This window comes from Limnohabitans rimovensis (SeqCode) (assembly GCF_965234775.1).
In the GTDB taxonomy this organism is placed as follows: domain Bacteria; phylum Pseudomonadota; class Gammaproteobacteria; order Burkholderiales; family Burkholderiaceae_C; genus Limnohabitans; species Limnohabitans rimovensis.
Window position 1 is genome coordinate 276152 of the sequence record NZ_OZ248566.1, and the last position, 112253, is coordinate 388404.

The 112253-nt window shown below is 59.2% G+C and carries 106 protein-coding genes and 3 tRNA genes (2 of these 109 running past the window's edge); 62 read left to right on the forward strand and 47 right to left on the reverse strand.

The features are described 5' to 3' along the window. Positions 1 to 345, forward strand: the 3' portion of a protein-coding gene (gene glnL / locus AC8GFZ_RS10175; RefSeq protein WP_506644767.1) for a nitrogen regulation protein NR(II). It extends 738 nt beyond the left edge of the window; the window shows 345 of its 1083 coding nt (coding positions 739-1083); the start codon falls outside the window, past its left edge; it ends in the stop codon at positions 343 to 345. Between the two features lie 53 nt (positions 346 to 398). Continuing rightward, positions 399 to 2000 carry a nitrogen regulation protein NR(I) gene (gene ntrC / locus AC8GFZ_RS10180; RefSeq protein ID WP_506644768.1) on the forward strand — a complete coding sequence of 534 codons (1602 nt, stop codon included), beginning with the start codon at positions 399 to 401 and terminating at the stop codon, positions 1998 to 2000. Between the two features lie 20 nt (positions 2001 to 2020). Here the strand turns inward: ntrC and AC8GFZ_RS10185 are convergent, their stop codons facing one another. Then, the gene (locus AC8GFZ_RS10185) at positions 2021 to 2809 is read right to left on the reverse strand and encodes an exodeoxyribonuclease III (RefSeq protein WP_506644769.1); all 789 of its coding nucleotides are present in this window, start codon (positions 2807 to 2809) and stop codon (positions 2021 to 2023) included. A gap of 128 nt (positions 2810 to 2937) precedes the next feature. Between AC8GFZ_RS10185 and AC8GFZ_RS10190 the strand changes: the two genes are divergently transcribed. The 3 genes from AC8GFZ_RS10190 (at position 2938) to AC8GFZ_RS10200 (ending at position 4380) form a co-directional block, all read left to right on the forward strand. Then, the gene (locus AC8GFZ_RS10190) at positions 2938 to 3612 is read left to right on the forward strand and encodes a hypothetical protein (protein WP_506644770.1); all 675 of its coding nucleotides are present in this window, start codon (positions 2938 to 2940) and stop codon (positions 3610 to 3612) included. A 125-nt stretch (positions 3613 to 3737) separates the two neighbouring features. Continuing rightward, positions 3738 to 4109, forward strand: a complete 372-nt coding sequence (locus tag AC8GFZ_RS10195; protein WP_506644771.1) for a surface-adhesin E family protein — start codon at positions 3738 to 3740, stop codon at positions 4107 to 4109. A gap of 52 nt (positions 4110 to 4161) precedes the next feature. Further along, positions 4162 to 4380 (forward strand): hypothetical protein, encoded by a 219-nt coding sequence (locus AC8GFZ_RS10200; protein ID WP_506644772.1) that lies wholly within the window; start codon positions 4162 to 4164, stop codon positions 4378 to 4380. A 128-nt stretch (positions 4381 to 4508) separates the two neighbouring features. Here AC8GFZ_RS10200 and AC8GFZ_RS10205 read toward each other — a convergent pair whose 3' ends face one another. The 4 genes from AC8GFZ_RS10205 to ylqF are packed head-to-tail and all read right to left on the reverse strand — an operon-like array spanning position 4509 to position 7733. Next, a complete protein-coding gene (locus AC8GFZ_RS10205; protein ID WP_506644773.1) occupies positions 4509 to 4991 on the reverse strand; it encodes a dihydrofolate reductase in 483 nt (160 codons plus the stop codon). Between the two features lie 18 nt (positions 4992 to 5009). Next, a complete protein-coding gene (locus AC8GFZ_RS10210) occupies positions 5010 to 5954 on the reverse strand; it encodes a DMT family transporter (RefSeq protein WP_506644774.1) in 945 nt (314 codons plus the stop codon). Beyond that, complete coding sequence (locus tag AC8GFZ_RS10215; RefSeq protein ID WP_506644775.1) at positions 5918 to 6760, reverse strand: thymidylate synthase; 843 nt, start codon at positions 6758 to 6760, stop codon at positions 5918 to 5920. Before AC8GFZ_RS10215 ends, AC8GFZ_RS10210 begins: the two co-directional genes overlap by 37 nt. Before the next feature lie 34 nt (positions 6761 to 6794). Continuing rightward, positions 6795 to 7733: a ribosome biogenesis GTPase YlqF gene (gene ylqF, locus AC8GFZ_RS10220; protein ID WP_506644776.1), complete on the reverse strand. Its 939-nt coding sequence runs from the start codon at positions 7731 to 7733 to the stop codon at positions 6795 to 6797. 247 nt (positions 7734 to 7980) lie between these two features. Between ylqF and AC8GFZ_RS10225 the strand changes: the two genes are divergently transcribed. From AC8GFZ_RS10225 to AC8GFZ_RS10260, 8 genes are read left to right on the forward strand one after another with little or no spacing between them, the layout of a single operon-like run. Continuing rightward, positions 7981 to 8697, forward strand: coding sequence for a class I SAM-dependent methyltransferase (locus AC8GFZ_RS10225; protein WP_506644777.1), 717 nt, complete (start codon positions 7981 to 7983; stop codon positions 8695 to 8697). A 58-nt stretch (positions 8698 to 8755) separates the two neighbouring features. Then, on the forward strand, positions 8756 to 9682 hold the full coding sequence (locus tag AC8GFZ_RS10230) for an NAD(P)-dependent oxidoreductase (protein WP_506644778.1): 927 nt from the start codon (positions 8756 to 8758) through the stop codon (positions 9680 to 9682). A gap of 19 nt (positions 9683 to 9701) precedes the next feature. After that, positions 9702 to 11012, forward strand: coding sequence for an aspartate aminotransferase family protein (locus AC8GFZ_RS10235; RefSeq protein WP_506644779.1), 1311 nt, complete (start codon positions 9702 to 9704; stop codon positions 11010 to 11012). A gap of 46 nt (positions 11013 to 11058) precedes the next feature. After that, positions 11059 to 12012: a chlorophyll synthesis pathway protein BchC gene (gene bchC / locus AC8GFZ_RS10240; protein ID WP_506644780.1), complete on the forward strand. Its 954-nt coding sequence runs from the start codon at positions 11059 to 11061 to the stop codon at positions 12010 to 12012. Between the two features lie 9 nt (positions 12013 to 12021). Continuing rightward, positions 12022 to 12948 carry an alpha/beta fold hydrolase gene (locus AC8GFZ_RS10245; protein ID WP_506644781.1) on the forward strand — a complete coding sequence of 309 codons (927 nt, stop codon included), beginning with the start codon at positions 12022 to 12024 and terminating at the stop codon, positions 12946 to 12948. 45 nt (positions 12949 to 12993) lie between these two features. Beyond that, positions 12994 to 15075: a xanthine dehydrogenase family protein molybdopterin-binding subunit gene (locus AC8GFZ_RS10250; RefSeq protein WP_506644782.1), complete on the forward strand. Its 2082-nt coding sequence runs from the start codon at positions 12994 to 12996 to the stop codon at positions 15073 to 15075. Next, positions 15072 to 16049, forward strand: a complete 978-nt coding sequence (locus tag AC8GFZ_RS10255; protein ID WP_506644783.1) for a dihydrodipicolinate synthase family protein — start codon at positions 15072 to 15074, stop codon at positions 16047 to 16049. The genes AC8GFZ_RS10250 and AC8GFZ_RS10255 overlap by 4 nt, the downstream gene beginning before the upstream one ends. 18 nt (positions 16050 to 16067) lie before the next feature. Next, positions 16068 to 16658 (forward strand): 3-hydroxyanthranilate 3,4-dioxygenase, encoded by a 591-nt coding sequence (locus AC8GFZ_RS10260; protein WP_506644784.1) that lies wholly within the window; start codon positions 16068 to 16070, stop codon positions 16656 to 16658. 5 nt (positions 16659 to 16663) lie between these two features. Here AC8GFZ_RS10260 and AC8GFZ_RS10265 read toward each other — a convergent pair whose 3' ends face one another. Beyond that, on the reverse strand, positions 16664 to 17494 hold the full coding sequence (locus AC8GFZ_RS10265; RefSeq protein WP_506644785.1) for a class I SAM-dependent methyltransferase: 831 nt from the start codon (positions 17492 to 17494) through the stop codon (positions 16664 to 16666). A 327-nt stretch (positions 17495 to 17821) separates the two neighbouring features. Between AC8GFZ_RS10265 and AC8GFZ_RS10270 the strand changes: the two genes are divergently transcribed. Genes AC8GFZ_RS10270 through AC8GFZ_RS10280 form a run of 3 tightly spaced genes read left to right on the forward strand, consistent with a single transcriptional unit; the run spans position 17822 to position 20188 of the window. Further along, on the forward strand, positions 17822 to 18364 hold the full coding sequence (locus tag AC8GFZ_RS10270) for a hypothetical protein (RefSeq protein WP_506644786.1): 543 nt from the start codon (positions 17822 to 17824) through the stop codon (positions 18362 to 18364). A gap of 16 nt (positions 18365 to 18380) precedes the next feature. Then, positions 18381 to 19559 carry a zinc ribbon domain-containing protein gene (locus AC8GFZ_RS10275; protein ID WP_506644787.1) on the forward strand — a complete coding sequence of 393 codons (1179 nt, stop codon included), beginning with the start codon at positions 18381 to 18383 and terminating at the stop codon, positions 19557 to 19559. A gap of 17 nt (positions 19560 to 19576) precedes the next feature. Then, complete coding sequence (locus AC8GFZ_RS10280) at positions 19577 to 20188, forward strand: hypothetical protein (RefSeq protein ID WP_506644788.1); 612 nt, start codon at positions 19577 to 19579, stop codon at positions 20186 to 20188. 13 nt (positions 20189 to 20201) lie between these two features. On the opposite strand, the gene AC8GFZ_RS10285 is transcribed toward AC8GFZ_RS10280, so the two are convergent. Next, positions 20202 to 21110, reverse strand: coding sequence for an ABC transporter substrate-binding protein (locus AC8GFZ_RS10285; protein WP_506644789.1), 909 nt, complete (start codon positions 21108 to 21110; stop codon positions 20202 to 20204). A gap of 144 nt (positions 21111 to 21254) precedes the next feature. Here AC8GFZ_RS10285 and AC8GFZ_RS10290 point away from each other — a divergent pair, with 144 nt between their 5' ends. Both AC8GFZ_RS10290 and AC8GFZ_RS10295 read left to right on the forward strand, forming a co-directional pair. Continuing rightward, on the forward strand, positions 21255 to 22232 hold the full coding sequence (locus AC8GFZ_RS10290) for a Bug family tripartite tricarboxylate transporter substrate binding protein (protein ID WP_506644790.1): 978 nt from the start codon (positions 21255 to 21257) through the stop codon (positions 22230 to 22232). Between the two features lie 16 nt (positions 22233 to 22248). Continuing rightward, complete coding sequence (locus tag AC8GFZ_RS10295; protein ID WP_506644791.1) at positions 22249 to 23115, forward strand: amidohydrolase family protein; 867 nt, start codon at positions 22249 to 22251, stop codon at positions 23113 to 23115. A gap of 100 nt (positions 23116 to 23215) precedes the next feature. Here the strand turns inward: AC8GFZ_RS10295 and AC8GFZ_RS10300 are convergent, their stop codons facing one another. Genes AC8GFZ_RS10300 through AC8GFZ_RS10335 form a run of 8 tightly spaced genes read right to left on the reverse strand, consistent with a single transcriptional unit; the run spans position 23216 to position 30236 of the window. Beyond that, entirely contained in the window at positions 23216 to 24382 is a 1167-nt protein-coding gene (locus tag AC8GFZ_RS10300; protein ID WP_506644792.1) for an ABC transporter substrate-binding protein, read from the reverse strand. 49 nt (positions 24383 to 24431) lie between these two features. Further along, complete coding sequence (locus AC8GFZ_RS10305; protein WP_506644793.1) at positions 24432 to 25169, reverse strand: ABC transporter ATP-binding protein; 738 nt, start codon at positions 25167 to 25169, stop codon at positions 24432 to 24434. After that, positions 25166 to 25954, reverse strand: coding sequence for an ABC transporter ATP-binding protein (locus AC8GFZ_RS10310; RefSeq protein ID WP_506644794.1), 789 nt, complete (start codon positions 25952 to 25954; stop codon positions 25166 to 25168). The genes AC8GFZ_RS10305 and AC8GFZ_RS10310 overlap by 4 nt, the downstream gene beginning before the upstream one ends. Continuing rightward, entirely contained in the window at positions 25923 to 26765 is an 843-nt protein-coding gene (locus AC8GFZ_RS10315; RefSeq protein ID WP_506644795.1) for a branched-chain amino acid ABC transporter permease, read from the reverse strand. The genes AC8GFZ_RS10310 and AC8GFZ_RS10315 overlap by 32 nt, the downstream gene beginning before the upstream one ends. After that, positions 26762 to 27646 carry a branched-chain amino acid ABC transporter permease gene (locus AC8GFZ_RS10320; RefSeq protein ID WP_506644796.1) on the reverse strand — a complete coding sequence of 295 codons (885 nt, stop codon included), beginning with the start codon at positions 27644 to 27646 and terminating at the stop codon, positions 26762 to 26764. Before AC8GFZ_RS10320 ends, AC8GFZ_RS10315 begins: the two co-directional genes overlap by 4 nt. A gap of 23 nt (positions 27647 to 27669) precedes the next feature. Continuing rightward, positions 27670 to 28839 carry an LLM class flavin-dependent oxidoreductase gene (locus AC8GFZ_RS10325; protein ID WP_506644797.1) on the reverse strand — a complete coding sequence of 390 codons (1170 nt, stop codon included), beginning with the start codon at positions 28837 to 28839 and terminating at the stop codon, positions 27670 to 27672. Positions 28840 to 28850: 11 nt separating this feature from the next. Then, the gene (locus AC8GFZ_RS10330) at positions 28851 to 29621 is read right to left on the reverse strand and encodes an alpha/beta fold hydrolase (protein WP_506644798.1); all 771 of its coding nucleotides are present in this window, start codon (positions 29619 to 29621) and stop codon (positions 28851 to 28853) included. 18 nt (positions 29622 to 29639) lie between these two features. Continuing rightward, on the reverse strand, positions 29640 to 30236 hold the full coding sequence (locus AC8GFZ_RS10335) for an NADPH-dependent FMN reductase (RefSeq protein WP_506644799.1): 597 nt from the start codon (positions 30234 to 30236) through the stop codon (positions 29640 to 29642). A gap of 266 nt (positions 30237 to 30502) precedes the next feature. On the opposite strand from AC8GFZ_RS10335, the gene AC8GFZ_RS10340 reads away from it, so the two are divergent. Then, positions 30503 to 30976, forward strand: a complete 474-nt coding sequence (locus AC8GFZ_RS10340) for a MarR family winged helix-turn-helix transcriptional regulator (RefSeq protein WP_506644800.1) — start codon at positions 30503 to 30505, stop codon at positions 30974 to 30976. A 17-nt stretch (positions 30977 to 30993) separates the two neighbouring features. Here the strand turns inward: AC8GFZ_RS10340 and pcaD are convergent, their stop codons facing one another. Then, positions 30994 to 31776, reverse strand: coding sequence for a 3-oxoadipate enol-lactonase (gene pcaD / locus AC8GFZ_RS10345; protein WP_506644801.1), 783 nt, complete (start codon positions 31774 to 31776; stop codon positions 30994 to 30996). Between the two features lie 21 nt (positions 31777 to 31797). Next, positions 31798 to 32778, reverse strand: a complete 981-nt coding sequence (locus tag AC8GFZ_RS10350) for a tripartite tricarboxylate transporter substrate binding protein (RefSeq protein WP_506644802.1) — start codon at positions 32776 to 32778, stop codon at positions 31798 to 31800. A 70-nt stretch (positions 32779 to 32848) separates the two neighbouring features. Between AC8GFZ_RS10350 and AC8GFZ_RS10355 the strand changes: the two genes are divergently transcribed. Continuing rightward, complete coding sequence (locus AC8GFZ_RS10355; RefSeq protein WP_506644803.1) at positions 32849 to 33568, forward strand: alpha/beta fold hydrolase; 720 nt, start codon at positions 32849 to 32851, stop codon at positions 33566 to 33568. Here the strand turns inward: AC8GFZ_RS10355 and AC8GFZ_RS10360 are convergent. The 6 genes from AC8GFZ_RS10360 to AC8GFZ_RS10385 form a co-directional block, all read right to left on the reverse strand. Further along, complete coding sequence (locus AC8GFZ_RS10360) at positions 33535 to 35130, reverse strand: bifunctional 3-(3-hydroxy-phenyl)propionate/3-hydroxycinnamic acid hydroxylase (protein ID WP_506644804.1); 1596 nt, start codon at positions 35128 to 35130, stop codon at positions 33535 to 33537. The two genes, AC8GFZ_RS10355 and AC8GFZ_RS10360, sit on opposite strands and share 34 nt — an antisense overlap. 66 nt (positions 35131 to 35196) lie before the next feature. Further along, the gene (locus tag AC8GFZ_RS10365) at positions 35197 to 36657 is read right to left on the reverse strand and encodes an aldehyde dehydrogenase family protein (protein ID WP_506644805.1); all 1461 of its coding nucleotides are present in this window, start codon (positions 36655 to 36657) and stop codon (positions 35197 to 35199) included. A 2-nt stretch (positions 36658 to 36659) separates the two neighbouring features. Beyond that, a complete protein-coding gene (locus AC8GFZ_RS10370; protein WP_506644806.1) occupies positions 36660 to 38441 on the reverse strand; it encodes a thiamine pyrophosphate-binding protein in 1782 nt (593 codons plus the stop codon). Positions 38442 to 38446: 5 nt separating this feature from the next. Beyond that, complete coding sequence (locus AC8GFZ_RS10375) at positions 38447 to 39415, reverse strand: Bug family tripartite tricarboxylate transporter substrate binding protein (protein WP_506644807.1); 969 nt, start codon at positions 39413 to 39415, stop codon at positions 38447 to 38449. Between the two features lie 20 nt (positions 39416 to 39435). Beyond that, complete coding sequence (locus tag AC8GFZ_RS10380; RefSeq protein ID WP_506644808.1) at positions 39436 to 40422, reverse strand: ABC transporter substrate-binding protein; 987 nt, start codon at positions 40420 to 40422, stop codon at positions 39436 to 39438. Positions 40423 to 40448: 26 nt separating this feature from the next. Continuing rightward, positions 40449 to 41474, reverse strand: coding sequence for a Bug family tripartite tricarboxylate transporter substrate binding protein (locus tag AC8GFZ_RS10385; RefSeq protein WP_506644809.1), 1026 nt, complete (start codon positions 41472 to 41474; stop codon positions 40449 to 40451). Between the two features lie 143 nt (positions 41475 to 41617). Between AC8GFZ_RS10385 and AC8GFZ_RS10390 the strand changes: the two genes are divergently transcribed. Beyond that, positions 41618 to 42478 carry a fumarylacetoacetate hydrolase family protein gene (locus AC8GFZ_RS10390; RefSeq protein ID WP_506644810.1) on the forward strand — a complete coding sequence of 287 codons (861 nt, stop codon included), beginning with the start codon at positions 41618 to 41620 and terminating at the stop codon, positions 42476 to 42478. A 52-nt stretch (positions 42479 to 42530) separates the two neighbouring features. Further along, entirely contained in the window at positions 42531 to 43301 is a 771-nt protein-coding gene (locus AC8GFZ_RS10395) for a 3-hydroxybutyrate dehydrogenase (protein ID WP_506645111.1), read from the forward strand. Positions 43302 to 43303: 2 nt separating this feature from the next. Here AC8GFZ_RS10395 and kce read toward each other — a convergent pair whose 3' ends face one another. The 5 genes from kce to AC8GFZ_RS10420 are packed head-to-tail and all read right to left on the reverse strand — an operon-like array spanning position 43304 to position 48859. Continuing rightward, positions 43304 to 44242 (reverse strand): 3,5-dioxohexanoate:acetyl-CoA acetone transferase, encoded by a 939-nt coding sequence (kce, locus tag AC8GFZ_RS10400; protein WP_506644811.1) that lies wholly within the window; start codon positions 44240 to 44242, stop codon positions 43304 to 43306. A 30-nt stretch (positions 44243 to 44272) separates the two neighbouring features. After that, entirely contained in the window at positions 44273 to 45265 is a 993-nt protein-coding gene (locus tag AC8GFZ_RS10405; RefSeq protein ID WP_506644812.1) for a Bug family tripartite tricarboxylate transporter substrate binding protein, read from the reverse strand. Between the two features lie 12 nt (positions 45266 to 45277). Further along, positions 45278 to 46840: a bifunctional 3-(3-hydroxy-phenyl)propionate/3-hydroxycinnamic acid hydroxylase gene (locus AC8GFZ_RS10410; RefSeq protein ID WP_506644813.1), complete on the reverse strand. Its 1563-nt coding sequence runs from the start codon at positions 46838 to 46840 to the stop codon at positions 45278 to 45280. Between the two features lie 53 nt (positions 46841 to 46893). Then, positions 46894 to 47799 (reverse strand): VOC family protein, encoded by a 906-nt coding sequence (locus tag AC8GFZ_RS10415; RefSeq protein WP_506644814.1) that lies wholly within the window; start codon positions 47797 to 47799, stop codon positions 46894 to 46896. A 43-nt stretch (positions 47800 to 47842) separates the two neighbouring features. Beyond that, positions 47843 to 48859, reverse strand: a complete 1017-nt coding sequence (locus AC8GFZ_RS10420) for a Bug family tripartite tricarboxylate transporter substrate binding protein (protein WP_506644815.1) — start codon at positions 48857 to 48859, stop codon at positions 47843 to 47845. Between the two features lie 94 nt (positions 48860 to 48953). Between AC8GFZ_RS10420 and AC8GFZ_RS10425 the strand changes: the two genes are divergently transcribed. Beyond that, the gene (locus tag AC8GFZ_RS10425) at positions 48954 to 49949 is read left to right on the forward strand and encodes an amidohydrolase family protein (protein WP_506644816.1); all 996 of its coding nucleotides are present in this window, start codon (positions 48954 to 48956) and stop codon (positions 49947 to 49949) included. On the opposite strand, the gene AC8GFZ_RS10430 is transcribed toward AC8GFZ_RS10425, so the two are convergent. From AC8GFZ_RS10430 to AC8GFZ_RS10455, 6 genes are read right to left on the reverse strand one after another with little or no spacing between them, the layout of a single operon-like run. Next, positions 49946 to 50839 (reverse strand): ABC transporter permease, encoded by an 894-nt coding sequence (locus tag AC8GFZ_RS10430; protein ID WP_506644817.1) that lies wholly within the window; start codon positions 50837 to 50839, stop codon positions 49946 to 49948. The genes AC8GFZ_RS10425 and AC8GFZ_RS10430 overlap by 4 nt on opposite strands. Further along, positions 50836 to 51777 carry an ABC transporter permease gene (locus AC8GFZ_RS10435; RefSeq protein WP_506644818.1) on the reverse strand — a complete coding sequence of 314 codons (942 nt, stop codon included), beginning with the start codon at positions 51775 to 51777 and terminating at the stop codon, positions 50836 to 50838. Before AC8GFZ_RS10435 ends, AC8GFZ_RS10430 begins: the two co-directional genes overlap by 4 nt. Positions 51778 to 51806: 29 nt before the next feature. Continuing rightward, positions 51807 to 53321, reverse strand: coding sequence for an ABC transporter substrate-binding protein (locus AC8GFZ_RS10440; protein ID WP_506644819.1), 1515 nt, complete (start codon positions 53319 to 53321; stop codon positions 51807 to 51809). A 25-nt stretch (positions 53322 to 53346) separates the two neighbouring features. Then, positions 53347 to 54423 carry an ABC transporter ATP-binding protein gene (locus tag AC8GFZ_RS10445; RefSeq protein WP_506644820.1) on the reverse strand — a complete coding sequence of 359 codons (1077 nt, stop codon included), beginning with the start codon at positions 54421 to 54423 and terminating at the stop codon, positions 53347 to 53349. Further along, the gene (locus AC8GFZ_RS10450; protein ID WP_506644821.1) at positions 54420 to 55427 is read right to left on the reverse strand and encodes an ABC transporter ATP-binding protein; all 1008 of its coding nucleotides are present in this window, start codon (positions 55425 to 55427) and stop codon (positions 54420 to 54422) included. Before AC8GFZ_RS10450 ends, AC8GFZ_RS10445 begins: the two co-directional genes overlap by 4 nt. Further along, positions 55424 to 56152, reverse strand: a complete 729-nt coding sequence (locus AC8GFZ_RS10455) for a DUF1028 domain-containing protein (protein WP_506644822.1) — start codon at positions 56150 to 56152, stop codon at positions 55424 to 55426. The genes AC8GFZ_RS10450 and AC8GFZ_RS10455 overlap by 4 nt, the downstream gene beginning before the upstream one ends. Before the next feature lie 102 nt (positions 56153 to 56254). Between AC8GFZ_RS10455 and AC8GFZ_RS10460 the strand changes: the two genes are divergently transcribed. From AC8GFZ_RS10460 to AC8GFZ_RS10475, 4 genes are all read left to right on the forward strand, one after another. Beyond that, positions 56255 to 58408, forward strand: coding sequence for a thiamine pyrophosphate-dependent enzyme (locus AC8GFZ_RS10460; RefSeq protein WP_506644823.1), 2154 nt, complete (start codon positions 56255 to 56257; stop codon positions 58406 to 58408). 4 nt (positions 58409 to 58412) lie between these two features. Continuing rightward, entirely contained in the window at positions 58413 to 59990 is a 1578-nt protein-coding gene (locus tag AC8GFZ_RS10465; protein ID WP_506644824.1) for an indolepyruvate oxidoreductase subunit beta family protein, read from the forward strand. Positions 59991 to 60053: 63 nt separating this feature from the next. Further along, positions 60054 to 61046 (forward strand): Bug family tripartite tricarboxylate transporter substrate binding protein, encoded by a 993-nt coding sequence (locus AC8GFZ_RS10470; protein ID WP_506644825.1) that lies wholly within the window; start codon positions 60054 to 60056, stop codon positions 61044 to 61046. Between the two features lies 1 nt (position 61047). After that, a complete protein-coding gene (locus AC8GFZ_RS10475) occupies positions 61048 to 61485 on the forward strand; it encodes an acyl-CoA thioesterase (RefSeq protein ID WP_506644826.1) in 438 nt (145 codons plus the stop codon). Positions 61486 to 61613: 128 nt separating this feature from the next. Here the strand turns inward: AC8GFZ_RS10475 and AC8GFZ_RS10480 are convergent, their stop codons facing one another. Then, positions 61614 to 62549 (reverse strand): alpha/beta fold hydrolase, encoded by a 936-nt coding sequence (locus AC8GFZ_RS10480; protein WP_506644827.1) that lies wholly within the window; start codon positions 62547 to 62549, stop codon positions 61614 to 61616. 113 nt (positions 62550 to 62662) lie between these two features. Continuing rightward, on the reverse strand, positions 62663 to 63487 hold the full coding sequence (locus tag AC8GFZ_RS10485) for a metal-dependent hydrolase (protein WP_506644828.1): 825 nt from the start codon (positions 63485 to 63487) through the stop codon (positions 62663 to 62665). A 298-nt stretch (positions 63488 to 63785) separates the two neighbouring features. Here AC8GFZ_RS10485 and AC8GFZ_RS10490 point away from each other — a divergent pair, with 298 nt between their 5' ends. Genes AC8GFZ_RS10490 through AC8GFZ_RS10505 form a run of 4 tightly spaced genes read left to right on the forward strand, consistent with a single transcriptional unit; the run spans position 63786 to position 66524 of the window. Next, positions 63786 to 64175 carry a bactofilin family protein gene (locus tag AC8GFZ_RS10490; protein WP_506644829.1) on the forward strand — a complete coding sequence of 130 codons (390 nt, stop codon included), beginning with the start codon at positions 63786 to 63788 and terminating at the stop codon, positions 64173 to 64175. 20 nt (positions 64176 to 64195) lie between these two features. Beyond that, positions 64196 to 65230 carry a M23 family metallopeptidase gene (locus tag AC8GFZ_RS10495; RefSeq protein ID WP_506644830.1) on the forward strand — a complete coding sequence of 345 codons (1035 nt, stop codon included), beginning with the start codon at positions 64196 to 64198 and terminating at the stop codon, positions 65228 to 65230. Continuing rightward, positions 65202 to 65720, forward strand: coding sequence for a bactofilin family protein (locus AC8GFZ_RS10500; RefSeq protein WP_506644831.1), 519 nt, complete (start codon positions 65202 to 65204; stop codon positions 65718 to 65720). The genes AC8GFZ_RS10495 and AC8GFZ_RS10500 overlap by 29 nt, the downstream gene beginning before the upstream one ends. Before the next feature lie 21 nt (positions 65721 to 65741). Then, entirely contained in the window at positions 65742 to 66524 is a 783-nt protein-coding gene (locus AC8GFZ_RS10505; protein WP_506644832.1) for a helix-turn-helix domain-containing protein, read from the forward strand. 114 nt (positions 66525 to 66638) lie between these two features. Here the strand turns inward: AC8GFZ_RS10505 and hemH are convergent, their stop codons facing one another. Then, the gene (gene hemH / locus AC8GFZ_RS10510) at positions 66639 to 67760 is read right to left on the reverse strand and encodes a ferrochelatase (RefSeq protein WP_506644833.1); all 1122 of its coding nucleotides are present in this window, start codon (positions 67758 to 67760) and stop codon (positions 66639 to 66641) included. On the opposite strand from hemH, the gene AC8GFZ_RS10515 reads away from it, so the two are divergent. Next, a complete protein-coding gene (locus AC8GFZ_RS10515; protein ID WP_506644834.1) occupies positions 67759 to 68466 on the forward strand; it encodes an HAD family hydrolase in 708 nt (235 codons plus the stop codon). The two genes, hemH and AC8GFZ_RS10515, sit on opposite strands and share 2 nt — an antisense overlap. Here AC8GFZ_RS10515 and hpnE read toward each other — a convergent pair. From hpnE to AC8GFZ_RS10530, 3 genes are read right to left on the reverse strand one after another with little or no spacing between them, the layout of a single operon-like run. Continuing rightward, positions 68428 to 69705 (reverse strand): hydroxysqualene dehydroxylase HpnE, encoded by a 1278-nt coding sequence (gene hpnE / locus AC8GFZ_RS10520; protein WP_506644835.1) that lies wholly within the window; start codon positions 69703 to 69705, stop codon positions 68428 to 68430. The genes AC8GFZ_RS10515 and hpnE overlap by 39 nt on opposite strands. After that, complete coding sequence (gene hpnD, locus AC8GFZ_RS10525; RefSeq protein ID WP_506644836.1) at positions 69702 to 70541, reverse strand: presqualene diphosphate synthase HpnD; 840 nt, start codon at positions 70539 to 70541, stop codon at positions 69702 to 69704. Before hpnD ends, hpnE begins: the two co-directional genes overlap by 4 nt. Positions 70542 to 70555: 14 nt before the next feature. Then, a complete protein-coding gene (locus AC8GFZ_RS10530) occupies positions 70556 to 71398 on the reverse strand; it encodes a squalene/phytoene synthase family protein (protein WP_506644837.1) in 843 nt (280 codons plus the stop codon). Between the two features lie 125 nt (positions 71399 to 71523). Between AC8GFZ_RS10530 and AC8GFZ_RS10535 the strand changes: the two genes are divergently transcribed. The 9 genes from AC8GFZ_RS10535 (at position 71524) to AC8GFZ_RS10575 (ending at position 82112) form a co-directional block, all read left to right on the forward strand. Then, positions 71524 to 72741, forward strand: a complete 1218-nt coding sequence (locus tag AC8GFZ_RS10535) for an efflux RND transporter periplasmic adaptor subunit (RefSeq protein ID WP_506644838.1) — start codon at positions 71524 to 71526, stop codon at positions 72739 to 72741. A gap of 6 nt (positions 72742 to 72747) precedes the next feature. Beyond that, complete coding sequence (locus AC8GFZ_RS10540; protein WP_506644839.1) at positions 72748 to 75861, forward strand: efflux RND transporter permease subunit; 3114 nt, start codon at positions 72748 to 72750, stop codon at positions 75859 to 75861. Positions 75862 to 75966: 105 nt separating this feature from the next. After that, positions 75967 to 76053 (forward strand) — tRNA-Leu (locus tag AC8GFZ_RS10545). Between the two features lie 61 nt (positions 76054 to 76114). Beyond that, positions 76115 to 77428 carry a trigger factor gene (tig, locus tag AC8GFZ_RS10550; RefSeq protein ID WP_506644840.1) on the forward strand — a complete coding sequence of 438 codons (1314 nt, stop codon included), beginning with the start codon at positions 76115 to 76117 and terminating at the stop codon, positions 77426 to 77428. Continuing rightward, complete coding sequence (clpP, locus tag AC8GFZ_RS10555; RefSeq protein ID WP_506644841.1) at positions 77425 to 78033, forward strand: ATP-dependent Clp endopeptidase proteolytic subunit ClpP; 609 nt, start codon at positions 77425 to 77427, stop codon at positions 78031 to 78033. Before tig ends, clpP begins: the two co-directional genes overlap by 4 nt. A 101-nt stretch (positions 78034 to 78134) precedes the next feature. After that, positions 78135 to 79400: an ATP-dependent Clp protease ATP-binding subunit ClpX gene (clpX, locus tag AC8GFZ_RS10560; protein WP_506644842.1), complete on the forward strand. Its 1266-nt coding sequence runs from the start codon at positions 78135 to 78137 to the stop codon at positions 79398 to 79400. Positions 79401 to 79450: 50 nt separating this feature from the next. After that, on the forward strand, positions 79451 to 81868 hold the full coding sequence (gene lon, locus AC8GFZ_RS10565; protein ID WP_506644843.1) for an endopeptidase La: 2418 nt from the start codon (positions 79451 to 79453) through the stop codon (positions 81866 to 81868). Positions 81869 to 81919: 51 nt separating this feature from the next. Further along, a tRNA-Gly gene (locus tag AC8GFZ_RS10570) sits at positions 81920 to 81995 on the forward strand. 43 nt (positions 81996 to 82038) lie between these two features. Beyond that, a tRNA-Cys gene (locus AC8GFZ_RS10575) sits at positions 82039 to 82112 on the forward strand. 15 nt (positions 82113 to 82127) lie between these two features. Here the strand turns inward: AC8GFZ_RS10575 and AC8GFZ_RS10580 are convergent. After that, positions 82128 to 83189, reverse strand: coding sequence for a tetratricopeptide repeat protein (locus AC8GFZ_RS10580; protein ID WP_506644844.1), 1062 nt, complete (start codon positions 83187 to 83189; stop codon positions 82128 to 82130). A gap of 265 nt (positions 83190 to 83454) precedes the next feature. On the opposite strand from AC8GFZ_RS10580, the gene AC8GFZ_RS10585 reads away from it, so the two are divergent. The 3 genes from AC8GFZ_RS10585 to AC8GFZ_RS10595 all read left to right on the forward strand — a co-directional run bounded on the left by AC8GFZ_RS10585 (position 83455) and on the right by AC8GFZ_RS10595 (position 86828). After that, on the forward strand, positions 83455 to 84324 hold the full coding sequence (locus AC8GFZ_RS10585) for an alpha/beta hydrolase (protein ID WP_506644845.1): 870 nt from the start codon (positions 83455 to 83457) through the stop codon (positions 84322 to 84324). Between the two features lie 42 nt (positions 84325 to 84366). After that, entirely contained in the window at positions 84367 to 85347 is a 981-nt protein-coding gene (locus tag AC8GFZ_RS10590; RefSeq protein WP_506644846.1) for a Bug family tripartite tricarboxylate transporter substrate binding protein, read from the forward strand. A gap of 101 nt (positions 85348 to 85448) precedes the next feature. Beyond that, positions 85449 to 86828, forward strand: coding sequence for an amidohydrolase family protein (locus AC8GFZ_RS10595; protein ID WP_506644847.1), 1380 nt, complete (start codon positions 85449 to 85451; stop codon positions 86826 to 86828). Here the strand turns inward: AC8GFZ_RS10595 and AC8GFZ_RS10600 are convergent. Beyond that, positions 86803 to 88437: an N-acyl-D-amino-acid deacylase family protein gene (locus AC8GFZ_RS10600; RefSeq protein ID WP_506644848.1), complete on the reverse strand. Its 1635-nt coding sequence runs from the start codon at positions 88435 to 88437 to the stop codon at positions 86803 to 86805. The two genes, AC8GFZ_RS10595 and AC8GFZ_RS10600, sit on opposite strands and share 26 nt — an antisense overlap. 16 nt (positions 88438 to 88453) lie before the next feature. After that, positions 88454 to 89686: a VOC family protein gene (locus AC8GFZ_RS10605; protein WP_506644849.1), complete on the reverse strand. Its 1233-nt coding sequence runs from the start codon at positions 89684 to 89686 to the stop codon at positions 88454 to 88456. Positions 89687 to 89777: 91 nt separating this feature from the next. Here AC8GFZ_RS10605 and AC8GFZ_RS10610 point away from each other — a divergent pair, with 91 nt between their 5' ends. From AC8GFZ_RS10610 to AC8GFZ_RS10695, 18 genes are all read left to right on the forward strand, one after another. After that, on the forward strand, positions 89778 to 90713 hold the full coding sequence (locus AC8GFZ_RS10610) for a dihydrodipicolinate synthase family protein (RefSeq protein WP_506644850.1): 936 nt from the start codon (positions 89778 to 89780) through the stop codon (positions 90711 to 90713). After that, a complete protein-coding gene (locus AC8GFZ_RS10615; RefSeq protein WP_506644851.1) occupies positions 90710 to 91753 on the forward strand; it encodes a tripartite tricarboxylate transporter substrate binding protein in 1044 nt (347 codons plus the stop codon). The genes AC8GFZ_RS10610 and AC8GFZ_RS10615 overlap by 4 nt, the downstream gene beginning before the upstream one ends. Then, positions 91750 to 92793 carry an Ldh family oxidoreductase gene (locus tag AC8GFZ_RS10620; RefSeq protein ID WP_506644852.1) on the forward strand — a complete coding sequence of 348 codons (1044 nt, stop codon included), beginning with the start codon at positions 91750 to 91752 and terminating at the stop codon, positions 92791 to 92793. Before AC8GFZ_RS10615 ends, AC8GFZ_RS10620 begins: the two co-directional genes overlap by 4 nt. Positions 92794 to 92911: 118 nt before the next feature. Then, on the forward strand, positions 92912 to 93694 hold the full coding sequence (locus AC8GFZ_RS10625; protein WP_506644853.1) for an SDR family NAD(P)-dependent oxidoreductase: 783 nt from the start codon (positions 92912 to 92914) through the stop codon (positions 93692 to 93694). Positions 93695 to 93709: 15 nt separating this feature from the next. Beyond that, positions 93710 to 94456, forward strand: a complete 747-nt coding sequence (locus tag AC8GFZ_RS10630; RefSeq protein WP_506644854.1) for an SDR family NAD(P)-dependent oxidoreductase — start codon at positions 93710 to 93712, stop codon at positions 94454 to 94456. 5 nt (positions 94457 to 94461) lie between these two features. After that, positions 94462 to 95445 (forward strand): zinc-binding dehydrogenase, encoded by a 984-nt coding sequence (locus AC8GFZ_RS10635; protein WP_506644855.1) that lies wholly within the window; start codon positions 94462 to 94464, stop codon positions 95443 to 95445. A gap of 16 nt (positions 95446 to 95461) precedes the next feature. After that, a complete protein-coding gene (locus AC8GFZ_RS10640) occupies positions 95462 to 97564 on the forward strand; it encodes a hydantoinase/oxoprolinase family protein (RefSeq protein ID WP_506644856.1) in 2103 nt (700 codons plus the stop codon). Then, positions 97554 to 99377 carry a hydantoinase B/oxoprolinase family protein gene (locus tag AC8GFZ_RS10645; RefSeq protein ID WP_506644857.1) on the forward strand — a complete coding sequence of 608 codons (1824 nt, stop codon included), beginning with the start codon at positions 97554 to 97556 and terminating at the stop codon, positions 99375 to 99377. The genes AC8GFZ_RS10640 and AC8GFZ_RS10645 overlap by 11 nt, the downstream gene beginning before the upstream one ends. A gap of 154 nt (positions 99378 to 99531) precedes the next feature. Beyond that, positions 99532 to 99909, forward strand: coding sequence for a 4-carboxymuconolactone decarboxylase (gene pcaC, locus AC8GFZ_RS10650; protein ID WP_506644858.1), 378 nt, complete (start codon positions 99532 to 99534; stop codon positions 99907 to 99909). A 67-nt stretch (positions 99910 to 99976) separates the two neighbouring features. After that, entirely contained in the window at positions 99977 to 100732 is a 756-nt protein-coding gene (locus tag AC8GFZ_RS10655; RefSeq protein WP_506644859.1) for an SDR family NAD(P)-dependent oxidoreductase, read from the forward strand. A 7-nt stretch (positions 100733 to 100739) separates the two neighbouring features. After that, on the forward strand, positions 100740 to 101879 hold the full coding sequence (locus AC8GFZ_RS10660) for a thiolase family protein (RefSeq protein WP_506644860.1): 1140 nt from the start codon (positions 100740 to 100742) through the stop codon (positions 101877 to 101879). After that, the gene (locus AC8GFZ_RS10665; RefSeq protein WP_506644861.1) at positions 101869 to 102330 is read left to right on the forward strand and encodes a Zn-ribbon domain-containing OB-fold protein; all 462 of its coding nucleotides are present in this window, start codon (positions 101869 to 101871) and stop codon (positions 102328 to 102330) included. The genes AC8GFZ_RS10660 and AC8GFZ_RS10665 overlap by 11 nt, the downstream gene beginning before the upstream one ends. Next, a complete protein-coding gene (locus AC8GFZ_RS10670) occupies positions 102327 to 103367 on the forward strand; it encodes a quinone oxidoreductase family protein (protein ID WP_506644862.1) in 1041 nt (346 codons plus the stop codon). The genes AC8GFZ_RS10665 and AC8GFZ_RS10670 overlap by 4 nt, the downstream gene beginning before the upstream one ends. A gap of 211 nt (positions 103368 to 103578) precedes the next feature. Then, positions 103579 to 104520, forward strand: coding sequence for a branched-chain amino acid ABC transporter permease (locus tag AC8GFZ_RS10675; protein WP_506644863.1), 942 nt, complete (start codon positions 103579 to 103581; stop codon positions 104518 to 104520). Further along, positions 104521 to 106296 (forward strand): branched-chain amino acid ABC transporter ATP-binding protein/permease, encoded by a 1776-nt coding sequence (locus AC8GFZ_RS10680; RefSeq protein WP_506644864.1) that lies wholly within the window; start codon positions 104521 to 104523, stop codon positions 106294 to 106296. It begins immediately after the preceding gene. Beyond that, positions 106283 to 106990 carry an ABC transporter ATP-binding protein gene (locus AC8GFZ_RS10685; protein WP_506644865.1) on the forward strand — a complete coding sequence of 236 codons (708 nt, stop codon included), beginning with the start codon at positions 106283 to 106285 and terminating at the stop codon, positions 106988 to 106990. Before AC8GFZ_RS10680 ends, AC8GFZ_RS10685 begins: the two co-directional genes overlap by 14 nt. A 32-nt stretch (positions 106991 to 107022) precedes the next feature. Further along, positions 107023 to 108261, forward strand: coding sequence for an ABC transporter substrate-binding protein (locus AC8GFZ_RS10690; RefSeq protein WP_506644866.1), 1239 nt, complete (start codon positions 107023 to 107025; stop codon positions 108259 to 108261). Positions 108262 to 108352: 91 nt separating this feature from the next. After that, positions 108353 to 109339 carry a quinone oxidoreductase family protein gene (locus AC8GFZ_RS10695; protein WP_506644867.1) on the forward strand — a complete coding sequence of 329 codons (987 nt, stop codon included), beginning with the start codon at positions 108353 to 108355 and terminating at the stop codon, positions 109337 to 109339. Here the strand turns inward: AC8GFZ_RS10695 and AC8GFZ_RS10700 are convergent. The 4 genes from AC8GFZ_RS10700 to AC8GFZ_RS10715 form a co-directional block, all read right to left on the reverse strand. Then, the gene (locus tag AC8GFZ_RS10700; RefSeq protein WP_506644868.1) at positions 109336 to 110175 is read right to left on the reverse strand and encodes an alpha/beta fold hydrolase; all 840 of its coding nucleotides are present in this window, start codon (positions 110173 to 110175) and stop codon (positions 109336 to 109338) included. The genes AC8GFZ_RS10695 and AC8GFZ_RS10700 overlap by 4 nt on opposite strands. Continuing rightward, positions 110172 to 110561, reverse strand: coding sequence for a hypothetical protein (locus AC8GFZ_RS10705; RefSeq protein ID WP_506644869.1), 390 nt, complete (start codon positions 110559 to 110561; stop codon positions 110172 to 110174). The genes AC8GFZ_RS10700 and AC8GFZ_RS10705 overlap by 4 nt, the downstream gene beginning before the upstream one ends. Positions 110562 to 110599: 38 nt before the next feature. Then, the gene (locus tag AC8GFZ_RS10710; protein ID WP_506645112.1) at positions 110600 to 111352 is read right to left on the reverse strand and encodes an N-acyl homoserine lactonase family protein; all 753 of its coding nucleotides are present in this window, start codon (positions 111350 to 111352) and stop codon (positions 110600 to 110602) included. Between the two features lie 61 nt (positions 111353 to 111413). After that, on the reverse strand, positions 111414 to 112253 hold the 3' portion of the coding sequence (locus AC8GFZ_RS10715) for a class I adenylate-forming enzyme family protein (RefSeq protein WP_506644870.1). Its footprint extends 720 nt past the window's final position; 840 of the gene's 1560 nt are visible here — the last part of the coding sequence; its start codon lies off the right edge, out of view; its stop codon occupies positions 111414 to 111416.

The following is a 112253-nucleotide window of genomic DNA, read 5'->3' on the forward strand; positions in this document are numbered from 1 at the left end:
ATCCAGGCTGTGCTCAACATTGCCCACAACGCTGCTTTGGCACTGGCAGAGCGCATCCAGCAAGGAGATGCCCAAATCACCCTGCGCACCCGGGTGGCGCGCCAAATCACGGTGAGCAAGCAGCGCTTTCGGTTGGCATTGGAATTGCATGTCATTGACAACGGACCTGGAGTCCCGGAGAGTTTGAAAGACAGGTTGTTTTCGCCTTTGGTGTCGGGTCGCGATGGTGGCTCGGGTTTGGGTCTGAATTTGGCCCAAACGTTTGTGCAGCAGCACCAAGGTTTGATCGAGTGCGATAGCGTGCCCGGTTGGACCGATTTCAAAATCGTGATTCCATTGCCCTGAAGATGTGTGCAAACAGTGCTCATGCACTGACCGACTTGAGGTGAAGCGTTGATATGAAACCGATTTGGATCGTGGACGATGACCAGTCCATTCGCTTTGTCTTGGAGCGGGCTTTGCTGCGCGAGGACATGCCCACGCGCAGCTTCTCCAGCCCGCGTGAAGTGCTGCAAGCCCTGGAGTCTGGAGACGTGGAGCAGCAGCCCCAGGTGTTGGTCAGCGACATCCGCATGCCGGGTGGGTCGGGTCTGGATTTGCTCACGCGCATCAAAACCTTGATGCCGGGTTTACCGGTCATCATCATGACCGCGTTCTCCGACCTCGACAGTGCGGTTTCGGCCTTTCAAGGCGGGGCTTTTGAATACCTGCCCAAACCCTTTGACCTGCCCAAAGCGGTGGAGTTGATTCGGCGCGCGGTGGAAGAAAGCCAGCACGAGCAAGTGGGCACCTTTGGTGCCGCTGCTGCGCCTGAAATGCTGGGCCAAGCCCCAGCCATGCAAGATGTGTTTCGGGCCATTGGTCGCTTGAGCCAAAGCCATGTGACCGTGATGATCACTGGCGAGTCGGGCAGCGGCAAAGAGCTGGTGGCCCAGGCCTTGCACCGCCACTCACCGCGCGCCCAAGGGCCATTTGTGGCGATCAATACTGCGGCCATTCCCAAAGACTTGCTCGAGAGCGAGCTGTTTGGCCACGAACGCGGTGCGTTTACCGGCGCACAAAGCATGCGCCGCGGCCGCTTTGAGCAAGCCGAGGGCGGCACCTTGTTCCTGGACGAGATCGGTGACATGCCGTTTGATTTGCAAACCCGCTTGTTGCGGGTGCTCAGCGATGGCAGTTTTTACCGGGTTGGGGGGCACAGCGCCATCAAGGCCAATGTGCGCGTCATCGCCGCCACCCACCAAGACCTGGAGTTGCGCGTCAAAGATGGCGCCTTCCGTGAGGACTTGTTCCACCGCCTGAATGTCATTCGCTTGCGCTTGCCCGCGTTGCGCGAACGGATGGAAGACATCCCTGTGTTGACGCGCCACTTTTTGCAGCAAAGCGCACAGCAGTTGGGTGTGGAGCCCAAACGCATTTCGGACGCGGCCCAGGCCTGTTTGACGGCATTCCAATTCCCTGGAAATGTGCGGCAACTCGAGAACATCTGCCACTGGTTGACAGTGATGGCCCCCGCCCAAGTCATTGAGCCCAAAGACCTGCCCCCCGAAGTGGTGCACAGCACGAACCAAGATGGCGCATCGGCACCGTCCAGGGGGTCAACGCTGGCCAACGCCATTCCTGCGGAGACGCTGCGCACCAACGGTGTGGACAGCATGGCCTTGGACCCCCACCCGCCAGGGACTTTGAATGGGCATGGCGAAATCGTTCACAGCGCGCCCACTGCTTCGCCGCCTTTGGTGGCCAACACACCCACCCGTGCCGGTGTGCTCAACATGCCCGGTGCCGATTGGGAGTTGGGCCTGGAGGCCGAGGCCATGGACTTGTTGTTGTCGGGTCGCACCGATGTGTGGGACGCTTTGACCCGGCGTTTTGAGTCCAAACTCATCATGGCGGCCCTGGCCAACACCCGTGGCAGGCGCATCGAAGCGGCGGTCAAGCTGGGCATTGGGCGCAACACCATCACCCGCAAAATCCAAGAGCTCGGCTTGGACGATTGAGCGCTCGGGGCAGCGTGTGCTCAGCCCGGGGTCAGCGCAATGTCCACCAGCACGGGTGTGTGGTCGCTGGGGCGCTCGTTTTTGCGCGGGGCCTTGTCGATGGTGCAGGCCGTGAGCTGATCTTTCAGCACTTGCGAGACCAAGATGTGGTCGATGCGCAGGCCCCGGTTGCGCCGAAAGCCAAACTCGCGGTAGTCCCACCACGAATAGCTTTTCTCGGGCTGATCAAACTGGCGAAACGCGTCAACCAACCCCAAGTCCAACAGATTCTTGAAATGGGCGCGTTCGGCATCTGTGCAGTGAATGGTGCCGGCCAAGCCCACTGGGTCCCACACATCGCGGTCGTCCCAGGTGATGTTGTAGTCGCCCATCAGCACCAACTGGGGGTGGGTTTGCAAGCTGGTCAGCACGTACTGGTGCAAGGCCTCGAGCCAGCGCATTTTGTACACAAACTTATCGCTGTCTGGGGCTTGACCATTCGGAAAGTAAGCACCAATCACCCGCACGCCCAAGACCGTGGCGCTGATGACCCGCGCCATGTCGTCTTCAAAACCGGGGATGTTGTGCACCACATCTTGCAGGGGGTGGCGGCTGATCAGGGCCACGCCGTTGTACGTTTTTTGGCCAAAGTACGCAACCTGGTGACCGCTGGCTTCTATGTCGGCACGTGGAAATTTGTCGTCGGTCAGCTTGGTCTCTTGCAGGGCCAGCACATCCACGGGCGCGTCGGTTGCCTGGGTCTGTAGCCAATCGAGCACCTGGGGCAGGCGCACATTCAGGGAGTTGACGTTCCAGGTCGCAAGTTTCATGGGGAGGGCTTCAAAGTGGGGGGGTAAAGCGGCAAAGCTTGTGCATCATAGATAAAGATTGGCGCAGCGCGGTCGATGCATCAGGCATCCTTTAATATGTCAATAAATGTGATCATTTGAAAATATATATGACCGAAGCCAATCCCTACCTCATCGACCGGCTGTTGGCGGTGCAAGACCAAGTCTTGAACGCCTACGCCCAACTCGATCCCAAAGACCCGGCGCATGCAACGGCGTTGCGAAACCTGTTGGTCGAGCAGTTTTTGCGGCCCTTGTTTTCCGCCCACCGGCGCTTCACCTCTGGGCGCATCACCGACGCCACGGGCGTGTTGACAGAGCAGTTGGACCTCATCATTGAGCACGGTTTCATGCCCAGCTTCCCCTTGCACGATGGCAAAAGCCGCTTGGTGTTGGCCGAGGCGGTGGCGCTGGTGATTGATGTCGCTGATCACCCGGGGGAAGACGATGCGAGCTTGCGGGAGGTGTGCTCCCACATCAAACAATTGAGTCGCGATATCAAGCCCACGATCAAATACCAGGGCGCGCCGTCTGACCGGGTGCCGGTGATGGTGGTTTTTTTCCGGGGGCCAGATGAGCTGGAAGATTTGCAGCGCTGGTGGATGGCCATCCCAGAAACAGAGCGCCCAGACGCTGTGTGTGTGTTGTCATCGGGCTGCTTTTTGGGCTTTGGCTTCGAGGCCGATGGGGCGCTGGGCTTGTATTCGGTTTGCTTGACACTCAACCACATGCTGACCTTGCTCAACTTTGCGGCCCCGGACCTGGCTGTCTACGCCGGGGAATGAAACACCGGTCGCCAGGCTTGGCGACTCGGCCAGCCTAGGCCCGGCTCAACTTCTAGACATTGGTACCGATACATTGGTTACGATGCCTGGCTATGGTGGGCTGTGTTCCCTTGTGGAGGTGTTGGATGAGGTTTTTGTTGTCGATATGGATCATGTGCTGGGTGCTGCCTGCCGCCGCTGCTTGGGAAGAGGTCGACGAGACCCAAACCGCAGTGGTCTACATCGACCGCGAAAAAATCTATACCGAGGGGGCCAACCCCAAGGTATTGCAGTTGATCGACATGAAGAAGAAAAACAAGCTCGGGGCGCAATCGCGTCGCTTGCTGGTGGAGTACGAGTGCAAGCTCAAAAAGCGCCGCACTTTGGCTTTTTCTTCGTTTTCAGAGCCCATGGCCGAAGGCCAGGTGGTGTTCAGAAACTCGGTCAGCGGCAACTGGTACCCCATCCAAGCAGACTCTGTGGCCGAGGCGGTTTTCAAAATTGTGTGTCACAAATGAGGCTTGGCTTTGCGCCAGGGTTCAGATGAGGCGCATGCATTAAGGGGTTGCCATGAAGTTTTCAGATATTTGGGCCTATTGCCAAAACAACTGGGCATTTGCCGTGCTGGCTTTGCTGATGTCCCCCTTGCTCATCGGCATGTACCTGCTGCACCTGATGGCCAGCTTGGTCGCACCGATTGCTGAGGTGTATGTGAACAACGAAAAACAAAAATACCTGCGCAAGGCGCGCATTGAGGGCCGCAAGACCTTGGCTCCGCGCCGCGCCTAAACCTGGGCATTTCTGGGCGGGCTGTGCGCCCAGCACATGGAGACTAGATTGCCATGTTTTGCAGCTTTCTCCAACCCGTGATCGTGGGGGCTGTGAACGTGAAAACCTGAACCCGCAATGGGGAACTCCTATTTGTTGTAAATGACAAAGCTGTAACTTAATCCGTCTTCGTTTTGTTGAAGGAGGCGTGACATTTCTTTCCATTCAGTACCCAGTTTGGGGGCATGGGCGTCGCCTTGCGCCTCCACATCAATCTCGGTCACCACCACAGTGCTGGCCAGCGGCAAGGCCTGGGCATAAATCTCGGCCCCGCCGATCACCCACAAAGGGCCAGGCGCAGGACACAAGGACATGGCTTGGTCGAGCGAGTGCGCCACCAAAGCCCCCGGGGCGTGCCAGTCGGTTTGGCGTGTGATCACGATGTTGGTGCGCCCTGGCAGGGGGCGAAATCGCTCGGGCAAAGAGTCCCAGGTTTTGCGCCCCATCACCACCGCTTGCCCCAAGGTGGTTTGTTTGAAGTGCGCCAAATCGGCGGGCAAATGCCAGGGCAATTGGCCATCGCGGCCAATCACACCGTTGCGCGAGCGTGCGTAAATGAGTTTGAGTTCCATGGGGGGTAAGCCTTGGGTTCAGGAGGGACTGGCCGCGCGGGCCTGTCGACTGGGAAGCAACACCGCCGCAATCGCCAGCAGCACACAGGCCATCGCGGCGTAATCTTGCCAGCGGGGGATTTCGCCCACCACCACCGTGGCGCACAAGGTGCCCACCACGGGCACGGCCATGATGCTCATCGCACTGGTGGATGCCGGCAAGTCGCGGGCCATGCCAAACCAAATGATTTGGGCAAAGCCGTAGTTGATCAACACCGCATAGACCACGCTGATCCAACCCCAGGTCGATAAATCCCAAGGCCGCCAGGTTTCGCTGCCCAGCGCCGCCATCAAAATAAACGGGCTGCTGAGCAACATCATCCACACCGTCAGCGCTTGAACCGGCAGGGTGCTGTGCAGGCGGCGCATCAGCAAGGTGCCCAGGCCCCAGCTGATGGCGCCCAGCTCCATCCACAACACGCCCATGGGTTGGCCTTGCAAGGCGCTCAACTCGTCGCTGATCAACAAACCAATGCCGGCCAAGGCCGCCACCACCGCCGCTGCGCTGCGCCAACTCAAAGCCAATCCCATGAACACAGCGCCCAACACCACCGTCCACACCGGCATGGTGAATCCCAGCGTGGAGGCGCGCCCCGAAGGCAAGGCTTGCACCCCCAAGATGGCAAAGGTGTGCCACAGCAGCATATTGGGCACACCCAACACCGCGATGTCGCGCCACTCGCGCCCTTGGGGCCACATGCGCACGCCTTGGCGCAGGTAATACGCACACAACCACGCAGCACCCAAGAACATGGTGATGGAGCGGAAGTACAGCGCGGGCAACTCGCGCACGGACAGCTTCATCATGGGCCAGTTCAGGCCCCACATCAAGGTCAGGGCCACCAGACCAATCAGTTGCTGGCGGCTGATGACGCTGGTGCCGCCCGTCACACGGCCACCGGCGCCTTGATGGCGGGGTGGCATTGGTAGTCACGCACCTCGAAGTCTTCAAACTGGTAGTCAAAGATGGAGTCGGGGCGGCGCTTGATGTGCAATGTGGGCGCGGGGAAGGGCGAGCGCGTCAGTTGCAACTCGACTTGCTCGTGGTGGTTGCTGTAGATGTGGCAGTCGCCGCCGGTCCAAATGAAGTCACCCACCTCGAGGTCGCATTGCTGCGCCACCATGTGGGTCAAGAGCGCATAGCTGGCGATGTTGAAGGGCACGCCCAAAAAAATGTCGGCACTGCGTTGGTACAGCTGGCAACTCAGTTGGCCTTTGCCGCCAGCGGTGGTGGGCGGTGCCACATAAAACTGAAAGAAGGCATGGCAGGGCATGAGCGCCATCTTGGACAGGTCGGCCACGTTCCAAGCGCTCACGATGATGCGGCGTGAATCGGGGTTGGTCTTCAAGGTCTTGATGACCTCGGTGATTTGGTCGATGTGGCCACCTTCTGGCGTGGGCCAGCTGCGCCACTGCACGCCATACACCGGCCCCAGGTCGCCGTCTTCTCGCGCCCATTCGTCCCAAATGGTGCAACCGCGCTCGGTCAACCAGTTGTTGTTGCTCGACCCGGTGAGGAACCACAGCAGCTCAACGATGATGGATTTCAAATGCACTTTTTTCGTGGTGACCAGCGGAAAACCTTGGCGCAAATCAAAGCGCATTTGGTGGCCAAACACGCTGCGCGTGCCGGTGCCGGTGCGGTCAGACTTCTCCACCCCATGCGTGTACACATGGCGCATGAAATCTTCGTAGGGCGTGGGGATGGGGTGGGGGGAAGGCAGGCTCATGGGAGAGAGTTTAAATGGGAGTCATGAACGCACCTCATCGCCTGACCGTGGGCCTGCCTTTGCCGCGCGGTTTTTTCAAGCCCGCTTTGCGCAGGTTGCGCTCGGCGTCGGCCTGTTGGCCCAGCGCCAACCACTGGGCGTATTCGTCGGGCGTTTCCAGGGTCAATCGGCCCAAGGCGCCGGAGCGAAAGTCGTGGATGACGATTTCTGCCGCTTTGACGGTGTTGACCCGCCCACCGCTTTGCACGGCACCGCGCTGGCGGCCGATGGCCTCCAGCAGGTCCTCATCGGTGTGGCTGGGCACATTGGTCACTTTGTAGCGCTGGGTCAAGGCGTCAGGGTAGTGGCTGATCAGGTAGTTCAGCAGCTCCAAGGCCACTTCTTGTTCATCGTAGGCATTGACGCCAATGGCACCGCTGGCAGCCAGGTTGTAGCCACTTTGCTCGACGGTGATGCGCGGCCACAGCACGCCAGGGGTGTCGTAGATGTAGAAGTCGTCGGCCAAGCTGATGCGTTGCTCTAGTTTGGTCACGCCCGCTTCGTCGCCGGTCTTGGCCGCCCGTTGGCCCTTGAGGGTGTTGATCAAGGTGGATTTGCCCACGTTGGGGATGCCGCACATCAGCACCCGCATGGGTTTGACCATGCCGCCGCGCAATGGGGCCAGGTGCAGACAAGCTTCTTTCAAGGCCTTGGCCGGTGCCGTCATGCTGGTGTCCATCGCCAGGGCGCGGGTGCCGGGCAAGGCGTTGTAATGGCCCAGCCACGCATCGGTGCGCTGAGGGTCGGCCATGTCTTGTTTGCTCAACACCTTGAGCACGGGTTTGCCATCGATCAGCTCGGCCAGCATGGGGTTGGCGCTCGAGCCCGGCAGCCGGGCATCCAGCAATTCAATGACCACGTCGATGTCTTTGATGCGCTCCCCAATCGCTTTGCGCGTGAGGTGCATGTGACCGGGGAACCATTGAATCGCCATGAGAATCTTTTACCTAACGCCAATTGTGTGGGTTCATTTTCGTGCAGATTGGTGCAGAGCGGCTTGCAAGTTGGCCAAGGGGTTCAATGGAGGTGCGGCATCAGGGCCTACGACCGGGATGGATGCCACGTCGGCTGGGCCGCTGATTTGCCGTGCGCAGGCGGCCCTAAAGCGCGCGCATTCTGGGCGCCTTGGCCTTGGTGTAAGCTTTGGTGAAAAATTACTACAGGTCCCACCAGGAGTTTGCATGGGCGATTACACCAACATGTCGGCCTATTACGACGTCATCATGACCTCGGGCTATTACGACTACGAGCAAATCGTGTCCCAACTGATCCAACAAGGTGACTTTCGCCGTGTGTTGGAAATTGGCTGCGGCACGGGGCTGATTCTTGAAGCTTTGGCCAAGCGCCGCCCCGATTTGGAAATTGCCGGCATCGACCTGACCCAGGCCATGCTTGACATTGCCCAGCCACGCTTGAAAGCTTTTTCAAACGTCAGTTTGGCGTGTGAAAACGTCACCGACATGCAACTCAGCCACCCCTACGAGGTGGCTTTTTCATATGGGGGTGTCTGGTACTTTGTGTTTGATGGCGACAAAGAGCCTTTCATGGTCAGCCACATCCCTGACGCCCAAGGCAATTTGCAGGGCTTGGAGCGGGTCGCCGCCCACATTGCGCCGGGCGGGAAGTTGTTGCTGGGTATCCAAGGGCCACACCACGACTATCAAAAAACCATTTCCAACGGCATGTTGTATGGCCAGCAAATCGACCCCCACCCAGATGGTTTCATCAAACACTATTACTTGGACGACGGCCCCCAACGGGTGATGGCCCAAACCGTCCAGTACCGCACTTATGGTTTTGCCCAGGCGCTGGCCATGCTGGAAGCCTTGGGCTTGCACTTTTTGCCCGACTCGCGTCAGGGCCCCCAATTTCTGGCCTTTGCCAAAAGTGCCACTTGAACGAACTGGCTTTCCTTTTATCTTTTACCCACGTTTGCCCATCTGATCAATGACTTCCTTGCCCCATATCTTTTTCATTGGCGTTGGCAACATGGGCCACCCCATGGCGGCCAATTTGCTCAAAGCCGGTTACCCCTTGACGGTGTATGACATTGCGCCCGACAAAGCACAAGACCTGTTGGCCCAAGGAGCGCATGGGGCCAATAGCTTGCACCAAGGGATGGCGGCGTGTGATGTGGTCATGGCCTCCTTGCCAGGCCCTGCGCAAGTGCAAGCGGTGATGCTGGGCGAGTCAGGCGTGATGGCCGCCTTGCGACCGGGCATGACCGTGATCGACACGTCCACCAGTTCGGTGGACCTGGTGCGCCAACTCGCTGATTTGGCGCGCCAGCGGGGTGGCGATTTTCTCGAGGCCCCGGTCACCAATGCGGTGGACTTTGCCGCCCTGGGCCGCTTGTCGATTTTTGTCGGTGGCGACGAAGCGGTGTATCAGCGGCACCGGCCCATTTTTGACGTGCTCGGTGAAAAAATATTTCATGTGGGCATGCATGGCAATGGCGCGACCATCAAGTTGTTGACCAATTTGTTGTGGTTTGTCAGCGCCGCTGCCATTGGCGAGGGCTTGATGATGGGCGCGAAAGCCGGCATCCCCTTGGACACCGTGTGGGAGGCCATCAAATCCAGCGCTGGCAACAGCTGGGTGGCGCAGCACGATGTGCCGTCCATCTTTGCCGGTCACTACGACCCGAGTTTTTCGCTGGCCTTGTGCTGCAAAGATTTGGGCCTGATCAACCAAGTGGCCCAATCTCAAGGGTATGAGCTGACCATGGGGGCCTTGGCCCAAAAAGTTTTTCAGCAAGCCATGCAGACCTACGGCCCCGATGCGGGCGAGTTGCATGTGGTGCGTTTGCTCGAGGAACGTGCCGGTTTGCTGTTGCGTCCACCCCTGGGGCAGGCCTGGGGCAGTGACGCTGTCAAGTCTTGACCCACTGAAGGGGCCCGCTGTGACCAAACCCAATCAATCCGCTTTGATGCGCCAAGCCCATGGGCACATGCCCCAGGGCGTGGCGGAGAACTACCGCTATTGGGGCGAGGAACAAACGGTTTTTTTGCAAAGCGCCCAGGGTTGCCGCATCACCGATGTCGATGGCAAAGAATTCGTTGACTTTCGCTTGGGCTATGGCCCCATCATCTTGGGTTACCGCGACGAGCGGGTGGATGCGGCGGTGGTGGCGCAAATCCAGCGCGGTGGCACGGTGACGGGTTTTTCCACCGAACTCGATGCCCAAGTGGTGCAGCAAATCAAGGCCTTGTGCCCGCAGATCGACAAAATGCGTTTTGCCAATTCCGGCACCGAGGCGGTGATGGGCGCCTTGCGCACCGCGCGCGGCTTCACCGGGCGCGAGCGCATCGCCATGGTCGAGGGCAGCTTCCATGGTTTGTTTGACGAGGTGATGTGGAAGTCCGACATTGAAAACTGGGACCCGGCCAGCCCGAATGCCCCGCAGGTCATTCCTTTTGGTGCGGGCATCCCCCCAAACACCCGGGCCTTGGTGGACATCATCGGCCTCAATGACGGCCCCGCTTTGGAGCAGTTGTTTGCTCAACGTGGCTCCGAGTTGGCGGCGGTGATGTTGGAGCCCATCATTGGCAATGCGGGCAGCATTTCGGCCACCCCGGTGTGGCTGCAGCGTTTGCGCGACTTGTGCACCCAGCATGGGGTGATGTTGATCTTGGACGAGGTGAAAACCGGCTTTCGGGTGGCCCCGGGTGGGGCGCAGGCTTTGTATGGCATCCATGCCGACCTCACCACCTTTGCCAAGGCCATGGGCAATGGCTATCCGGTGGCGGCCTTTGGCGGCCGCGCCGATGTGATGGACGTGGTGGGCTCACACCCCGGTGGGGTGGTGCATGGCGGCACGTACACGGCCAACATGGTGGCCTTGAGTGCGGCCCACGCCACCTTGGACATCTTGGCCCACACCGACGCCATGGCCACCATCGACCGTGTCGGGCGGGACATCCAGGCCTTGCTCGGCCGCGTGTTCACCCAAGCGGGGGTGGCCCATGCGTTTGCCGGACCGCCTGCGATGCTGGGCATCCATTTCACCCCCACCGTGCCCCAGACTTATCGCGACTGGCGCAAGACCAACAGCGACTTGTACCGCCGCTTTGCCTGGGAAATGATTGGCAACGGGGTGATGCTCGAACCCGACTCTCGTGAGCCGTGGTTCTTGTGCGAAGCCCATGCCGATGTCGATCTGGGGTGGTTGGAAGACATGGCCACCCGCTCTGTTCAAGCGGCATTGCGCTGAACCTCGGGCCAAAGAAGCGCTCCTTATTTGCGTCAAAATGCGGCCCATGAAAGCCCAAGCCATTGTTTTTGAAGCCCCCCAGTCCATTGCGGTGCGGACCTTGGAGCTGGCCCCCATGGGCCCGCGCGATGTGGAGGTGGCGGTGTCGTTCAGCGGCATCAGCACCGGCACCGAACGCTTGTTGTGGGACGGCACCATGCCCCCTTTTCCCGGTTTGTCTTATCCCTTGGTGCCGGGCTATGAAACCGTGGGCACCGTGGCCCAAATGGGCGCCGAGGTGACGGGCTTGTCGCTGGGCGACCTGGTTTTTTTGCCCGGCTCCTATGCCTTTCAAGGGGTGCAAAACATTTTCGGCGGCTCGGGATCGCGCTTGGTGGTGCCGCACGAGCGGGCCGTCAAGTTGGATGCCGCATTGGGCTTCAAAGGGGTCTTGCTGGCCTTGGCCGCCACCGCCCACCATGTGTTCACCGTGGGTCGCGAAGGCCTGCCATTGGCCTACCCCGACCTCATCATTGGCCACGGCATCATGGGCCGATTGCTGGCCCGCATGGTGGTGGCCGCGGGCAAACCGGCACCGGTGGTGTGGGAAACCCAAGCGGTTCGCCAAAGCGGCGCCTTGGGCTATGGCGTGATCCACCCCGACGACGATGCGCGCAAAGATTACCGGTGCATTTGTGATGTCAGCGGTGACTCGGGTATCTTGAACCGCGTGATTCCCAAAATGGCCCCCGGCGGCGAGGTGGTGTTGGCAGGCTTTTACAAACAAGATTTGTCTTTTTCTTACGCCATGGCCTTCATGCGCGAGGCCAGCATCCGCGTGGCCGCGCAATGGAAAAAGCACGACCTGGATGCAGTGGTGGCCATGTTTCACAACGGCAGCTTGCCGCTGGAGGGCTTGATCACCCACTTCGAAACACCCCAGCGTGCCCAGCAGGCTTATGAGGTGGCCTTTGGCGACCCCCAATGCTTGAAGATGGTGATCGACTGGCGCCAGGCCTGACCCCGCGGAATGGTTCTGAAAACCGCCATGGTCTTGGCCTTCATGTTGTTGCTGGGCTGGAGCCTGTGGACGCCTGACCTGGACCGCGCCGATTTGGAGCGCCAATACGCCCGCGCCGGCAGCCAATTTGTGCAAACCCCAGGTTTGCGCACCCATGTGCAAATCGAAGGCCCTGCACAAGCCCCCGTGGTGCTGTTGTTGCATGGCTTTGGTTCGAGCTTGCAAACCTGGGACGTCTGGGCTGATGGCCTTTCCACCGACCACCGGGTGGTGCGTTTGGACATCGCCGGTTTTGGCTTGACCGGCCCGGCCGAACCCGCCGATTACAGCGACGAGGCCGATGTGCTGCGCTTGCTGGCCGTGGTGGATCAATTGGGCTTGCCATCCATGACCGTGGTGGGCCACTCCATGGGCGGGCGCTTGGCTTGGCACTTTGCTGCCGCGCACCCGCAGCGGGTGGACAAGTTGGTCTTGATCGCGCCGGATGGCTTCCCCGACCCGCAAGCCAAAAGTGACAAGACCTACGACGTGCCCGCTTGGATGGGCGTGGCGCGCTATGCCTTGCCGCGCTGGCTGATCAACAAAGGTGTGGCCTCTGCTTATGCCGACTCCAGCCGCTTGGACGACGCCACTGCGCGGCGCTACCAAGACATGTTGCTCGCACCCGGGGTGCGCCCAGCGGTGTTGGCACGCATGGCGCAAACCCGCAACCGCGACCCTTTGCCGTGGCTGGAGCGCCTGCGCATGCCCACCTTGTTGCTGTGGGGCGAACAAGACCAAATGATTCCAGTGGCCAATGCCTTGGACTATCAGCGCGCCATCCCCCATGCCCAGCGCGTGGTCCTGCCCCAGGTGGGCCATTTGCCGCATGAAGAGCAGCCTCAGTTGTCGTTGCAAGCGATGCGCGCGTTTCTGCAGCGCCCGTTGGCGCCTTGATGTCTTTTCAACCCGAACCCCATCGCAGGATCAATGGCCAACCCCATGCGTGACGACGAAACCTTGATCCGCGGTTTGGGGTTTTATGTGCAAGACGCCGCACCGGACCAGGCCTTGCATGTGGCCTTTGTGCGCAGCGACCATGCGCATGCACAGGTGTTGGAAGTGGATGCCAGCGCGGCCATGGCGTTGCCGGGCGTGGTGGCCGTTTGGCAAGCCAGCGATGTCGCAGGCGTTGTCACCCCGGGTGTGAATCCGCTGTGGCCGCCCTTGCAAGACATGCCCATGCCTTTGTTGGCCGGGCCCTGGGTCGAACATGTGGGGCAAGCCGTGGCCATGGTGCTGGCGCAAGACGCTGCCACCGCGCAAGAGGCCGCCTTGTTGGTGCAGGTGTCGCTCGAGGCTTTGCCGACGGGGGTGGATGATGACCCTGGCGCCAGTGTGGTGCACCAAGTGGCGCACACCCATGGAAAAGCGCAGGGGCAGGTGGCTGTGGTGGCCCGTGCGGATTTGACCGTGCCGCGTTTGTTGGCCATGGCCATGGAGCCTCGCGCTTGTGTGGCCCAGTGGCAAGGCGATAGCCAGCGCCTCAAGGTGTGGTTGGGCAGCCAAACGCCGGCGCGTGCCCAGGCCGACATCGCCCGGGCCTTGGGGCTGGCGTTGCCCCAAGTGCACCTGATTTCACCCCATGTGGGCGGTGCCTTCGGGTCCAAAGCGTCCATTTCACCCGAGGACATTTTGGTGGCCTTGGCAGCCCACCGCTTGCGCACCACGGTGCAGTGGAAGGCCAGCCGATCGGAAGAGTTTTTGTCGGGCCAACACGGCCGCGCAGCCCGCTTGCAAGGCCAATTGGCGGTGGATGCGCAAGGGCACTTTTTGTCATTGCAGGCGCAACTGCACTACACCCTGGGCGCATGGTTGCCCTATTCGGCCTTGGTGCCCATGCGCAATGCCGCGCGCATCCTGCCCGGGCCTTACCGGGTGGACCGCTGTGACATCACGGGCCAGTCGCGCCGCTCGCACACCGCACCGGTGGGCATTTACCGTGGCGCAGGTCGACCCGAGGCCGCCTTGTTGATGGAAACCTTGATCGACCAAGCCGCGCGTTTGGGGGGGCTGGACCCCGTGCAAATGCGCCTGCGAAACCTGATCGATGCCAGCGCCATGCCCTACCGCACACCGACTGGCGAAACCTTGGATTCGGGTGATTTCCCGCAATTGCTGCGCTTGGCTTGCGAGCGCTTTGGCTACGACCAAGAGCGCGAACGGCAACGCCAACGCCGCGCCCAAGGCGAGTTGGTGGGCTTGGGTGTGGCCCTGTATGTGGAGCCTTGTGGCCAGGGCTGGGAGTCGGCCCGCGTCACTTGGCATGCCGATGGGAGCGTCAGCGTGGCCAGTGGCAGCCCCGACCAAGGCCAAGGCCATGCCACCACCTTTGGACACATCGCTGCCAGCACCTTGGGTGTGTCCTTCGCGCAGGTGCAGGTGCTGATGGGCGACACCGATCTGTGTCCACCTGGCACCGGTGCACTGGCCAGCCGCAGCACGGCGATTGGCGGCAGCGCGGTGCTGCAAGCTTGCCAAAGCTTGCGGGACCAGCGCGCACAAGGCCTGCCCCTGCCCCTCAACGCAGAGGCCCGATTTGAGAGCCAAGAGGCCTGGGCCAGCGGTTGTGTCCTGGTGCGCATGTCGGTGGACGCGGCCACGGGCCAACCGCGCATCGAGCGCTTGTTGTGGGTGGATGACGCGGGCCTGAGTTTGCAACCCGACTTGGTGCGCGATCAACTCATCGGTGGCGCCGCCCAGGGCATTGGCCAGGCCTTGATGGAGCAAATGGTCTACGACAGCGAAGGCCAATTGCTCACCGGCTCATTGATGGACTACGCCGTGCCCAGGGCCGATGACATGCCCCCGATTGAACTGCATTCATTGCACACCCCCAGTCCCTTGAACCCACTGGGTGCCAAGGGCGTGGGCGAGGCCGGCTGCATTGGTGTGCCAGCCGCTATCATGAATGCTGCACGGGACGCTTTGTCGCCCCTGGGCGAGGTGGATTTGCAACTGCCTTTGCGCGCCGAACAACTGTGGCTTGCCTTGCAAGCCAAGACCTCAGGAGACAAGACTTGAAATACCAAAAATCCGAAGCCAAAGAGCATGCCCGCGAACACCTGGTCGGTGTGTGGGCAGCCAATCTGACCCCGTTTGATGCCCAAGGCCAACTCGACGAAGCCGCTTACCGCGACAACCTGCGCCATTGGATCCGCGATTTGCAGTTGGGCGGCTTGTTCATCGCGGGCAAACAAGCCGAGTTTTTTTCCATGTCGATGCACGACCGCAAAAAGCTCATGGAAATCGCGGTCGATGAAGCCCGCTTGGCGGGCAACCGGGGCGGTGCGGGCCCATGCGGCATCATCACCTCCTGCTCTGACACCCAGCTCGATACCGTATTGGAATTGGCCCAACACTCGCAAGACATCGGCGCTGACTACATCATCGTGCACAGTCCGGTGCTGCATTTTGGTGCCGATACCGATGAAACCATTTATGAGTACTACCGCTATTTGTCGGAGAAAGTCAATTTGGGCATGGCCATGTGGAACCACCCCGATTGCGGCTACACCATGTCGCCCGAGTTGTGCAACCGCATTGCCGATTTGCCCAATGTGGTGGCCATCAAATACAGCACCGATCGCCCTGATTACATCCGCTTGACCGAATTGGCGGGCCACAAAATCCATGTCAGCAACCCCTCTGAAGAAGAGTGGTTGGACAACATCATTGAATTGAACTGGAAGCTGTATTTGTGCTCCACCCCGCCGTTTTTGCTGCAAACCAAAAACGACCAGCGCATGAACGAATACACCCGCTTGGCTTTTGCCGGCGACCATGCCGCTGCGCGCCAAGTGCGCGACAGTTTGGAGCCCGTGCGCCAAGCCTTCAAAGCCAGCAAACCCAAAGGCAAGCCGCAGGCGCATGCCAAATGCTGGCAAGAACATTTGGGTCAGCATGGTGGCCTGGTGCGTCGCCCGCTGCTTCAGCTCACCGATGCAGAGCGGGCAAACGTGGCCAAGGCTTTTGCGCAAAGCGGCTTGAAGCGCTGAACCCTCCAAGGCCAAACCATGAGCGATCACACCCCCCCTTCAGTCCAGCACTACAGCGCGCCGCTGAATTTTTCGCAGTGGGTCGAGGACCATGCCGAGCGGCTCAAGCCCCCCGTGGGCAACCAGCAGATTTGGAAAAACTCTGACTTGATTTGCACCGTGGTGGGCGGGCCCAATCAGCGCACCGATTTTCACGACGACCCGTTTGAAGAGTACTTTCACCAATTCAAAGGAAATGCCTCATTGCTGATCGCCGACCGGGGCAAGTTCGAACGCATCCCCTTGCGCGAAGGCGATGTGTTTTTGCTGCCCCCGCATGTGCGGCACTCGCCTCAGCGCACCGAGCCCGGCAGTTTGTGCACCGTCATTGAGCGCACCCGTCCTGTGGGCGAGCGCGATGCCTTTGAGTGGTACTGCGCCCAATGTGCCGGTTTGGTGGCGCGGCGCGAGTTGCAGTTGCAAAGCATTGTGGAAGATTTGCCCAAGGCATTTGCTTCTTTTTATGACACCCCTGAAAGCGAGCGGGTGTGCCCCCACTGCGGCCATGTGCACACCGGGCGCGACTGGCAAAGCTGGCACCAGCAGCTCAGTGCCCGCTTTGCGCTTTAGCCCACTCAGCGCTTGACAAAACGCAGGGTGAAGCGGTCGCTCTCGCCAATCGCTTGGTACTTGGCCCGGTCCACATCTTTCAAACGATAGGTAGGTGGCAAAGTCCACACCCCCTCCGGGTGGTCTTTGGTGTCTTTGGGGTTGGCATTGACCTCTGATCGACCTGTCAGTCGAAATCCATTGGCTTCGATCACCGCAATCGCCACGTCTTCGCGCACATAGCCGGAGGCCATTTGCTGCGCTTGGCTTTGATCGGTGCGGCCCCGGTGGTCGACGATGCCCAGCACCCCACCCGGTTTGAGGGCTTTGTGAAATGCCCGCAAAGATTCGACCACTTCTTCGCGCTCCATCCAGTTGTGCAGGTTGCGAAAGCTGATCACCACATCGGCGCTGCCTACGGGTGCAATCGCGTGGTTGTCGGCCCGAAAGGCGGTGACCATCACCCGGTCATACAGCTGCGGTTCAGCCTTGAGTCGCGCGAGCAATTTTTGATGGTCGGGAATGTATTGCGGCAAAGATTGATCGCGGTTGGCTGCAATGTATTGGCCCTTCGCGCGCAGCCATGGCGCCAAGATCTCCATGTAATAGCCCCCACTGCCTGGCAAAATTTCCACCACCGTGTGCTGGGCCTGGATGCCAAAAAACGCCAGGGTTTCGGCCGGATGCCGGTGCGGATCGCGCACCACATTGGTGGCGCTGCGTTGTGGCCCTTGCAGCAAGGCCTGGAAGGTGGACACCTCTTGTGACCAAGCGGCTGAAGCGGCCGACACCGCCAAGACACTGGCCCCAACGGCCTGAACGGCAAGCCGCCAAATGGAAAAAGCAGGGTGGGTCATGTGGGCGCTCCAGGTGATTCGTCCCATGCTAACAAAACCAAGTAGCCAACTTTGGTGCGGCTTTCCAATATCTGGCAACTGTTGAAAAGTAAATTTTTAGATTATTTAAAATTTAAAAGTGAATTACTTTGTATTTGTTTTTTCACATTTATGCGGGAATGGTTTCATCTTTTCCAAGTCAAGCCGATACTCTTGTGCCACCACAGAAATGTGGGGTTTGTTCAATGCCACGGAAAATCAATGGACCGCACCCCGTTAGTCAAATTGCTGCTCATATCGGCCCTCTCGGCGGGATTGGTCGTGCCATTGTTTTTTTATTCGCGTGGCATGTTGAAACAAGCTGAACAGGCTTTGGCGGCCGCACAAACCCCTGCCGAATCTGAAAAAGAAAGCTCGGCCGCAGACACACAAGACCACGATGCCAGTGGCCATGCACAGGCCAACAGCGAATCGGCGCCTACCCATTCAGACCCTGCCCAAGCCAAGGCCCATGACGCGGACAACGCAGCATCAGCGCCAGCTGCACCCGCCATGGCCTTGGCCCAGGCCAGCACGCTGCCATCAGACCCGCCAGGGCTGACCAAGACGGACAAACCCACTGACCCCACCGAGCAAGATGCTGGGGCACAGGTTTATAAGCCGCCCTTGTTTGGTAGTTGCAAACGTTTGTTTCAGCAATTGCAAAAACAAGCCGTGGCCGAGGGTGAGTACAAAGCTTTTGCATTTGCCTTCAATGGCAAGACAGCCAATTGCGCCGAATATGTGTCCAATAAAAGCCTGCGCCATGCGCGCGCAGTGGTGCTGAAAAACTGCCAAGAAGACCGTGCTGAAAAGCGCTATGTGGCCTGCCAGTTATATGACGTCCAATAAGACCAGGGAGCCTGTGATGAACTGCTCGCAATGCCACAACCCCTTGCCCTTGACCGCAAATTTTTGCGGCAAATGCGGCACGACCATCCCTGGCAAAAATAAAAAGCCGCAACCCAAACCCGATTCAGACCTTGAATCGGCGGATGCTTCTGGCAAAGAGGACGGCATCGATTTGCTGGCCTACGTGAAGCACCAGCGAGCCAGCCTGCCTGGACAGGACCCCGTTGCTCCAGCCACACCAGACCACGAACAGGTGGTGTTGGAAGCGCCGCCCCCAGCACCGCTGCAAGCGTTGGCTGTACACGCCAGCCATGGCGGCCCTGAGGCTTTGATGGACGACTTGAAGGCCCAAATCGATGCCATCGGTGTGTCGGCCCCTGTCAAAACCCATATTTTGCCGACCGAATTGGCACCCCCTGCTGCGCCCAGCCCCACCCAGACCAATCCTTCCGCGGTGGGTTTTTCCGGCGAGCAATGGGCCCAGTGGCAAGAGATGATGGACGAATTGCGCGACCGCATGGACGCCTGGACCCAGCACATGAGTACCGCCACCAGCAGCGATCTCAATGCAGACCCGATGCAAGTCTGGCGCGAGGTGCAAGCAACCGTTTCTGCGCAAGGCCAGCAATTGGAAAGCATGATGTCGCAAATGCACGGTTTGGCGGCCCAGGCGGAGGTGCAAGCCTTGGGTGAGCAACTCGCCCAATGGCGCGCCACCAGCGAGCAGTCTTTGCAACTTGAAATGCAAAAAACACCCCAGGTCGAGGCCAAGTTGGTGGTCTATCAAAACGAGCAAATGCAGGCCTTGGGTCAGTTGCAGCAAGAGTTGCGCGCATTTGCGCTGGCGGGTGCCCAATCTGCTGGTCGCCTGATGGCGATCGAACAAGCGGTGACCCAATTGCAGGCGCGTTTGGGTGTGGATCCGGGTCACGCCATTCCTGCGGCTAGCAGCCCGCAGCGGGTGCTGGCTGCGCCACCACCGCAGCTGGAAAAGGTCGAACGCATCAAGCCCAAGACCCCATCCAAATGGGTCAATGGCCTGATGGTTGGTGCCATCGCTGTGGTGCTGTGTTTGACCGCCGTGATGGCCGGTATGGCGGTGTACAACTTCATGTCTTACAGCAGCTTGCCCAGCCAAACGCCTGTGAAAGACAAAGCCAGCCGCGCTGAACGGGTCAAGGACGCGCACCCATGATTTGCGGCCAGTGCAGGATGATCAATCCGTCTGACAATTTGTTTTGTCAGAACTGCGGAACCACGCTCGAAGTGCCCGAGCGCTTGGCCAGCCCCATGTTCACCAAAGCCAACACGATGGACAACAACTCCATTTTGTTGACCCGAAACCAATGGTTGGTGCGTTGGGACTTGTGTTTGCCTTTTGTGTTGGTGGCCTTGGTTGGTGCAGTGCTGCGTTGGCCAGTGTGGGGCATTGCGGCGGTGGTGGTGGTCGGGCTGGTGTTTTCGTATTACCTGTCCGAGCGCATTTCGCGCATTGTGAATTTGTCCATCCCGGTTGAATTGATGGACCAGCAAATCATTGCTTATGGCCCGGCCAACACCAGCAGCCGTTGGCTGATGCCCAATGGGGTTCTGTATTTGTTGGGCAATGGGTTTTTCTACAAGTCCATCAGCGATGACGACCGCTCGGCCTTTCACCATGTGCAGCTGAGCGCGGTCACCAAGGTGAGTGTCAGCCACGGGATGGGCTGGTTGGGAGACTGGCACAGCCTGTGCATAGTGATCGCCAACGAACGCAAATTGCGTTTTGTGGTGCACAAGTCGGCGGTGTGGACGGCTTTGCTGCACATGGTGCGCAAGGCCTGAGCGCCTTTTGGCTTCAGACGCCCAAAGGCTCTCTGGCCCAAGGCGCGATGCAGTCCTCGTAGCTGGCCACTTGGCGCACAAAGCCCGATTGCTGCATGCTTTGCCCCAAGCGAGCAAATCCCGCACGCGATACCGCCCTGCGGCAGGACCACAGTTGCGCTTGCGCATACCGCGCCATGGCCGACTGCAAGGTCGACAGCGGCAGGTTGGGGTAGTAGGGCTGAACCACTTGGGCCAACTCATCGGTGCCGTGCCCTTGCAGCCAGGGTAAAAATTGCTCCACCGCCAACACCATGGCTTCAAAAGCCTCGCGGTGTTGGTCGATGCTGGCTTGGGTGGCGATGAAGGTGGTATAGGCGGTCCAGCCACGCGAATGGGCCGCGTGCAACACTTGGCCCACTCCCTGAGCCTCTGCTTGTGACACAAAGGGTTCGAACATCTGCACCACGTCCAACTCACCGCGCGCCAATGCCGCCAGGTTGTCGGGCATGCTGCGCTCGGGGCCACGGTTCAGGCCCATGGGGTCAATCCCCGCATCGCGCAGGTCTTGTTGCAAACACAGCCAAGGGGTGGGCACTTCACTCACTGTGCCGATGCGCATGTGCTGGAGTTGCTTCAAACCAAATGCGGTGCTTTGCGGCCGACCCACCAAAAAAAACGGGTCTTTGGCCGCCACCTCACAAAACGCCACCAAGTCCAGCGGCGAGGGGGCTTGTGTGTCGCGTTGTTTGATCACCCGCAGCGGCCCTCCCCAGACCACGTCGATCAAGCCCTTTTCCATGTCGGCAATGCCGCTGCCGGGTGAGGGCGATTCCACCAGTTGAATGTCCAGCCCTTGTTGTTTGAACAGGCCCAAAGCCAGGGTGGCATAAAAGGGCGCGTAAAAAACCGCTCTGAAGTTCTCGCTCAGTCGTATTTGCATGGGGTTTCACCTTGATGCAATGAGTATGGCATGGGCCTGGGCCAGTGCGGGCGCGGCCAATGCGCATAATGGATGCGCTAGAGCTTTGCGTCGCAGGGTCTGCATCGATGGTTTGTTTTTTTCTAAATTTCAGAGGAATGCATCATGTTGTTCACACGCGGGTTTGGGATGGTTTTGTCGCTGTTGGTGGGTGTGCAAGTGGGAGCGCAAGCCCAAGCTGGTAAATACCCCGACAAACCGGTGCGTGTGGTGGTCACGGTGCCGCCGGCGGGCGCATCGGATTTTGTGGCACGGTCCATGTCCGATTTGTTGGGCAAAGAATTGGGCACCACCATCATCGTAGACAACAAGGCCGGTGCCAATGGCACCATCGCCAGTGCTTTCGTGGCCAAGGCACCCACCGACGGTTACACCATTTTGCAAGCGGGCATTTCCACCCACGGCATTGGCCCGTATTTTTATGAAAAGCTGACCTATGACCCCTTCAAAGACCTGGTGCCCGTGGCGGCCTTGGCCGAGTTCCCCATGATCTTGGCGGTCAATGCCCAACTGCCCGTGACCTCGGTCAAAGAATTGCTGGCCCTGGCGCAGAAAAAAACCTTGAGTTTTGCGTCGGCCGGCACGGGCAGCGCGCCGCATTTGTCGGGTGAATTGCTCAAGACCGAGGCCAAGATCAACATGACCCATGTGCCCTACAAAGGCTCGGCCCCGGCTGTGCTCGACGTAGCCAGTGGCCAGGTGGACATGATGTTCGATGGCATCCCCTCGCTGATGCCCCACATCAAAAGCGGCAAGCTGCGCCCCATCGCCGCCGTCAGCCTCAAACGCAACAGCTTGCTGCCCGATTTACCCACCTTCACCGAGCTGGGCTACCCCAGCATGGTGGCCTCGGTGTGGTATGGCTTGATGGCCCCCACCGGCACACCGGTGGCCATCATCAACCAGATCAACGCAGCGGCGAACCGCACCTTGGCTTCGCCCGAATTGCAAAAGAAATTGGAAGACAACGGCGCCGTGGTGATGCGCGGTACAGCCGCTGACTTTGGTGCGTTCATGACCAAAGACCATGCCCGCTGGGGTGACGTCATCCGCAAAGCAGGCATCACCACCAGCAGCCAATGACCCTACGGAGACCTTGATGTCACACACAGAAGAAGGCCCACCGGCCTTCACCGCCCCCGCCAATGCTTGCGACGCCCACTTCCATGTGTTTGGGCCCCCTGGTGCCCATCCGTATGCGGCTGGCTTGCGCTACACACCACCGCACGCGCCCTGGAGCGAATACCAACAACTGGCCCGCCATTTGGGCTTGGTGCGTTTTGTTTTTGTCCAACCCTCGGCTTATGGCCGCAACAACAGCTGCATGTTGCAGGCCATGGAAGCCGTGGGCACGGCGCATTGCCGAGGCATTGTGGATGTGGACGAGGATGTGCCCGACGCCGAGTTGGCGCGTTTGCATGCCCTGGGCGTGCGCGGCGTGCGCATCAATGTGTCGCCAGTTCAGCCCTTTGATGCGGGCTTGGCCGCGCAAATGCTGCCGCGCATCCAAACCCTGGACGCACGCTGCGCCGAAATCGGCTGGCACCTGGACTTTTTATTGCCCGGTTGGCTGACCGAGGCCTTGTTGCCGGTGATGGACAAGCTGCGCGTGGACCACAGCCTGGCCCACATGGGCATGTTTTTGGGCCGTGAAGGGCCAGGGCAAGCGGGCTTTGTCAAATTGCTGGACCGTTTGCGCCATGGCAACGGCCGCACCTGGGTCAAGTTCACCGGCACCTACCGCATGGCCACGGCACCGCTGTTTGCCGATGCCTTGCCCATGGCCCAAGCGCTTATTGATGCAGCGCCCAAGCGCATCATTTGGGGCAGTGACTACCCGCATTTGTCGTTTGCCGACAAGGTGGGCTCGGTGCAGTTATTCAATCTGCTGAAAGATTGGGCGCCTGATGCGGCCACACGGCAAAAAATACTGGCGGACAACCCGGCGGCATTGTTTGGCTTTTAAGTTCTTGCCACCATGAACAAAGTCGCCCTTGGGCGGCTTTGTTCATCCCCCATCGATCTTGTCGATCCAAGGGCGGCGGGGTCTTGCCCCGCACATGCCATCACTTGTCAGCGAAGCGCCATTCGTTCTTGGTGGTGTCTGCCACCAAAGCGCGCCCAGGGATGTGCATGTCGCCCGTGTCGCGCATGACATAGGACTGGATGCCTTTGAAGGTTTTGATCTTCATGAACTCGTTTTTGATCGTTTCACGCGCCACTTTGGGGTCGGTGTTGCCGTCAATCTTGGCATTGCGCATCATCTCGGCATAAGCCAATACGGTGTCGTAGCTCAAGGACCAATTGGCCGAGTTGGCGGGCTTGCCCAAAGAGGGGTCAGCCCGGTCTTGGAAGCGTTTGATCGCCGACAGGTTCAAGGCGTTGTCACCGGTGGAGCTGGTGGGGGTGGTGAAGCCAATGGTGTGCCAATTGCGACCCGCGTCGCCCACGGTGTTGACAAAGGGACCTGGCCAAATGAGCGAGTTGGCCAGCACGGGCACAGTGATGTTTTGGGTTTTGAACTCTTTGGCCAGTTGCAAGGCGTTGGGGCCCAGGGCCGAGACCAGCACCGCATCGGGGTTCAAACCTTTGATTTGAATCGCCACTGGAGAGAGGTCGGTGGCGCGGGTGGAAAACTCGGCCACGCTCAGCACCTTCCATCCGGATTTTTTGGCCAAGGCTTCAAAAGCCTCGGCGCCGGCTTTGCCCGATGCTTCGCGCACGTCGGCGGTGATCACCACCGATTTGACGTTCGGGTTGAGTTTGGCAAATGACGCAAAACCCTCGCCAATGTAGATGTCATCTGGCGGTTGCATGCGAATCGTCCAGGGCCGAATCGTGATGCCGGGCTTGCTCGCGGTGGCGGTGATGGCGGGCATGTTGAGTTGGTTGGCCAGGGCACTCACGGTTTCCCATTGGGTACCGGTCATGGGGCCAATCACACCAAAGTGGCCTTCGCCCAAAAATTTGCGAAACATCACCACAGCTTGACCTGGGTCGAGCGTGGCGTCCACGCTGTCGACTTGCAGCAAACTGCCGTTGACGCCGCCCTTGGCATTGACGTCTTCGACCGCCAGTTTGACCATCAGCTCTTGGGCTTTGCCATAGCCCGCCAAGGGGCCGGTCAAGATGCTGATGTAGCCAATTTTCACAGGGGGTTTGCTTTGTGCGTTGGCCCATTGGGGCAGCACGGCGGCGGCCATCAAGGCCAATAAAAAGCGGGTGCGTTTCATGAAGGGGTCTCCTGTTGTTGATCAAAAAAAGGGATGAATACGTTGCTCATCAGGTCTTGGTGGTCAATTTACCATGGCCCAAATAGCCCGCCAGCACAGCGGGGTCGTTGGCCAAGTCGCTGGCTTTGCCCGAAGCGGTGAACACCCCTTGCGAAAGCACATGGGCGCGGTGGGCCAAGCGCAGGGCGCTGCGCACGTTTTGCTCGACCAGCAAGATGCCCAAACCCGTGTCACGCAAATCGGCCAAGATTTGAAACACCTCTTGTCGGTAGAGGGGCGACAAGCCCATCGATGGTTCGTCGAGCAGCAGCAATTGAGGCCGGTTCATCAGGGCGCGGGCAATGGCCAGCATTTGTTGTTCACCGCCAGAGAGGTTGCCGGCCATTTGATGACGGCGCTCTTGTAAACGGGGAAAGCGTTGGTACACATCGCTCAGCGCCGCTTCAAACGGGGTTTCGCTGGGGCGAATTTCCCAGGCCAAGCGCAGGTTCTCGTCGACCATCATGCGTTGCAAGGTGCCACGCCCTTCGGGCACATGCAGCATGCCGGCTTGGGCCAATGCGTGGGTGGGGGTGTTGGCGACCGCGTGGTCCAAAAAGTGAATCGTGCCTTGGGCCATGGGCAACAAACCGCTGATGGCGCGCATCAAGGTGGTTTTGCCCGCGCCATTGGCGCCCACTATGGCCACGGTTTCGCCGGCGTGAACGGTCAAGTCCAGGCCGCGCAAGGCCCGAATGGGGCCATAAGACACGTGCAAATCGCGCACACTCAACAGGGGCGTGCTCATTCGTCTTCCCCCAAATAGGCTTTTTTGACCTCTGGGTGTGCGAGCACACTGCTGGCCGAACCTTCGGCGATTTTGCGCCCGTAATCCATGGCCACCACACGGTCAGACAGGCTGCGGATCAAGCCCATGTCGTGTTCAATGAGCAGCATGGCTTTGACCTGGCTGCGTGCGGTGTGGATGTCTTGGATGAGTGCTTCAGTCTCACCTTCATTCATGCCCGCTGCGGGCTCATCGAGCAACAACAGGGACGGGTATCCGGCCAAGGCGCGGGCAATCTCTAAGCGCCGCGCTTCGCCATATGACAAGGACTGGGCTGAGACGTCGGCTTGGTGGGACAGGTGCATGGTGTGTAGCCAATGCATGGCTTCGTCCACGGCCTTGCGGCGCTGGCCAAAGGCCCAAAAGGCCGACCAAGGGTGGGCCGCATAGGTCTTGTTGGCCACCATCACGTTTTCCAGCACGCTCATGCGCTTGAACAAGCGGATGTTTTGAAAGGTGCGGCCTATCCCCAAGCGGCCAATGTCGTGCAATGAGCGTCCCACCAGGTTGTGGCCCATGAAATCCATTTGCCCGCTGTCGGCGCGGTAAAAGCCGGTGATGGTGTTGATCAGGGCGGTTTTGCCTGCGCCGTTGGGGCCGATGAGACCCAAAATTTCGCCCTCGGTGATGTGCAGGTCAATGCCATTCAGGGCATGGATGCCACCAAAGTGTTTGGACAAATTGGCGATCGACAAGATGGGCGTGGGCATCATTTCAAACCCCTGGCGCACCCAGGGCGCGGCCATGCTTGGACAAAGCGGTGCGGGGTCGGAAAGAGAGCAAACCATCGGGCCTGAACAACAGCAACACCAAGATGGCAGCGCCAAACACCGTGGGGCGCCAATCGGCTAAAAAGCGGATGTACTCGGGCAGCAAGGTCATGATGGCCGCACCCAAAATGGCACCGTACAAGTTGTTGACGCCGCCCAGCACCAGGTACAGCACAACATAAATCGACAAGGTGACGTCAAAGTTTTCAGGCCGCACAAAGCTCATGTAGTGGCCATACAGCATGCCGGCCACTGCAGCAATGGCAGCTCCGGCAGAAAAGCCAATCAGGCGGATGGCGGTGACATTGATGCCCAGGGCCGCAGCCACCCTATCGTCTTCGCGAACGGCGTCAAACACGCGCTGCAAAGGGCTGATGGACAACAACCACAAGGCAATGCCAATCAGCACCACGGCCAAGGCAGCCTTGGGCAGATCGCCACCTTTCATGCCACCAAAGCCGCCGATGCCACCCAAAAAGTCCATGTTTTCGAGCAGCACACGGATGCAAAAGGTCAGGCCCAAGGTGGCCAAGATCAAATAGATGCCGCGCAGTCGCAGCGCTGGGTAGCCCACCAAGGCCGCAATCATGGCGGCGATCAAAGCGGCCATGCCGGTGGCGGGCAACAAGGGCCAACCCATTTTGGCGGTGAAATAACCCGATGCGTAGCAACCCACGGCCATGAAGGCGCCTTGGGCAAACGACAGGCTGCCGGTGAGCAAGCTGACATAAACGCTCCAGGCCAGCAAGATATTGATGCAGGTGAAAAACAGGTGGTCGGCGATCACACGCGTTGCTCCTGCCCGTGGTGGCCCGAGGCAAACAAGCCCGCGGGTTTGAGCAACAAGGTGGCGATCATGGCCGCCCACACAGTGAGCTCGCCCAAGCGGCCCAGACCAAAGTGAAACATCAAGGCTTCGAGCACGCCGATGCCCAAACCGGCCAAGACCGCCCCGCGCATGTCACCCATGCCGCCAATGGCCATCACTGCCAAGGCTTTGAGGCCAAAGGTCAGGCCCAGGTCGGGCGACACGGTATCGGCGCGCAAGGCCAGCATCAAGCCGGCTATGGAGGCCAAGCCAGAGGAGATGAAAAACACCGCTTGGTTGACCCGCAGCACATTCACGCCCAGCAAAGAAGCATGGGCAGATGACTCGGCCACCGCTCGGATTTGCCGCCCCATGCGGGTGTGCGCAATCACGTGGTGCAAGGCCCACATCAGGGCAAAGGTGATGGCCAACAAGACCATTTGCAGGTTGAGAAAATTCACGCCCAGCAGGCCAAAACTTTCAGACAACCAACCGGTCAAATTGGGCAGGCGCAGGGGTTCGGTGCCCCAGACCTTGTGCACCAAGTCGGTCAAGATCAGCCCCAGCGCCAAAGAGCTCAAGGCCGCCGTGGTGCGGGCATCGTTGCCCACAAAGCGGCGAAACGCCATCCATTCGGTCAACACCCCCAACAAGCCACCCACCAAAAAGGCCATGGCAAACGCGCCAGCCACGGGCATGTGTGGCAAAGCCACCAGGCCCACGTAGCCGCCAAACATGAATACCTCGGGGTGGTTGAAGTTCAGTTTGTCGAGCACCCCAATGATCAGGGTGAAGCCAATGGCCACCAAGGCATACATGGCGCCACTGACCAAGCCATTGACAATTTGTCCGGCCAGCATAGGTGTTCAGTGCTTGCGCTGAATCAAGCCAGGGCGACGGCGGGTTCGGTGCGCTTGAGCTTTTGGATGTGGGGCAACACATCTTTGGCAAACATTTCCATGCTGCGCTTGGTCAGGTCTTGCGGCAAGCTGCCAAAGTGCATCATGGTGAGGAGGTTGTCAAAGTGCATTTTGGACCAATGGTCTTCCAACATTTGGCGCACGGTGTTGGCGGTGCCGCAGACAAACATGCCCATCTCGATGGCTTTGTCGATGGTCAGGTCTTGCGACAGAGAGGCCTTGGCCTTCATCAGGTTTTTCAGTGAGTCGCGCGATGTGTAACCCGGGGGCAAGAGCATTTCGATGGGCATTTTCAGCAGGCGGTTGCGGAACAACTCGAAATGCACTTTGGCTTCTTTGCGCGCTTGGTCGTCGGTGTCGGAGACATAAACGGGCACCGCCCAACCCAGTTGGCTGTCGGCGGCTTCATAGCCATAGCCTTGGGCGGTGTCGCGGTAGGACTGCAGGTATTTTTCGACCACGGCGGCCGGGCTGAAGGTTTGCAAGTAGGTATAGCGGTGATTGGGCAAGGCAGCCCAGTCAATGGTTTCTTTGCTGCCCTGTGAGGGCACCCAAATGGGCGGGTGTGGGTTTTGGAACGGACGCGGCCACAGGTTCACGTACTCGAGGTTGTAGTGGCGACCGGTGAAGCTGAAGGGGCCAGGGCGGGTCCAGGCTTGCACGATCAAGTCGTGGGCTTCGTGGAAGCGGTCATGCGAGATGGTGGGGTTGATGCCAAAGGTGTGGTACTCGGCACCAATGCCGCGCACAAAGCCGCTGATCAAGCGACCGCCGGTGATCACGTCGATCATGGCGTGCTCTTCGGCCACGGTGATGGGGTGCTCGCGCAAAGGCAAGGCGCTGCCCAAGATGGCAATCTTGACCTTCTTGGTGCGCCGCGCCAAGGCTGAGGCCATGACAACGGGTGAAGGCATCAGGCCGTAAGCGGTTTGGTGGTGTTCGTTCACCGCCACGCCGTCAAAGCCCAGCACTTCGCCATATTCGAGTTCGTCAAGGTAGCGGTTGTAAAGCTGGTGGCCTTTGACGGGATCGAAGTATTTGTTGGGCAGGTTGACCCAAACGGTTTCGTGGCCCTTGGTGGCCTCGAAATCCAAATCGGCATACGACATCAGGTGAAACAAAATGACTTGCATGGCTCTGGCTCCTAGGCGGCGATGTGTTGGACGGCGGCGCAAAAAACGCCTGGGTGTTCGATCTGCGGCAGGTGGCCGCATTGGTCGATGACTTGCAAACGGGCATTCGGCAGGTGTGATTTGATTTTCTCGCCGCACGCCAAGGGCATGATTTTGTCTTGGGCGCCCCACAGGATGGTCACGGGCATGTTGGCGCGGTGCAGCCACTTGTGCAGGCAGGGGTCGTGCAAACGCGGCTCCCAAGCCAACAAGGCCGTGGTGTGGCGGTTTTTCAGGCGAATGTTTTGGTCATCTTCTGACAGCGGAATCGCCAGCACCTTTTCGGCCAAGGCTTGGTTGTGAAACAGGTTGCGAGCCATTTGCTCGGGGGTCCAGAGAAAAATATCGCCCGGTGGGTCATTGGCTACGCGCACGCCAGCGGGGGCGCTCAGCAACATCGACTTGACGCGGTGTGGTGCGCGAATGGCGATTTCCATGGCCAGCCAACCGCCCAAGGAGCTGCCCACCAAATGCACCGCAGGCAATTGCAGGTGGTCCAGAAGGTCGAGGTAAAAGTACGCCAAGTCGTGCATGTTTTCCAGCCAAGGCGTTTCATCGGATTGGCCAAAACCGGGGTGCTCCGGAACAATCAAGTCATGGCTTTGTGCCAGTGTTTCCATGAAGGGCTGGATCATGGCTGCACCATCGGCACCGTGCAGATAAATCATGGGTGTGCCCTGGCCCTTGCGGCGAATGCGCACCCGGCATTCTTTGAGGGTGATGAAGGTTTCTTGAAATGACATGGTGATGGACCTTTGTGCCTAGGCGGTTGGTTGTGGCATGGCTTTGGCCAGCAAGCTGTACTGGGCGAACTGCACCACTTGTTGGGCCACGGTTTTCAGTTGGGCCGACACGGCCTCTTCGCGCAACAGGCCATCGGGCCCAAACGGCTTGGTGCTGGAATTGATGGTGGCCGAATACGGTATGGGCCAACCGCGCAAAGCATGCACGATGGAGCGCAGGGTGAACAAGGTGGTGCCCATGGCTTGAATGCCTTCGGCGCAGACCACACAGCCCACAGCGCGGCCATCAAAGTAGGGCCGCGGGTCGCTGCGCATGTCCTCGGTGTAATCGAGGGCATTTTTCAACAAACCGGGAATGGAGCCGTGGTAGCTTGGAGAGGCGATCACGATGCCGTCGGCTTCACGCAGAAGTTGAACCAAGCGCAGTGAACTGTCGCTGCGGGTTTTGACCATGGGGTCGTAGGCGTCCATCACCAATTCGGTCGCGCACAACAAAGCGGTGCGTGCGCCGAGCCCTTCGGCATGGGCCAAGGTGGCACGCAGGGCCAATTCGGAGGTGGAGCCGGCGCGGGTGGTGCCGCCAATGCCTACGATGAATGGGGTGGAGGTGGTCAAAATGAAAGTGTCCTGCGAATCGGGCGAGGGGTTGGGGCTCTGCACATGCCCGAGCGCGTCAACCGGTTTAAACTTTGCATGCAAACTTTGAATGCGTTGCGCGCATGTTACGAATCGAAAATTGCTTTGTCAACGCGAAGGACCTGCCGTTTGTCTAGGGCTTACCCTTATTTTGATGGCGATTCAATCGGTTCAACATATGCATGCTTAGTTTGCGCAAAGTGTGCACGCTTGTCGCAACGCCAAATTGGGCGTTGATCTAAAAAATGAAACTCAAAACATTCGAACAGTTTTACGCCACGCCAGGCCACTTGTTTCGCCGTGCGGGGCAGTTTGTCACGGCGACCTTTGAGGCCGAGATGGGCCACATTGGCATCACCGCCAGCCAGTTGTCGGCCATTTTGGCGGTGCACATGCAACCGGGCATGCAGCAACGTGAATTGGCCGCTGCATTGAGTTGGGACGAGGCCACCGTGGGTGGCATGGTCAGCCGCTTGGAGGCGCAGGGCTATTTGGAGCGGCGCAGCACCACCCGCTCACGCCGGGGTCGAGAAATTTACATGACCCCAGCCGGTGAGGACTTGTACCAACGCATCGAACCGCATGTGGCGGCGATTCAGCGCCAATTGCTCAAGCGGCTGAAAGCCGATGAGCGCAAGCAACTGATCTACCTCATCAGCAAAGCCATGGGTGTGGGTGCGGCGCAGTTTGATGCCCCACGCGCAGGCAAAAAAACATGAGCATGAGGTGTGCGCCTTCAATGGCGCTGTAAAAAGCCCAGCAGTGCTTGGTTAAAAACGGCTTCTTGCTCAATGTTGGCGATGTGTGCGGCGTCTTTGATCACCAACAGCTCGGACCCTGGCAGGTTTTCGTGGATCAGTTGGGCCATCTCAGGTGGGGTGCCGTGGTCTTGGTCACCCACGATCACCAGGGCAGGGGCTTTGATTTCTTTCAGCCGATCCAAGTAGTCCACTTCGGCGATTGCCGCGCAACAGCCTGCAAAACCATTGACCGGGGTATTGGCAATGCCTTGGCCAATGCGCGCCATGGTGGCGGGTTCACGTTGCCGGTAAGGTTCGGTGAACCAGCGTGACAAGGTGCCTTCGACCAAGGCGGTCATGCCTTTGTCGTGCGCCAGCTTGATGCGGTCGCCCCACATTTGCGCCGCATTGGGTGGGCGACGGCTGGTGGTGTCGGCCAGCACCAAGCTGGAGAACACACCCGGGTGGGCCAGGGCATAGGCCTGGCCGATCATGCCGCCCATGGACAGACCCACCCAATGGGTGTGCTCAATGTGGAGGTGTTGCAGCAAACCGTGCACATCGCCCGCCAGCATGTTCATGGTGTACGGACCGGCCGGGGCGCTGGACTGGCCGTGGCCTCGGGTGTCAAAGCGCAACACGGTGTAATGCGGCGCCAACAAGGCGGCTTGCGCATCCCACATGCTGATGTCACAAGCGAGTGAATGCGACATGGTGACCCAAGGCCCTTGGCCTTCGATGGTGTAGTGGATGTCAATGTCGCCGATGCGTGCTTTCATGGTTTCTCCAATCAGGGTGGGTTAGTCGATTTGAATTTGTGCGGCGGCTGCGAGTTTTTTGAAGTTCAGCACTTCCTCGGCGATCAGTTTGTCCATCTCCTCAGGGGTGTTGGTGGCCGGCTCAATGCCCAGTGGGCCAAAGCGTTGGCGCACTTCCGGCTGGCGCAGCACCGCCACCAAGTCGGCGTTGATTTTGTCCAGCACCGCGCGAGGCGTTTTGGCCGGTGCCAACAGGCCGTACCAAAAAACCCACTTGTAGCCAGGCAGGCCCGCTTCGGACACGGTCGGCAAGTCGGGCGTCTCGGCCATGCGCTGGGTGCTGGTCACGGCTATCGCTTTGGCTTTGCCGTCTTTGACCAATTGAATCGCGCTGGCGTAGGGCGAGATGAACAAATGCGTGCGCCCGGCGATGGTGTCGGTCAAGGCTTCGGGAATGCCTTTGAACGGCACATGCACCATTTGGACATTGGCCTGGGCCTTGAGCAACTCGGCGGCAAACTGCGAACCACTGCCGGTGCCGGCCGATGCGTAATTGAGTTGCCCCGGTCGGGCCCGCGCCAGGGCTAAAAACTCGGCCAGGGTGTTCACCCCCAGCAAGGGCGACACCACCACCAAAGCCGGCCCTGTGGCGGTGAGCGAAATACCGGAAAAATCTTTTTGCGGATCGAAGGCCAACTTGGGGTAGATGGCTGGGGCAATCGCGTGGGCCGAAGAGATCGACAACAGCGTGTGTCCATCGGGTGCAGATTGGCTCAGGGCCAGCGCAGCCACATTGCTGCCGGCGCCCAAGCGGTTTTCCACGGTGACGGCCTGCTTCCATTGTTCCGACCATTTTTGCGCCAGCAAGCGCGCTGCAATGTCGGGCACGCCACCGGGGGTGAAGCCCACCAAAATTTTCACTGGCTTTTGCGGAAATGTGGTTTGGGCTGAGGCGGTACCCAAGCCCCCCGTCAATGCCCCCAAGAGGAAGGCCCCATGGAAAGTCAAGCGCAATAAGTTCATGGTGGATCCTTGGGTCGGTTCAGGGGCGGTGATAACATGAATCGATGTCGAAAAAAAGAGCGATTCTCAAATGAAAAAACACAATTTGGTGCTGGTGCCGGGCTTGATGTGCGACCACAGCGCGTGGGACCCCATGCTCGAAGGTTTGCGCCCTGTCGCTTGCTGTCAGATCATAGACCACGGCCAGGCGCGCAGCCTGGTGGTGATGGCCCAACAGCTGTTGGCATTGGCACCGCCGCGTTTTGCCCTGGCTGGGCATTCCATGGGTGGACGCGTGGCGCTGGAGGTCATGCGCTTAGCCCCTGAGCGGGTCAGCCATTTGGCGCTGATGGACACCGGTTATCTGCCCAAGGCGCCCGGTGCGGTGGGCGACGCCGAGGTCGCCAAGCGCATGGCCTTGAAGGACATTGCCCAGCGCGATGGTGTGCGGGCCATGGCCTTGCAATGGGTGCAAGGCATGGTGGCCCCGCACCGCTTAGCCGATGCGGCATTGGTGGAGCGGGTGGTGGCAATGATGGAGCGCAAATCGGCCGATGTGTTTGCGCACCAAATCAACGCCTTGATCGAGCGGCCCGATGGCACCGAGGTGTTGCGCCAATTGCGCATCCCCACCTTGGTGTTGTGTGGTGCCGAAGACAGCTGGTCCAACCCTGCGCAGCACGAAGAAATCGCCCAATGGATACCGGCGCGCCCAGCCGTGGTGTCGGTGGCCGAAGCCGGTCACATGGTGACCATGGAGCGGCCAGAACCCGTGGTTCAAGCCTTCAAGGATTGGTTGGCCATGCCCTGAGATTGCAGCAAGTTGTGCAGCCGCGCCAGGTTGGGCGCTGACCCATCCAGGTAGGCATACACATAGCGGTCGGGGCGCACCAGCACGGCGGCTGCTTGGGCGCTGTCCAGCACGGTCTGCAACACCGCTTGCACATCGCGCAACACGCGCTGATCGGTTCCCGGTGGCGATAAAAAATCTTCCTCGGCGCGCAGCAGGTCGATCACCACCAAACCCGGCAGGTTCAGTGCAGGGATTGCTGGCCCATCGCGCCAGCGCAGCAAAGCCCAAGAGGTACCCATGGCGTCGTCCAACCACTGTCGTTGGCCATCAACGCACTCCAACTGCGGTTGGGGCAGCAATTGGCCGGCGGGGATGAGCGCCCCCGGGCGTGGTGTTGCATCAAAAAAGCCTTGTTGAAAGCGCGGCTTGGGTTTGAACTTCAGGTGCAAGATGTGGTCGCGAAAGCGGGGCACCAGGCAAACCAAACGCAACAAGCCTTGGGCCAGGGCAGCGCCCCAGGTGCTTTGGGGTTGCATATAAATGCCAATGCGCAAGGCCATTTGGATCAGCGACCAGGCATGGGGTGCGCGCTCTTGGGCGTAGGTGTCGAGCAAGCTGGCGCTGGCTTGGCCGTGGACCACAGCCGCCAACTTCCAGGCCAGGTTGCTGGCGTCGCGCACACCGCTGTTCATGCCTTGCCCGGCAAAAGGTGGGGTCAGGTGGGCGGCGTCACCCGCGATCAAGGTCCGATCCACCCGCCACTTCTTGGCGATGCGGGCGTGAAAGGTGTAGACCACTTTGCGCAAAATGGTCAAGCCCACATCGCTGGGTTCGCGCTGCGCAATCATGGCCCGCACTTGGCTGTCGGGCAACACCGATTCGGGTGTTTCGCCCGGCTTGAGCATGAACTCATAGCGCACCGTGCTTTGCGGGCCGGGCAGTCGGATCGCTGGTCGCTTGGGGTCGCAGTAGGTGCGGGTGTGGCGAAAGGGCGAGGTTCTGCCCATCAGATCGGCAATCAGCCAGCGCTGTTCATAGGTGCTGCCTTCCCATTCAATGCCCAGTTGTTGGCGCACCGTGCTGCGCCCGCCATCACAACCGACCAACCATTGGCAACGAATGGCTTGCAGCTGACCTTGGTGCTGCACCTGTAGGTCAACGCCATCGGTGGTTTGGGTGAATTGCATCAACTCGTGTTCAAAACGAATTTGCACATGGGGGTAAGCGGCCAAACCGTCGCGCAGCAAAGCCACCAATTGCTGCTGGCGAAACGCATTGCGTTTGGGGTGGCCGTATTCGGTGGAGGTGGGCTCCACTTTGGCAAATAAGCGGTTGCGCCACGAGTAGTAATGCACCCCGTAGCTTTGCACGATCATGGGCAAAAAGCGCTCAAGCATGCCCATGGTTTGCAAGGTGCGCAGGCTTTCGTCGTCAATCGACACGGCCCGCGCTTCATCCACCGTGTTGCTGGCTTTTTCAATCAGCCAGGTGCGCACACCCGCTTGGGCCAGCAAATGCGCCAACACCAGGCCCGTGGGCCCGGTGCCCACGATGGCCACATCGCAATCAAAGTCACTCATGTCCACATGCCTTGGATCCGCGCTGCGTCAAGGCTGAACAAGGTGAACCCGCAGGGAAATCAAGCCTCACAGCACCACATGCACGTTTTTGTGTTGGGTATAGGTGAGCAGCTCGTCAAAGCCTTCCTCTCGGCCAATGCCCGACTGCTTATAACCACCAAAGGATGCACCAATGAAATGGCTTCCCACATGGTTCACCCACACAAAACCAGCCTGCACCCGCGCAGCGGTGCGGTGGGCGGTGGTCAAATTTTGCGTCCAGATGGATGCGGTGAGGCCGTATTCCACGGCATTGACTTGTTCAATCATCTCGGCTTCGTCGCGCCACTTGATCACCGACAGCACCGGGCCAAAAATTTCTTCATTGGCCAAACGCATTTTTTGCGTGACGTTGGTGAAGACGGTTGGCTGAACAAACCAGCCCTTGGCCAAGGCCGGGTCGCTGGGCCGCTGGCCACCGTAAGCCAGGGTGGCGCCTTCTTGTTGCCCCAGGGCAATGTAGGACATGATTTTTTCATGTTGCTGCTGCGACACGATGCAGCCCATGGTGGTGGCCATGTCGGTGGGGATGCCGGGCTGGTAGTGGCGGATCGCTTTGAGCATGCCTTCAACCACCTGGTCGTGGATGCTTTCGTGCAAGAACAGTCGCGATGTCGAGCCACAGCTTTGCCCACACCAGGTGAAGTTCATGCCATTGACCGCAGCGGGGATGGCCTTGTCCATGTCGGCGTCGGGGTAAATGATGCAGGCATTTTTTCCACCCAGCTCCAACGTCACGTGCTTGAGCCGCTCGGCCCCAGCGCGGGCAATCGCGCGCCCGGTGGGCACACTGCCAATCAAGGCCAGGCGTGGCACATCGGGGTGGTTGACCAGGGCTTGCCCGCATGCCATGCCACCACTCAAAATGTTCAGCACACCCGGGGGCAAGATGCCATCGATCAACTCCATCATCCGATACGACGACAGCGGCGCTTGGTAGGGCGGTTTCATGATCACCGCATTGCCAGCGATCAAGGGCGGGGCCATTTTGGCGGCGGTGAACATGATGGGGTGGTTATAGGCCACGATGCGGGCGCACACGCCATAGGGCTCGCGCAGCGTGTAGTTGAGGATGCCATCGCCCATCGGCAAGGTCTCGCCTTTGACCTCGGTGGCCAGGCCCGCGTAGTAGTCAATTTGGGCGGAGGCGATCAAGGCGTCGCGCTGCATTTCGATGATGGGGTTGCCGCAATTGGCCGCATCCAGCAAGGCCAATTCAAACGCGTTATCGCGCAACACCTGTGCCACTTTTTTGAGCAAGCCGGCGCGTTCCAAGGGTTTCATGCCGCGCCAGATGGCAAAGCCTTGTTGGGCGGCCCGCACGGCGGCATCGACATCGGCGCTGTTGGCCTCGGCCGCTGGGCCCAGCGATTCACCGGTGGCCGGGTTGAATGTGTCGAGGTAGCCCCCTTGGGGCCGGTGCCAAGCGCCGCCGTAATACAGGTCGCGGTGCTGGGGCAAGACAAGTGTGGGGGTGTGGGTGGACATGTTCATCTCTTGTGGCTGGCGGTGGCTTGGCCACTCATGTTGGCGTCATAGCCCGGGGCAATGCAGGCATCGATGACGCAGACCTTGCCTTGGCGGGCGTGTTGCCAGCCTTGCAAAATCACGGCGTCCAGGTCTTGGGGTGTGCGCACCGGCCCGATGGCCGTGGCCCCCATGGATTGCGCCATGGCCGCGATGTTGATTTCGGGCCCATCCATGCGCTGGCCGATCCATTTGTTTTCCACAGGGCGCCCACGCTCTTTGGCCACCCGCTCTTGGTGCAATTCGTCGTTGAAGAACGAATGGTTGTTGCACACAATCACCAACAAAGGGATGCCGTAGTGCACAGCGGTCCATATGGCGGTGTTGCCCATCAAGAAGTCGCCGTCGCCAATCATGGCCACCGCCACCCGCTGCGAGCCCATGTCGCGCAATGCCAGGGCCGTGCCCACTGCATTGCCAGGCCCGGCACCCACGCCGCCGCCGCCGTCAGCCCCCAAGTAATCAAGAGGGTGGCGGAAGTGGCGGTAGGCCCCGTTCCAACCCAGTGGCAGTCGCACCAGGCAAATGGCTTCGGGCAAGGTCTCCAAGGATTGGGCCAAGTGGCGAATGCCCAGCACCTCGTTGCCGTGGGGTGGCAAGGGCGTGATGGCTGGCCAGCTGCGCGCAGGGCGTGACTTGACCTGATCGGCCAAGGCGGCCACAGCGGCATCTGGCTCGCACAGCATGAACACATCGGCTGGGGGCAAGCTGCCCATGTCCATGCTCCAACCGCGGTGGCTGTGAGCGTCCAGCGAAACATGGATCACTTGGGCTGCAGTGCTGCTGGTGCCAAAGGCTTGTTTGAAAGCGCCGCCTGGGTCGATCCAGTCCAGCATCAACACCACATCGGCTTCGCGCAAGGTGTCGATGGCGGCGGGGGGCATGAAATTGCCGGGTGGGCCCACATGTTGCGGGTGGTCGGTGGGAAACACCGCGCCGGTTTTCAAGTCGGTGATCACCGGCGCTTGCAGGGTTTCGGCCAAACGCACCCGCGCTTGCCAATCGGTTTCGCTGCGCGACATGCGGCCCATCAAGATGACGGGTCGCTGGGCTTGGCTGAGCAAGGCGGCGGCGCGGGCCACGTCGGCAGGCGCCGGCGGTGGCGCCACCGGTGGCGCATAGCGGCGCACATCGGGGGTGGGCACCAGGGCGCCGGTTTTTTGCTCTTGCAAGGCGGCATCGAGGTTGATGTAGACCGGCCCGCGCGGCGCGGTTTGGGCAATTTGGCTGCCACGCAACATGGCCTCGATGGCAGCCGGGATGGACCCTGGTTGGTTGTCCCATTTGGTGTAGTCGCGCACCAATGCACCTTGGTCAGCGGCGGTGTGTATCCAATCGATCCACGGTCTGCGCCGGGCCGCATCCCACGGGCCTGTGGCACCGAGCATGAGCACCGGTGCGCGGTCGCACCAGGCATTGAACACCGCCATGGTGGCGTGCATCAAGCCCACGTTGGAGTGCACCACCGCGCCCATCATGCGCCCCGATGTTTTGGCATAGCCATGGGCAATGGCAATGGCCACCTCCTCATGCAAGCACAGCAGCATTTGCGGAGAGTGGTTGCCCAAGTGGTTGACCAAGCTGTCATGCAAACCGCGGTAACTGGCCCCAGGGTTGAGCGCCAAATAGGGGATTTGCATCTCGCGCAGGCATTGGGCAATCGCATCGCTGCCCCAAAATTCGCTGCCCGGCGCACCCGGCACCGGCAAGTCGTTGTGGGGCGTGGCAGAAGTGGGTTCGGTCATGGTTTTCAATCGGCTTTGATGTTGGCTTCGCGGATCACCTTGCCCCAACGGGCATGGTCGTCGCGAATGGTTTGGGCCAGGGCTTCGGGTGTGCTGGTGATGGGCTCAATGCCTTGTGCGGCCAGGCTGGTGCGCACCTCTGGCGACTGCAAGACCTGGGCAATGTCGGCATTCACCTTGGTGAGAATGTCTTTGGGCACGCCGGTGGGCATGAACACACCCAGCCACACATCCAAGGCCACACCGGGCACGGTCTCGGCAATGGCGGGCAATTCTGGAAAGGCCGCAAAGCGCTTGCCACCCGCACCGGCGAGCAAGCGCAGCTTGCCGTCTTTGACATGGGGCAGCAAAGAGTTGACCGCGCCAATGAACACCTGGATGCGCCCGCCCAACAAATCGGTGATGGCTGGTACCGCACCTTTGTAGGGCACGTGTTGCATTTTGATGCCCGCCACATGGCTGAGCATCTCGGCCGCCAGTTGCTGCGGTGAACCATTGCCCGACGAACCGTAGTTCAAAGCGTTCGGGTTTTTCTTGGCGTATTCGACCAACTCGGCCACATTTTTGGCCGGAAAGTTGGCGTTGACCGCGAGCACAAAGGGCACGATGGCCACGGTGGTGACCGGGGCCAAATCTTTGAACACATCAAAGGGCATTTTGCCCACATGGGGGTTGGTGACAAAGATGTTGTTCGCGCCCAGCAACCAGGTGTAGCCATCGGGGACACTCTTGGCCACCATGTCTGAACCCAGGTTCATGCCGCCACCGGGGCGGTTTTCGACCACCACGGCTTGCTTCCATTGGTCGCTGAGTTTTTGGGCGATCGTGCGGGCCAACACATCGTTGCTGCCGCCCGGTGTGATGGGCACCACAAATTTGATCGGCTTGCTCGGGTAAGGCGCAGTTTGTGCACTCACCACACCAGGGATCAGGGCTTGGCACAAACCCAAAGCAAATAGCCATTTTTTCAACATGCTTGTCTCCTTTTGTGAATTTAAACTTTGACCGACTGAAGGCTTTCAGGTACAAAAATATCTTGTGCGCTCATCAAGCGGTGGGTCACACCTTGCTCGTGCGCATATTGGCAAAAAGCGTCCAAGGTGGCTTGGTTGGCAGCAGTGCCATAGGGCCAAAAATCGCTGCCCAAGATGTCTTGTGCAGCGGCTGCATAGTCCGATACCCAGGGTAAGGGAAAACTGGACGCGGTGATGTCTCTGGCGCGCACCAAGCTGCGTTGTTTGGCGGCTTCAAAGCCTTGCATCAAATTCATCGCAATCCAGGGGTGGCGCTCATAGGTGCTGCGCTTGATGGCCACCACATGCATGATGGGGAAGATGCCGGTTTTTTTCCAATAGGCCTGCTCGACCTCGCGGTAGTTAGGTATCAAGCGCTGAACTTGATCGGGGTGTTGCATAAAAGCCTGTGGCGGGCGGGCAGACAGCACGGCATCGACCTCGCCCGACAACAGCATCGCCGACAGCGAGGTGTGGGGCATGGGCGTGTAGCTCAGGCCAGCTGGTAGTTGCAAGCGAACTTTTTCTTTGCGCCCGGCATCGTTCACGCCCGCTTGGTACCAGGTGATTTTTTTCAATTCCACGCCGTACTCGTGGGCCAACAAACCCCGCGAATAAATGGCCGCGGTTTGTGCCCATTCGGGCAAGCCGACCTTTTTTCCTTCCAAGTCTTTCGGGCTTTGGATGCCACTGTCGCGGCGCACATAAATCGACGAGTGGCGAAATGCGCGCGAGGGAAACACCGGAATCAAGGCAAGCCAAGGGTCGGGCTGGGACATGATGGAGATGGACTTGGCAAACGACATCTCGCACACATCCCACTCTTTGAACTGGGTGAAGCGAAAAAACATTTCTTCCACCGGTGGGTGCATGGCGGTGATGTCGATGCCCGGAGCTTGCACCACGCCGCTCATCAGGTCGCGCAGGTGGTCGTAATCGCCCAAGGCGACCGAGAGTTGAATGTTCATTGAGGTACTTCCAAAGGCAAAGGGTCTCAATCGATCTTGAGCTGCAGTTCGCGGATGATTTTGCTGTAGCGCGTTTGGTCACGCTTGATCATTTGTTGCATCTCGTCCAAGCTGGTGTGTAGCGGTTCAATTCCACCCGCTTTTTGAAAGCTGTCGATCAGGTCGGGGGCGTTGAGGGCTTTGGTCACTTCTTCGCGCAGCCTTTGCACCACCGCTGGGGGTGTGCCGGTGGGCGCAAACAAGCCAATCCAAATGGTGTTTTCAAAACCCGGAAAGGTTTCCCCAATGGTGGGCACGTCGGGCAAGGCTTTGGAGCGTTGTTTGCCAGTGGTGGCCAGGGCTTGTAATTTGCCAGCTTTGATCAAGGTGGCGTTGGAGGTGCCCGAGAACATGGCCACGGTTTCGCCGCCAATGGTGGCGGTGGTGGCTGGGGTGCCACCCTTGTAGGGCACATGCAGCATGTCAAAACCCGCGCGGGCCTTGAGCATTTCCATCGTCAAGTGATGCTGGCTGCCATTGCCCCCAGAGGCATAGGCCAAAGGCGGATTGGATGATTTGGCCAAGGCAATGAATTCGGCCAGGTTTTTGACCGGCAATTGGGGGTTGAGTGCGAGAACAAATTGATTCGCACCCAAGGTGGCCACCGGGATCAATTCTTTGTTCACGTCCACAGCGGGACGGGCATACAAATAGGGGTTGATGGCCAACAAACTGTCCATGCCCACCAGCAAGGTGTGGCCATCCGCTGGTGCCCGGGCCACGTATTCGGCAGCGGCTTGGCCGTTGGCGCCAATTTTGTTCTCAATCACCACCGTCTGCCCCATTTGCGTGGCCAGCTTGGCCCCCAAAGCACGGGCAATCATGTCGGGTGCGCCGCCCGGGGGAATGGGCGAGACCAATCGAATCGTGCGCTGCGGGTAGGTTTGTGCCGCGACGGGTTGCAATGCCGACAACCCCATGCACAGCAGCAGCGCGCACCAGCGAAGCCAGGCAAGGGGCGGCCACTGCAGTTGGGCGCGCAGGTGCATGTCAGAAAACTGGAGGCTGGGCATGCGGAAAGGTTAACACTTGGGCGGGACCCCCTGCTGTCACCCCCGGGGCACGGCACAATGGGTGCGAGCCATCGATCACGAAACCCCTGGCACAGCCAATCTGCGCCACAACGCCATATTTCAAACCTACGCCAAGGATGCGCATGAAGTGGATGAGCTTTACCCAAGCAGGCCGACCAGGCTTTGGCCTGGTGGTGGATCAATCGGTGTTGGAGGCGCCTGCAGACATGGCGCAGCAGTGGCCCAGCTTATGGCATGTGGTGTCGCATGGCCTTGCCCCCGAAGTGGCCGACGCTATTTTGAAAACTCCCCGGGTCTGGCCCCTGACCGACTTGATGGTAGACCTGCCCATGCCGAGTGCGCCGCGCATTTTTTGCATTGGGCGCAATTACAAAGGGCATGTGGCCGAGGTGGGCTCGGTCTTGCCAAAACACCCCAGCATGTTCATTCGTGGTGTTGAATCTTTGGTGCCCCATGGTCAGCCGCTCGAGCGGCCCCAAGCCTCGGCAGATTTTGACTTTGAGGGTGAGCTGGCCGTGGTCATGGGGGAGGGCGGGCGCCACATTGCGCGCCAGCAGGCCTTGTCCAAGGTGTTTGGTTACACCATCTTCAACGATGGCAGCGTGCGCGATGTGCAGTTTCAGCACTCTCTCACGGCCGGTAAAAACTTTTACCGCTCGGGTGCCATGGGTCCGTGGATCGTGAGTGCCGCAGACATCCCCGACCCGACGCAGCTGTGGCTCAGCACCACCTTGAATGGCCAGCGGGTGCAACACAGCCAAACCGACGACTTGATTTTTGACATTCCCGCCATCATTGAATACATCTCGGGCTTCACCCCTTTGCAGGCGGGCGACATCATCGCCACGGGCACACCCGACGGCGTGGGCATGGCCAGGAAGCCCCCGTTGTGGCTCAAGCCCGGCGACTTGATCGAGGTGCAGATCAGCCAGATTGGTTGCCTCAGCAATGGTGTGCGCGATGGGGGCTGCTCAGGGGCTTGAAACAAGCTGCAGGTGTGGCCTGCGTGCTTAAAATATGTGCAAACAGGAGAAAATCATGCTCAAAGGTAAAACCGCACTCGTCACCGGGTCCACCAGTGGCATTGGCCTGGGCATTGCCCAGGCTTTGGCCCAGCAAGGTGCCAATCTCATCCTCAATGGGTTTGGCGACGCCGACTCCGCCTTGGCGCTCATCAAAGCTTGCGGCGTCAAAGCGGTGCACCATCCAGCCGACATGAGCAAGCCCAGCGAGATCGAGGCCATGATGGCCTTTGCCCAGCAGCACGGCGGCGTGGACATCTTGGTCAACAACGCTGGTATTCAGCACGTGGCCTTGGTGGAAGATTTTCCGGTGGACAAATGGGACGCCATCATTGCCATCAATCTGTCCAGCGCGTTTCACACCACCCGTTTGGCCATGCCGACCATGCGCCAGCGCAACTGGGGCCGGGTGCTCAACATCGCGTCCACCCACGGTTTGGTGGCGTCACCGCAAAAGTCGGCCTATGTGACGGCCAAGCACGGCATCGTGGGTTTCACCAAATCGGTGGCGCTGGAAACCGCCACCACCGGCATCACCGTGAACGCCATTTGCCCCGGCTGGGTGCTGACCCCGTTGGTGCAAAAACAAATTGACGACCGCGCCCGCAAAGAAGGCATCAGCGTGGAGAAGGCCAAAACCGATTTGCTGGCTGAAAAGCAACCTTCGCTGCAATTCACCACCCCCGAAGAGTTGGGTGGATTGGCGGTGTTTTTGTGTTCACCCCAGGCCAACAACGTTCGCGGCGCAGCCTGGAACGTCGATGGTGGATGGGTGGCTCAATAAGCTCAGAAACCGACGTTGTTGCCGCCCTTGAGCTGCAAAATTTCGCGGGCTTCATCGGGTGTCGCCACTTCCAGTGACAAGCCCTCCAAAATAGAACGGATGCGTTTGACCTGGGTGGCATTGGTTTGCGCCAAGGTGCCAGGCGCGTCCCACAGTGAATCTTCCAACCCCACACGCACATTGCCACCCAGGATGGCCGACATGGTGGCGGTGGGCATTTGGTGGCGGCCTGCGCCCAGCACCGACCACACATAGTCGTTGCCAAACAAGCGGTCGGCGGTTTGTTTCATTTGCATCACGTGCTCGGGGTGGGCGCCAATGCCGCCCAAGATGCCAAACACCGATTGAATGAACAACGGGGGTTTGACGATCATGCGCTCCAAAAAGTGCGCGGCCGTGTAGAGGTGGCCGATGTCGTAGCACTCAATTTCAAAGCGGGTTTGGTTGGCGCTGCATGACTCGAGGATGTATTGGATATCTTTGAAGGTGTTGCGAAAAATGCGCCCATCGGATTCGGCCAAGTAGGGCACTTCCCAGTCGTGCTTCCAATTTTTGTAGCGCCCCACCATGGGGTGCAGCCCAAAGTTCATCGAGCCCATGTTCAGCGAGGCAATTTCGGGCTTGAGTTGCAAAGCCGGTTGCAAGCGTTCTTCGATGCTCATGGTGGATGCACCACCGGTGGTGAAGTTGAGCACCACATTCGAGTGGGCTTTGATCACCGGGGCAAATTCTTGGAAATACTGGGTGTCTTGGGTGGGCTGACCGGTGATCGGGTCGCGGGCGTGCAAATGCACGATGGATGCCCCGGCCTCGGCCGCCCCAATCGCCGCATCGGCGATCTCTTTGGGCGTGATCGGCAGGTGCGGCGACATGGTCGGCGTGTGGATGGAACCGGTCACCGCACAGGTGATGATGACTTTGCGCTTGGGTCTGGATGCCATGGGTGTCTCCTAAGGTTGGTGGTGATTTTTTTATTCGGCCTTGATGCCAATCGATTTGACAATACCGGCCCAGCGCTCGCGCTCGGCCTTCATGAAGGCGGCAAAGGCTGCGGTGCCCATGCCGCTGTCGGCGATCGAGCCCAATGCAGCCAAGCGTTGCACCACCTCGGGTTGGCGCAGCAGGGCTTGGATGTCGCGGTTGACGCGGTTGATCACCTCGGCGGGGGTGTTGGCTGGTGCAAACAAACCGTTCCAACCCGCATATTCAAAACCGGGGAAGGTGTCTGACAGGCTGGGCACTTGGGGCAAATTGGGCACACGCTGCGCCGTGCTCACCGCCAAGGGTTTGATTTGGTTGTTGGCGATGTAAGCGCTCAAGGCGGCATCGGGCAGGCAAATCAGGTCGATGCGCCCGCCCAAGACGTCTTGAATCGCCTCGGGGGCTTTGGTGTAAGGCACGTGGGTGAGGCGGATGCCGGCCATGGCGGCCACGGTGTCGGCCAACATGCCTGAAAAAGTCTTGGGCCCTTCGGTGGCGATGGTGAGCTTTTCGGGTTGGGCCTTGGCCCGGGCGATCAAGTCGGCCATACTTTGGATGCCGGAGCTCGGTTGCGCGGCCAACACAAAGGGGCTGCGACCGAACAGGGCCACGGGGATGAAGTCTTTTTCCAAATCAAAGGGCAAGGTTTTGAAGGTGAAGCCATTGGTCACCATGGCGGCCGTGGTGGCGTAGAAAAAGTTGTAGCCATCGGGCGCCGAGCGCGCTGCGGCTTGGGTGCCGATCATGTTTTGGCCGCCCGGGCGGTTTTCCACCACCACCGCATTGCCCCAACTGCGGGCGAGTTGATCGGCGATGTAGCGCGCCAAGATGTCTGGGCCCGCACCGGCGGGCTGCGAGACGATCCATTTGATCGGTCGATTCGGCCAGGGGCCGCTTTGCGCCATGACCGGCCACGCCAGGCCAGCGGCCAGGCCGCCGGCTGCACAGGTGAGGAGTTGGCGGCGTTGTGGCTGGTGGGTCATGGGTGTCTCCGGTCAGTGCGGTTGTGAAAAAGCGTGAATCTCATCGAACAAGGTTTGCAGGCTGGTGCCATCGTGGGCCACGCCGTACACCACATGGTCAGGGCGCACGAGCACGGCATGGGCTTGGTGCTTGGCCAACCAGTTGGCCAATACGCCGTCAGCCTCTTGCCATGGGTCCTGGCCACATTGCCACTGAGCCATGCCCGCAGGGCGGCATTGTGCAGCCGTGCTCAGCAAGCTCGCGGGTGCTTGGGCCGACAGCAGCAGCCGCCAGCCGCAGCCCAGCCAATGGTCCATGCGTTGGCGCTGGGCACCGCGCACCAACCACGGCTGCGGGCACAGGGTGCCCACCGCCGCATGTGATTGCGCGCTGAGCAAGCCCCCGCGCAGGGCCGGTTGCACGTCTTGGCGCGGGGTGCGCTGCACTTGGCCTTGGCAGGCTTGCAGCAATTGCTGGTCTCGCGCACGCGCCTTGGCGGGGTCGCGCTCGGCGACCAACTCACCAATGTGTTTGATGCGGGTGGTCAGCTCGCGCACATGGGCTTGGCGTTCGCTGCCATAGGTGTCGAGCAAAGCGTCGGGGGCATGGTCTTGCAAACACGCTGCGATTTTCCAGCTGAGGTTGACCACATCGCGCACGCCTTGGCACATGCCTTGGCCCAAAAACGGGGGTTGCTGGTGGGCCGCATCGCCCGCCAAAAACACCCGCCCTTGGCGCCATTCGCGCGCCACCAAGGCGTGAAAGCGGTAGCTGGCTTGACGCCACAGTTGGCCATCTTGGGGGGTGATCCAGCGCGACAACAAGCGCCAGGTGCCCTCGGGGGTGGCCAGTTCTTGCGGGTCTTCGCCAGGGTTGATGGAGATCTCCCAGCGCCGATGGTTGCCAGGGCCGATCAAGAAGGTGCTGGGCCGTGTGGGTTCGCAATACTGCACGCTGACCTGGGGCAACTTGGCCAGCCCTTGGGGGGTGATCAAGGTGTCGACCACCAACCAGGCCTGGTCAAAACCCAGGTCGATCAAGCCCATGCCGAGTTGTTCGCGCACCCGGCTGGAGGCACCGTCGCAAGCGATGGCGTAGCGCGCTTGTACCACGCTCTTTTCACCTGTGTCGTTGGTGATGGACAGTTGCACCCGATCGGCTTGGTTCTGCACGCGCTGCACGCTGTGGCCCAGGGCCAAGGTGACATTGGGCATGCCCGTGATCAACTGGCGCAAGAAGCGCTCCAAGGCCGGTTGGTTGAACACCACCGACGGGTGGTGGCCCAAGGGATAGGGCGGGGCGATGGTGGACATGCACTTGATGAGTTGGCCGTCCACGCCATAAAACTCCGAGTCGGTGAAGGGCTCCATGTGCGCTTGCATGGCCCCGTCAATTCCCAATTGCTGCCACACGCGCAGGATTTCGTGGTCCATGGCAAAAGCGCGCGGCTTGTCGTAAATGGCCTGCGCGCTGTCGCCGATCCACACCCGCAGGCCGCGTTGCCCGAGCAAGGCGGCGGCAGCAGCGCCACTGGGGCCGCAGCCCACAATGGCCACGTCATACAGGGGCGGGGTGGGTGGTTTCAAAGAAGTCATCTCGCATTCATGGTCGGTGCCGACGGGGGGCGAAGCGGAGGGTGGGTGGGCCCTCAGACCGGTGCAAACATCACCGCGCGTTGGGCCTGCTTCAAGGCATCGCTGGGCGGCTTGGAGATGCCCCATTGGTCGACCCGCCCGGTGGGCCACTTCCAGTCATCGGGTTGGCCGGCGGTGTAGCTGTCGTCGATTTGCTGCACCTCAGCCGTGTACTCCACCACGATGCCAAACGGCCCAATGAAGTAATTGAAAGCATTGTTGCCAGGGCCGTGGCGGCCAGGGCCCCACTCGATGGGGTGGCCAGCGTCTTTGAGCCGACCGCCGCCTCGCATGACCGATTCGAGGTCGGGCATCAAAAAAGCAATGTGGTTGAGCGCATCGTTGTCGGTGTCGCCAAAGGCGATGCTGTGGTGGTCGCTGTTGCAGCGCATGAAGGCCATGATGCGGGTGCGGTCCGAGAGCGAAAAATCCAGCACCTGTTCTAAAAATGTTTGGCTGGCGGGCACATCGTGGGTGTTGAGCACGGCGTGCGCCAAACGCATTGGCTTGTCGGCCACCTGCGTGCCCTGCGGGTGGGTGTGGTCGCCATGCACCAGTTGGTAGACACGGCCATGCCCATCGACCACGCTCAGGCCCATGCCACCGGCCGGGTCGCTCAAAGCGGCAACAGGCCCCAGCACACGGCCACCACTTTTGAGTGCGACCTGTGATGCTTTCTCCAAGGCTTGGGCGCTGTGGACCCGCAAGCTCACATGGCGCACCGAGGCCTGTCCGGTGTGGGCATGAAGAGAAATCAAATGGTGGTCGGTGCCGGTGCCGCGCAGATAAGTGCCGTCTGGCCCTTGCGCGACCACATCCAAGTGCCAGACCTCGGTGAAAAAGGCCTTGGCCACGGCCAGATCTGGGACATTGAGGGCGACGCTGCGCAAATGGCTGACGATGGAGGAGGCGTGGGTCATGGGGTGGGTTGTTTGGCTGTCGGTGAAGGGCGTGGCGATGCCATCAGTCGTTGCTTTTGATTTTGGCGCTTTCGGCCACGGCACCCCATTTGGCCAAATCGGCGGCCAGCAACTTGGCCAAGTCCTCTGAGCTGGCGGGTGTGGCGGTGACTTGGCTGGTGGCCATTTGCGCGGCCACTTCGGGTGTTTTCAGGATGCGGTGCACTTCGCTCTCGAGCCGCTTGACGGTGGCCATGGGGGTTTGGGCCGGGGCAAACAAACCCGCCCAATAGCGAAACTCCAATTGCGGGAAACCCAACTCGGCCATGGTCGGCACCTGGGGCAGGCTGGGCAAGCGGGTCGGCGAGGTCACGGCCAAGGCGCGCAATTGGCCTGATGCGAGCAAGGCCGATGCCGGGCCGGTATCGACCATTGACATGACTAAATCACCGGCGATCAATGCGGTGATGGTCTCGCTGGTGCTTTTGTATTGAATGAACTCACCCGGTGTGCCGGTTTGCAAGCGAAACAATTCGCTGGCAAATTGAAACGCCGGCCCCGAGCCACCGTAGTTGGCTTTGTCGGGGTTGGACTTCATGAACTTCACCAGGTCGGGCAAGCTGGAGATGCCTTGCTTGGCATTGACCACCAGCAACAATGGGAAGCTGGCGACCAATGACACCGGCACAAAGTCTTTGGTGGGCGAGTAGCGCAGCTTGGGCGTCAAGATGGGTGTGAACACCATATTGCCAATCGGGGCCATCAACAAGGTGTGGCCGTCGGCGGGGGACTTGGCCACGCCATCGGTGGCGATGATGCCGCCGGCACCCACCCGGTTTTCCACCACCACCGGCTGACCCAAGGGGCCTGCCAAGCGCTGGCTGAGCAAACGCGCCAAGGTGTCCATGCCGCCACCGGCCCCTTGACCTACGACGATGCGCACGGTTTTTTGCGGAAACTCCTGTGCGTGGGCCGCCCCCAGGGTCAAGCCCATGGACGCGAGCACACAGGCCAGCAAAAATGGACGAAGGGTGCGCGAATGGCGCAATACGGGCCAAAGGGGCAGGGTTTGGGGGGTCATGGGGGCCTTGTGAACAAAAGCGGATGCAGTGGGTCTGCGCAGCAGGCGAGGTGTTTTTGTATATTACCCCATGGTTTTTAAGGCAATACCCCCCATGCACACCCCCGTCTCAGCCGCCCCGGTGATCGATTTTCACGTTCACATGCTCAACGCCGAGGTGTTTGAGGCGTCCACCAACCGCACGGTGTTCACCGGTTTTGGGGCCACACCGGCCAAGGCGCCGCGCCCCGGGGCGCAGTCCTTGATCGAGCGCATGTTTGACCCGGCCTTGGTGCTGGCCGACATGGACCAACGCCGGGTGGATGTGGCGGTGATCAGCTCCAGCACCGTGCTGCAAGGCAGTTCTTGGGCTGAAGCGGAAACAGATTTGGCGCTGTGCCAGCTTTGCAACGACCAAGCTGCCGATTGGGTGGCCCAGTACCCTGAGCGTTTTGTGGGCAGCATGGTCTTGCCCATGCAAAGCCCTGATCGTGCCCTGGTGGAGTTGGCGCGCGCGCACGACCGGTTGGGCCTGCGGGTGCTCAACCTGTCGTCGAGTTACCAAGGGGTTTATTTGGGCGATCCGGTGTTTGCGCCGTTTTGGGACGCGGTGGCCGAGCGTGGCTTGGTGGCTTGGGTGCACCCCGAAGGTGTGCGCGACCCCTGGTTTCAGCGCTATGCGCTGTGGAACTCGCTGGGCCAGTCGATCGAGGAGACCAAATGCATGGCCTCGCTGATGTACGAGGGCGTGATGACCCGCCACCCGCAATTGCAAGTGGTGATGGCCCACGGTGGGGGTTACTTTCCGCACTATATGGGTCGCTTGGACCGCAACACCTTGAACCGGCCCGACACGGTGCGCCACATGGACGGGCTCACCCCCAGCGCCATGCTGCGCCGCTTTCATTACGACGCGTGTGTGTATGACCCAGAGGTGCTGCAAGTGCTGATGGCGCGTGTCGGTGCCGACCGCTTGGTGTTGGGCAGCGATTACCCAGTGGGCGAGAAAGACCCGCTGGCATGGTTGCAAGAGGCTGGCGTGCAAGGCGCTGACTTGCAGGCCATAGCCGGGGGCAATGCAGCGCGTCTATTGGGTTTGATGGATACCTAACGCTGGCGCGGGTCCAGGGCGTCGCGCAAACCGTCACCCAAAATATTGAACGACAGCACCAGCAAAAAAATCGATGCGCCGGGCCAAATGGCCATCCAAGGCGCTTGCTCAACATAGTTTTTCGCGGTGTTGAGCATGCTGCCCCAGCTGGGCGCGGGCGGCTGCTGGCCCAAGCCCAAAAACGACAAACTGGCTTCGGCAATCACGGCCGAGGCAATCGCCAAGGTGGCTTGCACCATGATCGGCGGCAAGGTGTTGGGCAGCACATGGCGCAAGGCAATGCGCCACGGTGGGTTGCCCACGGCGCGGGCGGCTTCGATGTAGTCCTCGACTTTGACTTGCATCACCTGGCCACGGGTCAAGCGCACAAAAATGGGGGCGGCCGAGATGCCAATGGCCATCATGGCGTTGCTGAGACTGGGGCCCAAAAAGGCCGCCAGGGCAATCGCCAAAATCAAAAAAGGACAGGCCAAAAACGCGTCGGTGATGCGGGCGATCACCATGTCCACCCAGCCACCGACAAACCCGGCCAGCAAACCCAATGGCACACCGATCAGCAGCGAGATGGACACCGACACCACGCCTGCCAGCAAGGACGCTTGGGTGCCCCAGACCACGCGGGCAAACACGTCGCGGCCAATCTCATCGGTGCCAAACCAATGCGCAGCGCTGGGGGCTTTGCGAATGGAGCCCCAACTGGTGGCGATGGGGTCTTGCAAACCCAACCAGGGGGCCAACAAGGCCATCAGGGTGAACATCAGCACCACGCCCAGGCCCCACATGGCCGCGCGGCGGCGGCGCAGGCGCCGCCATGCCGCCAGCCAGGGGCCGGGCCGAGCAGCGGGTGTTGGTGCGCTCGCAAGGGCGCTGGGCGACAAGGCGGTGCTCATCGGCGCAAACGGGGGTTGACCCAAAAGTAAGCCAAGTCGGCCAGCAGGTTGAGCAAGATGTAGGTGGTGGCTGTGAACAGCACCACACCTTGCACCACCGCATAGTCGCGGTTGAACACCGCGTCCACGATCAGCTTGCCAAAGCCGGGGATGGTGAAGACCTGCTCGGTCAGCACCGCGCCTGAAAGCAAAGTGCCCAATTCCAAGGCGCCAAGGGTGATGATGGGGGTGAGCGCATTGCGCAAGGCGTGCTTGATCACCACCGCGCGCTCGCTCAAACCCTTGGCGCGGGCGGTGCGCACGTAGTCCGAGGACATGACTTGCAGCATGGCGCTGCGGGTGTGGCGCATCAGCACCGCGGCGATGGCGTTGCCCAGCACAAAAGCGGGCATGGCCATGGCGGCGAGGTTGCCCGCCAGGTCTTCAAAAGGACTGACATAGCCCGAGGCGGGCAGCCAACCCAGTTGTACCGAGAACAACATGATGAGCAAAATGCCCAACCAAAAATTGGGCGTGGACAGGCCCCACAAAGCAAACAAATTCGCGCCGTGGTCCCAAGCGCTGCCCCGGGCCACCGCCGACACCACCCCGGCCGGGATGCCAATCAGCACCGCGACCAAAAAGGCCAGCACTGCCAACTCCAGGGTGACGGGCAGTTTTTGCAAGATCAAGTCCAGCACCGGCAACTGGGTGCGCACCGACTCACCCAGGTCGCCTTGCAGCACCCCCCACACCCAGTAGCTATAGCGCATCGGCAGGGGTTCGTCCAAATGCAACTTGGCCTGCAAGTAGGCGATCACCTGGGGGTCTTGGTCTTCGCCGGCCAAAATTTTGGCCGGGTCACCCGGCAGCAGTTGCTGTAGCCCAAAAATGAGCATGGACACCAAGATCAAGGTGGGCAGCAAACTGGCCAGGCGGCGCAGCAAAAAGGCAAACATGGTTCAGCTGGGCTGGCTTTTGCGGATGCTCAGGGGGCCATCTTCAAGCCGGTCACGCGCAGCAGACCATCGGGGATCTGGCGCACGCCACCCAGTTTCCCGTTGTAAGCCCACAGCCAGTTGCGGTGATAGAGGTAAATCACTGGGCGCTCTTTGAGCACTTGGGCTGCAATTTGCTCAAACAGTTTTTTGCGCTGGGCTGGGTCGCGCACAGTGCGCGATTGGTTGATCAAGGCATCGGTTTCGGCACTGCAGTAACCGGCGTAGTTCAGGGGTTGCTTACATGCATGAAAGCTGTAGAGGTTGCCGTCCGGATCGGGGCGACCGCTCCAGGCCAATGCATAGGCGTCGAAGTCGCCTTTGTCAGCCAGGTTCAGCGAGGTGGCGAATTCGGTCGACTGGATCTTCACGTCAAAACCCGCATCGCGCGTCATGGCCTGGATCACCAAGGCCATGCGTTGCGCGTCCGAGGTGGTGGGCGTCATGAGGGTGAAGCTGGGGTTGGTGACCCCGGCTTGTTTCAGCAAAGCGCGGGCTTTTTCAATGTCGCGCTTGGGCATGGGCATGTTTTTGGCGTAGTAGGGATTGGTGGGCGCGACCCATTGGTTACCCACGGTGGCCTCGTTGTCCATCACCACTTGGGCCAGGCCTTGGCGGTCCAGCGAGAGCTCAAAAGCTTCGCGCACCCGGGCATCGCGCCCCAAGGGGTTGTTTTTGGCGCGGTCGCTTTTGCCAATATTGATGGTGATGCCCTGGTAGCCAATTTCAGTGATGCGCGTGGTTTTGAACTTTTTATCTGCTTGCAGTTTTTCCATGTCGTTGGTGGCCACCCGCTCGATGAAGTCGAGCTGCCCCGACTTGAGGTTGGCCAAGCGCACGGTGGCGTCGGGGATGGGTGTGTAGGTGACCTTGTCAAAGTGAACGGCGGCCTTGTTCCAATAGCCAGCGTATTTTTCGAGGACGATGCGGTCTTGTGCCACCCGTTCGACAAATTTAAAGGGGCCAGAGCACACCGGCGCAGTGCCAAATTTGTCGCCTGCGGCTTGCGCCGCCTTGGGCGAGACCATCATGCCGGCGCGGTCGGTGAGTTGGGCCAACAAAGGTGAGAACGGTGAGGAGAGGTTCAGGCGCACGGTTTGGGCGTCCACCACATCAACGCTGCTGACTGGGGCCAGCTCGCCACGGCGGCTCGAGCCGGCCAAATTTTTGTGCCGATCGATGTTGAATTTCACTGCGGCGGCATCGAGTTTTTCGCCGTCGTGGAAGGTCACGCCGGTGCGGATTTTCAAGATCAGGCTTTTGTTATCGGCCGACCACTCGTGACCGGTGGCCAACTGCGGCACGATGTTGAGTTTTTCATCCACATCAAACAGCTTGTCGCACAAGGATGAAAACACAATGCGGCCAACAAAGCTGCGCGCCAAGGTCGGGTCCAACACATCGGGGTCTTCGGCCAAGCCAATGCGCAGGGTTTGCGCCGATGCACTGGCTGCGCTGAGCGCCAAACAAGTGCCCAGCAAGGCCAGGGAAACAGTTTTTTTCATGCGGGGTTCTCCAAAGTGAAAAGGTTCAAGGCCGTGGGGCATGGGTGGGTAAAAAAGCAGACTGCAATTGTTGCAGGCGCCACTGATTGGCCGTCATCATGCCAGGGCCGGTGGCCACGGCCAGGGCAGGCAAGTCGCGCCACAGGTGACAGGCCACGGCGTGTCCATCGACCGCTGCCAAGGGGGGCGCGCTTTGTTGGCACGCGTTTTGGGCATGTGGGCAACGGGTGTGAAAGTGGCACCCCGAAGGTGGGTTGATCGGGCTGGGCACATCGCCGCTGAGCAAGTTGCGCACCCCCATCGGGTTGGGCACGGGGCGCGGTATCGCCCCGAGCAAGGCCTGGGTGTAGGGGTGGCGCGGGTGGGCAAACAAGGCCTGGCTGTCGGCGATTTCCACCACCCGGCCCAGGTACATCACGGCGATGCGGTGCGCCACATGCTTGACCACGGCCAGGTCGTGGGCGATGAACAAATAAGCCAGCCCAAATTGGGCTTGCAAATCTTGCAGCAAATTGATCACCTGGGCTTGCACCGACACGTCCAAGGCCGACACCGCTTCGTCGCAGACGATGAGTTCGGGCTCGACCGCCAAGGCGCGGGCAATGCCAATGCGCTGGCGCTGGCCGCCCGAAAACTCATGCGGATAGCGCTGGGCGTGTTCGGGTGCCAAACCCACGGTTTTTAAAAGCTCTTGCACCCGCTCGGGATGGCGACCCAGGTGCAAGCCATGCAATTGCAGCGGTTCGGTGAGCGACTGGGCCACGGTCATGCGCGGGTTGAGCGATGCGTACGGGTCTTGAAAAATGATTTGCATGGCCCGGCGTTGCCCGCGCAACGCGGGCCCACTGAGTTGGCCCAGGTCTTGGCCTTTGAAGCGCACTTCACCGCCGCTGGGTTCGATCAAGCGCAACACCAAGCGGCCCAAGGTGGATTTGCCACAACCCGATTCGCCCACCACGCCCAAGGTTTCGCCGGCGCGGATGTGCAAGTCCACACCATCGACCGCGCGCACCGCACCGCGGGCACGGCCCCACAGGCCTTGGCGCACCACAAAGTGTTTGCGCAGTTGGCTCACTGACAACAGGGGTGGGGCGTCGCTCATGCCGTGGCTTCCTCGGGGGCCAGTAAGGCCGCCGCATCAAGCGGCGCGCGCCAACAAGCGCTGGTGTGGTCAAGCCCCACGGTTTGCAGCGCTGGGGCCTGGATGTGGCAGCGTTCTTGCGCAAATGGGCAGCGCGGTGCAAAGCCACAACCCGCTGGTCGCTGCAAAGGGCTGGGCACTTGGCCTTCGATCGATGCGAGCCGGTGCTGGGCCAGGTCCAAACGCGGAATGGCGCCGAGCAGGCCCACGGTGTAGGGGTGTTGGGGGGTGTCAAACAAGGCCTGCACTGGGGCGCGTTCGACCACTTTTCCGGCATACATCACCACCACTTCGTCGGCGACCTCGGCCACCACGCCCAGGTCGTGGGTGATGAGCACAATGGCCGTGCCCATGTCGCTTTGCAATTGCGCCATCAAGGCCAAAATTTGGGCTTGGATGGTCACGTCCAGGGCAGTGGTGGGTTCGTCGGCGATCAGCAAGCGCGGTTGGCACACCAAGGCCATGGCGATCATCACCCGCTGGCGCATGCCGCCAGAGAGTTGGTGCGGGTACTCGTGCAAGCGTTGTTCTGGGGCTGGGATGCGCACTTGGCCCAGCATCTCCAAGGCCCGTTCCCGGGCTTGGGCGCGGTCCATGGGTCGGTGGCGCAGCAAGGCTTCCATGATTTGGTCTCCCACCGTATAGGCCGGGTTGAGCGAGGTCATGGGTTCTTGAAACACCATGGCCATGCCGTTGCCACGCAGGTTTTGCAGGGTTTCGTCGCTGGCCCCAACCAGCTGTTGGCCTTCAAAGCGGATGGAGCCCGCGCGGATGGCCCCTGCGGGTGCGCTGACCAAACCCATGATGGACAGCGAGGTGACGCTTTTGCCGCAGCCCGACTCGCCCACGATGGCCAATGTTTTGCCGGCATGGACCTCAAAGCTCACCCCGTCCACGGCGGCGAATTCACCGTCATCGGTGGTGAAGCAGGTGCGCAGGTCGCGCACTTCCAGCAAAGCGTTCATGGGCGGGGCAAGGGTGGGGTGGCCAAGTTGGCGTGAAAGGCTTGGACGCGGGCTTCGATGTGTTGGCGGTCGATCAAGCCCACCGGGTCGTGCCGTCCGGCCAAGCAGGCCATGAAGGGCTGGTAGCGCTCCAGGCTTTTTTCATACAGACGGTGCAATTCCACAATCGGTTCTTCATGGTCATCGACCCGCAGGTCGAGTTGGGGATGGTCTTCATCGGCATGGATGCGCAAGGCCGCGCCTTGTTTGCCACGCTTGTCGCCGCCAGCGGCTTCGCCAGCGGCCATGGCAGCCAGCAAACGCCGTGCCATCGGTTGCCCGGCGCTGGCTTGGTAGGCACGCGCGGTTTCTTGCACCACTTCGGGGCCTGCGAGCATATTGCCCGCCACGCTGAAGTCGTCAAAGCACAGGTGGCCGCACCAATCAATGCAGGCCGCACCGGTATGGGCCGCTGGCGCACCATGGGCAGGCAGGACATGCAATTGGCGTTGGTCGCGTCCGGCATCGGCGGCCGTGAGCTGGGCCACCACGGCGCTGGGCGCCAGTCCTTGGGCCAGGGCATCGAGCCCGGCCGGGCCGTACAAGGGGTTCATCAAGGCTTGGGTGGCCACCGCCCCCACCCCGCGGCGGGTGTGCACGCACAGGGCGCCCACGGCAAAGAATTTGGAGGCAATGGCCACGCCAAAGTGGCCTTGGGCGTCGCGGGCGATGATGGACCAGGTCATGGGAGCGGTGATTTCTGAAAACCCCAATCATGCCTGAGCGCCGTGTGAAAATGCCTCAGCCCTGGGAAAGGCCTGGGGGTATGGTCGGCATCGGAGCGCATTGTGGAAGTTTCATTTGAGCATGAGATCGAGTCGTTGCGCTTGGGCGAGGGCGACACCTTCCACGGCGAGGGCATTTTGGCCATCACCAAAGCCCTGCTCCAGTCGGGCGTGGCTTACGTCGGCGGCTACCAGGGTGCGCCGGTGTCGCATTTGCTCGATGTGATGGTGCAAGCCAAGCCCTTCATGGACGAGTTGGGTGTGCATGTCGAAGCCTGTGCCAACGAAGCCTCGGCCGCAGCCATGCTCGGTGCCAGCCTGCACTACCCGCTGCGCGGCGCGGTGACCTGGAAGTCGATTGTGGGCACCAATGTGGCGGCTGACGCCTTATCCAATTTGGCCTCGCCCGGTGTGGTGGGCGGCGCTTTGATCGTGGTGGGCGAAGACTATGGTGAGGGCGCCTCGGTGATTCAAGAGCGTACCCATGCTTATGCTCTGAAAAGCACCTTGTGTTTGCTCGACCCCCGGCCTGACTTGACCAAGATGGTTGAGATGGTCGAGCATGGTTTTGCATTGTCCGAGGCCTCCAACATGCCGGCAATTTTGGAGTTGCGCATCCGCGCCTGCCATGTGCGGGGCAGCTTTGTCACCAAGGACAACCGCGCGCCCGCCTTGTCGACCCGCGCCTTGATGGAAGACCCGGCGGCCTTTGATTACATGCGCCTGGCCCACCCGCCGGTGACCTTTCGCCATGAAAAGCTCAAAACCCAAGAGCGCATTCCGGCCGCTTGCCGTTACATCGCCGAGCACGGTCTCAACGAACATTTCCCTGGGCGCCATGCCGATCTGGGCTTGGTGGTGCAAGGGGGCTTGTACAACGCCTTGATCCGCAGCTTGCAGCAACTGGGCTTGGCCAATGCTTGGGGCGAGAGCGATATCCCGATCTTGGTGCTCAACGTGACCTATCCCCTGGTGCCCGATGAAATCGCCGACTTTTGCGCCGACAAACAAGCGGTGATGGTGATCGAGGAGGGCCAGCCCGAGTACATTGAGCAAGACATGGCCACCCTGTTGCGCCGGCGTGGGTTGAACACCCCATTGCACGGCAAAGACTGGTTGCCTTTGGCCGGCGAGTACAGCGTGGAGGTTTTGTCGACGGGCTTGACGGCTTTTGCCCAGCACTATTTGGACCCGGCTTTGACCGATGGGGCGCAGCAATGGCTGGCGCGCAACCAACAACGGCGTGGCGAGGTGGCCGAGATGCTGCCAATTCCCTTGCCTGCACGCCCCCCCAGTTTTTGTGTCGGCTGCCCCGAGCGACCGGTGTTTGCGGCCCTCAAATTGGCGCAACAAGACATTGGGCCGGTGCACATTGCAGCCGACATTGGCTGCCATGCCTTGGCGACTTTCGAGCCGTTTTCCAGCGGCCATTCGATCTTGGGTTACGGTATGAGCTTGGCCAGCCGTGCCGGGGTGTCGCCCATGATGCAGCGGCGCAGCCTGGCCATCATGGGCGACGGTGGTTTTTGGCACAACGGCTTGCTCACCGGGGTGCAAAGTGCTTTGTTCAACAACGACGATGCGGTGCTGTTGATTTTTAAAAACGGCTACACCTCGGCCACGGGTACCCAAGACATCCACTCCACGCCCAGCGATGGGGCCAAGGCGCATGCGGTGCAAAAGCAAGACAGCTTGGCCCACACCAACCAAACCATTGAAACCACTTTGCGTGGCATGGGCGTGCAGTGGATGCGCACCGTGCACACCTACGAGGTGGCGCAGATGAAGCGAACCCTCAAAGAAGCTTTGACCCACGAGTTCACTGGGCTCAAAGTGATCATTGCCGAGGGCGAATGCCAGCTCGAACGCCAGCGCCGAATCAAGCCCTGGATCGCCAAGATGCTGCGCGGCGGCGAGCGGGTGGTGCGCGTTAAATACGGTGTGGATGAAGACGTCTGCAATGGTGACCATGCGTGCATCCGTTTGTCAGGCTGCCCCACCTTGACCTTGAAGGACAACCCCGACCCGCTCAAGGTGGACCCGGTGGCCACGGTGATCGACGGCTGTGTGGGCTGTGGTTTGTGTGGTGCCAATGCCCATGCCGCCACCCTGTGCCCGAGTTTTTATCGCGCCGAAGTGGTGCAAAACCCCAAACCCTGGGAACGGGTCTGGGCCGCTTTGCGCGCTCGCTTGGTGCGCGCCATGCAACCGGCTTGACACCATGAACACCCACCGACCGATTTCTTTGTTGTTGTGCGCCTTGGGCGGCGAAGGGGGCGGCGTGCTCAGCCAATGGCTGGTCGAAGCCGCCCGCATCGCCGGTTACCCGGCGCAAAGCACCTCCATCCCCGGCGTGGCCCAGCGCACGGGAGCGACCACCTATTACGTGGAAGTTTTTCCGCAGCCTTTGGCCGACTTGGGGGGGCGCCGCCCGGTGATGAGCCTCAACCCGGTGCCTGGGGCCTTGGACGCATTGGTTTCGTCTGAGTTACTGGAGACCACGCGACAAATTGGCCTGGGTTATGCGTCACCCGATCGCACCCGCGTTATCACGTCGAGTGCGCGCAGTTTCACCACCCATGAGCGCATGCAGCTTGCCGATGGTCGGCGCGACAGTGCCCAATTGGTGGACGTGGTGCGCCGCTTCAGCCTTGAACACCATGTGCTGGACATGGCCGGCATGGCCCAGCAAGCGGGCACCGTGGTCAGCGCGGTGATGCTGGGGGCCATTGCAGGCAGTGGCTTGCTGCCTTTTGAGCGCGCCCATTTTGAAGCCGCGATTGGTCAAGGGGCCCAAGCGGCGGCCAGTTTGCGCGGCTTCGCCCTGGCGTTTGACGCGGTCAGCACCCCGCGCCTATGGGCTGAAGTGGCCGCGCAAGTGCTGCCCCAAGCTGAGGTCGCTGTGTTGACCTCGGCGGATCAGGTGGCCGTGGATGAATTCCCTGTACCGGCGCGCGCCATGTTGGCCTTGGGTTTGGCGCGGGTCATCGATTACCAAAACCGTGCTTATGGCCAGGTGTATTTGCGCCGCATGCGCCAGGTCTGGCAGGCCGAGGCCGCCAGCGATGCCAGTGCCCTGCAGGGGTGGGCGGTCACGCGAGAGATGGCGCGCTGGGTGGCTTTGTGGATGGCGTTTGACGACATCATCCGCGTGGCCGATTTGAAAAGCCGATCGACCCGTTTGCAACGGGTGGTGAAAGAAGTGCGCGCAGGGCCTGACGATGTGCTCAAGGTGTATGACCATTTCAAGCCCGGTGTGCCCGAATTTGCCGCCTTGTTGCCAAGTCGCTGGGCGCAGCGTTTGACCGCTTGGGACCGCGCGCGGGTGCTGCGCGGTCGCGAACCTTGGGCCTTGCCGTTGAAGATTGGCACCCATTCGGTGGGTGGCATGCTGGCCCTGCGTGGTCTGGCCAGTTTGCGGGGCTTGCGGGTTTATGGCCAGCGCTTTGCCCAGGAGCAATTGGCCATCGAAACCTGGCTGCAAGCGGTGGTGCTGGGGCTGGCCCGAGATTGGCGCTTGGGCCACGAATTGGCTGCTTGCGGCCAATTGATCAAAGGCTACGGCGCGACCAACGAGCGCGGCAAATTGAATTTGCAGCACCTGGTGAGCCATTTGGCGGTGTTGCCCGAGCCCCAGGCCGCGGCACAGGCCGTGGCCCAGGCACGCACCGCCGCATTGCAAGACGATGCCGGCAAGGCTTTGGACCTGAGCCTGCGCGCCCATGGCGCACCAGTACGGCCCGTGGCAGCGCAACCCATCCGCTTCATGCGCAAGCCCGGCGCATCGGCGCCGCGCTGAACGCTTCACCGCCACCCGCCCTGGGCTGATGCCAAATAAACATTCCCTATCAGGAGATTTTTCATGACGCTGTTTGTTTCTTCTCAACGCTTGCGCCGCCTCGTGCTCACAGCCATGTGTGTGGGTGGTTTGACCGTCGTGGGTCTGGCGCAGGCCCAAAGCTGGCCGCAAAAACCCATCCGTGTGATTGTCAATTTCCCACCCGGTGGGGCGGCCGACCAAATCGCCCGAGCAGTGGCCCAGCCCTTGGGCGAAGCCTTGGGCCAAAGCGTGGTGGTGGAAAACCGCGGCGGGGCCAACGGCAATATTGGCGGTGAAGCCGTGGCCAAGAGCGCAGCCGATGGGCACACCTTGTTGATGAGTTCTGGCGGCATGGTGTCCATCAACCCGCACCTGTACAACAAAATGCCGTTTGACCCGATGAAGGACCTGGTGCCGGTGGCCGCTGCGGCCCGCGTCTTGGTGTTTTTAGAGGTGCGCCCCGGCTTGCAAATCAACGACTTCAAAACCTTTTTGGACTTTGTCAAAGCCAACCCCGGCAAACTCAGTTTTGGCTCACCCGGCAACGGCAGCTCGCCGCATTTGGCCGCCGAGATGATGAAGGCGCAATCGCAAACCTTTGCCGTGCATGTGCCCTACCGAGGTGCGGCGCCCGCCATGCAAGATTTGCTGGCGGGGCAAATCGACTTCATGTTTGACCCTGGCATTGGCCTGCAACATGTGCGCTCGGGCAAGCTCAAAATGCTGGCTGTGGGCAGCCCCAAGCGTTCGCCCTTGTTCCCCGATGTGCCCACCTTGGACGAGCTGGGTTTGAAGGGTTTTGACGCCGATTCGTGGTTTGGTTTTTACGCCCCTGCAGGCACGCCAGTCGATGTGGTGCAAAGGCTCAACCGCGAAATCAATTCGGCCCTGAATTCCCCTGCGGTGAAAGACCGCATCCAGGCTTTGGGCGGGATACCCGCGCCCATGAGCGCCGCTGATTTTGGGCAAAGCGCCAAAACGGACAGCGAGCGCTTTGGTCAGTTGATCAAATCCCGCAACATCCGAGGCGACTGACATGTCCGATGCCCCCACCCCCCGAACCACGGTGTTCACCATTCAGGTCGAGTTTGGCGACTGTGACCCGGCGCGCATTGTTTGGTTTCCCAATTTTTTCCGCTGGATCGATGCCTCGGCACGCCACTTCTTTATCTCTGCCGGTGTGCCGCCCTGGCACGAGACGGCGGCCACCTGGGGCATCATTGGCACGCCCATCGTCAACACCCAAGCGAAGTTTGTGCAAACCACCACCTATGGCGACCGCTTGGACATCCACACGGCCGTGACCCACTGGGGCAACAAGAGCTTCACGTTTTTGCACCGGGTGATGCGCGATACCGAGTTGATCATGGAGTGCACCGAGGTGCGGTTGTTTGCCGGGGCCAAAGAAGGCAAAGTGCCGGGCATTGTGGGATTGCCCATCCCCGACGAAGTGCGCCGCTTGTGCCAGGCTTAATTCGTTTGCCTTGACCCAAGCCAGTCTCTGAGCCGTTTGGTTGTTGCCAGATGCTGCGCCTGGCAATCTGGTTCTCAGCTCGTGCAGAGCTCAGGGCGTCGGTCGGTTTGTCCGCCCACCTCGCTTGGTCAGGTCTGCGCCCAGGTCTGGGCTTGCGGCAGGTGGGGGTTGACTTGGGGTCGGGCTATGAATTGCAGCAGGGCCACGGCCACCTCGGGCCCCTTGTCTTCGGTCAGGCAATGCCCAGCCTGGTGAATGATTTGGTGCGGTTGGCGTTTGGCCCCGGGCACTTGGTCGATGAACCAGTGTTGGCCGCCATGGGTGAGGTGGTCGCGGCTGGCAAACAAAGTCAGCAAAGGTTTTTGCCATGAGGTCATGGCCAGCCAGGCTTGGATGACCTCCGCGTTTTTTTCTTTGCGCACATTCCATTGCTGCCAACCACTGAGGTGACGCACGGTGTCAAGCAGATGGCGCTGCGGGTAGGGGGCTGCATAGGCTTGCAGCGTGGCGGTATCCAGCCGGGTTTGGCAGGCGGTGCGCAGAACACCGATCAAAGGATAGATCGGGCTCCATGCGAACCACCGAGCGCCCAGTGCGGCAAGCCGGTTGCGGCCCCGCGGGTCCAGCGGTGAGCGGGTGTTGGCCAAGGCCAAGCGTTCGACCCGTTCGGATTGCAACAAGGCCAGGCGAAACGCCAGCAGTCCCCCCAAACCCTGGCCATAGAGTGTGGTGTCGTGCAGCCCCAAGTCTTGCATCCACTCGGACAAGCCGCGCAGTTGATCGCCCAGGCCATGCGCGGCGGGGTCGTGGGGTTTGTCAGAGCGGCCACAGCCCAGCAGGTCGGGCACCAGGACCCGGTGGCCCGCCTGCACCAGCCAGGGGATCACGTTGCGAAACACATATCCCCAGGTGGGCACGCTGTGCAACAGCACGATCGGGGGGGCCTGCGGTGGGCCTTCGTCGATGTAGGCCAGGGCTGTGCCGGTCTGGCCATGCCACTTCACGGGATAGGGGTAGGCATGCAGATCAGTCAAGCCGTGCAAGTCGGCGCGGGGGTCGTCCATGCTTGCTCAGGGTTGCGGGCTTGTCATGCTGTTGCCTCGTTCATCGGGGCGGGTGGGTGCAAGCCGGTGAGCGCAGTGGGGCAGCAGCTCTTCCGATGGGGCCCAGTAGACCTTCAGGGTTTGGAGATGGTGCGCCATTGATCTTGATGCTGCCCCAGCCATTGCAGGGCCAAGCCATCGTCGAACTGGCTGGGGTGGAAGTCTGCGCGGAAGTAAGCCCGCCAATGGCTGGCACCCCACCGCAGCAAACCTTGGCGACCGAACAGCCAATGCTGGGCACCGCGCCAGGTGGCCACTTTGAATAACTGGCCGTCGCGCCACAGGTGGTGCGCGGTTTGGCGCAGCACATCGAGCGCGAAATGCATGGACACCAGGCGCATCCAGCGTTTACGCCACAGCTCGTTGCCGTCCAAAGCGCGGTACAGATCAAAAGCGGTGCAACGGTGCTCCAACTCCTCGCTGGCATGCCACAGCCACAACTGGCGCATGCGTTCAGGGGCTTGGGCCAACACACTGGGGTGGTGCAGCAACCAGGCCGCAAAGATGGCCGTCAGGTGCTCGGTGGAAGCGGTCACCGCGACTTTGTGGCGCTTGTCAGCAAAAACTTCCAAGCGTTTCAAGCGTTTGACCACCCGGGGTGCCCAGCGGTTTTCATAGCCCAAAACGGCCAAATGCTGGTTGTACAACTCGTGCAAACGCCGGTGGGTGGCCTCTTGCCCCACAAAACCTTGAATTTCGCGCGCCCAAGCTGGTTTTTGGTCCGCGGGCAACTGCGCCATGCCTTCGCGCAAAGAGTCGATGAAAAACTGCTCGCCCACGGGGAAGCTCATGGACAAGGCATCGAAAAAAGCGCTCAAAAAAACCTCGCCACCATTCCAATGCCGCACCAAGGGCGGTTTCATGTCAATCAACAGGTGTCGGATGGTCAGTGCGTTCATGGGGCAGATCAGGGGTGTAGACGTATTTTGCCTGTGCGTGGTGGCGCTGGGTTAGAGGGGCCAGTTCGCCCCAGATCAATTGTGTCTTTCAGTAAATAATACAAAAGATTACATTTTTAGTTGTTGTGCGATGCGCCTTGCCTGAACTGGTCTTGAATTTTGCCAAAACCGTTCATTCAGTGACGCACCTAAGTTATTGTAAACATTGGAATTCATTTCCCCTTTAAACCACATTTGGGTGCATGAAGGGAGGGAAGTGGCCCGATTTTTGACTAGAATCCCGCCCCAAGGAGCGCATATGTCAAACCCATCAGATTCTCTAGAAAGCGTTGTCATTGGTGACGGCGTGATTGTCAAAGGTACGTTCATTGTCCCGTCCAAAGCCATCGTGAATGGCGTGATTGAAGGCGATTTGACCGCAGAAGAGGTGTTGATTGGACCGACCGGAAAAATTTCTGGCCGCATTTCCGCCAAGGTGATTGATGTGCGCGGCGAGTTGCACAACACCATCATCAGTGAAAAAAGTTTGATTGTTCGCTCCACCGGCCGGATTGCGGGCAAAGTCCATTACTCTGAAATCGAGATCGAAAAGGGTGGTGAGATTGAGGGAAGCCTGAATCAGGGCGCTGAATACCCATCGACCGCACCGCGCATCCCGCCGGTGCTGCCCGACCCCAGTAATTACTGAATTTCCCAGACTGTTTGACCGTGTTCAAGCGACGCATCACGCTGACGTTGGGCCTGCCTGCCATGTTGCGGGCTGCTTGGACACGTGAGTACCTGGATGCGCGCATCATCCTGGAGCAAAACGCAGACCTGCGCTACTTGACCATCAGCGCCAAATTACAGCGCATGGCTGTCCGCTCGGGTTTGGTGTTGTTGGGTGTGATCACCATCTTGATTTTGTTTTTGACCATCACCAGCATCAGCTTGTTCATCAGCCGCGGCAAACTCGAGCGCTCACACGAGCAGGTCTACCGGGCCTTGCTCAGCAGTGCGGTCGAAGGCGAAAGCGGCGAAAACTTTGAGTTGGATGAGGCGCAAATGGTGGCGCTGGCCCAAACCATCCGCGACCGCGACATGAGCATTCGGCGCTTTGTGGACACATCGATGGTGGCGGTGTCACAAGAAAACGAGAGCATGAAAAACCAACTCGACTCGTCGGGTTTGACCGAAAAAGTCATTCGGGTGATTCAGCAAAACTCGGCCAATGGCGGCTTTAACCTGGGCGACAACCTCAATGCCAACCCCTTCTTGCGTGGCAAAGTGGCGGAAGAGTTGTCCAACAACCGCTCCATGCGCGAAGTCTTATATGCCCTGCCCAACCGCATGCCGGTGTCCAATTACAGCGTCAGTTCAGACTTCGGTATCCGCAAACACCCCATCAGCGGCTTGTCCAACTTCCACACCGGCGTGGATTTGTTGAGCGAGACCGAAGACGACAATGTCCACCCTGTGAAACCCGGGATTGTGGTTCTGGCCAAATATCATCCACAATACGGCAATACCGTGGTGGTCAGACACAGCAACGGCATTGAATCTTTATATGGTCATTTGGCCAATATGAAGGTGGAAGTGGGCGATAAAGTGACCACCGAGACCATTTTGGGTCGGGTTGGCAATACCGGTGTAACCACTGGCAAGCACCTGCATCTGGAAATTCTCATTGGCGGCTACCCTGTCAACCCCCAAAAAGTCATCCGAACCGCGCAATATGTTCAACAAATTCAAAACCAACCCTAGTGCACAGCCTGAAACTTTTTCGGCCGTCACCCCGGGGGCTGAGCCCGAGGCTCAGCCTGTGGTTGTGCCGTTGGATGTGGCCACGCCTACGCCCGCACCTGCACCTGCACCCGCACCCCTTACCCAACCCAACCCAGCGCCGCAGCGCAACAGCATGATGGACATCATCTCCAACTCCACAGCCAAGCCCTCCATTTTGAGCGAGGGCTTCAGTTTCCGCGGCGAGATTGCTGCCAAGGGCGCGATCCATGTGGAGGGCACGCTCAATGGTCAGATTCAAGTGGATGAGTTGACGATTGGTTCTCGCGGTCAAGTGGAAGGCGTGGTCACCTGCCAGAGCCTGCACATCAAAGGCAAGTTCACCGGTACGGCCACTTGCAGCGAGTTGATCGTGACCTCTTCTGCCTCCGTTGATGGCCATGTGGTCTACCAAACCTTGTCGGTTCAAAAAGGTGCATCGATCAAGGGCGAGTTGTTGCTGGTCAAGTAAATCCAACCCCAGCCTGCCGCCATGAACGAGCCAGCCCTCCCGATCAATGGGGCTTTGCTGCGCCAGCGGCGCGAAGCCAAGGGCTGGGCCCAAACCGATTTGGCCACCCGGGCTTGTTTGTCGCTGCGCCAAGTTCGACAAATTGAAGACGGGGGCAACAGCTCTTTTTACAGCGAATCGGTCAAGGCCACCGCTGCCCGAAAAATAGCCACTTTGCTGGGTATGTCGAGCGAAAGCGCTTTTGTCCAAGCCCAAGCCGCCACCGATGCGGTCCATCCTGCCGCTGACGGCTTGACCCCCTCTGACACCGAGCATGCTCCAGCGCCCGTGGTGGCGCCAGTTGTTCATGCGCCCGGGCCGGCCGCCGGTGCCGACCTGTCCTCAGTCATGACCCACGTGGCTGTGGCCACTGCAGATATCGACCCTCCGCCGCCCCAAAGCTTGTCCTCTGATGGCGCTCAGGGCGAGTCTCGATCCAGCAGCTTTTTGTGGATTGCTTTGTTGGCCGTTGCGGTGGGCGCAGGTGTTTTGCTCATGCCCAAGTCTTCCGATGTGTCACCGTCCCCCAGCATGTCTGCACCGGTGGACCCCAACCCGCCTGCCCCCCCACCCATGGTGCTGCCCGCGGATGCGGTTGAGGCGTCAGGCAACCAGCCAACGGACGCATCCATGCCCCCTGCTCGCAGCAGCGTTTTGCCTGCAGCCTCGGCTGGAGGTTCTGGCGCAGTTGGTTCGGCGACACCGATGCCGAATGCGGTGTCTGCGGCCCCTGCGCCTCCCCCTGGACCTGCCAAAGCCCCTTGATCACGGGGAAATGCCTGGCACTGCTGGGCTTGGCGACTGACGCACGCCCTGATGTTTTATTCGTTCAAGGATTGGCAAACTCTGAAGCTGGAGGACAAACCCGGCACTGAATGCTCAGACGGTGGCACCCATCTCCAAAGCTGCTTGCCGTGACATGGCCCCGGAGGCCTCGCTGGGCAGGCCCAAAGGCCAACCACCGGTGTGCTGGTGGGTCACTTGGACCAAGGCTTGGATCCACTCCGGGTGGTCGTTTAAGCAGGGGATGTAGTGAAAACTTTCCCCGCCTTCCTCCATGAAGGCGTCGCACACTTCCATGGCGATTTCTTCCAAAGTTTCCAGGCAGTCGCTGCTAAAGCCGGGGCAGACAATGTCAATTCGTTTGGTGCCGTTTTGCGCCAATTGGCGCACCGTGGGTTCGGTATATGGCTCCAACCACTTGGCCTTGCCAAAACGTGACTGAAAAGTGACGCTGTATTGGCCCTTGGACAAACCCAATTGCTCGGCCATCAGGCGCGCGGTTTTGTGGCATTCGCAGTGGTATTGATCCCCCAGGTGCAAGGTGCGCTCGGGCACCCCGTGAAAGCTCATCACCAAGTGGTCGCCGCGACCTTTGTCCGCCCAATGCGCCCGCACCGTTTGCGCCAGGGCATGGATGTACGCGGGATGATCGTGGTAGTGGTTGACAAAGCGCAACTCGGGGATGATGCGGGTGCGCGCCGCCCATTGGTAGACCGCATCAAACACACTGGCCGTGGTGGTGGCTGAATATTGGGGGTAGGCGGGCAGGATCAGCACGCGGGTGGCACCGTCTTGTTTCAGCGCTTCGAGTTGTTGGGCGATGGAGGGGTTGCCATAACGCATGGCGTAACGCACCAACACCGCGCTGTCGGGGCCTTGCAAGGCCTGCTCCAGCAGTTGGGACTGCTTTTCGGTCCACACCTTCAGAGGCGAGCCGTTTTCGGTCCAAATGGCGGCGTATTTCAGTGCCGATTTCTTGGGCCGCACCCGCAAAATGATGCCGTGCAAGATGGCCAACCACAGCAGGCGTGGGATTTCCACCACCCGGGGGTCGCTCAAAAATTCGGCCAAGTAGCGGCGCAAAGCCGCGCCCGTGGGGGCGTCGGGGGTGCCCAGGTTGCAAAACAGCACCGCGGTGCGGGCAGCTTGACCATGGTGAAAGGGGGGTTCTGCGGCAAAGCGCGGTGAGGCAGGCATGCGGTATTCTCGCTCACCCATGAATATACCCGCCCCCCACCCCAGCCTCATCCGTGCCATCAGTTTAGATTTGGACGACACCTTGTGGCCCATCGGCCCCATCATGGTCCGTGCCGAGCAAGCTTTGAAACAGTGGCTGCTCGCGCATGCGCCGGGCGCAGCGGCCATGTACAGCCAGCCCGAATGGGTCCAGCAAGCGCGCAGCCGGGCGCTGGCGGCGATGGCCGAAAAACCGCACGATTTCAGCGCCATGCGCCGGGACATGATCAGCCAAGCCTTGGCCCAAGCCGGGGAGCCCACCGATTTGGCCGTGCCCGCTTTTGAGGTGTTTTTTGCGGCGCGCCAACAAGTGACGCTGTTTGACGATGCCCTGGAGACCTTGGATTTCTTGGCCCAACGCTTTCCACTGGCCGCATTGACCAACGGCAATGCGGATGTACACAGGGTCGGTTTGGGGACTTTTTTTCAATGCGCGGTCAGTGCCCATGAAAGCGGCATCGCCAAGCCCGATCCGCGCATTTTTTGGCACACCGCAGAGCGTTTGAACCATGCGCCCGAGGCGGTTTTGCACGTGGGCGACGATGCAGCCCTGGACATTCTGGGGGCCCGTGCTGCGGGCATGCCCTGCGTCTGGCTCAACCGCGAGGGTACCCCTTGGGTGCATGAGGGTCCGCCCCCTTGGACGGTGTCATCCCTGCGTGAGTTGGTCCACCACTTCCAAGCCTGAGCGCACCGCACCCTCCAGGGTCGCCGGGTACGGCCCTTGCACATGGTCACCGCAAGCCCACAGACCGGGGCCAATGCGCGTTGGGGGGCGCACCAAGTCGGGGGTGCAACTGAAAGTGGCGCGCCGCTCCACCACCGTGGTGATGACTTGCAAATCGGGCAAACCCAATTGGTTTTCGATTTGCGCCTTCACCGCTTGGGTCATGTGGTCTCGCTCGCCCTGGCAAGCACTCACCACCGCGGCCAAGATGCCGCGCTGCGCCGGGTCGCCGCTGAGCGCGCCGCGGTCAAACACAAATTGGGCCGGCGCGGTGGGGCCGCTGTCCAAGGCCAGCATGGGCCTGGGCAACACCGCATGACCTTGATCGTTCCCTTGCCCATGGCCATCGTTGGAAAAGGGGCGGCGCAAATAAACCGTGGCGATGCCTTCGTGCCTCAATTGGGCGGCCTGGGCCGACCAAGCGGGGTTCACGGCTTGCGTCAGCCGGGCCGCCTCCCAAGCCGGGCAAGCCAGCAACACCGCGTCGCCCGCGCTCTGGGCTGTGGGGCAGACTTTTTGGTGCTGGCCCAACTCGACGTGGGCACCCTGGGCGCGCAGCCAAGTCAGGGCCGCGTCGGGCAGCAAGCCGCTCATGTCGCTGCGTGGCAGCAAAAAATCAGCACTGCCAGGGCCGCTGTACAAAGCGTCGCGCAGCACCCGCAAAAACACGGTGGCGCAGGCTTGGTCCATGGGGGTGTTCAAGGCCGAAACACACAGCGGTTCGATCAAATGGCTGATCACCCGTGGCCGCAGTCCAGCGCACAGCTCGCCAACACTCATGCGGGTCGGGCAGATAAATCCAGCGCGCTGCCAGCCCGCCGCTGCCCTCAACAGGGAGAATTTGTCGCGCCAGTCCAGTGCGTTGGACGCGGTGATGCCCCACAGCAGGTTCCACGGGGCGGGCAGGTTGGGCAGTTCCAAGCCGACGCCCTCGGCGTTGCGCAGGTTCAGCGGCATGCGCCAGAGCAAGTGCTCTGGGTCCAGGCCCAACTGGCGCATCAAAGATAAAGTCTGGGTATAGGCCCCGATCAACAAGTGCGGGCCGTTGTCCAGCGTCAGGCCTTGGTGGTGGATGCGCCTGGCCCGCCCGCCCAAGACGGGCGCGGCTTCCAACAAGCTGACCTGCCAACCCAGTTGGGTGGCCCGCACCGCAGCGGCCAAACCCGCCCAGCCACCTCCAACGATGGTCAAGCGTTTCAAAAACGTCCCAGGGCCTGAACCTTCCAGGCCAGCCAAAATTTGCGCAAGGGGGTCAGCCGCACCCGCTGGTGCAGCACCGGGAAATGGGCCGATTCGATTTCACCCAGCAAGGTGCGGTAAATGCTGGCCATCATCAGCCCGGGTTTTTGGCTGCGCTTGTCGGCCGGGGGCAGCAAGCCAAAAGCCTGTTCATACAGTTCGTGCGCGCGGGCTGCCTGGTAACGCATCAAGGCCTGAAAGCGCGGCGAGTCTTGGCGCTGCAAGATATCTTGGGCTTTGACCTCAAACTGCTGCAGCTCGTTGATGGGCAGGTAAATGCGCCCTCGCACCGCGTCCTCACCCACGTCGCGGATGATGTTGGTGAGCTGGAAAGCCAGGCCCAGGGTATGGGCGTAGGTGGTGGTCTGGTCTTGGCTTTGTCCAAAAATGCGTGCAGCCACTTCGCCCACCACGCCGGCCACCAAATGGCAGTAGCGCTGAAGGCCGGGGTAGTCCAGGTAACGGGTTTGGGTCAGGTCCATTTGGCAGCCTTCAATGACCGACAGCAAATGGCCGGCTTGGATGCCAAATTCATGGGCGCAGGGCATGAGCGCTTGCATCACCGGGTGCTGGGCGCTGCCTTCATAGGCTCGTTTGACCTCGGTTTGCCACCAGGCCAACTTGGTCGCCGCCACGCCTGGGTCGGGCACTTCATCCACCACATCATCGATTTCACGGCAAAAAGCGTAAAAGGCGGTGATCGCGGCACGGCGGTGCGGCGGTAAAAACAAAAATGCGTAGTAAAAGCTGCTGCCCGAGCTGGCGGCTTTTTCTTGCACGTACTGTTGGGGTGTCATGGATGGTGATTGTGTCATTGCGCGCGCATCCACAAGGCGCGCCACAGCATGATCACCCAGTCGTGCCAGACCAAGGTCGGGCGTTCACGCCAAGGGTCTGTGCGCTCGATTTTGTCAAGAATGCGCAGGCCACCTTGCACCACCAAGCGCAGCTCCCAGCCCGCGCGGCCAGGCACCCGGTGCACCAGCGGCGCACCTTGCTGCATCAATGCCCGGGCATAGGCCAGTTCGGCGCTCAAATCGGCCCCATTGGGCAGATACAGGCGACCGCGCGGCAGGTCCTCGCTGAGGTCTTGCCAAAAATTGATCAATTGCAAACTGCTGCACACCGCATCGCTCTTTGCCAGCGCGGCTGCGTCGTTGGCCCGGTACAGGTGCAGCAGCAATCGGCCAATGGGGTTGGCCGATTTGGCACAGTAGTCCAGCAACTCTGCGCGTGAGGCATACCGCCGACCCTGCTGGGTGTAGCGCACATCTTGCTCAAAGGCGTCGAGCAAAGCGTGCAGGCAGTTCAAGGGCAGGGCATGTTTTTGAATTTGTATCGCCAACGGGGCAAAAACCTGGGGCCAAAGCCCTGGCGTTTTGGATCGGTCAGGGGCAGGGGGGCTGTTGGCAGCAGTGGTTGCGGGGGGTGAGGTGGCGCCGCTGGGCTTGATCTGCGCTGCCGTCACTTGGTTCAATGCGTGGCGGTAAGCCGCCAGTTGGGCCAAGCGTTGCTCGGGCGTGTCGCTGCCCTCGTCGGCCAAGTCGTCGGCGGTGCGGGCAAAGTGATAGATGGCAACCACTGCCCCGCGCAGGTGTGGCGGGCACAGCCACGAGGCAACAGGAAAGTTTTCGTAATGATCCACTGCGGGCATGGTTGCGGTCATTGTCGCTTGACAAAATGTGGACCCAGGATAAGATTACTAACCGGCTAGTCAGTAATTAAAGCTGCCATCGCGATGCCAATTTCCACGGCATGTCTTTAGAAAGAAATTCTTTTATGTTTCAGCACCCTTTGGCACGACTTGTGTCCTTGGCCTGCCTGTTGGGCCTGAGCGCTTGCAAGCCTGTCGACATGCGCCCAGAACCTGTTCGCGCTGTCAAATTGATACAAATCCAGGCCACGGATGTCCAGGCAGGGGTGGAGTTTGCAGGGGATGTCCGTGCCCGGGTCGAGAGCCGCTTGGGCTTTCGGGTGGCGGGCAAACTGGTGGCGCGCCATGTGGAATTGGGCCAACGGGTGAAGGCCGGACAGCGCTTGGCCGATCTGGACCCGCGCGACTATGAACTGGCTGTCGATGCCGCCCGCGCCCAGGTCAGGGCAGCGCAAACCCAATTGGAATTGGCCCAGTCCGACTTCAAGCGCTACCAAGAACTCAAAGACCAATCTTTCATCAGCGGGGCCGAATTGGAGCGGCGCGAAACCACCCTCAAAGCCGCGCAAGCCCAGTGGGACCAAGCCCAGGCACAGTGGCGCGCCCAGGGTAACCAAGTGGCATACACCCGCTTGACGGCCGACCACGGTGGCGTGGTCACCGCCATTGAGGCCGAGGTCGGTCAGGTTTTGGCGGCGGGCACGTCGGTGGTGCGCGTGGCCCAAGAGGGCGCCAATGATGTGGTGATCGCCTTACCCGAGGACAAACTGGGCTTGCTCAAAGTGGGCCAAACGGTGGCGGTCAAACCTTGGAGCACGGGGCGTGAAACCCAGGCCCAGGTGCGTGACATTGCGGCCAGTGCCGATGCCGTGACCCGCACCTTCACCGTCAAGCTCAGCCTGCCCAAAGGGGACGGCCTGCCGCTGGGCAGCACGGTGCAAGTGGTGCTGCCGCGCAACGATGCGTGGTCGCGCCAACCGACCATCCAATTGCCCACCAGTGCTTTGCGCCAAGAGGGCGGCAAAACAGCGGTGTGGGTGCTGGACGCGGCCAGCATGACGGTGCGCCTGCAAGCCATCGACATCGGCACCGCTGATGGCAACCAAGTGGTGGTGTCCTCGGGATTGCAAGCCGGACAAGAGGTGGTGGTTGCGGGTGTCCATGTGTTGACGCCGGGACAAAAGGTCACCCGATATGTGCCGGCCACGGTCGCCCCTTTGGGCGCGACCCAGACCGCCCCGGGCGGTGGCCCCGCACCTGCGGGTGCCAGCATCGCGCCAGCGGCGATGCCCAATCCGTCAGCGCCCAGCCGGTCCCCTGCTGCCGCTGCAACCACCAAGTAGCGCGCCATGAATCCAACGCAAGCCAAGGGCTTCAACCTGTCGCTGTGGGCCATCAACCACCCGGCGCTCACGCGCTACCTGATGGTGGTGTTGATGGTGCTGGGTGTGGCGGCTTATTTCAGCTTGGGCCAAGACGAGGACCCACCCTTCACCTTCAGGCTGATGGTGGTGCGCACCTATTGGCCCGGGGCCACGGCCCAGCAAGTGGCCGAACAAGTCACCGACAAGATCGAACGCAGTTTGCAAGAGGCGCCTTATGCGGACAAGATCCGCAGCTACTCCAAGCCCGGTGAGTCACAAATCATTTTTCAGATCAAAGACAACTCCAAACCCGGCGAGGTGCCTGACGTTTGGTACACGGTGCGAAAAAAAATTGGCGACATGCGCCACACCCTGCCACAAGGCGTGCAAGGACCATTTTTCAACGATGATTTTGGCGATGTGTATGGGGTGATTTATGGCTTGCAGGCCGATGGGTACTCCAACGCCGAGGCCAAGGTATTTGCCGATTCGGTGCGCCAGCAGTTGTTGCGCGTCAAGGACGTGGCCAAGGTCGAGTTGTTTGGCGTGCAAGACGAAAAAATATTCATCGAGGTATCGCAAAAGCGCATGTCCCAGTTGGGTTTGGACATGAATGCGGTGGTGGCGCAAATCGGGCAGCAAAACGCGGTCGAAAGCGCGGGGCTGCTGCAAACCCCGTTGGACGTGGTGCAAATTCGTGTCGCTGGTCAATTTGAGACCGTTGAGCAGTTGCGCCACATGCCCATTCGCGGCAGCTCGGGTCAGCATGTGAAGTTGGGCGATGTGGCGCAGATTCGGCGTGGCTATGTCGAACCGGCCGTGGTCAAGGTGCGCCACCAAGGTCAATCGGTCATCGCTTTGGGCGTGTCCATGGCCAAGGGCGGCGACATCATCGCCTTGGGCAAAGCTTTGAACGAAGCCATGGTGTCCATCACCCCCACCTTGCCCGTGGGCGTGAGCCTGCAGTCGGTGCAAGACCAGCCCAAGGCCGTGGCCTCCTCGGTGGGCGAGTTTGTGCGTGTGCTGATCGAGGCGGTGGTGATTGTGTTGTTGGTCAGTTTTGTCTCGCTGGGCTTGCACAAGGGTGGTCGCTGGGGGTGGTACGTTGACATTCGCCCCGGTTTGGTGGTGGGCATCACCATCCCGCTGGTGTTGGCCATGACCTTTTTGTGCATGAGCTACTTTGGCATTGGTCTGCACAAAATATCCTTGGGTTCATTGATCATTGCCCTGGGCTTGCTGGTGGACGACGCCATCATTGCGGTGGAGATGATGGTGCGAAAAATGGAGGAGGGCTTTGACAAGGTGCGCGCCGCCACATTTGCTTATGACGTCACCGCCATGCCCATGCTCACCGGCACCTTGATCACCGCGGCGGGTTTCTTGCCCATCGGTTTGGCCAAGTCGACGGTGGGCGAATACACCTATGCGATTTTTGCCGTCACCGTCATGGCCTTGTTGCTGAGTTGGTGGGTGTCGGTGTTTTTTGTCCCTTATTTGGGGACCTTGCTGTTGAAGTCGCGTCCCCTCGCCCCGGGTCAGGGGCACGAAGAGTTGTTTGATTCGGCTTTTTATCGGTGGTTTCGGCGCAGCGTCAATGCCTGCGTGAAGTACCGATGGACCACCATTGTTGTGACCTTGGCCTTGTTGGGATTGGGCTTGGTGGGGATGGGGCGGGTGCAGCAGCAGTTTTTCCCCGACTCCAGCCGGCCCGAGGTCATGATGGACCTGTGGTTCCCAGAGGGGACATCCATTGAGGCCAATGAGGCCTTGGCGACCCAGGTGGAAAAACAATTGCTGTCGCGCCCTGGAGTGGAAAGCGTGACCTTGTGGGTGGGTTCGGGCGTGCCCCGTTTTTACCTGCCTTTGGATGCGGTTTTCCCTCAATCCAACGTGTCCCAATTCATCATCGTGCCCAAAGATTTGAAGCAGCGCGAGGCCTTGCGCCTGGACTTGCCCGGTTGGATGGCGCAGGCCTTTCCCGAAGTGCGGGTGCGGGTCAAGCTCTTGCCCAATGGCCCGCCCGTGGCCTACCCGGTGCAGTTTCGGGTGGTCGGCACCGATCCGCGGGTGCTGCGCCAACGCGCTGACGAAGTCAAAGCGGTGATGCGCGACAACGCCAACACCCGTGGGGTGAACGACAACTGGAACGAGTCGGTCAAAGCCCTGCGCCTGGAAGTGGACCAAGACAAAGCCCGCGCCCTGGGGGTGACCAGCCAATCCATTGCCCAAGCCACCCGCACCTTGCTTTCGGGCACCCCGGTGGGTCAGTTCCGAGAAGGCGACCGCTTGATCGAGATGGTGCTGCGCCAGCCCTTGAACGAGCGCGATGCCATCAGCGATTTGGGCAACGCCTATGTGCCCACGGCTTCGGGCAAATCGATCCCGCTGACCCAAATCGCCAAGCCGGTGTTTGCCTGGGAGCCGGGTGTGATGTGGCGCGAAAACCGCAGCTACGCCATCACCGTTCAATCCGACATTGCCGAGGGCTTGCAAGGCGCCACCGTGACCGAGCAACTGCTGCCAGCGCTCAACGCGCTGCAAGCCCAATGGGCCAGCCGGGGCGAGGGCGCATACCAAGTCCAAGTGGCCGGTGCGGTGGAAGAAAGCGCCAAAGGTTCATCGGCCATTGCTGCTGGCGTGCCCTTGATGTTGTTCATCATCTTCACTCTGCTCATGCTGCAACTGCACAGTTTTAGCCGTTCCTTGTTGGTCTTTTTGACCGGCCCCATGGGCATTGCTGGGGTGGCTGCGGCTTTGCTGGCTTTGGACCGCCCGTTTGGCTTTGTTGCCTTGCTGGGGGTGGTGGCCTTGATGGGCATGATTCAGCGCAACGCGGTCATCTTGATCGATCAAATCGAGCAAGACCGTGCCAACGGTGTGCCTGCTTGGGACGCCATCGTCGAAGCTGCCGTGCGCCGCCTGCGCCCCATCGTGCTCACTGCGGCAGCTGCGGTGCTGGCCATGATCCCTTTGTCGCGCAGTGTCTTCTGGGGCCCGATGGCCGTGGCCATCATGGGCGGTTTGATCGTGGCCACGGCCCTGACCTTGCTGAGCCTGCCCGCCATGTACGCAGCCTGGTTCCGGGTGCGCCGTTAGGCTTGCTGGCGGCTTGGACGGGTCGCGAGCGGTTAGAATGCTTGGCTGACCGATTTCAGGCGGGTGGACTGTGCTACAGGCCACCCGTTGCTGTTTTGCAATCCCGCGCGGGTGGCGAAATTGGTAGACGCACCAGGTTTAGGTCCTGACGGTAGCAATACTGTGGGGGTTCGAGTCCCCCCCCGCGCACCAAGATGCCCCCACTGGCCCGGGCCCACAAAGGGGCCCAATGCACCCGATAAGGAGAGAGAAAATGACCGTAGTTGTCGAAAACCTGGAAAAACTCGAGCGCAAGATGACCTTGACCCTGCCGGTCACTGCCATCCAATCCGAGGTCAACACACGCCTCAAACGCCTGGCCCGCCAGGTCAAGATCGATGGTTTTCGCCCGGGCAAAGTGCCCATGAACATCGTCGCGCAGCGCTATGGCTACTCGGTTCAATACGAAGTCATGAACGACAAAGTGGGCGAAGCTTTCTCGGTGGCCGCCAACGAAGCCAAACTGCGTGTTGCTGGCCAGCCCCGCATCAGTGAAAAAGAGGGCGCCCCAGAAGGTGAGTTGGCCTTTGACGCGGTGTTCGAGGTTTATCCTGAAGTCAAGATGCCCGACCTGGCCACTTTAGAGGTGTCGCGTCACACATCTGAGGTGAGCGAAGCCGCCATTGAGCGCACCATCGAAATTTTGCGCAAGCAGCGCAGCACCTATACCCAGCGCCCTGCCAGCGCCGGTACCGAAGATGGCGACCGCGTCACCATCGACTTTGAAGGCAAGATCGACGGCGAGTTGTTCGACGGCGGCAAGTCCGAAGGTTTCCAGTTCATGCTGGGCCAAGGCCAAATGCTCAAAGAGTTCGAAGAAGCCGTGCGCGGCATGAAAACCGGTGAAAGCAAAACCTTTCCCCTGAGCTTCCCCGCCGATTACCACGGCAAAGACGTGGCAGGCAAGCAAGCTGACTTTTTGGTCACCCTGAAAAAAGCCGAGGCGGCCCACATGCCCGAGGTTGACGATGCACTGGCGGTTTCTTTGGGCGTGCCCAACCCCACCGTGGCGGGCTTGCGCGAAGACATCAGCAAAAACCTCGACCGTGAACTCAAGTCGCGTTTGCTGGCCCGCAACAAACAAGCAGCATTGGAAGCCCTGGCAGCCAAAGCCGAGTTGGACCTGCCCAAGTCCAGCGTTCAAGCCGAGGTGGACCGTTTGATCGAAGGCGCCCGCGCCGACCTCAAGCAGCGTGGCATCAAAGACGCCGAAAACGCGCCCATCCCTGACGATGTTTTCCGCCCCCAGGCCGAGCGCCGGGTGCGCTTGGGTTTGGTGGTGGCCGAATTGGTTCGTGCCCACAACTTGCAAGCCACGGCCGAGCAAATCAAAAAGCACATTGATGATCTGGCCTCCAGCTACGAAAAACCCGCCGATGTGGTGCGCTGGTATTACTCAGACAACCGCCGCTTGGCCGAAGTCGAGGCTATCGTCATCGAGGCCAATGTCACCGAGCATGTGATGAGCCACGGCAAAGTGGCCGATGTGGCGGTTTCTTTTGAAGAATTGATGGGACAAAACGCATGAGTGCAACAGATACACAAGCCTTGGGCATGGTGCCCATCGTCATTGAGCAGTCAGGCCGTGGCGAGCGCTCTTACGACATCTACTCGCGCTTGCTGCGCGAGCGGGTGATTTTTTTGGTCGGTGGCGTCAATGACCAAACCGCCAATCTGGTGGTCGCGCAGTTGCTGTTCTTGGAAAGCGAAAACCCCGACAAAGACATTTCGCTCTACATCAACTCCCCTGGCGGTTCGGTGAGCGCGGGCATGGCGATTTTTGACACCATGAACTTCATCAAGCCCGAGGTCTCCACCTTGTGCATTGGCATGGCCGCCAGCATGGGTGCCTTTTTGCTGGCCGCTGGCGCCAAGGGCAAGCGTTTCAGCTTGCCCAACTCCAAGGTCATGATCCACCAGCCCTTGGGCGGCACCCAAGGCCAGGCCACTGAAATTGAAATTCATGCCCGCGAGATCCTCAAAACCCGCGAGCAGTTGAACAAAATTTTGGCCGAGCGCACCGGCCAGCCCCTGGAAAAAATCGAGCGCGACACCGAGCGCGACTACTACCTGTCGGCCGACGAAGCCAAAGAATATGGGTTGGTTGACCAAGTCATTGCCAAGCGGCCTTGATCGCTTGCGCGCAGCACCCAAGGCTGTGGCAGCCACCGGTCGCCTTTGGCCCTGGTCGAATTGGTTATCATTTGGTCAAACCCTGAGCGAGGAAGGCATTCATGGCCGATAAGAAATCGAACTCCAGCGACAAGACCTTGTACTGCTCGTTTTGCGGAAAGAGCCAGCATGAGGTCAAAAAGCTGATTGCGGGACCTTCGGTTTTCATTTGCGACGAATGCATTGATCTGTGCAACGAGATCATTCGTGACGAATTGCCGCCAGAGACCGCGGCCCGCGATGCGCGTGGTGACTTGCCCACCCCGCTGGAAATCAAAAACAACCTCGACAACTACGTCATTGGCCAAGAAGCGGCCAAGCGCTCATTGGCCGTGGCGGTGTACAACCACTACAAGCGCCTGCGCCACAAAGAAAAGTCCAAAAAAGACGAGGTGGAACTCACCAAAAGCAACATCTTGCTGATCGGCCCCACCGGATCAGGCAAAACTTTGTTGGCGCAAACCTTGGCACGCATGCTGGATGTGCCCTTTGTGATGGCCGACGCCACCACCTTGACCGAAGCCGGTTACGTTGGTGAGGACGTCGAAAACATCATTCAAAAGTTATTGCAAAGCTGCAGTTATGACATCGATCGCGCCCAACGCGGCATTGTCTACATCGACGAAATCGACAAAATTTCACGCAAGTCCGATAACCCCTCGATCACCCGTGATGTGTCGGGCGAGGGTGTGCAGCAAGCCCTGCTCAAGTTGATCGAAGGCACCATGGCCAGCGTCCCCCCTCAGGGCGGTCGCAAGCATCCCAACCAAGACTTTTTGCAGGTCGACACCACCAATATTTTGTTCATTTGCGGTGGTGCGTTTGCGGGTTTGGAGAAGGTCATTGAAAACCGCACCGAAGCCTCCGGCATCGGTTTTGGCGCCATGGTCAAAAGCAAGTTGCAGCGCAGCCTGACCGATGTGTTCCGTGAGGTGGAGCCGGAAGACCTGATCAAATTTGGGTTGATCCCCGAGTTGGTCGGCCGCATGCCCATCGTGGCCACCTTGAGCGAGCTCACTGAAGACGCGATGGTGCAAATCCTCACCGAACCCAAAAACGCCTTGGTCAAGCAGTACAGCAAATTGCTCGCCATGGAAGGGGTGGACCTGGAAATCCGCCCCAATGCCCTCAAAGCGATTGCCAAAAAGGCCTTGGCGCGAAAAACAGGTGCCCGTGGCCTGCGTTCCATCCTTGAACAATCGCTGACCGACACCATGTTTGATCTTCCCAATGCAAGCAATGTCGAAAAAGTGGTGGTGGACGAGTCCACCATCGATGAAAACAAACCCCCCTTGCTGGTCTACCGAGAGGCAGCCAAAAAGGCCTGATTCCCCAAGCCCCGCCCCTGGCGGCGCTTTTTCCCGAGGTTGAGACCATCATGTCTGGACAAACACCATTGCCGCCGGTGGCCATTGAGCTGCCTTTGCTGCCTTTGCGCGATGTCGTCGTCTTCCCGCACATGGTCATTCCACTGTTTGTGGGGCGACCCAAAAGCATCAAGGCCCTGGAGCTGTCCATGGCTGCCGAGCGGCGCATCATGTTGGTGGCCCAAAAGGCAGCCGCCAAAGACGAACCAGCGGTCAGCGACATGTTCAGCGTCGGCTGCGTGGCCTCCATCTTGCAAATGCTCAAGTTGCCCGACGGGACCGTCAAGGTGTTGGTCGAGGGCTTGCAGCGCGCGGTGGTGGAGCATGTCGAGGACGGCGAGACCCATTTCACCGCCAAGCTCACCCCCATTGAGTCGGTCGCTTTGTCGGCCAAAGACAGCGAAGTCGAAGCCCTGCGCCGCGCAGTGATGCAGCAGTTTGATCAATACGTCAAACTGAACAAAAAAATACCGCCTGAAATTTTGACCTCGATTTCTAGCATCGATGACCCAGGCCGCTTGGCCGACACGATTGCGGCCCATTTGCCCCTGAAGCTCGAGAACAAGCAAATCGTGCTCGATCTGGCCGATGTCAAAGCACGTTTGGAAAACTTGTACGAACAACTTGAGCGCGAAGTTGACATCCTAAATGTTGATAAGCGCATCCGTGGCCGCGTGAAGCGCCAAATGGAAAAAAACCAGCGCGACTTCTACCTCAATGAGCAGGTCAAAGCGATCCAAAAAGAGCTGGGTGAAGGTGAAGACGGCGCTGATATCGAAGAAATTGAAAAGAAAATCAAGGCCGCCAAGATGCCCACGGAGGCCCGCAAAAAGGCCGAAGGCGAGCTGAAAAAGCTCAAGCTCATGTCACCCATGTCGGCCGAGGCGACGGTGGTGCGCAACTACATCGATGTGCTCGTGGGTTTGCCGTGGAGCAAAAAAACCAAAATCAAGCACGACCTGGGCAATGCCGAAGGCGTGCTCAATGAAGACCATTACGGCCTGGAAAAAGTCAAAGACCGCATCCTTGAGTACCTTGCGGTGCAGCAGCGGGTGGACAAGGTCAAGGCCCCCATCCTGTGCTTGGTCGGCCCCCCGGGCGTGGGCAAAACCTCATTGGGGCAATCCGTTGCCAAAGCCACGGGTCGCAAGTACGTGCGCATGGCTTTGGGTGGCATGCGCGACGAGGCTGAAATTCGTGGGCATCGCCGCACCTATATCGGCGCCTTGCCCGGCAAGGTGTTGCAAAGCCTGACCAAGGCCGGTACCCGCAACCCACTTTTCTTGCTCGACGAGATTGACAAGATCGGTGCCGATTTTCGCGGTGACCCCTCCAGCGCATTGCTCGAGGTTTTGGACCCCGAGCAAAACCACACCTTCGCCGACCATTACGTGGAAGTCGATTTCGACTTGAGCGACGTGATGTTTGTGGCCACCTCCAATTCGATGAACATCCCGCCGGCCTTGCTCGACCGCATGGAGGTGATTCGCTTGTCGGGTTACACCGAGGACGAAAAGGTCAACATCGCCATCAAGTATTTGCTGCCCAAGCAAATGAAAAACAACGGTGTCAAAGAAGAAGAGCTGGCCTTGCAAGAGTCGGCCATCCGCGACATCGTGCGCTACTACACCCGCGAGGCCGGCGTTCGTTCCTTGGAGCGCGACCTGTCCAAAATTTGCCGCAAGGTGGTCAAGGGCTTGCAACTCAAGAAGATGACCCCTCAAGTGGTGGTCACTGCTGAAAACCTCGACGACTTTTTGGGCGTGCGCAAATACACCTACGGCCGCGCCGAACAGCAAAGCCAAATCGGCCAAGTGGTCGGCCTGGCCTGGACCGAGGTGGGTGGCGATTTGCTGACCATCGAAGCAGCCACCATGACCGGCAAGGGCAACATCACCCGCACCGGCTCCATGGGCGATGTGATGAAAGAGTCGGTTGAGGCGGCCCGCACCGTGGTGCGCAGCCGCGCCAAACGCTTGGGCATCCGTGAAGATGCGTTCGAGAAAAAAGACATCCACATCCACGTGCCCGATGGCGCTACGCCCAAAGACGGGCCCAGTGCGGGTGCGGCCATGACGACAGCCATCGTTTCGGTGCTCACCGGCATCCCGGTGCGCAGCGATGTGGCCATGACCGGTGAGATCACCTTGCGGGGCGAAGTCACGGCCATTGGCGGCCTGAAAGAAAAGCTTTTGGCAGCTTTGCGCGGGGGCATCAAAACCGTGATGATCCCGGAGGAAAACGTCAAAGACCTGCAAGAGATTCCCGAAAACGTCAAGAACGGATTGGAGATCATCCCGGTCAAGTGGATTGACAAGGTGCTTGAAATTGCCCTTGAAAGCATGCCCCAACCGCTGCCTGATGAAGACCCTCTGGCCGCTGCACCGAGCACCGATGCCGCCCCGAAAGTCGAGGCGATCAAACACTGACGCGACCTAGAAAGACATACGCCGAAATGCGTTATAATTTTGGCTCTCCACGCGGGAGTAGCTCAGTTGGTAGAGCGCAACCTTGCCAAGGTTGAGGTCGCGAGTTCGAGACTCGTCTCCCGCTCCAAATGAAAAGGGAAGCATCAGCTTCCCTTTTTTATCGCACAAGTGGCGCGGTAGCAAAGCGGTTATGCACCGGATTGCAAATCCGTGTAGGTCGGTTCGACTCCGGCCCGCGCCTCCAGTCGGCAAATGGGATTCACTCAAAGCCAGCTGTCGGTGCGCTGAAAATCAATTTTTGCGAGTAAGAGGTCCGTATAAAAGGCTGCAGGGCCAGCTGCATAGGGCGGCCAAAGCGCGGCATGCCATCGGCTTGGCGCTTGGCCATCCAGGCTTCGGGTTGCGCCACCATGGCCTTATATGACGCCATCAAGGTTCCGCCATGTTCCATGTGGGCTTGGGCATTTTGAGGAGCCAAGTGGGTGGCTTGTTCCAAGCTTTGCAGGGCCGATTCAAATTGCTGCAAGTCCTTCAACAACCGGCCCCGGTGCAGGTGGGCCAGAGCCATATGGGGATCCAAGGCAATGGCTTTTTCATGGCTGGCCAATGCCATTGCTGGTTTTTTCAATTGCTGAAGGGCCAAGCCGCGTTCGTTGTGGGCTTGGGCAAAGGCGGGTTTGATCTCGATGGCTTTGTCAAAACTCTCTAAGGCCGCTTGGGGTGACTTTATTTCCAACAAGCTTCGGCCTCGCGCATGCAAGGAGAGCGCATCCTGGGGGTTGATGGCTATGGCCTGGTTAAAGCTTTCGATCGCTTCGTCCCACTTGCGCAATGCTTGCAAGGCCAGACCCCGGTCAAAGAACATGGACGCTTCATCCGACTTCAGGTCAATGGCGCGGTTGTAACTGGCCAGGGCGGCGTCCCATTTTTTGAGTTGTGCCAAGGCTTTGCCGTGTGCGTGGTGCAAGAGTGCATCTTTGGGTTGCAGCGCACTGGCTTGGTTGTAGCTGCTTTGGGCCGCATCCCATTGCTGGAGCGCCAACAATGATTGGGCTCGACCCAAGTGCGAGGCCGCATGTGTTTTGTCCAACTGAATGGATTTTTCATAGCTGGCCAAAGCGGGCGCCCATTGCTGCAATTCTTTGAGGGCCTCGCCCTTTTGAAAATGGGCCATGGCATGGCTGGGCTCCAGGGCAATGGCTTTGTCGTAGCTGTGGATGGCTTCGCGCAAATCCAGGTCTGCCACGATGGTCCAGTTGCTGGCTGCCCCCGCAGTTGCTGCGCAAAAAGACAAGAAAATGCTTGCGGCGTATTTGTTCATGGCTGAACTCCATCAAAGGTAGGGCAGGGTGTCGAAAAACCAGCTTCTTCAATGGTTATGCAATTAGTGGGCCCGGTTTATTTGACAGGCCAGGTGAGGGTGACGACCTGGCAAGGTGTCAAGTTATTCATCACGCTCATGGCCAGTTCGGTATAAAACTTGTCAATGTCATTGCAGTGCGCTGTGTATAGTGGAATGGCTTGAAAGCAATATCATTGTGGGCCAGGGGCTTGCAATTCGTCCGACCCACACAATCCAATACCGCATGGAACACCCCATTCATTTCACATCGCAGGGCCTTCAATTGGCCGGTGTTTTGCAAATTCCTGACAATTTGCAACTCGGACAAAAATGCGCCGCCATCGTGGTTCTGCACGGTTTTGGCAGCAATAAAAACGGCGGTATCTCCATGGCTGCCACCAAGTTGTTTGCTTCCTTGGGCTACATCACCCTTCGCTTTGACATGCGCGGCTGTGGAGACAGCCAAGGCCAACGTGGCAAAGTCATTTGCATGGAGCAGGTGCAAGACACACAGGCCGCGATTGACTTTTTGCAAACCCGTCCCGAGGTCGATGCTGGCCGCATTGGGGTAATGGGCCACAGCTTTGGTGCAGCCGTGGCCATTTACACCGCAGGCATTGACACGCGTGTGGCCGCTTGCGTGTCCACCGGTGGCTGGGGCGATGGTGAAAAGAAATTCCGCAAGCAACATGCCAGCCCCGAGGCTTGGAAAAAGTTCACCGACATGATGGCCGAGGGCCAACGCCGCTTGGCCTTGGGTGAGTCGATGATGGTGCCGCGTTACGACATCGTGCCGATTCAGCCCGGTTTGCGCAACCAATTGGCGCCGGGTTCCATCTCCGACTTTCCCTACGAAGTGGTGGAGAGCATGTTCAACTTCCGCGCCAATGAAGTGGTGGGCCAGATTGCACCACGCCCTTTGCTGCTGCTGCACCCATCCAACGACACCGTCACCCCCACCGAACAGTCTCTGGACTTGTTTGCACTCGCTGGCCAACCCACCGACTTGCACCTGTTTGCCGAAACCGACCACTTTATTTTGGGCGAAGGCAATGCGCTGGTCATCGACCTGGTCAGTGGTTGGCTGCAAAAAAACTTACCGTTGAGCCGTTGATCCGTCGACCCATTGAATAGTTGAACCCCTTTGGAGAAAGCCATGCTGTTCCTTCGCCTTGCCTTGTTGCGCTTTTTGTTTGTGAGTGTGGGTTTGATGTTGGGTACGGGCGCGATGGCGCAAGCTCCCAGCTTTCCCAACCGCCCCATCAAATTGGTCGTCCCCTTTGTGCCCGGTGGCACCTTGGACGTGGTCGCACGCCTTTTGGCGCGCAATATGCAAGACAGCTTGAAGCAGGCCGTGGTGGTGGAGAACCGTGCCAGCGCCGGTGGTGTGGTGGGGGTGGACCATGTGGCCAAGAGCTCTGCGGACGGTTACACCTTGGTGCTCAATGCGGCCACGCCAATGGTGACGGTGGTGAGCTTGCAGGCCACCCCCTATGACCTGATGAAGGACCTGGTGCCTGTGGCCCAGGTCAGCACCTTTGATTACGTGCTGGCGGTCAACGTCAAATCACCGATCAACAGCATGCAAGACTTGATACAAATGGCCCGTAAGCAACCGGGCAAGCTCAATTACGCCAGTGCAGGTTCGGGTTCGGGCCAACACATGTTCATGGAGTTGGCCCGCAGTGCGGCCGGCATACAAATCCAACACATTCCCTACAAAGGCAATGGCCCGGCGATGCAGGCGTTGCTCTCCGGTGAAGTGGATTTGATTTTTGACACCAGCTTGGGCATCTTGCCCCAGGTGCAAGGCAATCGCTTGCGTCCTTTGATGACCAGCAGCGCCAAGCCCATGGCCAGCATGCCCCAAGTGCCCACCATGGAGAGCTTGTTTCCGGGATCTGGCATCCAAGGCTGGCATGCGGTATTTGCACCGGCCGCAACGCCCAAAGAGGTGGTGGCAGTGTTGACCGAAGCCATTCGCAAGGCCGTGAATTCGCCCGAGATGGCGGCCAAGTTGCGCGAGCTCGGTTTGGAGCCGTCGGGCATGGGCCCCGATCGTTTCACTGACGTGGTGAAACGTGATTTGGAGCGCTGGGGAAAGCTCATCCGCGACAACGGCATCAAGGCCGACTGAGCACAGCCCCACCCCCCATCCATTCATCCACATTTCACCCCAAAGCCCATTGCATGTCAGCGACTTCAACTGCCCCAGGCCAACCCCTTTCATGTGACCTGTTGGTCACCCACATTGACTGGCTCATCACCGTGGACCCTCAGCGCCGCATCATCCGCGATGCGGCCTTGGCGGTGAAAGACGGACTGTTCGTGGCGGTGGGAAAAACCGCCGATCTCCTGGGGCAATGGCAAGCGAGCCAAACCATTGCTGGCCACGGTCGGGTGGTGATCCCCGGCATGATCGACAACCACTTGCATGCGTCTTTTCAACTGTCGCGGGGGTTGGCCGATGAGGCCAATGCCCAGCAGTTTTTGTTTGAACACATGTACCCCTATGAGGCCGCCAATACCCGTGTAGATGTGGCCGTGAGCTCTGCTTTTGCGGCCCTGGAGTTGATGCGCCACGGCGTGACCTGCTTCACCGACCCCGGCAATTACCACCCCGACGCCACCATCGCGTCCGTGCTCTCCACGGGCATGCGCCTAGTGGCGGCCTGTTCGTGCTTTGATAAAACCAAATCTGTCATGGGCTTGTTGCCGGCCAGCATGATCGAGTCCACCGGCGCTTGCCTGGAAAAAACCGAAGCTTTGTTTGAGCGCTACCTTGGGCAGCACCATGGCCGACTCACCATGTCGGCGTCGTTTCGGGGCATGAACAACGCCAGTGACGAGCTCATCACCGGCCTCAAAGACCTGGCCAACAAGCACCGGGTCAAGTTGCAAACCCATGCCTGCTTCAGCTACCAAACCCACGATGCCAGCGTCTCGGCCACGGGCAAAGCCGAGATCGAACGCCTGGAGTCACTCGGGGTGCTGGATGAAAACATGATCTTGGTCCATTCTGGTTGGCTCGAGCCGCAAGAATTGGCGCTGCTGGTCAAACGCAAACCCACCTTGGTGTGCAGCCCTTCCTCATCGCTGCACAACGGCTATGGCTATATGGCGGCGGGCAAACACCCTGAGCTCATGGCCATGGGGGTGAATGTGAGTTTGGGCTCCGACCATGCCTCGTCCGGCGTGGTGGACATGGTGCAAGAGATGCGCATGGCCGCTTGTATGTACAAAGAGGTGCGCATGAACCCGCGGGTGATGCCCCCCGAGCACGCGATTGAAATGGCCACCCTGAACGGGGCCAAAGGCGTGGGTTTGCAAGACCGCATTGGTTCCATCGAGGTGGGCAAAGAGGCCGACTTTGTGGTGTTTGATGCCACCCAACCCGAGTGGCAACCTTTGTACAACCCGGTTTCCAACTTGGTCTACAGCGCCACGGGCAGCAGCGTGAAAGACGTGTTCATCGCTGGCGAACAGGTGCTCAAGGACGGCAAGCTCACCCGCATTGACCACGATGCCTTGATGCAACAAGTGGGGGAGGCTGGTCAGCGCATCGCTGCGCGGCTGGACATGAAAAAATTGCTCAAGGGACTTTGGCCGGTTCAGTGAAACCCACGCTGCCATCGGCGCTCCGGCGCAAAACGCGGCCGGGCAAGGCGCCGGTGTGTTGGGCGTGGTCGATCACCACCACCCCATTGACCAACACAGTGGTTCGCTGGCCAGCAGGATAGCGGTGTGGGTCCTGGTAGGTCGACAAGTCCAAAAAAACATCGGGTTCAAACAGCGTCACGTCGGCGCACAGGCCCACCCGCAACAAACCCCGGTCGCGCAAGCGCAGCGCACGCGCTGTGGCGCCGGTCATTTTGAAAATGGCATGTGCCAGCGTGGTGACTTGTTCGCGGTGCACATAGCGGCCCAACACACGGGGAAAGGTGCCGTAAAAACGCGGGTGAGGCATGCCTTGGCTGACCACCCCTTCGTGCGATACGCAGTTGCCGTCCGACCCAATCAAGGCGGCAGGTGAGCGGATCAGTTCGCGCACATCGTCTTCTGAAATGGAGGTGATCAAGACCCGGGTTGCACCGCGGTCTTCGCGCAAGTAATCGCACAAAGTGTCGACCGGGTCCATGCCCCGCTCCTGGGCCAGTCCAGCGATGGTTTTGCCAGCATGCTGGGGCTGGTGTGGCGTGATGGAGATGCGCACATCCTCCCAGGAGGCAATGCGCCCCCAGTTGTTCAAGCCATCGCGTTCCACTTCTTGCCGGATGCGCTCGCGGGTGGCTGGGTCGGTCAAGCGCTCCAGCATGGCATCGACACCGCCAGCTTGCACCCATTGGGGCAAGATGTTTTTCAGTGGGTTGCTGCCAGCGGTATAGGGGTAAGCATCGCAATCGATGTCCATGCCTGCGTCTCGCGCCGCTTGCAGCTGTTCCAATGCCCGCGCTGTTTGCCCCCAGTTGTCCACGCCAGAGCATTTGAAATGCACCACTTGCACGTGGATCTGGCAAGCGCGGGCGATGTCAATGGCTTCTTGCAGCGCCGCCATCACACCATTGGATTCGTCGCGCAAGTGGGTGAAATAGGCCCCGTGGTGTTGCTCCACCAACCGGGCCAGTTGCAGCATTTCATCGGCCTGGGCGTAGGCGCCGGGCGAGGTGAACAAACCGCTGGACAAACCCAAAGCCCCGGCTTGTAGGCCCTCTTGCAGCAAGGCCAGCATGTGAGCCATTTCATCCTCGGTGGGTGCACGTTGTGCCATGCCCATGGCCATCAAACGCAAGGTGTTGTGTCCCACCAGCATGCCGGCATTCACCGATGTGGCCGGAAAGCTGTCCAGGTATTCGCCAAAACCCATCTCTCGAAAGGGCAGCCAGGGTGCACTGGGATTGAGGTAGTCGGCCAATAGTTTGACTTTGTCGGGCAAACACGGGGCGACCGAAAAACCGCAATGGCCAATGATTTCGGTGGTCACGCCCTGGCGCAGTTTGCTTTCGGCTTTGGGGTTGATGGGCAGGGTGAAGTCTGAGTGGGTTTTGATGTCAATGAAACCCGGAGCCACCACCAAGCCGCGGGCGTCGATCACCCTGTGGGCAGATACACCCAAACTGGGGCCAATGGCCGTCAAGCGGCCTTGGGTGATGGCCACATCGGCCTGTATCCCTGGGGCACCGGTGCCGTCGTAAACAGTCCCGCCTTGGATCAAGATGTCACAGCGCATAGGGGTCTTCCATCGTTCAATTCAAGGGACCTAAAAACACTTCACCCATGAAGCTGTCTGGCAGGGCATCGATGTGTTCGGGCCAATCGCTGGGGTTGTGCGGCCAGACCCTACGCTCGGCTGCGGGCCGAGGCAAACCATTCCAGCCAATTTGCTCCATTTCCCAAAACAACTGAACGGCATTGCCATCGGGGTCTTGCAGCCACACATGGTGGCCCAATCCGGGTGAGAGGGATGCAGGCATGTCCACAGGCTGGTAGCCTGCTTGCCCCATGAAACTCACCGCCGCCCGCAATTGGGCATAGCTGCCCAGTTGCACACCAAAGCCGAGCAGGCTGCGCGAATGCGTTATGCCCAGAGGGCCGCGCAAGGCCTCGGGGTAAATGGCCAAAGCATGGTGCTCGGTGTTGGTGCGCAAAAAATAACAGGTGTGGCCCAGTACATCGGCTTGTTCGGTCAGGCTCAATCCCAGGGCATGGATATAAAACTGCAGCACGGCATCAACATCGCGCACCAACAAGCGCACTGGCCCGACCTTGGTGATTTTGAAGGGGCGTGGCAACAAGATGCCACCCACATCAAAAGTCTCGGCCAAGCGGTCGTCGCGCCGATAACCACTGGTCAAAACCACACCTTGGGCCATGGCTTGGTTGACCTCGGCAAACTCGGAGCGGTGCGGCAATTGCGGCGGTTGCGTGTAGCGGATGCCGTGCATGGACATGGGCTTGGAATGCCCCGACCAGCCAATTTGTTCAATGCCGTAATACAACTCGTTGATGTGTCCTTCAGGGTCTACGGGATAGATGTGCCAATTGGATCCCGGGGTATCGCGGCCCGAGCGCAGCACGCGTGAGTCCAAGGATTCAAACCAAGCCAAGCCATGGGCCACTTCGCGCAATGACGAGACCTGCCATGTCAGTTGGTTCAGGTTGAGGTGTGGATGGGCCAGGTAGTGCGGGTTGCTGGCATGCATCGCTGCCTGAGGAAAAAGCACAAACGAATGGTGGTCAGTGCCATGGCGCATGAAGTAGCCCAAGCTGGGGCCCACTTGGGCTTTCAAGGCCTCAGGCACCCGCGGACCAAAGTCAAGCTCGTCGGAAATTTCAAAGCCCAGCAAGCGACCGTAAAAGTCCATGGACTGGGCCACCGATGCGACATTCATGCCGAAGTGTCCCAAGCGGCGCACCTGAAAAGGCCGTGGCAAACGCAGGCCGTCCACCACATGAGGGGTTGAGAGTTGAGAGGTCATATGTTCCATTCTGACAAGGGTCAACCCGTGTGTGCAAACGGGCTGTCGATGCTTTATCCTACAGCCTCAATTTTTAGATCTACAAGACACCATGAACAAAGCACAACGTTTCCATCCCCACGGCGTGATCCCGGCGGTGCTGCTGCCTTTTTTTGATGATCTTTCCATCGATGAGCCGAGTTTTCGTGCACACCTGCGTGATGTGGTCAGTGTGCCCGGAATCAGCGCCATCACGGTCAATGCCCATTCCACCGAAGCCGCTTCATGCACATTTGAAGAACAGGTCCGGGTGTTGGCCATCACCAAAGATGAAATCGGTGCCAAACTGCCCATCGTCAACGGCATTTACACCGACAGCAGCATGGAAGCCCAGCGCTTGGCCAAAATGGCCCATGACGGCGGCGCAGATGCCTTGCTGGTTTTCCCCTCGGGTATTTACACCTTTGGCCAGCGACCTGAAATGGCGATCGAGCATTTCAAGCGCATTGCCGATGTGACCGATTTGCCCCTGATTGCTTTTCAGTACAACCCAGCTGGGGGACAAGGCTACCCCCTGCCCACCCTGCTGCGCATGATCGAAGCGGTGCCGACGATTGCGGCCATCAAAGATTGGTGTGGCAATGCGCAATTGGCCGATCGGCAAATTCGCGCCTTGCAAACCCGACAACCCCCGGTGAATGTTTTGAGCACCCACAGCGCCTGGTTGTTCAGTTCTTTGGTGCTGGGCTGCAATGGCCTGTTGTCGGGCAGCGGCTCCGTCATCGCCGACTTGCAATCACAACTTTTTCAAGCCGTGCAAAACAAAGACTTGGGCCTGGCCCAGCAAATCCACAACCGTATTTATCACACCGCCGAAGTTTTTTACACCGATCCATTTGTGGACATGCACAACCGCATGAAGGAGGCCTTGGTGTTGCTGGGCAAGTTGCCGCGTGCGGTGGTGCGTCCGCCGCTGGTGAAAATTCAACCCGATGAAATCGAGCGGATTCGCCAAGCCTTGATCGCTGCGGGATTGCTCAAGCCATGACCACCTTTGCCTTCAGCCGCTCAGGTGAGGTCTGCCCCCGTTGGATGGATGCCTTGCTCAGGGCGATTTCATTTTCTGGGTTGGTCGGTGCCAGCTGGCTTGTGGGCACCTTGGTGTCGGTGGCCTTTGCGTCCAGCCCGGTGCCGGGTTATCCCAACCGGGCCTTGACCTTGGTGTGTCCGTTTGCCGTGGGCGGCTCTGCAGACATCATGGCGCGCTTGTTGGCCCAAAAGCTCGGCGAGACCCTCAATGTGCCGGTGGTGGTTGAAAACCGGGCGGGTGCCGGCGGTATGGTGGGCGCCAATTTTGTGGCCAAAGCCAAACCCGATGGACACACCTTGTTATTGGTCACGGGTGCGTATCCTGCTGCTGCCGCCTTGAGCACCGCACCCACATTCGACCCGCTCAAGGATGTGGCCATGGTGTCTCTGGTGACCGCCTATCCGTTCATCATCAATGTCCCGGCCAATTCTGCTTTCAAAAACTTTTCGGATTTGCTGGCCCATGCCAAGAAAAATCCTGGCGCCCTCAATTACGCCACTTCAGGCGTGGGGTCCATCAGCCACCTGTCGGCTGAATTGATGAACACCATGGCCGGCATTGAAACCGTGCACATTCCCACCAAAGGCGGGAACACCGCTTTGAGTGAAACCTTGGCCGGCCGAGTTGATTTTTTGTTTGAGGCACCCACCCTGTCGCTGCCTTTCATCAAAAGTGGAAAGCTGCGCGCCTTGGCTGCCACAGGGCGTGAGCGCTACAAACCCATGCCAGAGTTGACCCAGGTGAGTGAGGTTCTGCCTGGTTATGAGGTTTACTCGTTCATTGCTTTGGGCGTCACCGGGGGAACGCCTGATGCGGTCGTTCAATACCTCAACGCAGAGATGCGAAAAATAGCGGGCCAAGCGGATGTGGTGCGCCGCTTGGTAGAGCTGGGCGGAGAACCCCAGGCCAACTCCCCAGACGAGATGAACCGCTATGTGGCCACCGAACTGCGCAAATGGCGCCAAGTGATTGACTCCAGAAAGATAGAACGCCAATGAGCAACACCACTGTGGTGCAGGCCGAGCGCCTTGAAGACTTTGTCCATGCCTTGTTTGTCCATGCCGGCATGGCCCCTGAGCCAGCGCGAGACGTGGCCAAAGCCCTGCTGTGGGCCGAACTGCGGGGCATCGATACCCATGGTGTGGGGCGCGTGGGTTTTTATTTGAACTTCATCCAAAAAGGGGTGATCAACACACAAGCCACTTGGCAAGTTTTGCACGACACCCCCGCGGTGCAGGTGTTTGATGCCAACGCCAGCGCAGGTGCTGTGGCCATGTTCCATGCGGTGACACAAGCTGCCCTCAAAGCCCGCGCCTTGGGCATCGGCTTGGTGATGGTGCGCGGCACCACCCACACCGGTGCTTTGGGTTGCTTCACCCAAGCCTTGGCCCAACAAGGCATGGTTGGCGTGGCATTGGCGGCCTCTTTGCCCCTGATGGCCTATCACGGTGCCAGTGCAGCAGGGGTATCGACAGCACCCTTGTCGATTGCCGTCCCTGGCCCCGATGACGAGCCCATCATCTTGGACATGGCATCGGGTGCCATGTCCATGGGGCAACTTCGATTAGCCAAGCAAAACCAAACGCCCCTGCCGGCTGGATTGGCCTTGGATGCCAATGGCCAACCCACGACAGATCCACAACAGGCGAGCATCCCGATGCCCATGGCCGGCCCCAAAGGTTCGGGACTGGCCTTGATGTTTGAGTTGATGTGCAGCTTGGTGGTGGGCAACCCCATCATCTCCAACTACTTCAGCGACAAACCGGATGCCCGCAAGCACCGACAAAACGCTTGGTTGTTGGCCGTGGACATTGGCCGTTTTTCGTCTGTGGTCGATTACCAGCAAGAGGTGGCACGAACTGTGGCCACACTGCGAGGTCTTGCACCCAGCGATCCCAGCGAAGCGATTCGCATGCCTGGCGAGCGCGGCCAACAATGCCATGCCCAGCGCGCCATGGAGGGCATTCCCTTGTCTGCTGCCGTCATCAAAGAGCTGAGTGCATGCCCCAGGCCAGAGGGCATGCCCTTGCCTTGGTGACAGGTTTTGATGTGTTGATGTCGCGCACTGGGCAGACCCAGCGCTGAAAAGCCCCCATACTCGCCCGCAGTTGAATGCGGTACGGTTCATCTGCTGTGCAGCCCAAACAGGAGTGTTCATGTCGAATGGTTCGGTCTTAGACCGCTTTTCCCTTCAAGGCAAAACAGCCTTGGTCACGGGCGCCGGGCAGGGCATTGGCAGAGCCATTGCCCAAACTTTGGCCAATGCCGGAGCCTTGGTGGGTTGCCTGGACCGCAACGCCGAAAGCTTGCAAGAGACGGTGGACTTGATCCAACAAGCGCAGGGCATGGCCCTCGCTTTGGTGGCCGATGTTTCTTCACAAGCGCAAACCCAAGCCGCGGTGGATAAGCTGCTTGAGCGCTCACCATCTCTGCACATTTTGATCAATGGTGCCGCCGCGGCCGATCCAAGCGGTACGGTGGTGGACTATTCCCTGGCAGATTGGAACCAAGCCATTGCGGTCAACTTGACCGGGGCTTTTTTGATGAGCAAAGCAGCCATACCCGTCATGGCGCGCAGCGGTGGAGGCTCGGTTGTTCTCGTTGCTTCGCAACTGGGCCATGTGGGTTCACCGCGCCGAGCGGTGTACTGCGCGATCAAAGGGGGCTTGTTGAATCTGGCACGGGCCATGGCCATTGACCATGCGCCGGACCGAATCCGTGTCAACACCTTGTCGCCTGGGGCCATAGAGACCGATCGGATGTTGATCCGCTTTGGCACGATGGAAGCGGCGCGTGAGGTGCTCGCTCCGCTGCACCTGAGTGGCCGCTTGGGGACCGTGGATGAAATTGCCATGGCAGCCCTTTACCTGGCCAGCGATGCATCGGCATTCATGACGGGCGCCGACATGTTGGTGGATGGTGGCTACACAGCACACTGAGATGGAATGCAAACGATGAAAGTCAATTACGATTTTTCACAGCGGGTGGTGTTGATTGCAGGCGCCGGTTCCGGCATTGGCTTGGCCATGACGCACGCTTGTTTGGCAGCCGGTGCCACGGTCTTGGCCAGCGATATCCATATCGCTGCCTTGACCGGATGGCAGCATCCTTTGTGCCATGTGACGACTTTGGACATCACAGATTCTGGCGCGGTCAATCGCTACGTGAAGCAGCAGTGTGCCCAGCACCAGCGCATCGATGCAGCCGTATTGGCCAGTGGCATTCAGCAGCGCATCTCAGTGGAGGACATGACCGATGCCGATTGGCAGCGCCACATGGATGTGAATTTGACAGGTATTTTTTACCTCGTGCGCGCACTCTTCACCCCGATGAAGCAACAACGCAGCGGCTCCATGGTGGTCTTCACTTCAGGGTTGGCCACACAGGGTTGGCCGGGTGCCACGGCTTATGGCGCATCCAAAGCCGGCTTGATTGCCATGGTGAAGTCCGCTGCACAAGAGTTGAAAGAGCACGGGGTGCGCATCAATGCCGTGTCACCCGGCATCATGAACACCCCCTTGTTTCAAGACAGCGCTTCAGCAGAAGAGGTGGCCATGTATGAGCGCACATTGGGGGTGTCAGAGCCTGAAGAGGTCGTGCCGATGTTGATGCATTTGATATCGGACGGCGCTGCCACCATCAGTGGCAATGTGCTGGAGCGGCGTTTGATTCCCAAAACACACACAGAACCAAAGGGGTGATCCACATGAAGTCTTATTGGATGGAAGGCCGTGAGGGCCAGCTGCACATTGAAATGCGCGATGTCAACCAACCCCAGGTGGGCGCGGGGCAGTTGTTGGTGAAGATTCACGCCGCTGGCCTGAACCGGGGTGAATTCATTCTTGGGCCTGGCCCCCATGGGGGCTTGCCCCAGGCCAAAGCCATTGGCATGGAGGCTGCTGGTGAAGTGGTCGCGGTGGGCGATGGGGTGAGTGGTTTCACGGTAGGGCAACGTGTGATGGGCCGCTGCCCGGGCGGATTCGCCCAGTTCGGGCTCATGTCGCCCCTGGAAACCATGCCCATGCCCGCGGCATTTGATTGGGCGCAGGCGGCTGCGATTCCTGTGACTTTCATGGTGGCGCATGACATGTTGGTGGCCCAGGGTCAGTTGAAGGCCGGTGAATGGTTGATGGTCAATGGCGTTTCATCGGGCGTTGGAACGGCTTGCGTGCAACTGGCCCACATGTTGGGTGCAAAAACCATTGGCACCTCTGGCAGCCATGAAAAATTGCAAAAACTCAAGTCCAGTGGCTTGACCGAAGGAATTGCCACGCGTCAACCCAAATTTTTCGAGCAAACCCAAGAAATCACCGCTGGCAAAGGCGTCAACCTGATCGTCAACACCGTTGGGGGGAGTGTTTTGGCAGAGGAAATTCGCTGCTTGGCCTACCAGGGCCGACTGGCCATCGTGGGCTATGTGGATGGTTGTTTGCAAGCGCCTTTGAATTTGGACACCTTGCATGCGCAGCGCCTGCGCATCTTTGGTGTGTCCAATCGCCATCGCACACCACCCGAGCGACAAGCGGGTGTGGCTGACTTTGTGGCCAACTATTTGCCACGCTTTGCGCAAACGGGTACGCGGCCTTTGGTCGACCGGGTTTTCCCGTTTGATCAATTGAACCAGGCCAAGGCCTATATGCAGTCGGATCAACAACTGGGCAAGATTGTTTTGTCCGTGCAGCACCCTTGAAGTCAGAAAGTGATTGATGTCTAGAAAATCAGCTTCGCCAGTGGTCACCGATGGCGTTCGAGTGGCGGTGGATATCGGCGGCACCTTCACCGATTTGGTCAGCTATGACGCACGCGAGCACGTGGTTCGGTTTGAAAAATCCTTGTCCACACCCGAGGCTCTGCAAAGTGCGGTGATGACCTGTTTTGAAAAAGCCCAGGTTGACATTTCACGCTTGGAGCATTTCATCCATGGCTCCACCGTGGCCATCAATGCAGTGATTCAAAAAACCGGCGCCCGCACCGCCTTGGTCACCACCGAAGGTTTTACCGATGTGTATGAGGTGGGTCGAACCAATCGACCCGACACCTACAACCTGTTTTTTGAAAAAACCCAGCCCTTGGTGCCAGGGACTTTGCGTTTTGGGGTGACCGAGCGCATGACCGCCGCCGGGAAAGCGCACACCCCTTTGAGCGAAGCCAGTGTGCGCCAAGTCATCCGAAAAATTGCCGCAGCCAATGTGCAGGCCGTGGCCGTTTGTTTGTTGCACGCTTATGCCAATCCGGCACATGAAAAAGCCCTGGGCCGCTTGTTGCGCAAGGCGTTTCCCAAGCATTTCATCACCTTGTCGCACGAAATTTTGCGCGAGTACCGGGAATATGAACGCACCTCCACCACCGTGCTCAACGCCTATGTGGGACTGGAGGTCAGCCAATACCTGAAGGCTTTGGAAGAACCTTTGCGCCGGCAAAGTTTCAAGGGCAAGTTCATGATCATGCAGTCCAACGGTGGGGTGATGTCTGCCCAACGTGCCGCGCACATACCGGTGGGCATGATGGAGTCTGGCCCTGCGGGCGGCATCATTGGCGCTGGCATGTTGGGGCAGTTGCTCAACGAACCGGACGTGATCGCCTTTGACATGGGCGGCACCACCGCCAAAACCTGTTTGGTCGAAAAGGGCATGCCCAAAATGACCGATCAATACTTCATTGGCGGCTATCAGCATGGGCACCCCATGCGCTTGCCCGTGGTTGACATCATTGAGGTCGGTGCCGGTGGCGGCTCGATGGCTTGGATCGACGAGGGCGGTTCGCTCAAGGTGGGGCCCCGCAGCGCAGGTTCGACGCCGGGGCCTGCCTGCTACGGCCGTGGCGGCAAAGAGCCCACGGTCACCGACGCCAACTTGGTCACAGGGAGACTGAATCCCCATCGTTTCTTGGGTGGCGAATTCGACCTGGACTTGAAACTGGCCACCCAAGCCATTGAGCAGCGCATTGCCAAGCCCTTGGGCCTGTCGGTGATGGACGCCGCTTTGGGCATTTTGCGCATCGCCGACGCCAAGATGTCGTTTGCCGTGCGCGCCATCACCATGCAGCGCGGTTACGACCCGCGCAAATTTGCCATGGTGGTGTTCGGCGGGGGTGGCCCCTTGCATGGCATGGCGATTGCCCGTGAGTTGCACGTGCCGCGGGTCATCGTGCCGCCACAACCCGGCCACTTTTCTGCTTTGGGCATGCTGATGACCGATTTGCGCCAAGACTTTGTGCAAACCAAAATTTTGGACTACGCCAGCCTCACGCCTTCTGTGCTGGAAAACCTGTTCAAAGGCTTGGAGCAGCAGGCCTTGAAGAGCCTGCAAGCCGAAGGCCATGCCTTGGACTCGATTGTGTTGCACCGCACCCTGGACATGCGCTATTTGGGACAGGAGTACACCGTGCGCGTCCCGGTGCCTTCATCTCTGCCCAATGCCGCTGCTTTGCAGGCCTTGCGTTTGCATTTCGATGAGCTGTACGAATCACGCTACGGCCATGCGGCGCCCGATCAGTCGGGTGAGCTGGTGAATTTGCGCTTGACCGCCTTGGGCCATGTGGTCAAACCCTCTTTTGCCAGCTTGCAAGACAAGCGCATCCCTGCGGCGGTGACGCAACGCCATCGGCCCGTGGTTTTCCCAGGTGTGGGTCAGGTCAATTGCCCCGTGCTGCAGCGGGCTGAGTTGCGCCCGGGTCAGGTGATCGCTGGGCCTGCGGTGATTGAGGAATATGCCTCGACCACCATTCTTCACCCCGGCGACTCGGCCGTTTTTCATGTCGATGGCTGCTTGGTCATCACCTTGCCCGAGGGAGCCCACCATGAAGCGTGACAGCAAAACCAACCGCATCGACCCCATCACGGTCGAGGTGATCAACAACGCCTTGGCCGCCATTGCAGAAGAAATCACCATCAACTTGGCCCGCACCGCGCACAGCACCATCGTCTATGAGGTGCAAGATTTTTGTACCGGCTTGTTGGATGCCCAAGGGCGTTTGGTGGCCCAAGCACCTGGGGGCTTGCCGTTGTTTGTGGGTGACTTGGATGCGGCGGTGGAAGACGGTATTCGCATCCACGGTGAAAACGGTTTTCAGCCTGGGGACGTGATTCTCACCAACCACACCGGCACCTGCGGTCAGCATTTGAACAACGTCGTGGTTTATACGCCGGTGTTCTTTGAGGGCGAACGGGTTGGCTTTGCCGCCACCAGAGCGCACTGGACCGATGTGGGTGGCCGATTGGCGGGTGGCTTTTTGACCGACTCGGTGTCTTCTTTCGAAGAGGGCATTCAAATTCGATCGGTGAAGATCTACAAGGCCTACGAGCCCGATGGCGATTTGATGCGGGTGCTGGCGCACAACATTCGCCACCCCGAATCGTCCTTTGGTGATTTGCACGCGCAAATTGGCGCATGCCGCATGGCTGAGCGTCGCTTGCAAGAACTGTTTGCCAACTATGGCAAACAAGCCGTGTACGGCGCGATTGAGCAAGGCTGGGCCCAAGCCGAGCGCAAAGTGCGCTCGCGCATTGCCCAAATCCCCGATGGCACTTACCAGGCCGAATCATTTTTGGACGATGACGGCGTGGACCTGGGCAAACCGGTGCCGATTCGCGTCAAGGTGATTGTCAAAGGCGATGGCATGACCATCGACTTCAGCCGCATGAGCCCACAAGTTCGCGGCCCCATCAATTCGGGCTTCGCGGCGGGCCGCAGCAGTGCCCGCTTGGCCATGAAATACCTGGTGGCCGCCGATGTGATGGCCTGCGAGGGCTGCTTTCGACCCCTGGAGGTGATCTTGCCACCCGGCACCTTGATCAGTGCCGAGGAGCCAGCCGCCATGTCGTGGTGGCAAACGCCTCTATTGACCTTGATCGACACCATCTTGTTGGCCATGACGCAGGCCATGCCAGAAAGAATTCCGGCGGGTCACTACAGCGATATATCGGCCATGTTGATGACGGGTTGGGACCCGCAGCGCAAGCGTCCTTTCACCAACATCGAACCGGTGGCTGGTGGCTGGGGGGCGCGTCCGCATGGCGATGGCCCCAGTTCCACTTACACCATCGGCCACGGCGACACCTTCAACATCCCCATCGAGGTCTTGGAAACCCGCTACCCACTGGTGATTGAGCGCTATGGCTTGCGCCGTGATTCAGGTGGACCCGGGCTTCACCGGGGCGGTTTGGGCATGGAGCGGGTTTACCGGGTGGTGGATAACGGTGTGTTCAATGGTTTGAGTGAGCGATCCAAATGCCCACCCTGGGGCCTCAAGGGTGGTCAGCCGGGGGCCAGTGGTTCAATTTCTGTGGTGCGCGCTGGCGAGAAAAAGGTTCAGACATTTCAAAAGATCACCGGCCTGAAGTTGTTCAAAGGCGATCGCTTGTTTTTTAAAACGGGTGGCGGTGGTGGATTTGGCGAGCCTTGGCTGCGCGATGCGCTGTTGGTCGCCGATGATGTGCGCCAAGGCTTTGTGTCCATCGATTCGGCACGTGAAGATTACCGTGTTGAGTTGCACCCCAAAACCTTGGACCTTGACGAGGTGAAAACCCAGAAATTGCGCCAACGCCTGCGCCTGAAGCCCCCCCGCTTGAAAGCGGCATCTCCCACAGCGCTCAAAGCCAGTGTGTCCAAGCGCAAGGCCTGAATCCTGGCTCTCGGGTTAACCCTTGGGGCGTGAGTCCAACAGGCGACTGAAGCACCGTGATGGGAGGTGTGGTGGGTGCTTGATTGAAAACCCGATGGCTAGAATGAATTCGGGTCGATATTGACCGGCAAATTTCTCAAGCTTGGAGTGGAACGTGAACAAAGAATTATTCGACAAAGGTCTGAAAGTGCGCCGTGAGGTGTTGGGCTCTGAATATGTGGACAACGCCATCAAAAATGCCGATGACTTCAGCCGCACATTGCAAGAGTTTGTCACCGAGTATTGCTGGGGAGAGCTGTGGAATCGCCCCGGCTTGGACCGCAAATCGCGCAGCATGTTGAACTTGGCCATGTTGGCTGCATTGAACCGCCCACATGAAATCAAACTGCACATTCGCGGCGCCATCAACAATGGCATGACCAAGGATGAAATCAAGGAAGTCTTTCTTCAGGTGGGTGTGTACTGTGGCGTGCCAGCCGCTGTCGATGCATTCCGCAGCGCCCGTGAAGTTTTTGCTGAAATGAAGATTTAAACCATCAACACTTGATGATGAATCTCAACCCCGACCTGGCGTCGGGGATTTTTTTGGAAAGTTCACAATGGATTTGAATTTGCGAGGCAAGCGTGCCTTGGTCACGGGTGCCAGCACGGGCATTGGTGTGGGCATTGCGAAAGCGCTGGCCCAAGAAGGCGTTGAGTTGGTATTGACGGCGCGCCGCACCGATTTGCTCGACCAGGTCGCACGTGATATCGAGCACCTCACAGGTCACAAACCGCTGGTGGTGGGCGCAGATCTCAATGATGCGGCTTCCATTTCTCTGATCCATGGGCAGATCAAACAGCACCTGGGTGGGGTCGATATCTTGGTCAATAACGCAGGCGGTTCAAGGCCCTTCAAGCAACTGCATGTGGCTGCAGAGAGCTGGACCGAGGCGATGGTGCTCAACTTTGAGCGCCCCAGGCAGTTGGCGGAGGCTTTGATCGATGACATGATTGCCGCGGGTTGGGGTCGCATCATCAACATCACGGGTAAAAGCGAGCCAGACCAGGTCAATGGTGCGTTTTGTGCGAAGGCTGCGTTGCACAGTTGGGCCAAAGGGCTTTCACGCATGGTCGGGCCACACGGCATCACTGTCAATTGCATCCCCCCAGGGCACATTGACTCTGAGCAAATTCAGCGCAACCACTCGGCAGCGTTTCGACAAGACCAAATTGATCACCACATACCGATGCGGCGCTATGGAAAACCTGAAGACATGGCCCACTTGGTTTGCTTTTTGGCCTCTGATGTGGCCAGCTACATCACGGGTACTTTGATTCCCGTTGACGGTGGTTTGCGCCGTTATCAATTTTGAAGACCCCATGAACGCTTCTCAACTTCGTGCCAGCGTGGTCGGTGTGGGCAACACCCGCTACGCCACCATGCCAGAACTCGATGCCTACGACCTGGGCCTTTGGGCATTGAAAGATGCGTTAGAAGATGCGGGGCTGGATTTCTCCGATATCGATGGCTTGATCCTCAACCGCATACCGGATTACCAACGCTTTGCCGAGCTTTGCGGCATCAACCCAGCCTACACACTGACCACGCCGGGTCATGGACGTTTCAGTGGCATTTGCATCCAAACCGCTGCCGCCGTGTTGCAGGCAGGACTGGCCAAAACCGTGGCCTTGGTGTATGGCAACAATGGCAAATCAGCCGGTGCACGCTATGGCGGGGAGAGCGACAAATATGGCAGCGGTGGCGCCGGTCTGTGGTTTCCCTACGGCATGACCTCGCCAGGTGCTTTTCATGCCCTGATGTGGCAGCGCCACATGGCGACGTATGGCACTCGCCCCGAGCAATTGGCTGAAGTTTCTATGGCTTTCAGACACCATGCCAGCCTCAATCCTCAGGCGGTGATGCGCAAAACATTTGATCTGGATGCGTATTTGGAAGCCCGGTTCATATGTGAGCCTTTGCGTTTGCTCGATTACTGCCTGATCAACGATGGCGGCGTGGCCATGATCATGACCTTGGCGGATCGCGCTCGAGATTTGCGCCAAACGCCGGTTCACCTGGCGGCTTTTGCCCAGCGTTCGCAGTTTGTGGATTCCACCTTCCCACCCGAGGACTTTTGGCGCGAGCCCATGGCGCAGGCGGGCGCTGAAACATTTGCCAAAGCTGGAATTTCGCACGCCGATGTGGATGCCCTGATGGTGTACGACAACTTTTCGCCAACGGTCATGTTCAGCTTGGAGGGCTTTGGCTATTGCCCGGTGGGCGAAAGCGGCTCCTTTGTGCAAGACGGCAGATTGAAGTTGGGTGGGCAATACCCGACCAATACTTCTGGCGGCCATTTGTCGGAGTCGTATATGCAAGGTTGGGCGCTCAATGTGGAAGCTGTGCGCCAGTTGCGTGGCAACTGCGGCGAGCGCCAAGTCCCAGGGGCAGAGTTCGTGCATTACATGGCCGCCGCTCCGGTGATCAGCTCTATTTTGTACACCAACCATGAACAATAAAGACACCACCCTGGCTGGAACCAAGCCGGCACCTGCCAAACCCTTGCCCAGCGCAGACGATCCCTTCAATGCGCGGTTTTGGGACGGTTTGCGCCAAGGGCGATTGATGTTGCAAACCTGCATGGATTGCCATGTGCCGCGTTTCCCGGCATCGCGGCATTGCCCCCATTGCCACAGCGAACTTTGCGATTGGTTGGCGGTGGATGGGCATGGTGTGGTGGAGTCTTTTTGCACATTTCACAAAGCCTACTGGCCTGGCTTTGCAGCCGACGTGCCTTATTCTGTGGTCCAAGTGCGCATGACCAACGGGGTGCGCTTTTATTCCAACTTGGTGGGGGTGGACACGCAAGACATTCAGATCGGCATGAAAGTTCAAGCGGTTTTCGAACGGGTCGCGGGCAGTGATGTCACGTTGTTGAAATTCAAACCCACTGCGCAGGGGGCGACATGAAAGCAGTGGTGGTGAACAAGGCCGGCGGCTTGGACGCCTTGACCTACACCGACATTCCCGACCCGCAACCGCAAGGGCATGAGTTGGTGTTGAAAGTCCACAGTTGTGGGGTGTGTTTTCATGACGTATTGACCCGCAATGGAACCCTCAAAGCAGGTGTGCGCTTGCCCTGTGTGTTGGGCCATGAAGTGGCGGGCACGGTGGTCGAGTTGGGCGCGCAGGTCAAGGGATTCAAACTTGGCGACCGTGTGGCCACCACCCAGCGCTCCTACATCTGCGGCCATTGCCGATTTTGTCGGTCGGGATTTGAACCGCTGTGTGCGCAGCGCATTTTTTTGGGTGATGTGGGTTTGGTTGGCGGTTATGCGCAATACCTGGCCATCTCTTCGGACTGCATTGCCCAGGTGCCAGACGGTGTCGACTTGGATCATGCGGCGGTGGCTGCTTGTGCGGTGGGCACTGTGTTGAACGCGGTGCGTGATGTGGGTCGGGTGCAAATGGGTGAAACCGTCTTGATCACCGGCGCAGGCGGCGGTTTGGGGCTGCACGCGATTCAATTGGCCCGTTTGGCAGGTGCCCGGGTCTTGGCACAGACGACATCGGCGGACAAAGTCGAGTTGATTCGCAAGATGGGCGCCCATGAAGTGGTGTTGCACAAGCGTGGGGAGCCTTTTGCGCCTTTGGTGCGCGATATGACCCAAGGTCAAGGCGCCGATGTGATCATCGATAACGTGGGAACGGTGTTGTTTGAGGACATGCGCAAAAGCCTGGCCATTCAGGGTCGTTGGCTGATGATTGGTCAATTGACGGGCGATTTTGTGCCCTTCAACCCGGCCCAATTCTTTTTGAAAAACCAGTCATTGTTATCAGTGACCAGCACCTCTCGCAGTCAACTCGAAGATGTGCTCACCTTGATGCAGCGCGGGCAGGTCACCCCTGTGATCGAACGCAAATTGCCTTTGAGCGAGGCAGCTCAAGCCCACCAAGCGGTGGAAGCTGGGCGCACCACGGGCCGGTGGTTGTTGTCGCCCAATTGACGTGCGCCATGTCTTGGTGCGGCCCGTCTTAACCTTTGAATATCTAAGGTTGAATGAATCATTTCGTGGTCGCCGTGCATCATTTTTTTGTGAATTACCCCATCCACTCAGAAATTACCCTGATTGTTTTTTTTCTCAAGCACCTTAAGCTGTCGCTTGTTTTTGTAAAACCCTTAAATTTAATTCAGCCCAGCGCTGAATTTCCAATCCGATGAGTTCTTTGGTCATTATTGAAAACATCTTGCAAGCTGTCGTCGCTGGCTTGTTGATTGGATCCGTATATGGGCTCATGTGCGTGGGCCTGGGTTTGATTTTCGGTTTGATGCGCGTCATCAACTTTGCCCAAGGTGAGTTTTTAATGCTGGGCATGTATGTCACCTTTTATTTCTGCACGGCGCTGGGCCTGAACACGGCACTGGGGCCTATTTTGGGCTCCATGATTTCTGGTTTGGTTGTTTTTGTGTTGGGCCTGGCCATGCACAAGATGCTTTTGGCCAAGAGCACCGGCATTCGGGTGGTGGGTACCGAAGGCGAAGGGCATTACCCTCAACTGATATTGACCCTGGGCATTTCCTTGGTCTTGGCCAATGGCGCCTTGATCCTGTTTGGCAATATTTCAAAGACGGTTCGAACACCTTTCAGTGCCTCCGCTTGGGAGTTGGCTTTGGGCAGCGATGTGATGCTTTTCTTTAACAAAGCCCGCACATTGGCCTTGGTGGTTTCGGTCTTGGTGGCGATTGCCGTCTACCTCTTTGTTCACCGCACCCGTTTGGGCAAATCTTTGCGTGCTGCGGCTGACAATGCGTCTGCTGCCACCTACATGGGCATCGACGTTGAGAAAGCCCACCGCATTTCATTTGGCTTGGGCGCCGGGGTCACGGCTGTAGCCGGTGGCTTGATCGCCAGTTACTACCCGTTCCAGCCCTACATTGGTCTGGATTTTGTGGTCATCATGTATGCAGGCGTTGTGCTGGGCGGATTGGGCAGCATGATTGGCGCGTTTTGGGGTGGCCTGATGATTGGCCTCATTCAGCAGTTGTCCACCCTGTTTTTGCCCTTGCAGTTGCAAAACGCAATGATCTTCGTGGTTTTCCTGTTGATCATTTTGTTCCGCCCGCAAGGTTTGTTTGGCAAAAACGTCGAAAGAGTCTAAGTGAAGCTCGACCAACAACCCAGTCAAGTCAAAGCCATTCTGTTGCTGTCGGTGGCCTACCTGGCCTTGGCCTACCTGATCAACGACAAGTACTACCAGCTGATTCTCACCATCGTGCCGATTTGGGCCATGATGGGCATCGCTTGGAATATTTTCTCGGGTTACTCGGGATTGGTGTCTTTTGGACATGCCGCATTTTTTGGCGTCGGTGCTTACACCGTGGCCTTGGCCATGATTCAGTGGCAACTGTCGCCGTGGTTGGGCATTCCTTTGGGAACCCTCGCCGGCGTTGCCGCTGCGGTGCTGGTGGGTTTTCCCACATTTCGCCTTCGCGGGGTTTACTTTTCATTGGCCATGTTGGCCTATCCACTCACCCTGTTGTATGTGTTTGAGTGGCTGGGCTATCAAGAAGTCGCCATCCCCATGAAGCGTGAGGATGGCCCCTGGTACATGCAGTTTCAAAGCCAGTACGCATATATCGTGGTGGGGATTTTGTTTCTGGCCATTTCCATCTATGTGGCCAGCCGCATCCACTCATCTCGATTTGGATTGTCCTTGACCGCCATCAAGCAAAACGAAGCGGCCGCAGAAGGGGCGGGCATCGATTCGGCTTGGTGGAAGCTCAAAGCCATCATGGTCTCTGGAGCGATTGCTGCGGCAGCAGGTGGCTACTACGCTGTGGTGTTGATCGTGGTCACGCCACCCTCGGTTTTTGGCATGTTGGCTTCTGCCCAGGCCATGATCATGGCTTTGTTTGGCGGGGTCGCCACCCTGTGGGGACCTGTGCTGGGCGCATTGGTGCTCATTCCCCTGTCTGAAATATTGCATGCGGAGTTGGGCAACGAAATACACGGCATTCATGGCGTGGTGTTTGGTGTGGCCATCATCGCCATGATCTTGTATGCCCCTGAGGGTATTTTCCCGCGCATCCGTGATGCCATCGTGGGGCGCAAAGGCGGAGCAGATGCGGGCGACAGCCGCCGCATCATCCATGTGCCACCCGTGGACGAACAGCAAATCCGACCTGCGGTCAGCCAAGAGGTGGCCTTGAAGGTCAGCCATTTGTCACGTTCATTCGGCGGGTTGAAAGCCGTGTCGGATGTGTCATTTGATGTCTACCGCGGCGAGGTCTTGGGCATCATTGGCCCCAATGGCGCCGGCAAGACCACGCTGTTCAATTTGCTCAATGGCTTTATTTCTGCCAACGAGGGCTCGGTTCAATTCATGGGCAAAGAGTTGGTGGGCCTCAAGCCCAACCAAGTGTGTCGCGAAGGCGTGGGCCGCACTTTCCAGGTGGTGCGCCCGTTTCCGCGACTATCGGTTTTGCAAAATGTGGTCGTGGGGGCTTTTGTTTCCCAACCCGACAACGACGAATTAGCGGTTTCTCAAGCGCGCGAGGCCCTTGAAAGGGTGGGCATGCTGGAGCACGCCAATGTGGTGGCCGGCAGCTTGAACAGCCTAGAGCTGCGTTTGATGGAGCTGGCACGTGTCTTGGCGGGCAAACCCAAGTTGTTGCTGATGGACGAAACCTTGGCGGGCTTGGGTGCCGAAGAGGTGGAGACCATGTTGGCGGTGATTCGCCGCTTGGCCAATGAGGGTCAAACCATTGTCATCATTGAGCACACCATGCAGGCGATGGTGCGCTTGGCCGATCGCTTTGTGGTCTTGGACCATGGCTCTGTGTTGGCTGTGGGCAAGCCCATGGAGGTCACCAAAGATCCTTCGGTGATCGAAGCCTATTTGGGTAAAAAGTGGATGGACCATGCTAAGCATTGAACACCTGAGCACCTCTTATGGTGGCCTTCAAGCCCTCTCCGATGTGTCGGTGAGCGTGGGTGAGGGGCAATTTGTGGCCATTGTGGGTCCCAATGGCGCTGGAAAAACCACCTTGTTCAAATCGATTTCAGGCACCGTCACCCCACAAAGTGGCAAGATCACCTGGTTTGGGCAGGACCTGATGGCCATCCCGCCGGCACGTCGCCCGCACTTGGGCATTGCCCATGTGCCTGAAGGGCGTCAAGTTTTCAAAGAACTCTCTGTTTTTGAAAACTTAGAGATGGGCGCCCAAACTGAAAAGGGGCAAGCCGATTGGGCAAAAAACCTCGATCAGATGTACAGCCTGTTTCCGATTTTGTCCACGCGAAAAAATCAAATGGCAGGCACCTTGTCTGGTGGCGAGCAACAAATGGTGGCGATCGCCCGCGGCATGATGTCTTCGCCCAAACTCATCATGCTGGATGAGCCCTCCATGGGCTTGGCGCCCAAAATCACTGACATGATTTTCGAGCGCATTGAAGAAATTCACGCCAACACCGATGTGGCCATTTTGTTGGTCGAGCAGCGGGTGGCAGAGGCCTTGAGCTCTTGCGACCATGGATATGTGCTGCAAACTGGGCGCATCGCGCTCGAAGGCGCACCCAGTGTCTTGATGGAAGACCCGCATGTCAAAGAAATTTATTTGGGTATGTAATGTCAATGTTCACAACCAAGAGGAGTGTCAGTATGGTTCATCTTTCTAAGCGTAAATGGGTCGCTGTGGCTGCAGCTGCCGCCGCTGTCATGGGCATGGGCGCAGTGGTGCCTGCCATGGCGCAACCCAAGGAGGTCAAGGTGGCGTTGATCGCACCTCTGTCTGGACCTTGGGCGCGCAACGGCGACATGATGCGCAAAGGCGCTGAAATGGCGGTTGAAGACATCAACAACGCAGGTGGTATCAAGGCCTTGGGCGGTGCCCGCATGCGCTTGGTCACCATCGATGCCGGCGATTCAGTGGAGAAGGCCAAAAATGCGGCTCAGCGCATGTTGTCCCAAGAACCCGATCTGACGGGTGCCACGGGCTCTTGGCTGTCCTCGTTCACGCTGGCCATCACCGAGGTGACGGAACGCGCCGAGCTGCCCATGCTGACCTTGTCCTTTGCGGACAGCATCACATCACGTGGTTTTAAATATATTTTCCAAACCTCCATCACGGCGGGGCAAATGTCCAATGCAGCGGTGCCTGCATTGTTGGAGTTGTCTAAACTGGCTGGCAAGCCCATCAAATCCGTGGGCATCGTCAGCGACAACACGGCCTCTCCCACGGCTTTTGCCAAGCCCATGCGTGAAGGTGGCTTGGAGAAATTGGGCCTGAAGTTGGTGGTCGATGAAATTTTCACCCCACCGCTGTCAGATGCCAGCTCCATGATTCAAAAAGTGCGTTCCACCCGTCCCGATTTGTTGCTGGATTTGGCCACCGCCTTACCAGACTTCAAGCTCACGCTTGAAAAAATCAACGAAGTGGGCTTGGGCAAAGGGCGTTTGCCGATTGTGGCCAACAGTGGTGCCGTCGACGCCCCTGAAATGCTCACGCTGTTGGGCAAAGACACATTGGAGGGCGTGCTCAACATCACCGCCAACTCCGCAGGCAAAGGGCATGAGCAAATCGTTGCCGAATTCAAGCGCCGCAAAGGTGAGCCTTGGATTCCCCAAGACCCCATGTCTTCATATGGCGACATGTGGATTTTTAAGGAAGCCATGGAGATGGCCAAGTCCGCTGACCGCAAAGCCGTGGCAGCAGCCATTCGCCGCATGGACATGACCGATGGGCCTGCCAAGTTTTACCCGGGCGGCCGCATCAAGTTTGATGAAAACGGTCGTCGCGTGGGCAGCAAATTGACCATCACCCAATGGCAAAACGGCCAACCTGTGGTGGTGTTCCCGCCTGAGATGGCGGTGGCTCCAGCCATTTGGCCCAAGCAATGATGCGATAACGCACCCTCAAACACCCGGCTTTTGCCGGGTGTTTTTTTGTCTCATTGGCATTCGACTGAACACGGAATTTGGAGTTTTTCCCATGGCCCAATCGACCCAGACGGTATTGTTTCACCAAGCCGGCGGCACTGAGGTGCTCACCTACCAATCACAAGACTGCCCAGAGCCCCAAGCCCATGAGGCTTTGATTCAGCATGTGGGGATTGGGGTCAATTACATCGATATCCAGCACCGCAGTGGCCGCTATCCGGTGGCCCAACTTCCCGCTGGTTTGGGCATTGAAGCGTCTGGTGTGGTGCTGCGGGTTGGGCCGGGTGTGCATGATTTCAACGTGGGAGATCGGGTGGCTTACTTGCATGCACCAGGAGCCTATACCCAATTTCGGGTGATGCCTGTGGCGCGGTTGGTGGCGGTGCCCGAGGGTTTGTCTTTGCCCTTGGTGGGCATCAATCTCAACCGTGGTTTGACTGCCCAATATTTGGTGCATGACTCCTACAAAGTGCAACCAGGTTGTACGGTGTTGGTCCATGCCGCAGCGGGCGGTGTGGGGCAAATCCTGACCCAATGGGCCGTGCATTTGGGTGCCCGCGTGATTGGCACCGTGGGGTCGACTCAGAAAATGGCCACGGCCAAGCAAGTGGGTTGCTCAGACGTGGTGCTCAGTACCGATGCCGACATGGTCGAGCAAGTGCGCAAGCTCACGCAAGGGCAGGGCGTCCATGCGGTCTACGACGGCATTGGCGGAGACATGTTTGAAAAGTCGTTGCTGTGTTTGGCGCCATCGGGCACCTTGGTAAGCTTTGGCACCCCAGCAGGGGAAATACCACCATTCGATATTTTCAGGCTTAACCGCATGGGCTCTTTGCACCTGACCAGCCCATCGGTGTTCACTTACAACAAAACCACCGAGCAATTGCGCCTGCGCAGCGCCGACTTTTTCGATCAATTGCTGCGCGGTGTGGTGCGCTTGCCAGAGCCCGACTACTTTGACTTCAAGCAGGCCGCACAGGCCCAAGACGCCTTGGCCAGTCGCCAAACGCTTGGGGCTGTGGGCTTGAAGTTGTCTTAGGTCAACATGAGTTGGAGTTCTGGCATCAGGTAGCGCTTGAGGCCAGGGTAGTCCTCGACCATGGGAAAGTGGCCCATGCCTTTCATCAAGGTGTAGCGCGAGCCCGCAATCGATGCCGCCACTTCTTCCGACATAGCGGGTGTCGCCGAGTAGTCGTATTCACCGGTCAGCAATGACACCTTGCATTGTTGGGTGTTTATGGTTTTGATCGACTCACGACCATCCCAGTCAAAGCTGTAAAAGTACACATCGCCGGCATAGACGCCAGGGCCGCCTTGGGCGTAGTACCACCAGTTCTCGCGCTTGTTGGATTCGGGTGTTGTGGGGGCACACAGACCCATGGTGTAGCTGGCGCACAACTCACCACCGTGAATAGCGGGGTGGTGTAAAAACTCGTTGTACCGTCCGGGTGCAAACGCGGCGGACTCCAAGCCCACAATGCCAGTCAGCTCTTTTTGGTAATCCACGGCAACTTTGAGCACGATGGCGCCGCCCATGGAGCAACCCATGACCACGGGTTTGACCAAATCCAGCGCTTGCCAAAAGGCGCGGATCACGTCGGCATAACCCTGGGCCGTCAATTGGTACTTGCGCAGCCACCATTGGTCGGGCGGTGTGGATCGACCGTGGTAGGGCAGGTCAAAGGCCAACACGCGAAACCGGTTGGTGACATCGGGATCGTTGAGCAAATGGCGCCATTGGCGCGAATCGGCACCAGCGGTGTGCAGGCAAATCAATGGTGTCCCTTGACCGGCCTCTTCATAAAAAATGCGGTGTGGCTCTCCGTTCACATCCACATTGACATAACGGCCAGTGATTGGTTCGATGCGGCTCATGCGGCTTCCTTTCTCATCAGGTTCATCAAGCGCTGCAGAGCGCGGGCATTTTGCATGGCCACCAGGCCATCGCCTTCCAGCACGAAATCGGGCACACGCATGAGCATGGCAAAAAAGTCGTTGTACAGCGGAGGCGGATTGGGGGTTAAAAATTTGGCCCAAATGGACATGGGCGCTTGAAAGCCAAACGCGGGGCGGCTGTCAAATTTGGGCGCCATGATCACTTGGGTGATTTGCCCCTTTTCAACGACCATGACCCGGCGGGCTTGATCGATGGTGATGGAGAAACGGGTAGAAAACCAATTTCCGATGACGGACAGTTCTTTGTCCTGGTTGACCCGGGCCTGGTAGTCTTTGAACCAAGCCTCGTCTGGAAATGCAGCCATGATGTGTTTCCTTTAGCAATGAAAATCTGTGCAGTTGATCAGGGGTGAATGGGCGCCACATCCAGCCTGGCCACAATGCCTTTCAGGGCATCGTTGGGGCTGGGGTAGCGGTGCAGGACCAAGGGGTCGTGGCCTGGAATCACGTGCTCGGCAGAACTGGCCAGTGCATAGGCACGCTGATAGCCTTGCATCATGTCGCCCACGTTGTAAACCAAAGGGAAAGGACGTTCTTGTTCCATGTTGGCGTAGAAGTGACTCGCGTCGGACGCCAACACCACCCAGCCGCGTTGGGTGTGCACCCGAACCACTTGCAGGCCCATGGTGTGCCCACCCACATGGTGCAGGCTCAGGCCCGGGGCAATTTCTTCGTCCCCATCATGAAAGCAGGTGCGGTCTTCGTAAACCCGCTGAACCATGGCAGTGACATCTTGCACATCAAAGGGAAAACGCATCACCTTGTGGCACATGCAGCGCCCGGTGGCATAGATCATCTCTTTGTCTTGCAGGTGATAACGGGCGCGTTGAAACAAGTGGTTGTTGCCTGCATGGTCATAGTGCATGTGGGTGATGATCACGTCCTCCACAGTGGTCGGATCAATGTTGAGCATTGTCAAGCCCTCAGAGGGGCAACGCAGAAAGTCCCTGCCGCGTTTTTGGGCCATCTCTTTGGAAAAACCGGTATCGACCAACCAAACCTTTTTTTGATCACGAATCACCCAGACGAAATAGTCCAGCGGCATGGGCACATCATGGCTATCGCCACCCAAAAAATTATCGGGTGACTGGCGCATGTGGTGGGCGTATTTGATGGCATAAATTTCGTAGTCAGGTATGTGGCTCACGGCATCTCCTTCAGTGAATGGGTTTCAACGGTTTGTTGTTGGCAAACAGAGCTTGCATTTCGTTTTTCTTGACTTTGCCTGTGTTGGTCAAGGGCAGGTCTTTTTCTGGGACCACCAAAAAAGATTGGGGCCGTTTGTAGCGGGACAACTCGCTTTGGCAGTGGCTGCGAATGACATCCAAGTCAATGTGCATGTCGCCCCTGGGAACCAAAACGGCCCCAAATACTTCATCAAAGTCATCGGTTTTCAAAGGCACACAGTAAGCCGCGAGAACCTCGGGACGCCGCATCAAAGCTTCTTCCACTTCGACGGGCGACACGTTCATGCCCCCCGACTTGATCATTTCTTTGATGCGACCGCGAAAGAAAATGTGCCCGGTTTCGTTGACCAAGCCCAAGTCGCCGGTTTTGAAAAAGCCGTGTGCATCAAAGGCTTCTCGGGTGCGCTCAGGGTCTTTCAGGTATTCGCGCATCACATAGCCCTTGACCCGAATTTCACCGACTTCACCAACAGGGCATTCGGATTCGGTGGTGGGGTCCACAATGCGCGCTTGCACGCCTTGCAGGGGTTGCCCCACGCTGTTCAAGCGCAATTCCAAGGGATCATCGGCATCGGTCACGGAGCAATTGCCATAGGTTTCGGTCAGGCCGTAAATATTGCAAATGTCGCGCAAGCCCACGTCGACCAAGCGTTGAATTTGCAAGGGCGTGCCAATGGTGGCGCCCCCTCGCAAAGATTGAAACCGGTCGGCATGAAATTGGGGGTGGTTGAGCAAGGCCTCGGCCATGTTGGGGGTGCCGTAAAACAAGGTGCAGCGCTCGGACTCAATCAAGTGAAAGGCCTGGACCGG

What these genes read in the sequence shown, in the direction of transcription:
- AC8GFZ_RS10655 (WP_506644859.1), top strand. Translation starts at nt 99,977, where the DNA reads ATGGATTTGAATTTGCGAGGCAAGCGTGCCTTGGTCACGGGTGCCAGC.
- AC8GFZ_RS10385 (WP_506644809.1), bottom strand. Translation starts at nt 41,474, where the DNA reads ATGCCCAGCCTCCAGTTTTCTGACATGCACCTGCGCGCCCAACTGCAG.
- AC8GFZ_RS10465 (WP_506644824.1), top strand. Translation starts at nt 58,413, where the DNA reads ATGAACACCCACCGACCGATTTCTTTGTTGTTGTGCGCCTTGGGCGGC.
- AC8GFZ_RS10640 (WP_506644856.1), top strand. Translation starts at nt 95,462, where the DNA reads ATGTCTAGAAAATCAGCTTCGCCAGTGGTCACCGATGGCGTTCGAGTG.
- AC8GFZ_RS10710 (WP_506645112.1), bottom strand. Translation starts at nt 111,352, where the DNA reads ATGCGCCAGTCACCCGATAATTTTTTGGGTGGCGATAGCCATGATGTG.
- AC8GFZ_RS10330 (WP_506644798.1), bottom strand. Translation starts at nt 29,621, where the DNA reads ATGTCATTTCAAGAAACCTTCATCACCCTCAAAGAATGCCGGGTGCGC.
- AC8GFZ_RS10625 (WP_506644853.1), top strand. Translation starts at nt 92,912, where the DNA reads ATGTCGAATGGTTCGGTCTTAGACCGCTTTTCCCTTCAAGGCAAAACA.
- AC8GFZ_RS10445 (WP_506644820.1), bottom strand. Translation starts at nt 54,423, where the DNA reads ATGAGCGACGCCCCACCCCTGTTGTCAGTGAGCCAACTGCGCAAACAC.
- tig (WP_506644840.1), top strand. Translation starts at nt 76,115, where the DNA reads ATGACCGTAGTTGTCGAAAACCTGGAAAAACTCGAGCGCAAGATGACC.
- AC8GFZ_RS10265 (WP_506644785.1), bottom strand. Translation starts at nt 17,494, where the DNA reads ATGACCCACCCTGCTTTTTCCATTTGGCGGCTTGCCGTTCAGGCCGTT.
- AC8GFZ_RS10690 (WP_506644866.1), top strand. Translation starts at nt 107,023, where the DNA reads ATGGTTCATCTTTCTAAGCGTAAATGGGTCGCTGTGGCTGCAGCTGCC.
- AC8GFZ_RS10310 (WP_506644794.1), bottom strand. Translation starts at nt 25,954, where the DNA reads ATGGCCGCGCCCTGGGTGCGCCAGGGGTTTGAAATGATGCCCACGCCC.
- AC8GFZ_RS10505 (WP_506644832.1), top strand. Translation starts at nt 65,742, where the DNA reads ATGAACGAGCCAGCCCTCCCGATCAATGGGGCTTTGCTGCGCCAGCGG.
- AC8GFZ_RS10455 (WP_506644822.1), bottom strand. Translation starts at nt 56,152, where the DNA reads ATGACCTGGTCCATCATCGCCCGCGACGCCCAAGGCCACTTTGGCGTG.
- AC8GFZ_RS10280 (WP_506644788.1), top strand. Translation starts at nt 19,577, where the DNA reads ATGATCAATCCGTCTGACAATTTGTTTTGTCAGAACTGCGGAACCACG.
- kce (WP_506644811.1), bottom strand. Translation starts at nt 44,242, where the DNA reads ATGGCATCCAGACCCAAGCGCAAAGTCATCATCACCTGTGCGGTGACC.
- AC8GFZ_RS10480 (WP_506644827.1), bottom strand. Translation starts at nt 62,549, where the DNA reads ATGGACGACCCCCGCGCCGACTTGCACGGCTTGACTGATCTGCATGCC.
- AC8GFZ_RS10610 (WP_506644850.1), top strand. Translation starts at nt 89,778, where the DNA reads ATGAACAAAGCACAACGTTTCCATCCCCACGGCGTGATCCCGGCGGTG.
- AC8GFZ_RS10250 (WP_506644782.1), top strand. Translation starts at nt 12,994, where the DNA reads ATGCGTGACGACGAAACCTTGATCCGCGGTTTGGGGTTTTATGTGCAA.
- AC8GFZ_RS10370 (WP_506644806.1), bottom strand. Translation starts at nt 38,441, where the DNA reads ATGACCGAACCCACTTCTGCCACGCCCCACAACGACTTGCCGGTGCCG.
- AC8GFZ_RS10225 (WP_506644777.1), top strand. Translation starts at nt 7,981, where the DNA reads ATGGGCGATTACACCAACATGTCGGCCTATTACGACGTCATCATGACC.
- AC8GFZ_RS10405 (WP_506644812.1), bottom strand. Translation starts at nt 45,265, where the DNA reads ATGACCCACCAGCCACAACGCCGCCAACTCCTCACCTGTGCAGCCGGC.
- AC8GFZ_RS10475 (WP_506644826.1), top strand. Translation starts at nt 61,048, where the DNA reads ATGTCCGATGCCCCCACCCCCCGAACCACGGTGTTCACCATTCAGGTC.
- AC8GFZ_RS10410 (WP_506644813.1), bottom strand. Translation starts at nt 46,840, where the DNA reads ATGACTTCTTTGAAACCACCCACCCCGCCCCTGTATGACGTGGCCATT.
- AC8GFZ_RS10695 (WP_506644867.1), top strand. Translation starts at nt 108,353, where the DNA reads ATGGCCCAATCGACCCAGACGGTATTGTTTCACCAAGCCGGCGGCACT.
- AC8GFZ_RS10390 (WP_506644810.1), top strand. Translation starts at nt 41,618, where the DNA reads ATGAAGTGGATGAGCTTTACCCAAGCAGGCCGACCAGGCTTTGGCCTG.
- AC8GFZ_RS10635 (WP_506644855.1), top strand. Translation starts at nt 94,462, where the DNA reads ATGAAGTCTTATTGGATGGAAGGCCGTGAGGGCCAGCTGCACATTGAA.
- AC8GFZ_RS10660 (WP_506644860.1), top strand. Translation starts at nt 100,740, where the DNA reads ATGAACGCTTCTCAACTTCGTGCCAGCGTGGTCGGTGTGGGCAACACC.
- AC8GFZ_RS10620 (WP_506644852.1), top strand. Translation starts at nt 91,750, where the DNA reads ATGAGCAACACCACTGTGGTGCAGGCCGAGCGCCTTGAAGACTTTGTC.
- AC8GFZ_RS10350 (WP_506644802.1), bottom strand. Translation starts at nt 32,778, where the DNA reads ATGAACTTATTGCGCTTGACTTTCCATGGGGCCTTCCTCTTGGGGGCA.
- AC8GFZ_RS10415 (WP_506644814.1), bottom strand. Translation starts at nt 47,799, where the DNA reads ATGACCCACGCCTCCTCCATCGTCAGCCATTTGCGCAGCGTCGCCCTC.
- hemH (WP_506644833.1), bottom strand. Translation starts at nt 67,760, where the DNA reads ATGGGTGAGCGAGAATACCGCATGCCTGCCTCACCGCGCTTTGCCGCA.
- AC8GFZ_RS10245 (WP_506644781.1), top strand. Translation starts at nt 12,022, where the DNA reads ATGGTTCTGAAAACCGCCATGGTCTTGGCCTTCATGTTGTTGCTGGGC.
- AC8GFZ_RS10535 (WP_506644838.1), top strand. Translation starts at nt 71,524, where the DNA reads ATGTTTCAGCACCCTTTGGCACGACTTGTGTCCTTGGCCTGCCTGTTG.
- AC8GFZ_RS10300 (WP_506644792.1), bottom strand. Translation starts at nt 24,382, where the DNA reads ATGAAACGCACCCGCTTTTTATTGGCCTTGATGGCCGCCGCCGTGCTG.
- AC8GFZ_RS10670 (WP_506644862.1), top strand. Translation starts at nt 102,327, where the DNA reads ATGAAAGCAGTGGTGGTGAACAAGGCCGGCGGCTTGGACGCCTTGACC.
- ntrC (WP_506644768.1), top strand. Translation starts at nt 399, where the DNA reads ATGAAACCGATTTGGATCGTGGACGATGACCAGTCCATTCGCTTTGTC.
- AC8GFZ_RS10210 (WP_506644774.1), bottom strand. Translation starts at nt 5,954, where the DNA reads ATGCCACCCCGCCATCAAGGCGCCGGTGGCCGTGTGACGGGCGGCACC.
- AC8GFZ_RS10340 (WP_506644800.1), top strand. Translation starts at nt 30,503, where the DNA reads ATGAAACTCAAAACATTCGAACAGTTTTACGCCACGCCAGGCCACTTG.
- AC8GFZ_RS10585 (WP_506644845.1), top strand. Translation starts at nt 83,455, where the DNA reads ATGGAACACCCCATTCATTTCACATCGCAGGGCCTTCAATTGGCCGGT.
- AC8GFZ_RS10325 (WP_506644797.1), bottom strand. Translation starts at nt 28,839, where the DNA reads ATGCAAGTCATTTTGTTTCACCTGATGTCGTATGCCGATTTGGATTTC.
- bchC (WP_506644780.1), top strand. Translation starts at nt 11,059, where the DNA reads ATGAAAGCCCAAGCCATTGTTTTTGAAGCCCCCCAGTCCATTGCGGTG.
- AC8GFZ_RS10435 (WP_506644818.1), bottom strand. Translation starts at nt 51,777, where the DNA reads ATGTTTGCCTTTTTGCTGCGCCGCCTGGCCAGTTTGCTGCCCACCTTG.
- AC8GFZ_RS10425 (WP_506644816.1), top strand. Translation starts at nt 48,954, where the DNA reads ATGCACACCCCCGTCTCAGCCGCCCCGGTGATCGATTTTCACGTTCAC.
- AC8GFZ_RS10700 (WP_506644868.1), bottom strand. Translation starts at nt 110,175, where the DNA reads ATGAGCCGCATCGAACCAATCACTGGCCGTTATGTCAATGTGGATGTG.
- AC8GFZ_RS10615 (WP_506644851.1), top strand. Translation starts at nt 90,710, where the DNA reads ATGACCACCTTTGCCTTCAGCCGCTCAGGTGAGGTCTGCCCCCGTTGG.
- AC8GFZ_RS10355 (WP_506644803.1), top strand. Translation starts at nt 32,849, where the DNA reads ATGAAAAAACACAATTTGGTGCTGGTGCCGGGCTTGATGTGCGACCAC.
- AC8GFZ_RS10375 (WP_506644807.1), bottom strand. Translation starts at nt 39,415, where the DNA reads ATGTTGAAAAAATGGCTATTTGCTTTGGGTTTGTGCCAAGCCCTGATC.
- AC8GFZ_RS10275 (WP_506644787.1), top strand. Translation starts at nt 18,381, where the DNA reads ATGAACTGCTCGCAATGCCACAACCCCTTGCCCTTGACCGCAAATTTT.
- AC8GFZ_RS10270 (WP_506644786.1), top strand. Translation starts at nt 17,822, where the DNA reads ATGTTGAAACAAGCTGAACAGGCTTTGGCGGCCGCACAAACCCCTGCC.
- AC8GFZ_RS10590 (WP_506644846.1), top strand. Translation starts at nt 84,367, where the DNA reads ATGCTGTTCCTTCGCCTTGCCTTGTTGCGCTTTTTGTTTGTGAGTGTG.
- AC8GFZ_RS10190 (WP_506644770.1), top strand. Translation starts at nt 2,938, where the DNA reads ATGACCGAAGCCAATCCCTACCTCATCGACCGGCTGTTGGCGGTGCAA.
- AC8GFZ_RS10665 (WP_506644861.1), top strand. Translation starts at nt 101,869, where the DNA reads ATGAACAATAAAGACACCACCCTGGCTGGAACCAAGCCGGCACCTGCC.
- AC8GFZ_RS10290 (WP_506644790.1), top strand. Translation starts at nt 21,255, where the DNA reads ATGTTGTTCACACGCGGGTTTGGGATGGTTTTGTCGCTGTTGGTGGGT.
- clpP (WP_506644841.1), top strand. Translation starts at nt 77,425, where the DNA reads ATGAGTGCAACAGATACACAAGCCTTGGGCATGGTGCCCATCGTCATT.
- AC8GFZ_RS10215 (WP_506644775.1), bottom strand. Translation starts at nt 6,760, where the DNA reads ATGAGCCTGCCTTCCCCCCACCCCATCCCCACGCCCTACGAAGATTTC.
- AC8GFZ_RS10260 (WP_506644784.1), top strand. Translation starts at nt 16,068, where the DNA reads ATGAGCGATCACACCCCCCCTTCAGTCCAGCACTACAGCGCGCCGCTG.
- AC8GFZ_RS10675 (WP_506644863.1), top strand. Translation starts at nt 103,579, where the DNA reads ATGAGTTCTTTGGTCATTATTGAAAACATCTTGCAAGCTGTCGTCGCT.
- AC8GFZ_RS10205 (WP_506644773.1), bottom strand. Translation starts at nt 4,991, where the DNA reads ATGGAACTCAAACTCATTTACGCACGCTCGCGCAACGGTGTGATTGGC.
- AC8GFZ_RS10185 (WP_506644769.1), bottom strand. Translation starts at nt 2,809, where the DNA reads ATGAAACTTGCGACCTGGAACGTCAACTCCCTGAATGTGCGCCTGCCC.
- AC8GFZ_RS10500 (WP_506644831.1), top strand. Translation starts at nt 65,202, where the DNA reads ATGTTCAACAAATTCAAAACCAACCCTAGTGCACAGCCTGAAACTTTT.
- AC8GFZ_RS10630 (WP_506644854.1), top strand. Translation starts at nt 93,710, where the DNA reads ATGAAAGTCAATTACGATTTTTCACAGCGGGTGGTGTTGATTGCAGGC.
- AC8GFZ_RS10485 (WP_506644828.1), bottom strand. Translation starts at nt 63,487, where the DNA reads ATGAACGCACTGACCATCCGACACCTGTTGATTGACATGAAACCGCCC.
- lon (WP_506644843.1), top strand. Translation starts at nt 79,451, where the DNA reads ATGTCTGGACAAACACCATTGCCGCCGGTGGCCATTGAGCTGCCTTTG.
- AC8GFZ_RS10515 (WP_506644834.1), top strand. Translation starts at nt 67,759, where the DNA reads ATGAATATACCCGCCCCCCACCCCAGCCTCATCCGTGCCATCAGTTTA.
- AC8GFZ_RS10605 (WP_506644849.1), bottom strand. Translation starts at nt 89,686, where the DNA reads ATGACCTCTCAACTCTCAACCCCTCATGTGGTGGACGGCCTGCGTTTG.
- AC8GFZ_RS10285 (WP_506644789.1), bottom strand. Translation starts at nt 21,110, where the DNA reads ATGCAAATACGACTGAGCGAGAACTTCAGAGCGGTTTTTTACGCGCCC.
- AC8GFZ_RS10365 (WP_506644805.1), bottom strand. Translation starts at nt 36,657, where the DNA reads ATGTCCACCCACACCCCCACACTTGTCTTGCCCCAGCACCGCGACCTG.
- AC8GFZ_RS10195 (WP_506644771.1), top strand. Translation starts at nt 3,738, where the DNA reads ATGAGGTTTTTGTTGTCGATATGGATCATGTGCTGGGTGCTGCCTGCC.
- AC8GFZ_RS10470 (WP_506644825.1), top strand. Translation starts at nt 60,054, where the DNA reads ATGACGCTGTTTGTTTCTTCTCAACGCTTGCGCCGCCTCGTGCTCACA.
- AC8GFZ_RS10450 (WP_506644821.1), bottom strand. Translation starts at nt 55,427, where the DNA reads ATGAACGCTTTGCTGGAAGTGCGCGACCTGCGCACCTGCTTCACCACC.
- AC8GFZ_RS10705 (WP_506644869.1), bottom strand. Translation starts at nt 110,561, where the DNA reads ATGGCTGCATTTCCAGACGAGGCTTGGTTCAAAGACTACCAGGCCCGG.
- AC8GFZ_RS10295 (WP_506644791.1), top strand. Translation starts at nt 22,249, where the DNA reads ATGTCACACACAGAAGAAGGCCCACCGGCCTTCACCGCCCCCGCCAAT.
- hpnD (WP_506644836.1), bottom strand. Translation starts at nt 70,541, where the DNA reads ATGACACCCCAACAGTACGTGCAAGAAAAAGCCGCCAGCTCGGGCAGC.
- AC8GFZ_RS10600 (WP_506644848.1), bottom strand. Translation starts at nt 88,437, where the DNA reads ATGCGCTGTGACATCTTGATCCAAGGCGGGACTGTTTACGACGGCACC.
- AC8GFZ_RS10420 (WP_506644815.1), bottom strand. Translation starts at nt 48,859, where the DNA reads ATGACCCCCCAAACCCTGCCCCTTTGGCCCGTATTGCGCCATTCGCGC.
- ylqF (WP_506644776.1), bottom strand. Translation starts at nt 7,733, where the DNA reads ATGGCGATTCAATGGTTCCCCGGTCACATGCACCTCACGCGCAAAGCG.
- pcaD (WP_506644801.1), bottom strand. Translation starts at nt 31,776, where the DNA reads ATGAAAGCACGCATCGGCGACATTGACATCCACTACACCATCGAAGGC.
- AC8GFZ_RS10360 (WP_506644804.1), bottom strand. Translation starts at nt 35,130, where the DNA reads ATGAGTGACTTTGATTGCGATGTGGCCATCGTGGGCACCGGGCCCACG.
- AC8GFZ_RS10645 (WP_506644857.1), top strand. Translation starts at nt 97,554, where the DNA reads ATGAAGCGTGACAGCAAAACCAACCGCATCGACCCCATCACGGTCGAG.
- AC8GFZ_RS10320 (WP_506644796.1), bottom strand. Translation starts at nt 27,646, where the DNA reads ATGCTGGCCGGACAAATTGTCAATGGCTTGGTCAGTGGCGCCATGTAT.
- AC8GFZ_RS10430 (WP_506644817.1), bottom strand. Translation starts at nt 50,839, where the DNA reads ATGAGCACCGCCTTGTCGCCCAGCGCCCTTGCGAGCGCACCAACACCC.
- AC8GFZ_RS10200 (WP_506644772.1), top strand. Translation starts at nt 4,162, where the DNA reads ATGAAGTTTTCAGATATTTGGGCCTATTGCCAAAACAACTGGGCATTT.
- AC8GFZ_RS10490 (WP_506644829.1), top strand. Translation starts at nt 63,786, where the DNA reads ATGTCAAACCCATCAGATTCTCTAGAAAGCGTTGTCATTGGTGACGGC.
- AC8GFZ_RS10380 (WP_506644808.1), bottom strand. Translation starts at nt 40,422, where the DNA reads ATGAACATTCAACTCTCGGTCGCCTTGGGCGATTACGACCACCTGCGC.
- AC8GFZ_RS10440 (WP_506644819.1), bottom strand. Translation starts at nt 53,321, where the DNA reads ATGAAAAAAACTGTTTCCCTGGCCTTGCTGGGCACTTGTTTGGCGCTC.
- clpX (WP_506644842.1), top strand. Translation starts at nt 78,135, where the DNA reads ATGGCCGATAAGAAATCGAACTCCAGCGACAAGACCTTGTACTGCTCG.
- AC8GFZ_RS10530 (WP_506644837.1), bottom strand. Translation starts at nt 71,398, where the DNA reads ATGCCCGCAGTGGATCATTACGAAAACTTTCCTGTTGCCTCGTGGCTG.
- AC8GFZ_RS10580 (WP_506644844.1), bottom strand. Translation starts at nt 83,189, where the DNA reads ATGAACAAATACGCCGCAAGCATTTTCTTGTCTTTTTGCGCAGCAACT.
- AC8GFZ_RS10540 (WP_506644839.1), top strand. Translation starts at nt 72,748, where the DNA reads ATGAATCCAACGCAAGCCAAGGGCTTCAACCTGTCGCTGTGGGCCATC.
- AC8GFZ_RS10685 (WP_506644865.1), top strand. Translation starts at nt 106,283, where the DNA reads ATGCTAAGCATTGAACACCTGAGCACCTCTTATGGTGGCCTTCAAGCC.
- AC8GFZ_RS10305 (WP_506644793.1), bottom strand. Translation starts at nt 25,169, where the DNA reads ATGAGCACGCCCCTGTTGAGTGTGCGCGATTTGCACGTGTCTTATGGC.